At 63.0% G+C, this 115,343-nt stretch carries 90 protein-coding genes and 1 pseudogene (2 of these 91 cut by a window edge); 65 read left to right on the forward strand and 26 right to left on the reverse strand.

The annotated features are described in order from the left end of the window. Positions 1-646, reverse strand: partial view of an acyl-CoA dehydrogenase family protein gene (locus V6943_RS15790; RefSeq protein WP_340554417.1) — the 5' portion only. Its footprint begins 524 nt before the window's first position; the window shows 646 of its 1,170 coding nt (coding positions 1-646); the start codon lies at positions 644-646; the stop codon falls past the left edge of the window. A gap of 303 nt (positions 647-949) precedes the next feature. Then, entirely contained in the window at positions 950-1,735 is a 786-nt protein-coding gene (locus V6943_RS15795) for an enoyl-CoA hydratase (RefSeq protein WP_340554419.1), read from the reverse strand. 138 nt (positions 1,736-1,873) lie between these two features. Here V6943_RS15795 and V6943_RS15800 point away from each other — a divergent pair, with 138 nt between their 5' ends. From V6943_RS15800 to V6943_RS15875, 16 genes are all read left to right on the forward strand, one after another. Further along, a complete protein-coding gene (locus V6943_RS15800) occupies positions 1,874-2,659 on the forward strand; it encodes an SDR family oxidoreductase (RefSeq protein ID WP_340554420.1) in 786 nt (261 codons plus the stop codon). Between the two features lie 58 nt (positions 2,660-2,717). Next, the gene (locus V6943_RS15805; protein ID WP_340554422.1) at positions 2,718-3,701 is read left to right on the forward strand and encodes a bifunctional MaoC family dehydratase N-terminal/OB-fold nucleic acid binding domain-containing protein; all 984 of its coding nucleotides are present in this window, start codon (positions 2,718-2,720) and stop codon (positions 3,699-3,701) included. 9 nt (positions 3,702-3,710) lie between these two features. Next, positions 3,711-4,847 carry an acyl-CoA dehydrogenase family protein gene (locus V6943_RS15810; protein ID WP_340554424.1) on the forward strand — a complete coding sequence of 379 codons (1,137 nt, stop codon included), beginning with the start codon at positions 3,711-3,713 and terminating at the stop codon, positions 4,845-4,847. After that, complete coding sequence (locus V6943_RS15815) at positions 4,816-5,235, forward strand: MaoC/PaaZ C-terminal domain-containing protein (RefSeq protein WP_131650261.1); 420 nt, start codon at positions 4,816-4,818, stop codon at positions 5,233-5,235. The genes V6943_RS15810 and V6943_RS15815 overlap by 32 nt, the downstream gene beginning before the upstream one ends. A 19-nt stretch (positions 5,236-5,254) precedes the next feature. Then, on the forward strand, positions 5,255-6,433 hold the full coding sequence (locus V6943_RS15820; protein WP_131650262.1) for a lipid-transfer protein: 1,179 nt from the start codon (positions 5,255-5,257) through the stop codon (positions 6,431-6,433). Positions 6,434-6,444: 11 nt separating this feature from the next. After that, on the forward strand, positions 6,445-7,614 hold the full coding sequence (locus V6943_RS15825; RefSeq protein ID WP_340554428.1) for an acyl-CoA dehydrogenase family protein: 1,170 nt from the start codon (positions 6,445-6,447) through the stop codon (positions 7,612-7,614). A 107-nt stretch (positions 7,615-7,721) separates the two neighbouring features. Then, positions 7,722-9,191, forward strand: a complete 1,470-nt coding sequence (locus V6943_RS15830) for an FAD-dependent oxidoreductase (RefSeq protein ID WP_340554430.1) — start codon at positions 7,722-7,724, stop codon at positions 9,189-9,191. 103 nt (positions 9,192-9,294) lie between these two features. Then, complete coding sequence (locus tag V6943_RS15835) at positions 9,295-10,485, forward strand: acyl-CoA dehydrogenase family protein (RefSeq protein WP_340554432.1); 1,191 nt, start codon at positions 9,295-9,297, stop codon at positions 10,483-10,485. Positions 10,486-10,497: 12 nt separating this feature from the next. Then, the gene (locus tag V6943_RS15840) at positions 10,498-11,625 is read left to right on the forward strand and encodes an acyl-CoA dehydrogenase family protein (protein ID WP_340554434.1); all 1,128 of its coding nucleotides are present in this window, start codon (positions 10,498-10,500) and stop codon (positions 11,623-11,625) included. A gap of 119 nt (positions 11,626-11,744) precedes the next feature. Continuing rightward, on the forward strand, positions 11,745-13,415 hold the full coding sequence (locus V6943_RS15845) for a class I adenylate-forming enzyme family protein (protein WP_340554436.1): 1,671 nt from the start codon (positions 11,745-11,747) through the stop codon (positions 13,413-13,415). Positions 13,416-13,693: 278 nt separating this feature from the next. Beyond that, complete coding sequence (locus V6943_RS15850; protein WP_197446088.1) at positions 13,694-15,067, forward strand: DUF1329 domain-containing protein; 1,374 nt, start codon at positions 13,694-13,696, stop codon at positions 15,065-15,067. Between the two features lie 242 nt (positions 15,068-15,309). Then, positions 15,310-16,911: a DUF1302 domain-containing protein gene (locus V6943_RS15855; protein WP_340554439.1), complete on the forward strand. Its 1,602-nt coding sequence runs from the start codon at positions 15,310-15,312 to the stop codon at positions 16,909-16,911. 85 nt (positions 16,912-16,996) lie between these two features. Beyond that, positions 16,997-17,827 carry an SDR family NAD(P)-dependent oxidoreductase gene (locus V6943_RS15860; RefSeq protein ID WP_131650270.1) on the forward strand — a complete coding sequence of 277 codons (831 nt, stop codon included), beginning with the start codon at positions 16,997-16,999 and terminating at the stop codon, positions 17,825-17,827. 48 nt (positions 17,828-17,875) lie between these two features. Further along, positions 17,876-18,763: an NAD-dependent epimerase/dehydratase family protein gene (locus tag V6943_RS15865; RefSeq protein WP_340554442.1), complete on the forward strand. Its 888-nt coding sequence runs from the start codon at positions 17,876-17,878 to the stop codon at positions 18,761-18,763. 168 nt (positions 18,764-18,931) lie between these two features. Then, positions 18,932-19,348 carry a nuclear transport factor 2 family protein gene (locus V6943_RS15870; RefSeq protein ID WP_165914238.1) on the forward strand — a complete coding sequence of 139 codons (417 nt, stop codon included), beginning with the start codon at positions 18,932-18,934 and terminating at the stop codon, positions 19,346-19,348. 286 nt (positions 19,349-19,634) lie between these two features. Then, positions 19,635-21,020, forward strand: a complete 1,386-nt coding sequence (locus V6943_RS15875; protein ID WP_131650273.1) for a DUF1329 domain-containing protein — start codon at positions 19,635-19,637, stop codon at positions 21,018-21,020. Positions 21,021-21,526: 506 nt separating this feature from the next. Here V6943_RS15875 and V6943_RS15880 read toward each other — a convergent pair. Then, positions 21,527-25,396 (reverse strand): hypothetical protein, encoded by a 3,870-nt coding sequence (locus tag V6943_RS15880; RefSeq protein WP_340554445.1) that lies wholly within the window; start codon positions 25,394-25,396, stop codon positions 21,527-21,529. 234 nt (positions 25,397-25,630) lie between these two features. On the opposite strand from V6943_RS15880, the gene V6943_RS15885 reads away from it, so the two are divergent. Then, positions 25,631-26,479 carry a TIGR02391 family protein gene (locus V6943_RS15885; protein WP_340554447.1) on the forward strand — a complete coding sequence of 283 codons (849 nt, stop codon included), beginning with the start codon at positions 25,631-25,633 and terminating at the stop codon, positions 26,477-26,479. Between the two features lie 193 nt (positions 26,480-26,672). On the opposite strand, the gene V6943_RS15890 is transcribed toward V6943_RS15885, so the two are convergent. The 5 genes from V6943_RS15890 to V6943_RS15910 form a co-directional block, all read right to left on the reverse strand. Continuing rightward, positions 26,673-27,860 carry a hypothetical protein gene (locus V6943_RS15890; protein ID WP_340554449.1) on the reverse strand — a complete coding sequence of 396 codons (1,188 nt, stop codon included), beginning with the start codon at positions 27,858-27,860 and terminating at the stop codon, positions 26,673-26,675. A 547-nt stretch (positions 27,861-28,407) separates the two neighbouring features. After that, positions 28,408-28,734, reverse strand: a complete 327-nt coding sequence (locus V6943_RS15895) for a hypothetical protein (RefSeq protein WP_340554451.1) — start codon at positions 28,732-28,734, stop codon at positions 28,408-28,410. Positions 28,735-28,881: 147 nt separating this feature from the next. After that, on the reverse strand, positions 28,882-31,011 hold the full coding sequence (locus tag V6943_RS15900; RefSeq protein ID WP_340554453.1) for an oxidoreductase: 2,130 nt from the start codon (positions 31,009-31,011) through the stop codon (positions 28,882-28,884). A 28-nt stretch (positions 31,012-31,039) separates the two neighbouring features. After that, positions 31,040-31,876: an alpha/beta fold hydrolase gene (locus V6943_RS15905; protein ID WP_181101129.1), complete on the reverse strand. Its 837-nt coding sequence runs from the start codon at positions 31,874-31,876 to the stop codon at positions 31,040-31,042. Between the two features lie 15 nt (positions 31,877-31,891). Next, positions 31,892-33,217 (reverse strand): spinster family MFS transporter, encoded by a 1,326-nt coding sequence (locus tag V6943_RS15910; RefSeq protein WP_340554456.1) that lies wholly within the window; start codon positions 33,215-33,217, stop codon positions 31,892-31,894. A 234-nt stretch (positions 33,218-33,451) separates the two neighbouring features. Between V6943_RS15910 and V6943_RS15915 the strand changes: the two genes are divergently transcribed. From V6943_RS15915 to V6943_RS15945, 7 genes are all read left to right on the forward strand, one after another. Next, a complete protein-coding gene (locus V6943_RS15915) occupies positions 33,452-34,183 on the forward strand; it encodes an SDR family NAD(P)-dependent oxidoreductase (RefSeq protein ID WP_340554458.1) in 732 nt (243 codons plus the stop codon). A 10-nt stretch (positions 34,184-34,193) separates the two neighbouring features. After that, complete coding sequence (locus V6943_RS15920; RefSeq protein WP_181101135.1) at positions 34,194-34,967, forward strand: SDR family NAD(P)-dependent oxidoreductase; 774 nt, start codon at positions 34,194-34,196, stop codon at positions 34,965-34,967. Between the two features lie 44 nt (positions 34,968-35,011). Beyond that, on the forward strand, positions 35,012-35,641 hold the full coding sequence (locus tag V6943_RS15925; RefSeq protein WP_181101136.1) for a nuclear transport factor 2 family protein: 630 nt from the start codon (positions 35,012-35,014) through the stop codon (positions 35,639-35,641). Between the two features lie 11 nt (positions 35,642-35,652). Further along, positions 35,653-36,732: an alkene reductase gene (locus V6943_RS15930; protein ID WP_340554462.1), complete on the forward strand. Its 1,080-nt coding sequence runs from the start codon at positions 35,653-35,655 to the stop codon at positions 36,730-36,732. Between the two features lie 2 nt (positions 36,733-36,734). Continuing rightward, positions 36,735-38,603 (forward strand): long-chain-acyl-CoA synthetase, encoded by a 1,869-nt coding sequence (locus tag V6943_RS15935; protein ID WP_340554464.1) that lies wholly within the window; start codon positions 36,735-36,737, stop codon positions 38,601-38,603. Then, positions 38,600-39,673: an MBL fold metallo-hydrolase gene (locus V6943_RS15940; RefSeq protein WP_131650284.1), complete on the forward strand. Its 1,074-nt coding sequence runs from the start codon at positions 38,600-38,602 to the stop codon at positions 39,671-39,673. The genes V6943_RS15935 and V6943_RS15940 overlap by 4 nt, the downstream gene beginning before the upstream one ends. A 63-nt stretch (positions 39,674-39,736) precedes the next feature. Continuing rightward, positions 39,737-41,389, forward strand: coding sequence for a DUF1302 domain-containing protein (locus tag V6943_RS15945; RefSeq protein WP_340554466.1), 1,653 nt, complete (start codon positions 39,737-39,739; stop codon positions 41,387-41,389). Positions 41,390-41,492: 103 nt separating this feature from the next. Here V6943_RS15945 and V6943_RS15950 read toward each other — a convergent pair whose 3' ends face one another. Together V6943_RS15950 and V6943_RS15955 are read right to left on the reverse strand one after the other, a co-directional pair. Next, entirely contained in the window at positions 41,493-41,690 is a 198-nt protein-coding gene (locus V6943_RS15950) for a hypothetical protein (RefSeq protein ID WP_340554468.1), read from the reverse strand. Between the two features lie 36 nt (positions 41,691-41,726). Continuing rightward, entirely contained in the window at positions 41,727-43,781 is a 2,055-nt protein-coding gene (locus tag V6943_RS15955; RefSeq protein ID WP_340554470.1) for a PQQ-dependent dehydrogenase, methanol/ethanol family, read from the reverse strand. Between the two features lie 232 nt (positions 43,782-44,013). Here V6943_RS15955 and V6943_RS15960 point away from each other — a divergent pair, with 232 nt between their 5' ends. Both V6943_RS15960 and V6943_RS15965 read left to right on the forward strand, forming a co-directional pair. Beyond that, positions 44,014-45,225, forward strand: a complete 1,212-nt coding sequence (locus V6943_RS15960) for a thiolase C-terminal domain-containing protein (RefSeq protein WP_181101142.1) — start codon at positions 44,014-44,016, stop codon at positions 45,223-45,225. Positions 45,226-45,227: 2 nt separating this feature from the next. Continuing rightward, a complete protein-coding gene (locus tag V6943_RS15965; protein WP_181101144.1) occupies positions 45,228-46,166 on the forward strand; it encodes a bifunctional OB-fold nucleic acid binding domain-containing protein/MaoC family dehydratase in 939 nt (312 codons plus the stop codon). 474 nt (positions 46,167-46,640) lie between these two features. On the opposite strand, the gene V6943_RS15970 is transcribed toward V6943_RS15965, so the two are convergent. From V6943_RS15970 to V6943_RS15980, 3 genes are all read right to left on the reverse strand, one after another. Then, positions 46,641-48,119 (reverse strand): flavin-containing monooxygenase, encoded by a 1,479-nt coding sequence (locus V6943_RS15970; RefSeq protein WP_340554473.1) that lies wholly within the window; start codon positions 48,117-48,119, stop codon positions 46,641-46,643. A gap of 30 nt (positions 48,120-48,149) precedes the next feature. Then, positions 48,150-48,983 carry an SDR family NAD(P)-dependent oxidoreductase gene (locus tag V6943_RS15975; protein ID WP_340554475.1) on the reverse strand — a complete coding sequence of 278 codons (834 nt, stop codon included), beginning with the start codon at positions 48,981-48,983 and terminating at the stop codon, positions 48,150-48,152. A gap of 194 nt (positions 48,984-49,177) precedes the next feature. Further along, positions 49,178-50,314, reverse strand: a complete 1,137-nt coding sequence (locus V6943_RS15980) for a helix-turn-helix transcriptional regulator (protein WP_340554477.1) — start codon at positions 50,312-50,314, stop codon at positions 49,178-49,180. Between the two features lie 84 nt (positions 50,315-50,398). Between V6943_RS15980 and V6943_RS15985 the strand changes: the two genes are divergently transcribed. The 19 genes from V6943_RS15985 (at position 50,399) to V6943_RS16075 (ending at position 71,400) form a co-directional block, all read left to right on the forward strand. Continuing rightward, complete coding sequence (locus V6943_RS15985) at positions 50,399-51,334, forward strand: alpha/beta hydrolase (protein ID WP_340554478.1); 936 nt, start codon at positions 50,399-50,401, stop codon at positions 51,332-51,334. A gap of 126 nt (positions 51,335-51,460) precedes the next feature. Beyond that, the gene (locus V6943_RS15990) at positions 51,461-52,375 is read left to right on the forward strand and encodes a VOC family protein (RefSeq protein WP_340554480.1); all 915 of its coding nucleotides are present in this window, start codon (positions 51,461-51,463) and stop codon (positions 52,373-52,375) included. Then, complete coding sequence (locus V6943_RS15995; RefSeq protein ID WP_340554482.1) at positions 52,372-53,247, forward strand: CoA transferase subunit A; 876 nt, start codon at positions 52,372-52,374, stop codon at positions 53,245-53,247. The genes V6943_RS15990 and V6943_RS15995 overlap by 4 nt, the downstream gene beginning before the upstream one ends. Before the next feature lie 11 nt (positions 53,248-53,258). Further along, entirely contained in the window at positions 53,259-54,068 is an 810-nt protein-coding gene (locus tag V6943_RS16000; protein ID WP_340554484.1) for a CoA-transferase subunit beta, read from the forward strand. Next, entirely contained in the window at positions 54,065-54,976 is a 912-nt protein-coding gene (locus V6943_RS16005) for an enoyl-CoA hydratase (RefSeq protein WP_340554485.1), read from the forward strand. Before V6943_RS16000 ends, V6943_RS16005 begins: the two co-directional genes overlap by 4 nt. Further along, complete coding sequence (locus tag V6943_RS16010) at positions 54,973-56,082, forward strand: NAD(P)H-dependent flavin oxidoreductase (protein WP_340554487.1); 1,110 nt, start codon at positions 54,973-54,975, stop codon at positions 56,080-56,082. The genes V6943_RS16005 and V6943_RS16010 overlap by 4 nt, the downstream gene beginning before the upstream one ends. Beyond that, positions 56,079-56,831, forward strand: coding sequence for an enoyl-CoA hydratase family protein (locus V6943_RS16015; RefSeq protein ID WP_340554489.1), 753 nt, complete (start codon positions 56,079-56,081; stop codon positions 56,829-56,831). Before V6943_RS16010 ends, V6943_RS16015 begins: the two co-directional genes overlap by 4 nt. 10 nt (positions 56,832-56,841) lie before the next feature. After that, positions 56,842-58,008, forward strand: a complete 1,167-nt coding sequence (locus tag V6943_RS16020) for an acyl-CoA dehydrogenase family protein (RefSeq protein WP_340554491.1) — start codon at positions 56,842-56,844, stop codon at positions 58,006-58,008. 11 nt (positions 58,009-58,019) lie between these two features. Further along, the gene (locus V6943_RS16025; protein ID WP_340554493.1) at positions 58,020-59,078 is read left to right on the forward strand and encodes an acyl-CoA dehydrogenase family protein; all 1,059 of its coding nucleotides are present in this window, start codon (positions 58,020-58,022) and stop codon (positions 59,076-59,078) included. A 3-nt stretch (positions 59,079-59,081) separates the two neighbouring features. Next, complete coding sequence (locus V6943_RS16030) at positions 59,082-60,233, forward strand: acetyl-CoA C-acetyltransferase (RefSeq protein ID WP_340554495.1); 1,152 nt, start codon at positions 59,082-59,084, stop codon at positions 60,231-60,233. A gap of 179 nt (positions 60,234-60,412) precedes the next feature. Continuing rightward, positions 60,413-61,297, forward strand: coding sequence for an SDR family oxidoreductase (locus V6943_RS16035; protein WP_340554497.1), 885 nt, complete (start codon positions 60,413-60,415; stop codon positions 61,295-61,297). A 243-nt stretch (positions 61,298-61,540) separates the two neighbouring features. Then, the gene (locus V6943_RS16040; protein WP_340554499.1) at positions 61,541-62,326 is read left to right on the forward strand and encodes an SDR family oxidoreductase; all 786 of its coding nucleotides are present in this window, start codon (positions 61,541-61,543) and stop codon (positions 62,324-62,326) included. A 9-nt stretch (positions 62,327-62,335) separates the two neighbouring features. Next, positions 62,336-62,806, forward strand: coding sequence for a MaoC family dehydratase (locus V6943_RS16045; RefSeq protein ID WP_340554501.1), 471 nt, complete (start codon positions 62,336-62,338; stop codon positions 62,804-62,806). A 25-nt stretch (positions 62,807-62,831) separates the two neighbouring features. Beyond that, positions 62,832-64,034, forward strand: coding sequence for an acetyl-CoA C-acyltransferase (locus V6943_RS16050; protein ID WP_340554503.1), 1,203 nt, complete (start codon positions 62,832-62,834; stop codon positions 64,032-64,034). A gap of 195 nt (positions 64,035-64,229) precedes the next feature. Further along, positions 64,230-65,198 (forward strand): WD40/YVTN/BNR-like repeat-containing protein, encoded by a 969-nt coding sequence (locus V6943_RS16055; protein ID WP_340554505.1) that lies wholly within the window; start codon positions 64,230-64,232, stop codon positions 65,196-65,198. A 9-nt stretch (positions 65,199-65,207) separates the two neighbouring features. Then, the gene (locus V6943_RS16060) at positions 65,208-67,634 is read left to right on the forward strand and encodes an efflux RND transporter permease subunit (protein WP_340554507.1); all 2,427 of its coding nucleotides are present in this window, start codon (positions 65,208-65,210) and stop codon (positions 67,632-67,634) included. Positions 67,635-67,637: 3 nt separating this feature from the next. After that, on the forward strand, positions 67,638-68,807 hold the full coding sequence (locus V6943_RS16065) for a helix-turn-helix transcriptional regulator (protein ID WP_340554728.1): 1,170 nt from the start codon (positions 67,638-67,640) through the stop codon (positions 68,805-68,807). Positions 68,808-68,946: 139 nt separating this feature from the next. Next, a complete protein-coding gene (locus V6943_RS16070; protein WP_181101493.1) occupies positions 68,947-70,176 on the forward strand; it encodes a LuxR C-terminal-related transcriptional regulator in 1,230 nt (409 codons plus the stop codon). A gap of 183 nt (positions 70,177-70,359) precedes the next feature. Then, a complete protein-coding gene (locus V6943_RS16075; RefSeq protein WP_197445680.1) occupies positions 70,360-71,400 on the forward strand; it encodes a Rieske 2Fe-2S domain-containing protein in 1,041 nt (346 codons plus the stop codon). 97 nt (positions 71,401-71,497) lie between these two features. Here the strand turns inward: V6943_RS16075 and V6943_RS16080 are convergent, their stop codons facing one another. Further along, on the reverse strand, positions 71,498-71,749 hold the full coding sequence (locus V6943_RS16080) for a hypothetical protein (protein WP_340554511.1): 252 nt from the start codon (positions 71,747-71,749) through the stop codon (positions 71,498-71,500). 326 nt (positions 71,750-72,075) lie between these two features. Here V6943_RS16080 and V6943_RS16085 point away from each other — a divergent pair, with 326 nt between their 5' ends. Then, entirely contained in the window at positions 72,076-73,527 is a 1,452-nt protein-coding gene (locus V6943_RS16085) for a GMC family oxidoreductase (protein WP_340554513.1), read from the forward strand. Positions 73,528-73,535: 8 nt separating this feature from the next. After that, positions 73,536-73,955 carry a hypothetical protein gene (locus V6943_RS16090; protein WP_340554514.1) on the forward strand — a complete coding sequence of 140 codons (420 nt, stop codon included), beginning with the start codon at positions 73,536-73,538 and terminating at the stop codon, positions 73,953-73,955. A gap of 81 nt (positions 73,956-74,036) precedes the next feature. Here V6943_RS16090 and V6943_RS16095 read toward each other — a convergent pair whose 3' ends face one another. From V6943_RS16095 to V6943_RS16105, 3 genes are all read right to left on the reverse strand, one after another. Then, positions 74,037-74,210 carry a hypothetical protein gene (locus tag V6943_RS16095; RefSeq protein ID WP_165914240.1) on the reverse strand — a complete coding sequence of 58 codons (174 nt, stop codon included), beginning with the start codon at positions 74,208-74,210 and terminating at the stop codon, positions 74,037-74,039. A 463-nt stretch (positions 74,211-74,673) separates the two neighbouring features. Further along, positions 74,674-75,699, reverse strand: coding sequence for an AraC family transcriptional regulator ligand-binding domain-containing protein (locus V6943_RS16100; RefSeq protein WP_340554517.1), 1,026 nt, complete (start codon positions 75,697-75,699; stop codon positions 74,674-74,676). 9 nt (positions 75,700-75,708) lie between these two features. Beyond that, the gene (locus V6943_RS16105) at positions 75,709-76,623 is read right to left on the reverse strand and encodes a GGDEF domain-containing protein (protein ID WP_340554519.1); all 915 of its coding nucleotides are present in this window, start codon (positions 76,621-76,623) and stop codon (positions 75,709-75,711) included. Between the two features lie 647 nt (positions 76,624-77,270). Between V6943_RS16105 and V6943_RS16110 the strand changes: the two genes are divergently transcribed. The 7 genes from V6943_RS16110 (at position 77,271) to V6943_RS16140 (ending at position 87,112) form a co-directional block, all read left to right on the forward strand. Continuing rightward, complete coding sequence (locus V6943_RS16110; RefSeq protein WP_340554521.1) at positions 77,271-79,751, forward strand: TonB-dependent receptor; 2,481 nt, start codon at positions 77,271-77,273, stop codon at positions 79,749-79,751. A 74-nt stretch (positions 79,752-79,825) separates the two neighbouring features. Further along, the gene (locus tag V6943_RS16115; protein ID WP_340554523.1) at positions 79,826-81,757 is read left to right on the forward strand and encodes a phytase; all 1,932 of its coding nucleotides are present in this window, start codon (positions 79,826-79,828) and stop codon (positions 81,755-81,757) included. Between the two features lie 95 nt (positions 81,758-81,852). Beyond that, positions 81,853-82,566 (forward strand): protein TolQ, encoded by a 714-nt coding sequence (gene tolQ, locus V6943_RS16120; RefSeq protein WP_131650318.1) that lies wholly within the window; start codon positions 81,853-81,855, stop codon positions 82,564-82,566. Between the two features lie 13 nt (positions 82,567-82,579). Continuing rightward, positions 82,580-83,041, forward strand: a complete 462-nt coding sequence (gene tolR / locus V6943_RS16125) for a protein TolR (RefSeq protein ID WP_131650319.1) — start codon at positions 82,580-82,582, stop codon at positions 83,039-83,041. After that, entirely contained in the window at positions 83,038-83,883 is an 846-nt protein-coding gene (locus tag V6943_RS16130; protein WP_445324140.1) for a TonB family protein, read from the forward strand. The genes tolR and V6943_RS16130 overlap by 4 nt, the downstream gene beginning before the upstream one ends. A 34-nt stretch (positions 83,884-83,917) precedes the next feature. Further along, positions 83,918-85,879: a PhoX family protein gene (locus tag V6943_RS16135; protein ID WP_340554526.1), complete on the forward strand. Its 1,962-nt coding sequence runs from the start codon at positions 83,918-83,920 to the stop codon at positions 85,877-85,879. Positions 85,880-86,125: 246 nt separating this feature from the next. Next, the gene (locus tag V6943_RS16140) at positions 86,126-87,112 is read left to right on the forward strand and encodes a lipid A deacylase LpxR family protein (protein WP_340554528.1); all 987 of its coding nucleotides are present in this window, start codon (positions 86,126-86,128) and stop codon (positions 87,110-87,112) included. Positions 87,113-87,214: 102 nt separating this feature from the next. On the opposite strand, the gene V6943_RS16145 is transcribed toward V6943_RS16140, so the two are convergent. From V6943_RS16145 to V6943_RS16155, 3 genes are read right to left on the reverse strand one after another with little or no spacing between them, the layout of a single operon-like run. After that, entirely contained in the window at positions 87,215-87,559 is a 345-nt protein-coding gene (locus V6943_RS16145; RefSeq protein WP_131650323.1) for a YdbL family protein, read from the reverse strand. Between the two features lie 8 nt (positions 87,560-87,567). Continuing rightward, on the reverse strand, positions 87,568-87,759 hold the full coding sequence (locus tag V6943_RS16150; RefSeq protein WP_340554530.1) for a YnbE family lipoprotein: 192 nt from the start codon (positions 87,757-87,759) through the stop codon (positions 87,568-87,570). A gap of 38 nt (positions 87,760-87,797) precedes the next feature. Beyond that, entirely contained in the window at positions 87,798-90,362 is a 2,565-nt protein-coding gene (locus V6943_RS16155) for a YdbH domain-containing protein (RefSeq protein ID WP_340554532.1), read from the reverse strand. A 558-nt stretch (positions 90,363-90,920) separates the two neighbouring features. Between V6943_RS16155 and V6943_RS16160 the strand changes: the two genes are divergently transcribed. Both V6943_RS16160 and rmuC read left to right on the forward strand, forming a co-directional pair. Next, positions 90,921-91,274: a tetratricopeptide repeat protein gene (locus V6943_RS16160; protein ID WP_131650326.1), complete on the forward strand. Its 354-nt coding sequence runs from the start codon at positions 90,921-90,923 to the stop codon at positions 91,272-91,274. A 60-nt stretch (positions 91,275-91,334) separates the two neighbouring features. Continuing rightward, a complete protein-coding gene (rmuC, locus tag V6943_RS16165) occupies positions 91,335-92,810 on the forward strand; it encodes a DNA recombination protein RmuC (protein ID WP_340554534.1) in 1,476 nt (491 codons plus the stop codon). A gap of 266 nt (positions 92,811-93,076) precedes the next feature. Here the strand turns inward: rmuC and V6943_RS16170 are convergent, their stop codons facing one another. After that, positions 93,077-96,547: a hybrid sensor histidine kinase/response regulator gene (locus V6943_RS16170; protein ID WP_340554536.1), complete on the reverse strand. Its 3,471-nt coding sequence runs from the start codon at positions 96,545-96,547 to the stop codon at positions 93,077-93,079. A gap of 489 nt (positions 96,548-97,036) precedes the next feature. On the opposite strand from V6943_RS16170, the gene V6943_RS16175 reads away from it, so the two are divergent. The 4 genes from V6943_RS16175 to V6943_RS16190 all read left to right on the forward strand — a co-directional run bounded on the left by V6943_RS16175 (position 97,037) and on the right by V6943_RS16190 (position 100,396). Then, the gene (locus V6943_RS16175) at positions 97,037-97,606 is read left to right on the forward strand and encodes a GNAT family N-acetyltransferase (protein WP_340554538.1); all 570 of its coding nucleotides are present in this window, start codon (positions 97,037-97,039) and stop codon (positions 97,604-97,606) included. A gap of 357 nt (positions 97,607-97,963) precedes the next feature. After that, complete coding sequence (locus V6943_RS16180; RefSeq protein ID WP_340554540.1) at positions 97,964-98,707, forward strand: AzlC family ABC transporter permease; 744 nt, start codon at positions 97,964-97,966, stop codon at positions 98,705-98,707. Continuing rightward, positions 98,689-99,015 carry an AzlD domain-containing protein gene (locus V6943_RS16185; protein ID WP_131650331.1) on the forward strand — a complete coding sequence of 109 codons (327 nt, stop codon included), beginning with the start codon at positions 98,689-98,691 and terminating at the stop codon, positions 99,013-99,015. Before V6943_RS16180 ends, V6943_RS16185 begins: the two co-directional genes overlap by 19 nt. A gap of 49 nt (positions 99,016-99,064) precedes the next feature. Further along, positions 99,065-100,396 carry an MFS transporter gene (locus V6943_RS16190; protein WP_340554543.1) on the forward strand — a complete coding sequence of 444 codons (1,332 nt, stop codon included), beginning with the start codon at positions 99,065-99,067 and terminating at the stop codon, positions 100,394-100,396. A gap of 36 nt (positions 100,397-100,432) precedes the next feature. Here the strand turns inward: V6943_RS16190 and malE (V6943_RS16195) are convergent, their stop codons facing one another. The 3 genes from malE (V6943_RS16195) to V6943_RS16205 all read right to left on the reverse strand — a co-directional run bounded on the left by malE (V6943_RS16195) (position 100,433) and on the right by V6943_RS16205 (position 104,233). Then, positions 100,433-101,680, reverse strand: coding sequence for a maltose/maltodextrin ABC transporter substrate-binding protein MalE (malE, locus tag V6943_RS16195; protein WP_340554545.1), 1,248 nt, complete (start codon positions 101,678-101,680; stop codon positions 100,433-100,435). A gap of 167 nt (positions 101,681-101,847) precedes the next feature. After that, entirely contained in the window at positions 101,848-102,771 is a 924-nt protein-coding gene (locus V6943_RS16200) for a MalM family protein (protein WP_340554547.1), read from the reverse strand. Between the two features lie 172 nt (positions 102,772-102,943). After that, positions 102,944-104,233 carry a maltoporin gene (locus V6943_RS16205; protein ID WP_181101219.1) on the reverse strand — a complete coding sequence of 430 codons (1,290 nt, stop codon included), beginning with the start codon at positions 104,231-104,233 and terminating at the stop codon, positions 102,944-102,946. Positions 104,234-104,675: 442 nt separating this feature from the next. Here V6943_RS16205 and V6943_RS16210 point away from each other — a divergent pair, with 442 nt between their 5' ends. The 3 genes and pseudogenes from V6943_RS16210 to V6943_RS20510 all read left to right on the forward strand — a co-directional run bounded on the left by V6943_RS16210 (position 104,676) and on the right by V6943_RS20510 (position 108,998). Beyond that, complete coding sequence (locus tag V6943_RS16210; protein ID WP_340554732.1) at positions 104,676-106,304, forward strand: glucan 1,4-alpha-maltotetraohydrolase domain-containing protein; 1,629 nt, start codon at positions 104,676-104,678, stop codon at positions 106,302-106,304. 1,683 nt (positions 106,305-107,987) lie between these two features. Then, a pseudogene (locus V6943_RS20505) lies at positions 107,988-108,140 on the forward strand (HAMP domain-containing protein); the annotation flags it as partial. A gap of 6 nt (positions 108,141-108,146) precedes the next feature. After that, complete coding sequence (locus V6943_RS20510; protein ID WP_445324147.1) at positions 108,147-108,998, forward strand: methyl-accepting chemotaxis protein; 852 nt, start codon at positions 108,147-108,149, stop codon at positions 108,996-108,998. Positions 108,999-109,134: 136 nt separating this feature from the next. Here the strand turns inward: V6943_RS20510 and V6943_RS16220 are convergent, their stop codons facing one another. Together V6943_RS16220 and V6943_RS16225 are read right to left on the reverse strand one after the other, a co-directional pair. After that, a complete protein-coding gene (locus tag V6943_RS16220) occupies positions 109,135-110,241 on the reverse strand; it encodes a hypothetical protein (protein ID WP_340554551.1) in 1,107 nt (368 codons plus the stop codon). A 63-nt stretch (positions 110,242-110,304) separates the two neighbouring features. Then, positions 110,305-112,386 (reverse strand): alpha-amylase, encoded by a 2,082-nt coding sequence (locus tag V6943_RS16225; protein WP_340554553.1) that lies wholly within the window; start codon positions 112,384-112,386, stop codon positions 110,305-110,307. 251 nt (positions 112,387-112,637) lie between these two features. Here V6943_RS16225 and malE (V6943_RS16230) point away from each other — a divergent pair, with 251 nt between their 5' ends. After that, positions 112,638-113,825 carry a maltose/maltodextrin ABC transporter substrate-binding protein MalE gene (gene malE, locus V6943_RS16230; protein ID WP_131650340.1) on the forward strand — a complete coding sequence of 396 codons (1,188 nt, stop codon included), beginning with the start codon at positions 112,638-112,640 and terminating at the stop codon, positions 113,823-113,825. Between the two features lie 63 nt (positions 113,826-113,888). Next, on the forward strand, positions 113,889-115,343 hold the 5' portion of the coding sequence (gene malF / locus V6943_RS16235) for a maltose ABC transporter permease MalF (RefSeq protein WP_340554556.1). Its footprint extends 108 nt past the window's final position; 1,455 of the gene's 1,563 nt are visible here — the first part of the coding sequence; its start codon is at positions 113,889-113,891; the stop codon falls past the right edge of the window.

Genomic DNA, 115,343 nt, shown 5'->3' on the forward strand with positions numbered 1-115,343 from the left:
CCCAGACAGCCTCCAGCGATACGTGCCCGAGGCGCCGGGTCTGGTCCAGCGTGGGCAGCGCGCGGCGGTTCAGGCCCGGTTGATTGGCCGAAACGGCGAACAGCCCGATGGCGTCGTTCGGGCCGTCCGTGAGTTGCGCGGCGACGATCAGCAGATCCGCCTCCGCACCGTCGAGCACCGCCTCGCAAACACCGTCGAGCCGCCAGCCGTTGTCTTCGGCCGTGGCCTGCACCCCTTGCGACAGCACATGCCCGGCGCGCGTGGCGGGCGAGCAGGCGAGGGTGGCTGTGAGGCTGCCGGCCGCTAGTTCCGGTAGCCAGCGTGCCTTCAGCGCCTCGTTATCGCTCAATAGTAGCGCCGGGGTGGCGACGCAGGCGGTGGCAAAGAACGGCGAACTGAGCAGTCGCCGGCCCATCTGTTCAAGCAGGATGGCCTGCTCGACGAAACTGAGGCCGAGGCCGCCGTGGTCTTCCGGAATGATCAGCGCCGGCCAGCACAACTCGCCAGCGATCTTCCGCCACAGCTCGCCGTTGTAGCGGTCGCTCTCCATCGCGGCGCGCACTGCGGCTGAATCTGAGGCCTTGGCCAGAAAGCCGGCGGCGCTCTCCTGGATCATCAGTTGTTCATCGCTCAAGGCGAAATCCATGTTCGGGCTCCTTCGGGCATCAATGGCCGGCAGCCTATGACGCGCACTCGGTGGCGGAATCCTCGATACGGACTAGGGGCTGTTGACGTTTCGTTCGCCGCCGCGCCGGAGCCTGTTTTTGCGCGAGGCAAGACCGCGCCCGCTCCCGGCGGGCTTGCGGCATTCACTCCATCCATGGAGATCGCACGAGGAGTGAAGTTTGGTTGTTCCAAATGAGCGACGAGTAACGCCGCCTCGCGTAAAAACAGGCCCGGCCCGCAGGGTTGCGCAGCAACGCGGCTCGCGACGAAACGTCAACAGACCCTAATACCCCTCGAAGGTTGGCCGGCGCTTTTCCAGGAACGCTTGCATGCCTTCCTTCTGATCGCGCGAGGCGAACAGCAGGGCGTTGGCCTTCCGTTCCAGGGCCAGGCCGGCTTCGAGCGAGGCGTCCATCCCGGCGAGGATGACTTCCTTTATCTGCTCGGCGGCCAGCGGCGGCATGGCGGCGACCAGGCGGGCCTGCTCCAGCGCGTGGGCCTGCACCTGGTCATCGGCCACCACTTCACTGACCAGCCCGGCGATCCAGGCTTCATGGGCGGTGATCGGTCGGCCGGTGAGGGCCATCTGCATCGCCTTGGCTTTGCCCACCGCGCGCAGCAGACGCTGGGTGCCACCGATGCCGGGCATGATGCCGATGCGGATTTCCGGCTGGCTGAAGCGCGCGCCTTCGCCAGCGATGATGATGTCGGCGTGCATCGCCAGTTCGCAGCCGCCGCCATAGGCGTAGCCGCAAACGGCCGCAATCACGGGTTTGGGGCAGTGCTGGATCGGCGCCCAGACACGTTCGGTGTGACGCTGGAGAATCTCGATGGGGCCGACGCCGGCCATGCTGGAAATGTCGCCGCCGGCGGCGAACACCTGCTCGCCGCCAGTGAGCAGGATGCAGCGCACCGTGGGGTCCTGCGCCTGTTCACTGAAATGCCGCGCCAGCAGCGCCTGCAATTCCAGGCTCAGGGCGTTGTTGACGCTCGGACGGTTCAGGCGCAGGCGGACCACACCCTCGGCGGGCCGGTCCGAGAGCACCGTGGGTTCTTCTGCTGGGTTCATGAGCGCGGCGCTCCTCGGGGGCGGGAAGGGTGCGTCGATTGTTGGGGCGGGCAATGGGCGACTCATCGTCCGTTCAGACGACGAGCAGGCTGTTCGTGCTCAATACAGTGGGGCCATTGCTTAGACGAGGACGCAGCGATGGATGCCCCGAGCAGCCTGGATTTTTCCGACAAGACCGTACTGGTGACCGGCGGCACCAAGGGCATCGGCTCTATCATCGCCAGCCGCTTTCTGCAGGCTGGTGCGAACGTCGTGGTCTGCGGCCGCCAGGCACCGGAGCGACTGCCGGAGGGCGGTGGCCGGGTCGCCGAGTTTTTTCCCGTGGATGTGCGTGACGTCGATTCGCTGGTCGCTCTATTCGCGGCCATCGAAGACCGCCATGGGCGGCTGGACGTGCTGATCAATAACGCTGGCGGCAGCCCAGCCGCCGAAGCGGCGACCGCCTCGCCGCGTTTTCACGAAGGCATCATCCGTCTGAATCTGATCGCTCCGCTGAATGTCGCCCAGCAGGCCAATCGGCTCATGCAGCGCCACGCCGAAGGCGGGGTGATCCTGTTTATCGGCAGCGTCGCCGCGTTGCGCCCCTCGCCCGGCACCGCCGCCTACGGCGCGGCCAAGGCCGGTGTGCTGGCGCTGGTGAGTTCGCTGGCGGTGGAGTGGGCGCCCAGGGTGCGCGTGGCCGCCATCAGCCCCGGGCTGATCCGTACCGAGCAATCACATCTGCATTACGGCGACGAAGCCGGCATCGACGCGGTGGGCCGGACCATTCCGGCCGGGCGTATGGGCGAGCCGGACGACATCGCCAATGCCTGTCTTTATGCCGCCTCGCCGCTGGCGGCCTATTTCAGTGGAACCAACCTGCTGCTGCATGGCGGTGGCGAGAAGCCTGCGTTTCTCGCTGCCGCCAACGCCGACCAGCATTGATGCAACCCCGGTGACGCCGCCGGTGGTGGCGTCCAGACAGATCCATCAGGAGGCGAACTTGGCTGATCAAGAGCTGATAGAAAAACTGCGGGCCACGGTCGGACGCGAGTACGGCCGGGTGTACGCCTGGGACCAGGTGAATGCCCCGATGATTCGCCACTGGTGCGAACTCATGGGCATCGACAACCCGCTCTACACCGACCCGGCCTTTGCCCGTGATGCCGGCTACCCCGATGTGGTGGCGCCACCTGCGATGTTGCAGGTATGGGGCATGGCCGGACCGGACCTGGACAACTTCGCGCCGGGTTCCACCGACGCCAACGTGTTCGAGATCCTCAAGGATATCGAGGCCTGCGGCTACCCCGGCGTTGTGGCGGTGAACTCGGAACTGACCTTCGACCGCTACCTGCATGTCGGCGAGCGCATCTACTACAGCAGCCGCATCGACGCCATCAGCGAAGAGAAGACCACCGCGCTGGGCACGGGCTTCTTCGTCACGGCGATCATGACCTTTTTCATCGAGCAGCCCGATGGCCAGGACGACGAGCGGGTCGGCGAACTGCTGTTCCGGGTGTTCAAGTTCAAGCCGGCTGAGCGGCCACAGGCAGCCGAGCCGGCAAAGGCGAGCCAGGAGACACCCAAGCCGATGCGCCCGCTGCCGGGCATCAGCGATGACACCCGTTTCTTCTGGGACGGCTGTAAGGAAGGCAAGCTGCTGATCCAGCGCTGCACCGCCTGCCAGACCCTCCAGCACCCGCCGGCACCGGTATGCAGCACCTGTCATAGCTTCGAGCTGGACCACGTCCAGGCCAGCGGGCAGGGCGAGCTGTATTCCTTCGTGGTCATGCATTACCCCGAGGTGGCGCCGTTCGACCATCCCAACCCCATCGGCCTGATCGAACTGGACGAAGGCGTGCGCCTGATTGCCGGACTGGTCGGTGTCGAGCCGGGTGAACTGAAGATCGGCCAGCGTCTGCAAGTGGAGTTCGCCACGTTCGACGACCGGCTGACGCTTCCCCAGTTTCGGCCGGTGGCCGGGTAAGGAGGCCGCATGGATTTCTCATTCAGCGACGAGCAGCGCGCCATCGCCGAAATGGCGGACGGGCTGTTCCGCGATTACTGCACCGATGAGCGCCATCGCGCCTGGGAACTGACGGGTGAGCCCTTCATGGGCGAACTCTGGCGGACCTGCGTCGAGACCGGCCTGCATGCCCTGGCGATCACTGAAGACGCCGGCGGCAGTGGGCTGGGCATGACCGAACTGCTCTGCGTATTGCAGGCCCAGGGCGCGAGCCTCGCCTTGGTGCCGCTGTGGCAGCACCAGCTGGCAGCCGCAACCCTGGCACGCTGGGGTGGCGATGCTCATGCCGAGCAAGTGGCCCGGGCGGCCGAGGGCGGCGTGATGCTTTCGCTGTCGCTCGCCGGACTCGCCGCGGGGCGGGGTATTGGCCTGCAACTGGAGCCTGTCGAGGGCGGGTTTTCATTGTCCGGCGAGGTGGGAGCGGTGCCGCTGGCGGCGCAGGCCGACCGGCTGCTGCTGGTAGCCGAGGGCACGGACGGACCGCGTCTGGTGCTGTTGGACCCACGCGCCGAAGGCGTCGAACGCGTCGGGGGCATCGCCAACCACGGTCTGGCGGTAGCAGACCTGCACTGCCACAACGTGCTGCTGACCGCCGAACAGCTGTTGCCAGAGGCCGCGCTTGCCTGGCTGGAAACACGCGCCATCGCCGCCACCGCCGCGCTGCAGCTGGGCGTGAGCGACGAGCAGATACGCCGCACCGTGGACTATGTCAGCGAGCGGCGTCAGTTCGATCGCGCCATCGGCTCGTTCCAGGCGGTGCAGATGACCATGGCCGACGCGCGGATCGCCGCCGAGGCGCTGCGCTCGTCGCTCTACCAGCTCTGTTATCGGCTGGACCAGGGTCTTGGCTGCGAATCCGAAGCCCTGGCGACCCGCTACCTCGCCTGCGAGGCAGGGCACCTGATCGGCCACAAGACGCAACACGTGCACGGCGGTATCGGCGTCGACCTGACGTACCCGATCCATCGTTACCTGTACTGGAGCCGCGACCTGGGCCTCGCCCTAGGCGGACCTGCCGCCACACTCGATCGACTCGGACAGTGGCTTGCCAACAACGACACGCTGGGATGGAAATATGACCTCGAAGAAAACCAAGGCATTCGCTGACGTCACCCTCGGCGAAAAACTGCCGGAGCAGCAACTACCCGTCACCGTGATGTTGATCGCCGGGGGCGCCATCGCCACGCGCGATTACGTACCCGTGCACCACGACGTGGAAGCGGCGCGGGCTCAAGGCGCACCGAACGTGTTCATGAACATCCTGACCACCAGCGCCTTGGTGCAAGGGTTCATCGAGCAATGGAGCGGGCCGCTGGCGCGTTTCTCCGACCTCAAGATCAAGCTCGGCGCGCCCAACTATCCGGGCGACAGCATGACCTTCAGCGGTGAGGTGAGCGAGCGCGACGAGGCGAGCAAGCGCGTCGTCGTCACGCTCAAGGGCAGGAATTCCATGGGCAACCACGTGACCGGCACGGTCACCGTGGCCCTGCCGTGATCAACCGGAGGCAGTGTTCATGACCCAATCGAATCTTTCCGCCCAGGCGGCCATCGTCGGCCTTGGTGCCACCGAATTTTCCAAGAACTCCGGGCGCACCGAGCTGCGCATGGTGATGGAAGCGACCCTCGCGGCGCTCGAAGAGGCCGGCATCGATCCCAAGGAGGTCGATGGTTTCAGCAGCTACACGCTGGACAAGGTGCCCGAATTCGAGATCGCCCGGCTGCTCGGCAGCGAGCAGGTGCGTTTCTTCTCGCAGATCCCGCACGGTGGCGGCGCCGCGTGCGCACCGATCATGCACGCCGCTATGGCAGTGGCAACGGGCGTGGCGAAAACCGTGGTGGTCTACCGCGCGATGAACGAGCGTTCCTGGTACCGCTTCGGCAATGGCAGCTACGGTTTCGGCAACACGCCGATCTTCGAGAACGTCAACTACGGCTGGTACATGCCCCACGGCTTCCACACCCCGGCTGCCTGGATCGGCATGTTCGCCCAGCGCTACATGCACACCTACGGCGCGACCTCCGAGGACTTCGGGCGTGTGGCGGTCGCGGCGCGCGACTTCGCTTCGACGAACCCGAACGCCTTCTTCTATGGCAAGCCGATCACGTTGGAAGAGCATCAGGCCTCGCGCTGGATCTGCGAGCCGCTGCACCTGCTCGATTGCTGTCAGGAGTCCGACGGTGCGGTGGCGATGGTCATCACCTCGGTCGAGCGCGCCCGCGACCTCAAGCAAAAGCCGGTCATCATCAAAGGCGCCTCGCAGGGCATGGCACCCGGGCAGCAGTCGATGACCTCGTTCTACCGCGAAGACATCACCGGCCTGCCGGAGATGGACGTGGTGGCGCGTGAGCTTTACGCCCAGGCCGGCATCGGCCCGGATGCGATCCAGACCGCCGTGATCTACGACCACTTCACACCCTTCGTACTGCCACAGCTGGAGGCCTTCGGCTTTGCGCCACGCGGCGAGGCCAAGGAATTCGTCCGCGCCGGGCATCACGCCCGCGGCGGCAAGCTGCCGATCAACACCCACGGCGGGCAGATCGGCGAAGCCTACATTCACGGCATGAACGGCGTCGCCGAAGGTGTCCGTCAGGTGCGTGGCAACGCCGTCAACCAAGTGGAAAACGTCGAACACGTGCTGGTGACCGCCGGTACCGGTGTGCCAACCAGCGGCCTGATTCTCGGCGTGGCCTGAGGAGAGCGAAAATGTTCGTTGATCTCACCGATGAGCAGAGAGCCCTGCGCCTGAAGGTGCGGGACTATTTCAATCAGCTGATAAGCCCCGAGCTGCGCATGCAGATGCGCGGCCGGGAAGGCGGCGAGGAATTCCGCGCGCTGATCCGCCAGATGGGGCGGGACGGCTGGCTGGCGGTCGGCTGGCCAAAAGAGTACGGCGGACAAGGCTACGCCGCGACCGAGCAGTTGATCTTCTTCGAGGAAGCTAACATCGCGGGCGCACCGCTGCCGTTCGTGACCATCAGTACCGTCGGGCCGGCACTGATGGAGCATGGCACCCCGATGCAGAAGGAGCGCTTTCTTCCCGGTATCGCCGCTGGCGAGATTCACTTCTCCATCGGCTATTCCGAGCCAGATGCGGGTACCGATCTGGCTACCTTGAAGACGGCGGCGCGCCTTGAAGACGATCACTTCGTGGTCAATGGCAACAAACTGTGGACCTCCGGGGCCGGCAATGCCGACTTCATCTGGCTGGCGGCGCGTACCAACCCCGAGGAGCTGCGCCACAAGGGCATCTCGATCATGATCGTGGATGCCCAGAGCGAAGGCTTTTCGCATACCCCGATCCCCACTTGCAGCGTCGCTACGACCGCCACCTACTACGACAACGTAAAGGTGCCGAAGGAGATGCTCGTGGGCCAGCTGCACAAGGGCTGGAACCTGATCACGTCCCAGCTCAACCACGAACGGCTCGGCCTCGGAGCCTGGGGCGACAAGGTGGTGGGGCTGTTCCGCCGGGTCTATCTCTGGTCGCGCGCGCCGGATGAGAACGGTCGGCGCGCGACCGATCGGCCCTGGGTGCGCCAGTTGCTCGCCGAGTGTTATGCGCGCACCGAGGCGATGCGGCTGATCAACTTCCGCATCGCTGCGGAGCTGGAACAGGGCCGCATGGACGTCGCGCTGGCCTCCACCACCAAGGTCTATGGCTCGGAATCGGTCATCGAGATCCTGCGCAAGCTGACCGAGGTGGCCGGCGCAAACGGCCTGGTCCGTCCCGGCAGTTCCGCCGCCTTCCTGCTCGGCGAGCTGGAATACGAAGTGCGCGAAGCGGTGACCCAGACCTTCGGTGGCGGGGTGAACGAGCTGCAGCGCGAACTGATCGCCCAGTTCGGCCTGGGCATGCCGCGCGCGGTTCGCTGAAACCTTAGGCGCCGGGCCTGTCCCGGCGCTGCTGCGTCCCGAGCGACGCTCTTTCGCCGACGGGATTGCAGGCTTCTTCATAACAAGACAAAACTCCGGAGCCTGTCATGAGCATTTCCTACACCCCTGCGCGGCCTTGCCGTGTCGAAGATGTGCCTGCCTGGGATATCGAGACCGACGTGGCCATCGTCGGCTTTGGCGCCGCCGGCAGTTGTGCGGCGATCGAGGCCTGCGCCGCCGGCGCCCAAGTGCAAGTATTCGAAGTCGCCTCGGCTGCTGGCGGCAGCGCCGCGCTGTCCGGTGGAGAGGTGTACGTGGGTGGCGGCGGCGGGACGGATGTCCAGCGTGCGGCTGGCTTCAGCGACGACACCGAGGACTTCTACCGCTACCTGTTGATGTGCGGCGGGCCGGCAGCCGACGCTGAGCGCGTGCGCCTGTACGCCGAGCACGGCGTCGAGCATTTCGGCTGGCTGCGCGAGCAGGGCGTGCCGTTCAAGGGCACCTACCTGCCCGGCAAGTGGATTGAGCCGACCACCGACGACACGCTGTTGTGGTCCGGCAGTGAAAAGGCCTGGCCGTTCAGCGAGGCTGCCCAACCGGCGCCGCGCGGGCATACCGCGCAATTCGTGGGCTGGGGCGGGGGCAAGGTGCTGATGGAGGTGCTGTGCGAGCGCGCCGTTACCCTCGGCGCCCAGGTGCATTACGGCAGCCGCGCACTGACCCTGGTGACCGACCGGAGCGGTGCGGTGTGCGGGCTGGTGGTGCGCCTGGACGGCCAACCACGCTTCGTCCGTGCGCGCAGGGGTGTGATCCTTTGTGCTGGCGGCTTCATAGCTAACCCGGAAATGGTGCGGCGCTTCGTGCCGGCGGCCGAGGCCTGCCAGCAGCAGGTAACGGCCGGCAACGACGATGGCAGCGGCATTCGCATGGGCATTGGTGTCGGCGCGGCGGCCCTGAACATGCAGGAATTCTTCGCCACGCTGCCGTTCTTCCCGCCGGAATCGCTGGTCAAGGGCATCTTCGTCAATGCGCGTGGCGAACGCTTCATCAATGAAGACGCCTATCACGGGCGGGTCGCCCACTACGTGCTCCGCCAGCCCGAGGGTCGCGCCTGGTTGCTGGTGGACAACGAAATCTTCGGCAGGCCAATGCTGCAGCCGGACATCCCGGTCGCTGCGGTGGGGGAGAGCTGGGAGGAGGTCGAGGCGGAATTGGGCCTGCCCGCCGGTGCGCTGACGCATACGGTAGCGACCTTCAACCGTGAAGCTGCAGAGGGTCGCGATCCACTGCTGCACAAGGCCGCCGATTGGCTGCGTCCGCTCACCGAACCGCCGTTTGCCGCGCTGAGCTATTGCGCCGGGGACTTCAGCGGCCACGCCTTCACTCTTGGCGGGCTGGCCACCCGGCCGACCGGCGAAGTACTTGACGCCGACGGCCAGCCCATCGCCGGGCTCTTTGCGGCCGGGCGCACCGCCTGCGGTCTGCCGCGCTGGGGTGAGGGTTACAGCTCCGGTCTGTCGTTGGGCGACTCCACCTTCTTTGGCCGGCAGGCGGGGCTCAGGGCTGCGACGGTTTGAACGTGCCTGGGCGGGCTCGTCCATCCGGACGACGCGCCGCCTGCTAGCCGGCCCTTAGATTCGATCCACCCGTTCGACGACTCTCAGTTTTCAAGGACATGCGATGAGCACTATCGAGCAGTTCCGCGACGAGACAAGGGCCTGGCTGGAAGCCAACTGCCCGCCCTCCATGCGTACCCCGATGCCGGAAGACGAGCTGATCTGGGGCGGCCGCGACATTCAATTCAAAACCGATGATCAGCGCCTGTGGTTCGAGCGCATGCGCGACAAGGGCTGGTTCGCTCCCGATTGGCCGACCGAGTTTGGCGGCGGCGGGCTCGACCCCGAGCGCCAGGCGGTGCTGACCGGCGAGATGCGTCGTCTCGGTTGCCGTCCGCCCCAGATCAACCTCGGCATCTGGATGCTTGGCCCGGTGCTTCTGGAATTCGGCAGCGAAGCGCAGAAGCGCGAACTGCTGCCGCCGATGGTGCGTGGCGAGATTCGCTGGTGCCAAGGTTTCTCTGAGCCCAACGCCGGTTCCGACCTGGCCAGCCTGAAGACCAGCGCCCGCGAGGACGGTGATGACTTCGTCATCAACGGCACCAAGATCTGGACCTCCTACGGCAACAAGTCCGACTGGATGTACGCGCTGGTGCGCACCGGTCCCCAACAGCCCAAGCACGCCGGCATCAGCCTGATCGTACTGGACATGAAGTCGCCGGGCGTGACCGTCACACCGATCGACCTGATCAGCGGCAAGTCGTCGTTCTGCCAAGTGTTCTTCGACGAAGTGCGCGTGCCGAAGAAGAACCTGATCGGCCCGCTCAACGGCGGTTGGACGCTGGCCAAGGCGCTGTTGCAGCACGAACGCAAGGCCATGTCCAAGTTCAGCGAGTCGGCCCTACCGACCCATTTCGACCTGCTGCCGCACCTGCGCCAGTACCTGCCCGAGCCCGCTACGCCTGGCGAACATGCCCTGCGCCAGCGTGCCCTGGCCTGCTTGATGGACGAGCACGCCTTCCGCCTGACCACGCGGCGAATGATGGAAGGCATGCGCGCTCGCGAAGACGTGTCCGGAATCATGGCCATTTCCAAGCTGGTGCATTCCGAGCAGGAGCGCGACAAGTTCGAACTGATGCTGGACCTGATGGGGCACCGCGGGCTGGGGTTTTCCATCGAAGGCCACGGCGAACGCGAGGTGGCGATGACCCATGCATGGCTCGGCAGCTTCGCCCAGACCATTGCCGGAGGTTCTTCGGAAGTACAACTGAACGTCATCGCCAAGCGCGTGCTCGGCCTGCCGGATAGCAAGTAGAAGGAGTCTGCCGTGAGCCTGGTATACAACGAAGAACAACGACAGCTGCAGGACAGCGCCCGCGACTTCCTCGCCTCCCGCGCACCGGTCGCCCAGCAGCGCCGCTTGCGCGATGAAGGCGTGGCGCTCGGATTCGACGAGGCCGCCTGGCGCGGGATGCTCGAGCTGGGCTGGAGCGCGGTGGCGTTTCCCGAGGAACAAGGCGGTCTGGCCTTCGGCTTTGCCGGCTTCGCCCCGCTGTTCGAGGAACTCGGCCGCCACCTGAGCCCCTCGCCACTGCTGTCGAGCATCGTGCTCTGCGGCAGTTTGATCGAGGCGCTGGGGAGCGAGGCGCAGCGCCAAACGCTAATTCCGACATTGATCAGCGGTGAGCAGCGCCTGGCGCTGGCCCTGGAAGAAAGCCATCGGCATGCCCCTGAGCGGGTCGCGCTGCAAGCGGTTGCCGATGCGGACGACTACTTGCTGGCCGGCAGCAAAGCATGGGTACTGGATGCACGTGAGGCCGATGCGTTCCTGACCGTCGCTCGTCTCGAAGACGGCCGGACGGCGCTGTTCCTGGTGCCCGCTGATAGCGAAGGGCTGCACGTCTCGCCCCAGACGCTGGTGGATGCTCGTAACCACGGGACGCTGGCCTTCGATAGCGTGCGCGTGCCGTGTTCGGCACGCCTCGGCGAGAGTGATGCCGCGGCGGTCCTGGAGCGGGCGCTGGATCGCGGTCGTGCCTGCTTGGCGGCGGAGCTGCTCGGTATGTCCGAGCGGATCTTCGAGATGACGCTGGAATACCTGCGCACGCGGGTGCAGTTCGATGCGCCCATCGGTTCGTTCCAGGCATTGCAGCATCGGGCGGCGCGGTTGTATGTCGACCTGCAGCTGGCGCGCAGCGCGGTCATGGCGGCCTTCGAGGCGTTGGATGACACCAAGCTGGATGCCGGCGAGCGAGCCCGACTGGTCAGCCTGGGCAAGTGGAAAATCAACGAGGCCGCGCAGCGGATTTCCAACGAGGCGGTGCAGATGCACGGTGGTATTGGCGTAACCGATGAATACGACCTTGGCCTGTACCTCAAGCGCATTCGCGTGGCCCAGGCTTGCCTCGGCGATTCGGACTTCCATTGCGAACGTTATGGCGCGACTCTGAGCTGAGGCGTTGTTCGCAATGGCCCGCCGGCCCGCGTAGCACACGCCAAACAACAACAATAATGATGCGGGTCGCAGGCCGGGCAAGGATCGCCCGGCCACGGCCCGGCACAGGAGAACGGCAAATGAAGGAGCAGATCCAGCAGTGGCAGGGTGCGTGGCAGCAGCTCATCGCGCCGGGCTCGCCTTTCGAGGTGGTCGCATCGGAGGAGGGCGCCCGCTATTTTCGCAACGCTCCGGCCAATCTGGTCGAAGCCGTGCAGGCCGGCCGCGCGTTCGCCGAGCGGCCCTTTCTGGTATGGCAGGACCAGCGTCTGAGCTATGCCGAGTTCTACCAGGCAGCCGATCGGCTGACCGCGCATCTGGTGCGCACCCTCGACGTACAGCCGGGCCAGCGGGTAGCCATTGCCATGCGCAACCGGCCCGAGTGGCTGGTCGGCTTCATCGCCGTGGTGCAGGCCGGCGCGGTGCCGGTCCCGCTCAACAGCTGGGCGCGGCGCGACGAGTTGCTGAATGCGCTGGAGGACATCGACCCGGTGCTGCTGATCTGTGATCCGGCGCGCCTGGATCTGGTGGCTGATCGACTAGCGGTACTGGATGTACGCGCACTGGCTGTGGACGTCGAGGCGGCCGAAGGCGTACTGGCCTATGCCGATTTGCTCCGGGAGTCGGTAGAGGCGGTAGAGCCGCACAGTCCCGCCGCCGATGATCCAGCGCTGATTCTCTTCACCTCCGGCACCACCCACCGCGCCAAAGGTGCGGTGTCATCCCATCGCGCCCTTGCCCAGGCGCTGTACGCACTGGAATTCCAGGGCGCATTCGCCGGCATGACTTCCTACGAGCGCATCCGCCCATTGCTGGAATCCGGCTTGCAGCCCACGGTGCTGCTGGCGGTGCCGTTGTTCCACGTCAGTGGCCTGCACGCGATGTTCCTCAATGCGCTGCGCGGCGGCCGGCGGCTGGTGATGATGTACAAATGGGACGTCGATCAGGCGCTCGAGCTGGTCGCGCGCGAGCGCTGCACCCAATTCAGCGGCGCGCCGGTCATGATGCAGCAGATGCTGGCTCATCCACGCTTTGGCAGTGCCGAGACCGATTGTCTGATGGGCTTGGGCTTGGGCGGTGGCGCGGCCTCGACGGCCTTGCTAAACCAACTGATTGAGCTCCGGCCGAACGCCCTAGCCGGAGCCGGTTATGGCCTAACCGAAAGCAACGGTATCGGCGCGGCCTATGCGGGCAACCAGTTCGTTGCTCGCCCTGGCTGCGCTGGCTGGGCGCTGCCGATCGTCGACATCCGCATCGGCGAGGATCCAGGGCAGGCGCTGCCACCCGGCCAACAAGGACCGATCTGGCTCAGGACGCCGACCCTGATGCAGGGCTACCGCAACCGCCCGGACGAGACCTCCGAGACGCTGCGGGAGGGATGGCTGTTCACTGGGGATGTCGGCGTCCTCGATGAGGATGGCTTCCTGCGTATCACCGACCGCATCAAGGACATGATCATCCGTGGTGGCGAGAACATCTCGGCTCTGGAGATAGAACACTGCGCCTGTAGTCATCCTGACGTGAGCGAGGCGGCGGCATTTGCCGTGCCTGACGAGGCGATGGGCGAGTGCGTCGGATTGGTGGCCTGCCTGCGCCCTGGTGCGCGGCTGGATGAAGCGCAGCTGCAGCGCCACCTGGCCGAGCGACTGTCCGCCTACAAGCTGCCGTCGCGCCTCTGCTTGCGCGACGAACCGCTGCCGCGCAACGCCATGGGCAAGCTAGTGAAACAGGAGCTCAAAGCACTGCTGTAGCCTTCCTGCCGTGCCGGCCGAGCCTATGTGCTGACTTGGGCTCCGGCACGTCTTCCCGTCCCCGCGCAGCGGCGAGTTCTCGCTGTTGCGCGGTCGCTCGTCCTCGTTTTCATCACGCAATCGTCTCTGCATAACCGCTGCGTTCAAGCGCGCGAAAACAGCTGCGCGCCAATCGATCCAGTGAATACGGCGGGTAGTCTTTACAGACGATGTAAGGGCTTGGGTCTCTGGAAAGAATCGGTACCAGATCCGATAGGCAACCGATGGAGACAATAACAATGAAAAAATCTGTAGCTCTTCTCTCAATGGCGCTGGCGGTGAAACTGATGTCGCTGGACGCGTATGCCAAGGTGAGCGAGGAAGAGGCGGCCCGCCTCGGCAATGACCTCACCTGTACGGGTGCCGAGCGTGCCGGCAATGCCGACGGTTCGATCCCCGAGTTCACAGGCAAATACCTCGGCGAGGTGCCAGGTTGGGATCACGTACTTCACTCCGGTGGGAAGGCGGTCGATCCGTATGCCGATGAGAAACCGGTCGTGGTCATCACCGCGGCGAACTTCGAGGAGCATGGCGAGCGCCTGACGGAAGGCCAGAAGGCGATGTTCCGCAAGTACCCCGACACCTTTCGTATGAACGTTTACCCTGGCCACCGCGACTACCGCTACCCGGATTACATATGCGAGCGGGCCAAGTGGAATGCGCTGAACGCCGAGGTGGTCGATGAAGGCATGGGTGTGGAAGGTATCGGCCAGGTGATGTTCCCAATTCCCAAGAACGGGTACGAACTGCTGTGGAACCATCAGCTTCCGGCGCGGGCCTGGACCGAGGATTTCGTACGTGATCTGGCTTCGGTGATGCCCGACGGCAACATCGGTTGGGGCCGCACCCATATGAAGGGGCTGTCGCCAGCCAACCACCCGACCGAGACGCCTTATACCAAGGCTGGTGTACAGGCCTACTCCTACAACTACACCATCCTGCCGACCCGGGATCGCGGCACTGCCATTGCCGCCCACGAACCCTACAACTTCGCCACCAATCCCCGGACCGCCTGGTCCTACAACCCTGGCACCCGTCGTGTTCGTCAGTCGCCGGGCTATGGTTACGACCAGCCAATGGCTGGCAGCAACGGCACCATGATAGTCGACGAGGACCGCCTGTTTAACGGTGGGCCGGAGCGGTTTGACTGGAAGATGCTTGGCAAACGAGAAATCTACATCCCGGCCAACGCCTATAAGGTCAATAGCGGCGAAGTGACGTACGCAGACCTGCTCACCCCCAAACATCCGAACCCAGAGCATCTGCGTTACGAGCTGCGCCGCGTGTGGGTGCTGGAGGCGACGCTGAAGGAGGGTTACCGCCACGTGTACGGCAAGCGGGTGATGTTCCTTGACGAGGACACCTGGCACGGCGTGCTGGCCGACAACTACGACACACGCGGCCAGCTGTGGAAATACGCTTCCACGAACTACTACTACCACCCTGACATGAGCGCCTGGCAGTCGGGCGTGGCGTTCTACCACGACCTGAGCACCGGTCAGTACCTGGCCTACTCGTTGACCAACGAATCGAAAAAAGGGCCGATCCTGAACGCTGGAAACCTGTCCCCGAGCATGTACACGCCTGACGCCCTTCGCGCCGCAGGGCGCTGACGGGTTGCATGTAGAGAGCCGGTGCGATCGATGATGGCGCCGGCTTTCAACATCGTTGAAGTGCCATTCGAGCGCTTCGAGCCCTACCGCTAATTCTTCGAACCAGATGCAAGAACGACCTTCGCACACCGCTGGCGACCAGCCGAGCGCGCCCGGGGGCGGGCGATTGCTGCCTCGGTCCGCATGCGGCCGGGGGGTTGAATCGGAACGGTAGCGAGACGACAACAAGAACGGAGCAAGCCATGAGCAACAAGAAATCAGGTTTTGCATTGCACGTGCTGGGCGTGGCGATAGCGATGGGCAGCGGAGCGGCGCTGGCCGGGCCGACTTTCGAAATCGGTGAAAAGACCACCATCGATACGATGCTGACCGTGAACTACACCGCCTCGGTACGGACCGGCAAGCCCGCCAGGCAGTACCTCGAAAGCCTCAACAACGACGACGGTACGCGCAACTTCGATCGCGGCTCGCTGATCACCAACCGCGTCAGCCTTTTCGGCGAAGTGCTGGTGCGCCACGAGAATCTCGGTGCGGTCCTGCGCGCCAGCCACTTCTATGACGAGGCCTACCACGGTCGCAACGACAATGATTCGCCGGACACCGTGAACAAGGGCGGCCGCCACGACACCTTCACCAGCGACACGCGCCGCGACAGCGGTGGTCGGGCGCGCCTGCTCGATGCGTACGTGTACGGCAATTTTGACGTTCTCGAGGGCCAGTACCTGTCGCTCAAGGCTGGCCGTCATCTGGTGGCCTGGGGCGAGAGCATGTTCTGGCCGAACATCAGTCAGGGACAGGCACCAGTGGATTCGACCAAGTTCAACGTGCCGGGCACCGAGGCGAAAGATGCCTACCTGCCGGTGGGGCAGTTCTCCGCCTCCTGGTCGCTCAACGAAGACCTCGCGCTGCTGGGCTTCTACCAGTACGAGTGGGAAGAGACCCAGCTCAATCCGGTGGGCGATTACTTCAACAGCAGTGACATCTTCGGCCCAGGCGCCGAGTATTTCCGCTTCGCTGCCGGCAATCCGCAGTTCGCTGCGCTGTCCTACGGTGGCGAAGAAGAACCGCGAGACAGCGGGCAATGGGGCGTGGGCCTGCGCTACCGGCTGACCGACAGCACCGAGGTGGGCCTGTTTCACTACCGCTACCACGAGCGTGTCGGTGCGCTGTTCTTCAACTTCGGTGGCGACACCCGCTATTCCTCGATGTCTGGCAGCGTGGCGCCCGGAACCTTCAAGCTGGGTTATTTCGAGGACGTGAAGCTGACTGGCCTGAGCTTCAGCTCGAAGATCGGCGATGCGGTGCAGTTCGCTGGGGATCTCAGTTACCGCGACGGCTCGGCGGTATATCTGGACAACGGCACGCCGGCGCGCGGCGAGGTCTGGCAGGCCAACGTCAACGCCCAGTACCTGATCGGCCCGAATTGGCTCGCACACCAGACCTCGGTGTTCGGCGAGGTGATGCACCAGTACATCGAGTCCGTGGACCCGGTGGGCATCAGCGTCAATGGTGTCGACATCGGCAATTTCGACAGTTTCGTCTACGACGGCCAGACCCGCGGTTCGACCCTGCTCGGGCTTGGGACGCAGCTGGAGTACCCGAACGTCTTCAGTGGCTGGGACCTGGTGACCAAGGTCAATTGGCAGCAGAACCTCGACGGCAGCGCCCTGCAGGGCATCGGCCGCGCAGAGAAGCGCCTGACCCTCGGCGCGGATTTGAAGTATCTGGGCAACTTCCAGGTCGGGATGACCTATGTCGATTACCTCAGCTCGCCGAACATCGGTAAGGGACGGATGCTGGCCGACCGCGACTACCTGTCGTTCAACGCTAAATACAGCTTCTGACCATCGCTCCGGACGATGAATCGGCTATCCAGTCTGGCCGTCATTTTCAATGTGCATTCCTTTCAATAACAACAATGAGGTAGCCATGAATTTCAACGACAAAACAGTGTTGGTCACGGGTGGCGGCGCCGGTATCGGACGCGATGTGGCGGAGCGTTTTGCTAAAGCTGGCGCGCGAGTGATCGTGCTCGAAATAGACCCGGTGCGTGCGGACCAGGTGCGCCAGTCTCTGGGCGACGGAGGCCATCTGGTGCTGGAGGCCGATGTGACTTCGCAGGCAGCGCTGGATAGCGCGTTCGCCACGGTTGCAGAGCGCTACCCGGCGCTGGATGTATTGGTGAACAACGTGGGCGACGCCCTGCAGGTGTTCAAGCCACTCGAGCAATACAGCGACGAGGATTTCGAGCGGCTTTACGCGGTGAACCTGCGCCAGGTCTTTCAGGTCACGCGAGCAGCCATTCCGCTGCTCCGTCGCCGTACCGGGGCGCAGGCCAGCATCGTCAACGTGGCGAGCATCGAAGGCTACCGCGGAATCCCGTTTCTCTCTGTCTATGCAGCTTTCAAGTCAGCGCTGGGAGGTTTCACGCGCAGCCTGGCGCTGGAGCTGGCTGGCGACCGCATCCGCGTCAATCAGATCGCACCCGAAACCACCGAAACGCCGCAAATGCCGGTCAGCGCGGTGATCAAACCCGAATACCGCGAGCGGGTCTCGGACTGGATTCCGCTCGGGCGTTTCGGCGAACCAGAGGATATGAGCAACGCCGTGTTGTTCCTGGCCAGCGATCTGGCCGGTTGGATCACCGGCACCACGTTGCATGTCGACGGCGGCGCGCTGGCCGCCGCCGGCTGGTATCGCACCCCGCAGGGCGGTTGGACCAATACGCCGGTGGTCGAGAGCGGTGGCTTTATCTACTGAGCCCGCGCGATTGGTGCTGACACTTTGTACTGACTAATAGGACAAAAAATGAACGTATTGGTAGTGGGCGGTAGCGGTCTGCTGGGCGGTCACGCGGCGTTGTACCTGCAGCAGCAGGGTTGGAACGCCACCATCGCCTCGCGCAACGCACCGACAGCGCCGTCGCTGGCGGCATTGCCCTTCGTGGCGTTGGATTACGCCAGCAAGAAGCTCGACGCTTCGTTGCTTCAAGGCTTCGACGCGCTGCTGTTCTGTGCTGGCCACGACATTCGCCATGTCGATATGGCAGGCGATCTGGCAGCGCAATGGCATGCCAACAATTCGCTGGCGATTCCGAATTTCTTCGCTCAGGCGCGCAATGCCGGCATCCGCCGCGCCGTCATGCTCGGCAGCTTCTACCCGCAGATTGCGCCGGAGTTGATCGATAGCAACCCCTACGTGCGCTCGCGCCATGAGTCATGCATGGGCGTTCGCGCACTGAATACGCCGGAGTTCGAGGTGATGTCGGTCAACGCGCCGTTCATGGTCGGTCACGTACCTGGCCTGCCGAACGCGATGTTCGAGGCCTACACCCGGTATGCCATGGGGCAGTTGGAGGGGATCCCGCCGTTCGGTCCCAAGGGCGGTACCAACTTCATGTCGGTGCAGTCGCTGTCCGAGGCGTTGTTCAATGCGCTGGTGCGCGGTGAGCCGGGCAAAGCGTATCTGGTCGGGGACGAAAATCTGTCCTTCACAGAGTATTTCCAGCTGTTCTTCGATGCGGCAGGCAATCGGCAGCAACTGCCGGAGCTGGATCAGGAGCACCCATTGCTACCCGATTCGGCGATCTATACCGGTCGCGGTAACTATGCGCGTTATGAGCCGGACGACAGCCTTGGTTATCGTCGTGGCGACGTGCGCAACGCGGTCGAGGCATTGGTGAAGACTTACCTGTAGCTCCGCACGCGCACATGCAAGCCCGCTTCGCGACCCGTGAGGCGGGCTTGTTGTCGTTTATCGAGCGCACCCGAGCACCTTCGCTCTCGGCCCGCCAGATAGTCCGTTCCGAGGATGCCGGCAATCCGTTTCCAGCTGAGGCTGGCGCCACCAGCACAGGAGCCTCACATGAGCCAGCATCTGCACGATCAGCTTGAAATTCAGCAACTCCTCTATCGCTACGCCGATGCCGCCGACCGGCGCGACGCCGATGCTTTCTGCGCGTGCTTTCTCAACGGCCAGGTGCGAGTCAGCGGGCCGGGCTACGACCTCGACGACGGCCATTACCTCGTTGGCCTGCTGAGCGAGCGCTTCGAGTGGACGATGCACAATGTGCACAACCATCTGTATCGGATCGAAGGTGACCGCGCTGCGGGGTTCACCTACTGCGTGGCCAGCCATCTGATAGCAGCGCAGAACCAGCGTCTGGACATGTACATCCGCTACGAAGACGTCCTGCAGCGTAGCGATGATGGCTGGCGCTTCGTTTCCCGCCGCCTGCACGTCGGCTCCCAGCACGCCGTGGCTCTGGCTGCAGATGAGTAACTGATTGCATAGCGTGCGCGGCGATCCATCAGTTGCAGATCCTGCGGGGCAGAGCCTCTCTTTGGTCAGGCGCTCCGCCTGATATTCCGGTAGTCCGAGCGGACGATGCTGCGTTCAGCCGCCGCTATCGATACTCGTCTCATTGCCTCAGGGACAGGTATGAACCGGAGCGCGTCGCCTCACTTGTTCTCCAAACCCCGGCACTTCGCCGGTATCTGCCTTGAGCTTTGTCTCGTTGCAGCCCACAGGCTGCGCGAAAAGTCGTCGATTCAATAAGGAGAACAATATGCGACGTAAACAGTCCCTGTGCCTCGGGCTTACCGGTGTGCTCGCCTTACAGGTTTATTCCGGTCTGAGCCTGGCACAGCTGCCTGAAGATCAGATTGCCCGACTGGGCACCGAACTGACTTGCCTCGGCGCCATCAAGGCCGGGAATGCGGAAGGCACGATCCCTGAGTTCAGCGGCAAATGGTCCGGCGCGCCGGATGGCATCGACCCGAAAGCCAGCACCCATCCGCAAGACCCCTATGCCAACGAACAGCCGCTTTTCGTGATCACCGCCGAGACGATGGATCGCTACGCCGAGCATCTGTCGGCCGGCCAGAAAGCGTTGTTCAAGCAGTACCCCGACACCTTCCGCATGCCGGTCTACCCGACGCATCGCGACTTCTCCTACAACAAGGGCGTCTGCGACGCGACGCTGGAAAACGCGCGCATCGCCAAACTGGTGAATAACGGCGAAGGCATCGAGGGTCGCGCGGGCGGGGTGATGTTCCCCATCCCTCAGTCAGCCGAGGAAATCCGCATGAACGCCACCATGGGTGGCCGCTACGCCTGGACGGAGGACTACATTTCGGACAACGCCTACGTCCTCAAGGACGGCAACGTCAACTGGGGGCGCGTGCACTCGCGTAACTCGGCGCCAGGCAACCAACCCAACAAGGTCATCTACACCAAAGACCTGGCCGCCTCGTCTTATTACAGCAACCTGACGTTGCTGCCGCTGCGCGACAAAGGCGAGGTGAACAACGGCATTCACACCTGGGATTACGTCGCCAAACCTTCGCAGAGCTGGCGCTACGATCCTGGCACCCGACGCGTGCGCCAGTCGCCGGGCTATGGCTATGACATGTCGTTCCCCGGTACCGGCGGTTCGATCACCGTGGACGAGGTGCGCATTTTCAACGGCTCCGGCCAGCGCTACGACTGGAAGATCATTGGCAAGCAGGAGCTCTTCATCCCCGCGAATAATTACAAGATCCACGCCAAAACCCAGAAATACGCCGACATGCTGACGCCGAACCACATTAACCCCGACGTGATGCGCTATGAGCTGCGACGGGTCTGGGTGATACAGGCGACGCTCAAGGAAGGTTACCGACACCTCTACGCCAAGCGCGACCTGTACATCGACGAGGACAGCTGGATGCCGGTGATGGGCGACAACTACGACACCCGTGGCGGCCTGTGGCGGACCTCCATGCTCAACACCATTCATCTTCCAGAGCTGGAAGGGTGGCAGGCGGGTGTCGGCCTTTACCATGACCTGGAGGCCGGGACCTACCTAGCGTTCAACCTCATCAACGAACAGCGTCGTGGCTACTGGCTCAACCGCGGTGATGTATCGCCAGGCGATTTCGGCCCCGAAGCCGCCCGGCGCGCTGGTCAGTAACTTTCGCATGAGGCGATGCCTTCTAGGTCAACCGGGTTGGTATTGCTTCGGATGTGGCTGGAGTTTTCGGTGAGTTACCTGGGCTGGTTCGCTGGCATGGATGCCAAGGACTGCCGACCACTGTTTATTCGGTGGCTTCGCTCGTTTTGGCGCGTGCATTGGCGGGGCGTTATTGAGTCCGAACAATGACTGAGGCCGGCCTGCTAATCGCACAGGATTAGATATAGAAGCTGTCGATGGTTGTTGTCTGAGAAAATTTAGTGGTGGCAGCTAACGGCCGATTCTGTTGAAAAAGTCGACCCTGCTCGGCCTGCCTTGCATTGAGGCGTGAGAGCGCCTTTTTTGTTCGCTGCTACGTGAGATCTGAGCCCGGAAGTCTCTACCAAAAAATAAAGATTTCAATCTCAGTACGTACTTTTCAATCGTGGAAACCATGGCCGACTTTTTCAACAGAATCGGCCAAGAGCGGTCGTTGATAATTTACAGAATCAGGGTCTATTCAGTGGCTAAATGATGTTCATGTCTTTTGCAGACCATTGAGCAAACGAACGATGGATATGCTCATGAGCTTGGTAGATTCGTTGTCGATCGTTAGTTCTGATGACGTCGTAACCGTCCATTTTTTGCAGCCAGTCCCGTTCACCCCAGTTGCACCAGACGAGGACTTGGCGAGTTTCGATCAGATACCGTTGGAGAAGATCGGCGCGGATGTACAAGAGCCTATGCCGATCCCCTTTCCAAGCACTTCCAGCCTCTCTATAGAGCGTCCCGGGATTACCCATCGCGTCGTAGAAGTCGATTTCGCGATTCTTGCTCGCTAAGCCAAGCCGCTGAATCAAGCTAGGCGCAGGGAGATCGAAACCCGAGAAATCGTTGTGCGACGAGTGATAGGACTCCCAGCCAAAGTGGATGAATGGAAGCTCAATGCGAATGCCAGGGACATGGCGTAATTTCGGCATCGAACCTAACAAATCGGCGAAAGAAGTTTTGGCCCCCTCTCCATCGCGTGCTGTCAATCTGGTTCTGGCGGCAGCAGTCCGATCCATACTCGCCTGCCCCACTTGCACGTATTCATCGAATGCCTCAACAACTTGCCGACGATACCGACCGTTCTTCTGATACAGCTCTCGCGCATAGCTCTGACTGCGACCGGCCTCCCCGGCGTAGAGGTAGTGCTCGGTAACCACTTCCGGGATCCTGCGGTTCCCGGGATAGTCCACTGCAAGAAACTTTTCTCTAAGGCTCTGCACGTCCTTGCGAGCGACAAATACTCCACGCAGGAAGGCAAAAAGCTTTCGATCATGGCGCTTGTCGATACCACCGATATACCCCTGCAAAAGTACCCATTTACCTTGGTTTCCGTTTATTTCAGGAATCCCGAGCAACGAATGCCAGTTCGGCGTGAAGCCGCCCTGGACCCATGCTGCAGTGCTATGGCTAGGTGCGCCGAATAGGTCAGGAATAGGAGGTTTCCAATTGGATGGACGCTTCGGAAAGCTAGGATCAACGCCACAATCGGAGGTTCTCTCTCCGAGGCGCCATTCCGGCAGCTTTTTCGTGGCCTCACGCTCACCCCACATCTCGAAAAAGGCGATCCAAGAGTACTTTTTGCCGTATCGATCCACCTTAACTTCGTCACGAGCATTCCAGGACGTTCCCCCGATATCCCGATCAGCAGCTTTGAATCGATCAGATCGGTATCCTAGGTCGAAAATGCGACGCTCGATCTTCTCGCGAACCCGGACGTACTCGGGATTCTTATCGTCGTAATTAGCGCGATTAGGGATCAAGCGACCCATCGTGTAGTTGCCAAAATCCATTCGAATGGCATCTTCAACTGTCGCTTTTACAGCTGGATCAGGCTTGCTATTACTCGCAAATGTAGACGGTGTGTTCGGAAACGGTGCCGCAAGATTTTTACCTGCGGCTTTGGGTAAGGTTGCGCAGCTCGCTCGCTGAGCGAGATCAATAATCCCGACTGCGTAACCCCGCATCAGTGTGTGGTGCGTCGCATGGCGGGCGCGGGGCGCAAACATCATTTTGTACAAGGTCTTCGCAAGATCCCCGAGTAGTGGCCGAAACGTCACAGTCACTTCCGAGTCCACCAGTGACATTGTTGTCCCGTAAGCAGCAGCCAACATGCGTTCCGGTACATAGGGATCATTGAAGCCAAGACTCGTCACGACGTGGGTGAAAAGCACCTCCGGAAACCGCTCCCCGATCAGTACAAGAGCCTTCGTCGCCAAGTCCCGGTCACTTCGAACGACGGTTGTAAGAACAAGGGAGAGCAGCACAACCAGCTCACTCGCCGACTGTGGCGTCATGTTCGCAACGTTGAGCTTTTGCGCCCAAGTCAGTAACCGGTGAATGGTGGGCGATGCGTACCGGCGCCGTAGATATTCGGACCATTGAAGATCGCGGTCCGGTATGGGGAAGCGCGCAAGATAGTCGTAGAGCCGCCGGGCATGATAAGGGTGGTTTGGCTTGGTCGAGACGGCCGCTAATGCATCCACCATTTGCTCCCAAGCCTGTGAGCTGGCATTCAGATAATGATTGATGACAGCCCGAGTCCCCTCCGTAAAGGCTGCGGGATCGCGCCAAAAGATTCCTTCGATGAATGGATCAAAGTAGGCATTTAAGTTCTGGGCTCGTTTGGGCAAGGCGAAGAACAGCTCCCGCTCCTTGTCAGGTAGTCGCGACCGCACTCGCTCTGGAAACTCGGTTATCAGTGCCTGCGCCCAGCCTGGCTCGGCGTACTCTCGCTGAAAGCGACTGGGCATCCGGAAGATTCGCGCAAGAGGCGCTTTGCCCGTGAAGCTTTGTTTGATGGCTGCGGCCGAGGAGGCATCGAGGTGAGTTTTCAGTAAGTGTCTCGCAATGAGGTGGTCACTGAATCGTTGATAGGGAAGCCGCAAGACGACCCTGGTCTTATACCCGGAGTTTGCCGAGTACCAGACGGCGTCTTCTTCGATGAGTCCATTTGTTCGTAGCACGTCAAGGAGCTGGCGACGTTGTGCCGATTTCAATGCCGGATAGTTCGCAGCGACAATACGGTCAGCCTCTGAAGGACGAACATAGCCGCGCATGTTCGCTGCCATACACGGCGCGAAGCCCGCGAGCCGACTGTCAGGGATTTGATTGCCCCCCTTCAGCAGTAGCCAGCACCCTTTGGCTCTCAGACCAAATTCACGCTCAATTGGCTCGCCAACACGGTTGACGAACGACTCGAGGACAAAGGTCATGCCCTTCTGTCCCGAGGCAATACCTGCAAACCCTTCTGCCAGTTTCCTGCCTGTCAGGCTCTGAAGTGACTGACAGATTAGCTTCAGCGTTAGCGGTCTTGAGAACTCTCTGTCCAGCAGCGGTACCTCGGGTAACGGCAACTTGTAGTACTGGAAGAATGCTGCCTGCGCATCGAACTCCTGATCGTCGAACCCGTAGTGCACGACCTTATGAAATTTCTCTAGATCTTTTTGGTCGATGGTGATTGGCTCAAATGGCGTGCGACACGTGACGATCAATCCAATATTCGGGCGATCGGCTAGGAGCAGCTGCAGGGTCGTAATGGCATCTCGCCATTCTCGACGGCGACCTTCGTTTACACCTTCGAGGATGAAGACTGTGCGACCTGCAGACTCGTTGGCCAGCTCGCCAAGTCGATCGAATAGCTCAGCTGTAGTGAGCTCTGCTTGAATCCGCGAACAGATCTCTGCAATCACACTGCCTTCGAAGTTTTTGGCCAGAACAAGCACTGTGGCTTGGTTGCGACTAATGCGCTCTTGCGTGATATCGCACAGCAGATGCGTTTTACCCGTGCCCCACTCGCCGCTTACCAGAAGTTTTGGATCGAATAGGACTTTGAACGCCGGGCTTTGGATGAACTCCTTCTCATCGCTGACGATGGTCAAACACCGACCGATCGCGTTCATATGGCCTCGGATCGTGTCGCGTGCGGAGGAATAACCGGTATCCCTATCGGCCGGCGATAGCTTGTTCTCCTCCGTACGCCAGTGCGCCATATCGGCTGATAGCTCAGCTTCAATACCGATGACTCGATCCGACCACTCTTCTCCTGCTGTTGCGTCGCACTGGCGCAAGCGGTTCATCATCGGCAATAAGAAGGCACGGGCATCATCCAATCTTGCTTCAAGTGCATCGGGCCGCTGGCTTGAACGCTTAGCATTCGTCCAAGCTTCTGAGAATGCATCTAGCGTCGATTGGAATCTTGCAAGGGCGCCCGCTCCGCAGGCGACGTTCTCGATCGCGGAGAAGAGTGATTCGATCCTAAGATTCGGTGCTTCAGGATCAACCCCGGGCGTATACCTATGCCCCGCTTGCTGGATTTGATCTTTGCTGAGGGTTTTCAGTTCTGCCAAGAGCGATTCATGAGCGGAAGACATAGTTGACCTTGAGGAATACCAAGCCTGAGCAACTATTGCGGCTTGGCTCAATAAGTCAACTGGTCCCCCAGAACTGATGTCTGCTGTTGGCTGGTTGATGTCTGCGTGCATGCTGGGGTGCTAGCGCCAATCGGAGCCGATATGCCAGCATGATCAGCTACAGACTAGCTATTGCAGCAGGTGCTGTGCCTAGCGAAAGAAGGAAGCGACGTGTTGCTTGAACGCTTTTTGAAAGAACCAATCTCGATCCAGTATCTAGGTACCGCATTTACCCAGCCGTGCCTCGAAGCCATCCGTTCATTGATTCAGCATCGCATTCCTATCTCCACGATAAAGCTTCTAACTGCTCCAGAGGGCCAGTCATCAAGGCATGGCTTCCTGATGGGCACAGAGCAGGACGAGCTGATTGCTATCCGGCCGGGCTTTACTTCAGGCTACTGCGGAGAGGGCCCGCGGGGGCTCGCCTCGGCGCTCCAGATTCTAAGTGCATTTGAATTCCAAGTTGAAGAGCATGTGGTCACGCTGCGGCTCCTGAATAGGCTCGAAAGCGCCGCGTTGACCACGCAGGATTTGAAGTTCTTGGACACGTCTACGCAACTGACGCCAACGCGCTTGCATAACTACATTTACGAAGCGGGTATGCAAGGGCGTTCTTTGGGGACAGCGTTGCGTACATTCGAGCCCATTATCCCGTTTGGCATCATTGATGAACGCCTCGCAGACCTGGCGATCAGGTTTTTCGAGGATCCGAACGCCCGGCTAATCAATGGGTATGCCCGTCTCGAGGGGTTCATCAAGAACCGAACAGGGCTAAGTGGGGCTGCTAATAAGCTGTTCTCCGCGGCTTTTGAAGGACCCACTCCGAAACTGCGGTGGTTGGATCTGGATCCGAGTGAGCAAATCGGGCGGGCAGGGCTCTTCAAAAGTGCTTATCAAACCTACCGGAATCGAAGGGTACATAACGAAGTAGACCCAAATGATCGTCTCGATTTGGCTGAGCTGCTGTTGCTAAACAACCTCTTTGTACTCGAAAGCTGCGCGGTAACGATTGACGGCTGACGCGCGGCAATCGGTTCGTAATATGGCTAGGTTCATGATGGCTTCAATCTGGTTTAGGTATCCGCCGTCGGCCAATACCGGGACGGTTACTGGAGCGGTATTGCTGGATGAGGAGTACGGCTGGCTGCTCAGAGGTAAGCTTCGTGCAGTACTTCGCACAATGTCACGTAGGAAGTGCCACAAAGACGTCAAGCTAAAGCTTAGCGGCCTCACTTGGTGGTGCGACGGCGGGTTCATGAGGTGTTTCAGCCAGTCGCTCAACTACCTGTTGCAATGCTTTCATCTGTGCGTGCTGCTCTGCCGACTGCACCATCATTTGATTTCGGAGTTCTCGCATCTCCTCGATCTGCCGACGCATCAGGCTTTCGTTCGCGTCTGCCCTAATATCACTATCGATGCTGTCCAGCCGGGATAGCCAAGTTTGTCCAAGGCTGAGCATTACGGATACAACAAGCGCCAAAATTGTAAGCTTCAAGCCTGACGACGCGTGGCGAAGAGAGCGGTTGCTAGCATCCTGCTCGTCTCTCACTTGCGCCATCCATTGCGGTATAGCTGTGTGAACTATTGTGTGCGTTAATTCGTTCAGCTCACGCCCCATCGTTGCAAGTAACCCGGCTACATGCTCCAGTCGCTCAGCTGTTTGTTCGCCTGCAACCGCGGCTCGATTCTCCGGAGTGCTTGACCAGTCAATAACCGGCAGCTCAATGCGGTTCTTCGTGGGCTCGCTTATGCTGCTGAAAAACCCGTCGGTCGCTCTGCCCCCACCCAACGGATCAAGTATTGCTGCGACACTCGGCGGAAGCTTGCCCAACTGGACTTCGGCAGCGGCACTGGCCAACTTCGACCCGTTCAAACTATCAAAATTCGAGGTAACTGCAGCCCGTCCTAGCTCAAAAGAATTGCCAAGACGCAAACCTTCAAGAGCTGCGCTAGTAGAGGCCAGCCCCGTCATGTTTTGTTGAATAGCTGCCAGCGCAGTTTCCCCAACCCCAGACCATCGTGGCATCTCACTTACTTTTGCGCGCCACGTATGAAAGTACTGGCCAAGTCCTTCTAGCGGGTCTTCGCAGCTCGATTCAACCCCTGACGCCTTCAATATGGCAGCAGCTAGTTGTCCGCGCTCATCATCATCTAGTTTCGCAAAACACTTGGCCGATAGTTTTGAGCTGCTCGCTGTGGTTTCAAAGGTTAGTTCTTCAACGAGCTTCAATCCCAGCGCGCGAACTTCAACTTCTTCTATATCTGTCTCTCCCAGCTTGCTCATGCCCACATGGCCGACATAGAACCGCTGGCCACTAACGCAGATTTCCTTAGGCGCATTCATCTTTTTGATGAAATCTTTGAGGCTTGTCGCAGTACGGTGTTGTTTATCGTCGGCCATGAGGCGCTCCTTTTGCAGCTAAATGCCACTATATAACTTCGGATTTCATGCGGCTCGCCCCAGGTCCTGCTCCTATCCAGGCACCGGCCAATGGTCTCAAAGCGCTTTTTTCCAGGCGCACCGCATCCATGCGGCTGTTGTGTTGATCGCTATCAATTGGCGCTGCACCTGGTTGAGCTGCCAGCGGATCCCCCAACACGTCGCGCTTATCCTTGATCGGCAGGCGGGCCTCGTCCAGCGCTTGAGAAGCTGGTCACTCGAACGCGCTACCGTGCGTCCATTAGCTATCCGTGCGTGCGTTGAAGAGGCCTCGATTGTGAATGGCCGCTTTTGGCCGATTCTGTTGAAAAAGTCGGCCATGGTTTCCACGGTTGAAAAGTACGTACCGAGATTGAAATCTTTATTTTTGGTAGAGACTTCCGGGCTCAGAACTCACTAGCAGCGAACAAAAAAGGCGCTCTCACGCCTCAATGCAAGGCAGGCCGAGCAGGGTCGACTTTTTCAACAGAATCGGCTGGAAGCCGACGCTCTGTCGATGTCTAGACGTCTAGACGAAAGCTTGTCCAGATGCACCACGCGGTAGACGGCTTCGGCCTGGCAGTTGCGCCAGACGCTGCTGCCACTCGACTCGAGGTGACGGGCCGGGGTTGGCCTTTGCAGTCTTGGCCGTCGCCGCCGCGGCTTTTTCAGCTTTTGCAGCCGCTCTCAACTCAGCAAGGCTTGGCGTCTTGCGTACAGGTTCGCTGGCTGTCTTCTCGACAGAGCGAAGGCAGAGCTTGCAAGTGACCTGGGTGATTTCCCGTGTGTTATTCAAGCTCGTCGCAGTGCGTCCACATGCAACATTTTCCTCGGACGCAAAAAAGTGAATGACCAACGTATCGTCTCCTGCATTTTTCGGGCGCGGGATTCTACACGGTCAGTCGAGTAAAGACCGAAATACCTAGATACGAGCATGACCGGTAGGCCGAACAGACAATGTTGCGAATATCACGGCACGTTAGGTTCGGAGAAATCAACGCAACTACAACCGCAGCGCCACCGCCGTGGCGCTGTGGATGGCGCCGTCAATGTAGCCCAGATCGCCGCAGTCGCCGATCCGCTGCACCTTGAGGCCGACGTTCTCCAGGCTGGCGGCTAGGGTGTCGTCGGGTTCGGCGCCGATGGCCAGGACCACCGAGTCGGCCGGCAATTGCTGGCTTTCGCCGTTGGCGTCGCGGTAGTCGACGCCGTTATCGCGAATACGCTCGACGCTGATGCCGGTCAGAAGCGGCACCTCGTGGCTGCGCAGGTTGTCCAGCACCCGCCAGCGCCGCACGATGGCGAGTTCGCGGCCGAGGTGGCTGCCGGGTTCCAGCACGGCGACCTGGCGGCCGCGCTCGATGAGGAATTCGGCCAGTTCCAGGCCGACCAGACCGCCTCCGACGATGACGACGCGTTTGCCCAGCGGCATCCACAGGCGCGACAGCGTCTGGATGGCCTCGGTGCTGTTGGTGGCGCCGGTCAGGCTGCCGGCTTTCATCAGTGTGCGCTGGGTGAGCGACAGCTTCTGTTTGGCGATTTCCTCGGCGCGGTCGCCTGTCATCAGCCGGCGCAGCTCGTCGCCGCTCCAGACGTGTTTGAGGTCGGCGCCGGGAATCGCCGGCGCAGCGCGGCGGGCGCCGCTGGCCACCAGCACTTCGTCCACCTCTAGAGATCTCAACAGTTCAGGCGTCGCAGTGGTGCCGAGACGGATATCGATCGGCAGGGCACGGACCTGATGCACCAGGTTGTCCAGCAACCGACCGTTTTCGTGATAGGCGAGGGCGGCGAAGAACAGGGTGCCGCCGAGGCGTTCGCTGCGCTCGACCAGGGTGACCTTGTGTCCGCGCAGGCTGGCGATGCGGGCCGCTTCCAGACCTGCCGGGCCGCCGCCGATCACGGCGATGTGGCGCGGCCGCTCGGCCGGCATGATGACCGCCTCGTGCTCGTGTCCGGTGAAGGAGTTGACCGCGCACTTGACCCGCTGGTTGATGAAGATCTGGCTGACACAGGTGTAGCAATAGATGCACGGCCGGATGCTGTCCGGGTCGCCGGCGGCGAGCTTGTTGGGCAGCTCCGGGTCGGCCAGGAGCTTACGTGCCATGGCGATGAAATCGCATTTGCCCTCGGCAATGGCGCGGTCGGCGACGTCCGGCTCCAGGCGGCCCACGGCGATCACCGGAATCCCCACGGCTGCACGCACGTCGGCGGCCCAATCGAGATAGCCGGCCGGTTTGTGCAGCAACGGCGCGTCGGTGAAGGCGGTGCCGGTGGTGACCCGCGCATAGGCCGAAACGGACACCGCATCGGCGCCTGCAAGTTCGGCCATTTTGGCCACCTGGCAGGTTTCCTCCAGCGTGATGCCGCCGGGCGTGTGCAGCTCGTAGGCGTCCAGCCGCAACCAGACACCGAAGGTATCGCCGACGCGCCGGCGGGTCTCGGCCAGCACCTCGCGTAGCAGCCGCGAACGGTTCTCCAGACTGCCGCCGTATTCGTCGTCTCGGCGGTTGTGATAGGGCGAGAGGAAGCCGGCAATGATGTAGTTGTGCGCGGCGTGAATTTCCACACCGTCGAAGCCGGCCTGCTGGGCGCGTACGGCTGCGGCGGCGAACCATTCGACCATTTGCGCGATGTCGTCGCGATCCATCACGCGGATGCGCGGGCCGGAGCCGATGCCCCGCGATGAACTGACAAAATTGGCTATTTCCTCCGGGGTCAGGGCGTCCATGATGTCGCTCTTGACCGGTGTCGGCATGGACGGCACCCAGAGTTCGCGGCCTTCGGCCATGTCACGCACCGACACCTTGCCGGCGTGCTGCAACTGCATGGCGATTTTCGCACCGTGCTTGTGGGCCCGTTCGGCCAGTTGCGCGAGGCCGGGGATGAAGTCGTCACGCGAAACGCCGACCTGCCAGGGCTCGGCGGTGCCGGCCGGGTAGGCCACTGCACACACACCCATGATCAGAAGGCCGGCGCCACCAGCGGCACGGGCCTCGTAATAGGCCTGGATGCGCTCGCCGCAGTGGCCGGTTTGCTCGGCGAAGTTCGAGCCCATCGGCGCCATGACGATGCGGTTGCGCAACGCGAGGTTGCCCAGCCTGCCGGGGGAAAGCAGGTGCGAATAGCGGGTCATTGAGAATGTCCTTCTGCGTGGCGGCGGTTCAGTCTTCCTGAAGGAATTCGAGGCACTGGCGGTTGAATAGCTCCGGGTGCTCGACCTGAACCCAATGGCCGCAGCGGTTGAGCAGGGTGAAGCGGGCGTTACGTGCATGTTCGAGCAGCTTGAATACGCCGCTTGGCGGGTTGAATACATCGTCGCTGCCCCAGAAGCCGAAGATCGGGCAGTTCAGTTCGCCGAGGCGCTCGGTCATGTTCGGCACCAGCATGGTGGAGAACAGGTTGGCCGGTTGGCTGGGTGCTACCGCGGCGCGTTCGGCGAGGATGGCTTCGGTCAGGTTGGACGGATCGAATACCTGCAGCTGCATCACGTGGCGCATCTGCTCGATGCCCATGGGGCCGGCGGCAAAGGTTTCCACCATGCGCTGGATGCCTTTCATCTTGAAATAGGTCTCGCGTTCCTCGACGCCGCCTGGCGCCAGCAGGATCAGCTTCTCGACCCGCTCCGGGTGGGCCAGGGCGGTGCCCAGGGCAATGGCGCCGCCAAGGGAGTTGCCCAGCAGCGTGCAGCGGTCGATGCCGAGCGAATCGAGCAGCGCGTGCAGATGGGTGATGAAGAAGTCGAGATGGTATTGGGCATCCGCTGGTTTGTCGGAGCGGCCAAAGCCGGGCAGGTCGACGATGATGTTGCGGTAGCCGGCCTGTTCGAAGACCGGGTAGTTGCCCTTGAAGTTGCTATAGCCGCTGGCACCCGGCCCGCTGCCGTGCAGCCAGACCACGATCGGTCCTTCACCGATATCCAGATAGTGCAGGGTCAGGCCGGTTTTCAGGGTGACGTACTTGCCGGTGGGCAGCGGCAGGTCATGGCTTTGCTCGGTCATTGAGTAGTCCTCGTCTCAGGCGGTAACGGCTTCGGCTTTGGCCTTGGGGTCAGGGGAGGCGTCGAGGGTCTGGCGCCGATAGCGGGGCACGGCGAGGGACAGGCAGATCACCGGCACCAGCAATAAAGCGATGGTGCTGGCCATGGCGTAGCGCAGGGCTTCGTCGCCGATGGCGGCGTGGTAGAGGTCGCTCAGGACGCCGACCACCAGCGGGCCGAGCCCGACGCCGACGAGGGTGACACCCATCAGGAACAGCGCCGTGGCCTGGGCCACCTTGGCCGGTGGGAACAGGCCGCTCATGGCGCCGAAACAAGGCACCGTCCACCAGGTGGCGAAAAAGGCGAAGCCTATATAGAAGAAGAAAGCAGTCGGTACGCTGTTGCCCGCGATGGTCAGGGCGACGCCGTCTGGCCAGAAGAAAAACAACAGGCCGAAGGGCACGCTGATGAGCGTGCCAAGCGCCGCCACACCGACCTGCCAGCCGGCATCGCGCGCCGTCAAACGGTCGGTGACGATCCCGCAGGCAAGCGTACCGAGGGCTGCGGCTGAACCACCGACGATGCCGATCAAAAAGCCGGCTTCCTGAATGCCTAAACCGTGGGAGCGGATCAAGAAGCTTGGGTTCCAGGTGCCGACGGCATTGCCAGCGACGGCGGCCAGGCTACCCGCGATCAGAATCAGTCGATAAGACGACAGGCTGAGCATGCTCCGCACGGTTTTCAGAAATGACTCCTGGCGAATCTGCGTCGACACCGGTACGGGTCGCGGCGCCTTTACCGTGAAGGCCAGCAGCAGGCCGATCAGGATGCCCGGCGCGCCGATGATGATGAACGCCGCGCGCCAGCCGTAGTGCTCGGCTACCCAGCCGCCAGCACCGAGGCCCAGCGCCAGGCCGAGCGGCGGCCCCATCATAAAGATCGACAGCGCCCGCGAGCGCAGTCGCGCTGGGTAGAGATCGGCCACCATCGCCACCGACGGTGCCGAGCCGCCGGCCTCACCGACCGCCACCAGGATGCGGAACGCCAGCAGCATGGCGAAGCTGGTGGCCACGCCGCAGAGCATGGTCATCAGGCTCCAGGCAATACACGACAGCGCCACCACGGGCTTGCGCCCGATGCGGTCGGCGAGGCGCCCCATGGGCAGGCCGAACACGGTATAGAACAGCGCGAAGGCAACGCCGGTTAGCAGGCCGATGAGGGTGTCGGACACGCCGAACTCAAGCTTGATCGGCTCGATGAGGATCGACACGAGATAGCGGTCGATGTAGTTGCAGACGTAGATAAGGGCCAGCACGCATAGGGCGTAGTGGCTATGCCAGGTGACTCTCGGGGAGCTGCTCACGATAGGCGTTCCTGTCTTGTTCTTGTCATTGTTGCCGGGATCATCGGCGGGGTAGTTGGCGCGCCACATCGTCCATTCAGACCAGTGCCGAACTCGTCTCCCGGCCCTGCGAGTCGGCTGCCGACCTTTAGTCTCAACGGACGATGTTTCGCTTGCTGGTGGCATGAATCATCCGCTCCAACGCAACTGGCTCGTCAGGCCCGAAAGCCGACGACCCATACAGGAGGAGCAGGCATGAGACTCGAAGGCAGAATTGCATTTGTGACCGGCGCCGGGCAGGGAATGGGGCGGGCCATCGTCCGGCACTTTGCCGAGCAGGGCGCCACGGTGTACGCGGCGGACATCAACGTCGAGGCACTGGAAGAAACCGTTGCCGGGTTGGGCGAGCGAGGCCGTGTGCAGCGCTGCGACGTGACCGACGAAACTTCGGTGAAGGCAGCATTCGAGCGCGTCGTCAGCGAATCGGGTCGCCTGGACATCTTGGTCAACAACGCCGGCATCGGCTCCCACGATGCCTTTCTCGACACACCGCTGGAGCACTGGAACCGGGTGATCGGGGTGAACCTGACCGGTGCCTTCCTCTGCAGCCGCGAGGCGGCCCGGCTGATGAGTCAGGCCGGCGCTGGCGCCATCGTCAACCTGGCCAGTACCGCTGCCATGACGGGCGAGGGGCCCAGCCATTACTGCGCCAGCAAGGCCGCGATCATGGGGCTGACGCGCAGCACCGCCCGTGAGCTGGCCGCCAATGGCATCCGCATCAACACCCTGGTTCCCGGCCCGACCGACACGCCGATGATGGCCGGCATTCCCGCCGAATGGATGGAGGCGATGGTCAAGGCCATTCCTCTGGCTCGCCTCTGCCTGCCGGAGGAAATCGCTCGGGTCGCGGCCTTCCTCGCCAGCGACGACGCCAGCTTCATCACCGGACAGAACGTCGCCGTCAACGGCGGCATGGCCTTCCTCTGAGGACACGCACATGACATCTCGCATGACAGGAAAGATCGCATTCATCACCGGCGGCGGCTCCGGCATCGGTGCTGCCACGGCTCACCGCCTGGCCGAGGAGGGCGCCACGGTGATCGTCTGTGGCCGCCGCGAAGCGCCACTGGCTGAAGTGGTCGAAAGCATCCGCAAGAACGGCGGGCGCGCCGAATTCAAGGTGGCCGACGTCAGTGACGAGCAGGCCTTCGTCGGCGCCATCGAGGCGGTGGCGGCCGAGCATGGGCGCCTCGACGTGATGGTCAACAACGCCATGGCCTTTACCTGGGGCGCGGTGGACAGCATGTCTACCGAGGACTGGCGCGCCAACTTCGCGACTACCGTGGACGGCACGTTCTGGGGCACGCGCACCGCCATGCGCCTGATGAAGGACAGCGGCGGCGGTTCCATCGTCAACATCGCCTCCATTTGCGGCTTGTTCGGTACCGCCTGGATGTCCGGCTATTCGGCGGCCAAGGCTGCGGTGATCAACTTCAGTCGCGCGGTGGCCTCCGAAGGCGCAGCAGTCGGGGTGCGCTGCAACGTGGTGGTGCCCGGTGTGGTGGCGACGCCGTCGACGGCCGGAATGCTCTCCGACGACCAGACGCGCATCAACACCGAAAAGCTGATCCCCATGCGCCGCGTTGCCCGGCCCGAAGAGCTGGCCAACGCCGTGCTGTTCCTCGCTTCTGACGAGTCCTCCTACATCACCGGCGCCAGCCTGCCTGTCGATGGCGGGCGCAGTTCGGATCTCTACACGGTGCTGGAGTGATTCCCGGCCCCGCCGTGCAACCGACCCGACAGCAAGGTGAAACCATGGACCAGCAGGCACTTGTGCAACGCATCGACCGGCTCGAGTCGATCGAAGCCATCCGGCAACTGGCGGGCAGGTACTCCCTGTCCCTGGACATGCGCGACCTCGATGCGCACGTCAATCTGTTCGCCCCGGACATCCGCGTCGGGCGTGAGCGGGTCGGCCGGGCACACCTCAAGGCCTGGGTGGACGACACCCTGCGCCACCAGTTCAGCGGAACTTCGCACCACCTGGGCCAGCACATCATCGAGTTCGCCGATGCCGACCATGCAACCGGCGTGGTGTATTCCAAGAACGAACATGAGGCCGGCGCCGAGTGGGTGATCATGCAGATGCTCTATTGGGACGACTACGAGCGCATCGACGGGCAGTGGTACTTCCGCCGTCGGCTGCCCTGCTACTGGTACGCCACCGACCTGAACAAGCCACCGATTGGCGACATGAAGATGCGCTGGCCGGGACGCGAGCCCTACCACGGCACCTTTCACGACCTGTTTCCTTCCTGGAAAGCGTTCTGGGCAGAGATGCCCGGCAAGGAGGAGCTGCCAGAAGTGGCGGCACCTGCTCCGCTGGAAGGCTTCCTGCGGCAGATGCGCGGCGACACGCCGGCGCCGCGCATCCGGGTCCGCTGAGGAGGCATGCCATGAACACGCTTTTCGCACCCGTACGCTTCGGTGACCTGGAGTTGGCCAACCGCATCGTCATGGCGCCGATGACCCGCAGCCGAGCCGGCAGCGACCATGTACCCACCGCCGTCATGGTGGACTACTACGCCCAGCGGGCCAGCGCCGGGCTGATCGTCGCCGAGGGCACATCGCCTTCGGCCGACGGCATTGGTTACTGCCGCACACCGGGCATCTACAACGACGAACAGATCCAGGCCTGGCGCCAGGTGACCGAAGCAGTACATGCGCGCGGTGGGCGGATCGTCCTGCAACTGATGCACTGCGGCCGTGTCGCTGCTCGGGCCAACAAGCCGGCCGGTAGCCGCAGTGTTGCGCCCTCGTCAGTGGCGGCTAACGCCAAACTGTTTACCGACACCGAAGGCATGGCCGATACCGACCTGCCGCATGCGCTCACGCTGGACGAGATTGCCGAGGTGATTGGCGACTATCGCCAGGCGGCACTCAATGCCCGCGCCGCCGGCTTCGACGGGGTCGAGCTGCACGGCACCAGTGGCTACCTGCCGATGCAGTTCATCGCCACCAACAGCAACCAGCGCGAGGACCGTTACGGCGGGCCTCTGGAAAACCGCATCCGTTTCACGCTGGAAGTGCTGGAGGCCATGGCCGGTGCCATCGGAGCCGGGCGCGTCGGCCTGCGCCTGTGCCCGGGCAATCCCTACAACGATGTTGACGACCTCAATCCCCAGGCCACCCTCGAGGCGCTGCTGGCCGGTATCGACGGCCTGGGTTTGGCCTACCTGCACATCATGCGTTCACCGGTGCCAGGCCTGGATGCCTTCGCCATCGCCCGCCAGGGCTTTAGCGGCGCGCTGATCGTCAATGACGGCTTCGACGGTGACAGCGCCGCACGCCAGCTGGAGGCAGGCGCGGCGGATGCGGTGTCGTTCGCCCGGCATTACATCGCCAACCCGGATCTGGTGGAGCGTCTTCGCGAAGGGCAGGCATTGGCCCGCTTCGACCGCCACACCCTTTATTCACCCGGACCCGCTGGCTACAGCGACTACCCGAGCCGGGCCTTGGAATCTGTCCTGGAGTAAGCATGAGCACGACCGGCATGGCATACGCACAAGAACAACAAAACCTGCAATCGGACGTGGTCCCGCGCGAGCAGACCCAGCAGATGCTGGACCGGCGTTCGGCCGCCGCTGGGACGATCAAGCCGGCGGATCTTTACACCCTGGCCGACCGTCTGGAGGCGCAGGCTGCACGCTTCGCCACGCGCGATTTTCTGATCTATCAGGGCCGTCGATACAGCTACGCCGAGGTCGATGCGCGGGCCAACGCCTTCGCCCATGCGCTACGCCAGCAGGGCTTGTCGCGCGGTGACGTCTGCGCGCTGGCGATGGAGAACCGCCCCGAGTTTTTCTTCGCCTGGTTCGGCATGGCCAAGCTCGGTGTGGTGGCCGCGCTGATCAACCACAACGCGACTGGCGCGCCGCTGCTGCATGCGCTGCAGACTACCGCTGCCAAGGCCGTGGTGGTCGGCGAGGAATGCCTGCAGCCTTTCGCCGATACGCCGGACGCCGCGCGCTACCCCTTGCTGCTGGTGCGTGACGAGGAAAAGCCGGCCGCCGCCGAGCTGCTGCGCCTGGCCAATGCTGGCTTCGACGATGCCGTGGCGCAGGCCTCGGAGCAGCAGGTCGATCCGGCCTTGCGTGCCGGTATCCGCGCCGAAGAAACCATGCTGCTGATCTTCACTTCCGGCACCACCGGGCTGCCCAAGGCGGCCCGCTACAGCCACATGCGCTGGATGTCTTCGGGCGACGTGATGGAAGTCACCCTGGGTGTCGAGCCAGCAGACGTCTTCTACTGTTGCCTGCCGCTCTATCACGGCGCGGCGGCCACCTCGGTGACATCCACCGCGCTCAAATCTGGCGCCTCCATTGTGTTGCGGCGCAAGTTCAGCGCCAGTGGCTTCTGGCAAGACGTACGTGCGCACGGCGTCACCGTATTCCAGTACATCGGCGAGATCTGCCGCTATCTGCTCAACCGCCCGGTGCAAGCCGATGATCGTCAGCACAGCTTGCGTTGCATGCTCGGCGCCGGGCTGTCGCCCGAGACTTGGCAGCGCTGGGTGGAACGCTTCGGCGAGGTTCCCATTTTCGAGGGCTGGGGCTCCACCGAGGCCAACTGCGCCATCATCAACCTCGATAACCGCGCAGGTTCCTGCGGCCGGGTGCCGTTCTGGGACAAAACCAACGTGCGGCTGATCCGCTACGACAACGAGACCGGTACTCACCCGCGTGACGAGCGCGGATTCTGCATTCCTTGTCAGCCGGGGGAAGTGGGCGAGGCGGTGGCGTTCATCGTCAACCACCCGGAAATCGGCGGTGGGCGTTTCGAGGGCTACACCTGTGCAAAGGCCACCGAGAGCAAGATCCTGCGAGGGGTCTTCCAGGACGGCGACGCCTGGTGGAGTTCGGGCGACCTGTTGCGCTGCGACGAGGACGGCTACTGCTACTTCGTTGATCGCATCGGCGACACCTTCCGCTGGAAGAGCGAGAACGTTTCGACCCAGGAAATTGCCGATGCCATTGGCGACTTCCCGGGGCTGGAGCTGATCAACGTTTATGGCGTGCAGGTGCCTGGCCACGAAGGTCGCGCCGGGATGGCCTCGGTCCTCATGCAGCCGGGGCAGGCGTTCGACCCGAAGGCCTTTTTCGAGCTCACCGCCTCTCGTCTACCGCGCTATGCCGCGCCGGTGTTCGTGCGGGTCTGCGCCAGCGCCGACCTGACCAGTACCTTCAAGTTGCGCAAGATCGACTTGCAGCGCCAGGGCTATGACCCGCGCCAGTTCGATGACCCGCTGTACATACGCGACGAAGCCAGCGGCAGCTACCAGCCTTACAGCGTCGAGCTGCTGGCCGCCAACGATCTCGTGCCTTTCGCCAGCGAGCGCAGCTCATGAGCGCGCCATCGCTGGAACACGAGCTGCGCTTTCCCTGGGCGGAACCGCCGGCGCCTGGCGAGGTGCAGGAAGTCGCCGAGGGCGTGCTCTGGCTGCGCATGCCGCTGCCGTTCGGCCTGGATCACATCAACCTCTACCTGCTGCGCCACGGCGATGGCTGGGTTGTGGTGGACACCGGACTGGGCATCCCGCGCAGCCGGGAAGTCTGGGAGCGTGTATTCGTCGAGGTGATGGGCGGCTTGCCGGTGCTGTCGGTGATCTGCACGCATTGCCATTTCGATCACACCGGGCTGGCGGCCTGGTTGACAGAGCGGTTCCGCTGCCCGTTGTACATGACCCGTGGTGAATTCCAGGCGATGCACGTCTCGCCCGAGGGCAGCGAACCGGGTTGGGAATTTCACGACTTCTATCACCGCGCGGGCCTGAACGACGAAGAGATTGCCGGGTTGATGCCGACCATCGAGAGCTTGCGCTTCGATGCAGGGCATCCGCGCAGCTACCGCCGCCTGCGTGAAGGGACGCTGCTAAAAATTGGCACGCGCCACTGGCGAGTCGTGATCGGTGCCGGCCATTCGCCCGAGCATGCCTGCCTTTTGAGCGAGGACGACCAGCTGCTGATCTCCGGCGATCAGGTGCTGCCACGCATCACTTCCAGCGTGCTGGTCGGGGCGGGCGAACCCTGTGCCAATCCCCTGGGCGACTGGCTCGACTCGATCCACCGGCTGCGCGCGGTGCCCGATGAGGTGCTGGTGCTGCCGGCCCATGAGCGGCCGTTCTTCGGTCTGCACCGGCGCCTGTATCAGCTGCAGCAGCACCACGAGCGGCATCTGGCCGAACTGGTGGAGCGCATCGAAGGCGCCATGACGGCAGCCGAGCTACGGCCGCTGTTATTCCCCCGCATCAAGGGCGCATTCGATCTGCTGATGTCGCTGGGCGAGACCCTGGCGCACATCCATTACCTGGTCGAGAAGGGAACGCTGACGCGCGAGCAGGCGGACGGGACCTGGCGGTTTCGCCGGACCGACGCGAGCTCCCTGGGGTTAGACCTGCCGGAAGACATTCACATCTGAGCAGGGCGGACATTTGTAGGAAAGCACCTAACGGTCTGTGACCAAAAATCGGGAGATCCAACAATGAAAAACAATAAGAAGACCTGTCCTGACAATCAGCGGTGCGAATTCCGGCTCGCGGGATTGGCGGTGGCCGTCTGTCTGGCTTCGCAGGCGCCCGCGGCGCTGGCTGGCGACACGGTGTATTTCGACAATGGCGTGACGATGGACTGGAGCCTGACCACCAGCTACGGGATCGGCATGCGGACCGAGAGTGCCGATGACGATCTGCTGGGAGACATCAATGCCGACGATGGCAACCGCAACTTCGATCGCGGCAGTCTGGTGACCCATCGGGTCAGTGCGCTGGGCGAGATGATCTTGCGCAAAGACAATTACGGTGCCGTGGTGCGCGCCAACGCTTTCTACGACGACGCCTATCAAGGCACGAATGACCACGACGCGCCGGCCCGGGCAAATAAATTCGGCGACCATGACGAGTTCACCAGCGGCACCGAATACTACAGCGGTGCGCGCGCGCGTTTTCTCGATGCCTATGTATTCGGCGGCTGGCGCTTCGACAACGGCCAGAGCCTGGACGTGAACGCGGGCCGTCACGTGGTCGCCTGGGGCGAGAGTCTGTTTTACCCCGGCGTATCCGGCGCCCAGTCTCCGGCGGACGCGGTCAAGGGCTCGCTGCCGGGCGTGGAGGTCAAGGAGATCATCCTGCCGGTGGGGCAGGTCTCGGCGCTGTGGAACATCAACCCCAACTTCAGCTTGGGCGGTTACGTGCAGTACGAATGGAAGGGCACCGAATTGCCGCCGGTGGGTAGTTACCTGTCCACGTCCGACATCATCGGGCCAGGACGCGACTTCATGAATGTGGGAATCCCGCTGGGCGGCGGAAACGTGTTCAACCAGCGGGTGCTCTATGCTGGCGCCGATGAGCCTCGTGACAGCGGCCAGTGGGGTGTGCAGGTGCGCTACCGGCCGAACTTCGATTGGGAGCTTTCCGCCTTCCACATTCGTTACCACGACAAGAGTCCGGCTGGCTTGACCACCTATAACGGCATGGTGGAAGTTGCGCCGGGCCTGGTGTTACCGCTGCCGACCGAATACCGCATCAATTACTACGAAGACATCAAGCTCACCGGCCTAAGCTTCTCCACCCGCCTGGGCGACACTCAGGTCAGTGGTGAGTGGAGCTATCGCGACGGCGCGCCGGTTAACGTCCTCAGCCCGCAAGGCGCCCCTCAGCACACCCGAGGCAGCGGTCAGCAGATGCAGTTGTCGTTCATCCACATCCTGGGTGACCGTCCGTGGGCCAACCAGACGACCCTGACCGGGGAAGTCGTTCATGTGCGGGCCGATAGCGTGCGGGACCACCGGCAGAGCGGAAGCGACGACTTCACCTACCGCACCGCCACCGCCTGGCAAAGCAAGACCGCGTCGGCATACCAACTCGGCGTAGAGCTGAGCTACCCAGGTGTCGCCAATGGTTGGGACATGATCGTACCGGTTCGCTTCTCTCACGTGGTCGAGGGCGCAACACCGCTGCAAGGCGCCATCCAGGGCGCGAAGGGCGACATGCGGCTGACCTTTGGCACCACGTTCCGCCGCCTTGGCAATTTCGAGGTCGCCGTGAACTACAACACCTTCCTCGGTGATCCCGATCCCATCCGCCGCAAGCTGGCCGACCGTGATTACGTCACCCTGGCGGCGAAATATTCGTTCTGATCAAGTCTGTTGTTAGAGCAAGCCCCGGAAAACCGCCGGGGCTTGCTCGTTTCTGGGGAAGACGTTTGCCAATGACCGATGGATGCGTCGGTTCGCTTTGAACTCAAGGCTTGATGTCGAACGCGCTCAGCGTGATGCGTTGCAGGTAAAGATCACCGATTGCGAGAGCGATGCAGTCACTGCCAGCACAGGTTTGCGGTGGCTGGACGGCAGAGCCACGCGCGGTCTCCCAAGGCATGTCGGGTGATGCAAGCCAAATGACGATGCCGGCAATGGCGATGAAACGAAGGGAGTCGAGCATGGTTCGGCCTGCTATGGCTAAGTGGTCGGCGCTGGATCAGTTCTTTGTGTCCATCGCGCTTTGTATGACGTACGCCCGGATGGCCTCGATGCCAGCCTCATCGAGGCTGCTGGAGAACGACGGCATGCCACGCGTTTCGAGCAGCCCATCGAGCGGCGGTCGACGGAATGCGTCGGCGCTCTGCAGATAGGGCGAGCGACGCAAATCAGGCACGCCGGCGCCCGCCACTGCGGCGGCGCCGTGGCAGACCATGCAGTAACGCGTATACAGCTGTGCTCCGTGTTGCAGGGTGGAAGCATCTGCCGTCAGCTTCGGCAGCGGCGGCATTGGCGGGCGGGATTCAGGGGCGGGCATGGGCGCCTTGCCGCCGAGCATCCAGACGAAGATGCCACCGTGGGCCGGCATGCCTTGGCGCGGCAGGAGTGCGCTGGCCGACAGGTGCATCGAGCTGCCAAAACCGGCTGCGGCGGCGATGTACTGCACGCCGTCGAGGCTGTAGCTGATCGGGCCGCCCAGAATGTCCAGCCATGTATCGCTCTGCCAAAGACGCTTGCCGGTTTCGGCGTCATAGGCGTGCAAGCCGCCTCCACCTTGACCTTGAAACACCAATTGGCCGGCCGTGGCCAGCACGCCGCCGTTCCACAGACCGGGATGCTCACTGCGCCAGACCTCGCGCTGTCTGGCCGGGTCCCACGCCAGCAGATGCCCGCTCATGCCTTCGCGAGCCTGTGCCAGGCTCTTCGCATCGGCCGGCAGCGGGTGGTCCTGTATTCCGGTGTTCCAGCGCCCCGACTCAACGCGAAACGGCTGCGCTTTCATCATGAATGCCTGGCTTTGCTGCGCGGGGATATAGACCAGGCCGGTCAGCTGGCTCCAGGCCATCGGCTGCCAGTTGTGTCCGCCGATCTGCGAGGGCATCACCAGCGCTGGTTGCCCGGCGGGATAGCGGGCGCCAGGTATTTCCACCGGGCGTCCGGTGGCCATATCCACATGGCTAGCCCAACTGGTGGGGACGTAGTTGGTTGCGCTGAGCAGCTCACCCGTCTCGCGGTCGAGCACATAGAAGAAGCCATTCTTCGGCGCTTGCATCAGCACCTTGCGCATGCCCCCATCGAGCTTGAGCTCGGTGAGGATCAACTGTTGCGTGGCGGTGTAATCCCAGCTGTCGCCGGGCGTGGTCTGGTAGTGCCAGACGTACTCGCCTGTCTGCGCGCGCACCGCGACGATGGAAGAGAGGAACAGGTTATCGCCGCCGCCAGGGCTGCGCAGGTCGCGATCATGCGGGGAGCCGTTGCCGACCCCGAAGTAAAGCAGGTCCAGCTGCGGGTCATAGGCCATCGAGTCCCACACCGTTCCGCCGCCGCCCAGCGCCCACCATTCGCCGCTCCAGGTGGGTTCGGCCAAGGCCTTGAGCGGCTTGTCAGAAATCTGCCCGTCGGGTCCATCGGCGGGATTGCCGGGCACCGTATAGAAGCGCCAGCGCAACGCGCCGCTGGCCGCGTCGTAAGCCGACAGGTAGCCGCGCACGCCATACTCGGCGCCACCATTGCCGATCATGACCAGATCGCCAATCACCCGAGGTGCGCCGGTAATGGTGTAAGGGCGCTCCGGATTGGTGGTCTGTTCCGACCAGAGCAGGGCCCCGGTTTTGGCGTCGAGTGCCTGAAGGCGTCCGTCGATCGTGCCGACGAATACCCGACCGTCCTCCACGGCTACCCCGCGATTGACCACGTCGCAGCAGGCCACTGCGGCCTTGCTCGCTGGCACCTGAGGGTCATGCTGCCAGCGCAGCGCGCCGCTTCTGGCATCCATGGCGTACACCACGCCCCAAGGGCCACTGACGTAAAGCGTGCCGTCGACCATGAGCGGCGTCGCCTGCACGCCGCGCGGGCGGTCGAAGCGAAACTGCCAGGCCAGACCCAGCGTGCCGATGTTGGCGCGGTCGATCTGCGCCAACGGCGAGTAGCGGGTTTCGCCGGCATCGTGGCCGTGCTGCGGCCAGTCATGCTCGGGCAAAGCGGCGCCGAAACCTGCTGGTAGATAGAACGCCAAGGCGAGCGAGAGCAGATGGCGAAGGAGGCGGATGTGCATGGCCCTTCCTTGTTGTTGTTTTAAGGAGTTCTGATGATCGTTCCGCTCGGTGTCGGCGGCCTCGTCCATATGGCGTACGGCGTGCCGGCCCACGTCCGCGCCTTTCCCATAGGCCTTATGGACGATGCCGGTAGCCTTCCTACGCTGGCACTTTGGGCTCGAACAACAACAACCGAGCGGCCGGGGACCACCGGCCAAAGCTCACCGAGCGTTCGAGACGAGGTAGCGAAGCATGGGACTCAAAGGACAGGCGGCTATCGTCGGCGCCGCGCAGTACAAGCCCGAGAAATACGCCACGGCACCGCGCATGTTCCATCTGGAGCAGGTGGCGGATCTGGCCGCGCGCGCCCTGGCCGATGCCGGTCTGAAAGCCGAGGATCTCGACGGGCTAGTCATCAACGGCCCGCATTTTCATGAAGCCTCGGTATTCGTGCCGGCGATGGCAGCTGAATACTTGGGCTTGGCAGTGAATTTCGCCGAGGTGGTGGACCTGGGCGGCTGCACCGGTATGGGTATGGTCTGGCGTGCGGCGGCGGCGATCGAGCTGGGGCTGTGCCAGGCGGTGCTTTGCGTATTGCCGGCGCGGATGGCGCCGATGGGGCCGGATGAGGACCCCAGCGCGATGATGCGCGCCATGCGCTTCGGCGGTCACAGCACGAACTACGGCGCGCCCGAGGCGGAATTCGACCTGCCCTACGGGCACATGGGGCAGAACACCGGCTACGCGATGATTGCCCAGCGCTATGCGGCTCGCTACGGCTACGATCCGGTGGCCATGGCAAAAATCGCCGTGGATCAGCGCACCAATGCCCAGGCCAATCCAGAGGCAATCTTCTGTGGTCAGCCGCTGACCATCGAGGACGTGCTCAACAGCAAGATGGTGGCCGACCCGCTGCGAATTCTGGAAATCGTCATGCCGGTGGCCGGCGGCGCGGCGGTGATCGTCGCCTCGAAAGAAGTGATGGCGCGTGCGCGCAACCGTGGCGCGGTGGTGACCGGCGTCGGCGAGCGACTGGGTTACAAATCGCCGAGCTACTCGCCGGACATGACCGAGACGCCAGTCGGCCCGGCTGCCCGCAGCGCCTTTGCCATGGCCGGGCTGAAGCCTGCCGACATGCATGCCGCGCAGATCTACGACTGCTACACCATCACCGTGCTGCTCAGTCTGGAAGATGCCGGTTTCTGCGCCAAGGGCGAGGGCATGCGCTTCATCCGCGAGAACGACCTGACCTGGCGCGGCAGCTTTCCGATGAATACCCATGGCGGCCAGCTCAGCTTCGGCCAATCCGGCGCGGCGGGCGGCATGTCCCAGGTGATCGAGGCGTTTCATCAGATCGCCGGACGTGCCGGCGACCGCCAGCTGAAAACCTGCGACAACGTATTCGTGACTGGCACCGGCGGTGTCATGAGCGAGCAGGGCGCATTGATTCTCCAGGGAGCCTGACCATGACGAACAAACCCATGCCGGTGATGACCGACATTTCCGCCCCGTTCTGGAACGCGCTGAAGGAGGGTCGGATCCAGCTGCAGCAGTGCAACGCCTGTCAGGCCTGGACCTTCTACCCGCGCCGGCACTGCTCCAGCTGCCTGGCCCACGACCTGTCCTGGAAGGAGGTCAGCGGTCGCGGCACGCTCTACACCTTCACTGTCGCGCGCATTCCGACCTTGCCGGAGTTCGCCGGTCCCGATGCGCAGATTCTCGCGGTGGTGGAGCTTGAGCAGGGCGTGCGCATCAACACCACGCTGGTGGGCTTGCAACCGGAGGGGATCGAGATCGGCATGCCGGTCAAACCGGTGCGCGCCCGGGTGAAGGAAGACGGCACCGTGCTGCTGCGCTACACAGGCGCGCAGGTCGACCTGGATGACATCGACGAGGTGGTTCGCGCACCGGAACCGCCAAAAACCGAGAACCTGGCGCCTCGCCGAAAGATCGACGTAGCCGACGAAGCGGCGCTCAAGACACTGGTGTCCGATCAATTCACTGCGTGGAGCAATCAGGTGCTGGTGGACCAGACGCTGATCGATGCCTTTGCCGCACTGTCAGGCGATGATTACTGGATACACACCGACCCCGAGCGGGCGCGCAAGGAAGGCCCCTTCGGCGGCACCATCGCCCACGGCGCGCTGGTGCAAGTGATCATGTCGCGCATGCAGGTGCCGCTGGATTTCGAGATCACAGGGTTCACCAACATGGTCAATTACGGCTCCGACCGCCTGCGCTTTCCCTCACCGGTCCCGGCCGGCTCGCTGGTTCATTCGCGTTGCCGAGTCAAGGCGGCGGAACGCAACAAGCGCGGCACCCAGCTGACCCTGGAATTCAACGTGCACGTGGTGGGGCAGGAGCGCCCGGCGGTGATTAACGATTTGGTCATCCTCTATATGTAGTGTGTGGGGCTGTGCTCCTTTGGGCCGTCTCATGAATTGGCATGGGACGGTCTTTTTTTGGTCTTCGCATTTCCTTATAGAGCTGTCTGATAGCTTGGTTTCGCCCTGCTGGGCGAGTCACTTTTTCCAAACGCCGAAAAAGTAACCAAAAACGCTTGCCCCTGCATCCGGCCCTGCGCTTCGCTCCGGGTTCGTTACTCGCTTCGCTCGCCCTTCGGGCCAGCCTTCGGCTGTTACTACGCTGCGCTCCGTTTCACTCCATCGCCGCTCCGAGGGTCGCCGTACAAGGGCCATCCATGGCCCTTTACGGCTCTCGCCGCATCCCTGCGGCTCGCCCCTCTGCGCAACGATTCCGCTCACCCTCCTGAAGGGGCGTTTCATGTGGCCTGGCAGTCCGTGCAAAAAAAACAAGCCAAAGCCAGCCTAAACGAGCTGGCAGTACCACCCAAACTTGCCAGCCCTGCTGCGGGATTATCAGGCAACCGGCGCCGCTTCACATACCAGTTCGTAGTCCTCCAGATTCGGGCAGGCCATGGCTTGCTCGAAGGCTGCGTAGTCCCATGGCCAAGTGGAGGGCACGCCCTCGGCGTCCAGATACCAGCTGGTGCAGCCGGAGCCGAACACGGTGGTTTTGGCCTTTTCCAGTCGGCGCTGTTCGTAGGCGTGCATGGCTTCGCGGCGCACGCTGATCTCGCGGCAGCGGCCGCTTTTCAGCAGGTCGAGCAATTGGCTGATGTACGCCCATTCCATCTCGGCGATCTCGATCAGCGAGAAGTTGCCCACCGGTCCGGTTGGGCCGTTGAGCATGAACAGGTTGGGAAATTCCGGAATAGCGATGGACAGGTAGGCGCTCGGCCGTTTCGCCCAGACTTCGTCGAGACTCACCCCGCCACGGCCAATGACCTGCGTGGGGCGCATGAACAGATGGGCGTTGAAGCCGGTGGCCAGCGCCAGCACGTCGAGCTCGTGCAGCTTGCCATCACGGGTGCGCACGCCGGTCGGTTCGATGCGTTCGATGCCATCGTTGACCAGCTCGGCGTTGGGCTGCTGGACCGCCTGGTAGTAGTCGGGAGAAAAGATCAGGCGCTTGCAGGCGGCGCGGTAGGTGGGGCGCAGCTTCTCGCGCAGCACGGGGTCGACGATGCTTTGCTCCAGATGCGTGGCGCAGACCGCCTCGATCTGTGCCGCCTCGGGAGACGCGGCATCCGCCACGGCGGTGGTGAAGTGGCGCACCTTGGCCATGTAGGTCGGATCGTATTTGAGATCGTGCAGCAGCTGCGGGTCGCTGCGGAATGCAGTGCGCTGCGCCTCGGTGAAGAGATCGTTGGTCACCGGCATGACCCACTGGGCGGTGCGCTGGAAGTGCTTGACCTGCGCCCGCTTCACCAGCGCCGCGACCAGCTGGGTGCCGGTCGAACCGTTGCCGATGATGCCGATGCGCTTGCCGTCCAGCGGCACGCTGTGGTCCCAGCGAGCGCTGTGAAAGCAAGCGCCCTCGAAGGTTTCCAGCCCGGGAAGGCTGGGGTAGCTCGGGTGGTGCAGCACACCGGTTGCTGCGATCAGTACGTCGGCCTGGTCGTGCTGGCCGGTGCGGGTTTGCAGATGCCACTGGCCGTCCCGGTACTCGCAGTGGACGATTTCCTCGTTGAAGCGGATCAATTCGCGGATGCGGTAGTCGGCCACTACCTGGCGGAAATAGGCCTGGATTTCCGCGCCGGGTGGCAGTTGTCGGGTCCACTCCGGGTTTGGCGCGAAGCTGTAGGTGTAGTTGTGCGAGGGGGTGTCGCAGGTCAGGCCGGGGTAGGTGTTTTCCCGCCAGGTGCCGCCCACATCGTCTCCTTTCTCGTAGACGGTGAGGTCGAGGTAGCCCGCTTCGCGCAGCTTGATCGCCGCGAGGATGCCGGCCATGCCTGCGCCGATGACCACGACGCGCAGATTCCTATCGCTGTTCATTGTGCTGTTCTCCGAAAATGGCGTGCGACTTCAGGATTCGCCCAGCAGCGGGGCCGGCTCGCGCCGCGCAAGGATGGCGTCGGTGCGTAGACGCAGGGCGTCATCGATGGCTTCCGGCTGCGGCAGCAGCCAGTACTGGCCGTCGCGGATGCCAGCGAATACGCGTTCGGCGAAGGTCGCCGCGTCAAGGCCGTTGGCCGTCAGCAGTTCGCGCATGGCGTCGACGAATTGGTGTGTCGCCGGATGAATCTCGCTGCCTCCAAAGGGATCGTCGAAGATCGCGCTGCGCACCGGTCCCGGTGCCAGCAGCGACACCTCGACCGGCGCGCCGAGCAGCCTCAGTTCACCGTGTAGTGACTCGGTCAGCGCCACCACGGCGAACTTGGTCGCCGAGTAGGGCGCCATCAGCGGGCTTGGCAAAAAGCCGCCGACCGAGGCGGTATTGACGATCCGTGCCGGGCGGCCCGCCTCCAGCAGGCGCGGCACGAAGCTGCGGATGCCGTTGAGCACGCCGCCCAGATTGACGGCCAGGTCCCGCTGCCAGCGTTCAGGCGGGATCTCCCAGCTGAATCCGGTGCTCATCACGCCGGCGTTGTTGAACAGCAGGTCGACCTCGCCGAAGCGTTGCCAGGCCGCTTGCGCCAATGCCTCCACGGCAGCCGGATCGGTGACATCGGTCGGCACTGCCAAGACCTCTGCATCCAGACTCGCGGCAAGCGATTGCAACTGATCGGCATCGATATCCGCCGCGACGATACGCATGCCGAGCGTGGCGGCATGGCGAGCCAGCCCCAGACCGATACCGCTGGCCGCACCGGTGATGACCACGGTGCCGCCTTCGAGGCGTAGTGGGTTTTTATTCATTGTTCTTGTTCTCCTGGGCGCTGTGTCCGGATCGGACAGGACGATCATCCGCAGGGGCGCACGGCAGGGTCATCGTTGAAATCGACTAAACGTCGGGGCCGGTGGCGATCCGTTGCAAACGGGGCGAGTAGTCGATTTCAACGAGGCATGGGCGCGACAGGTGCGCCAATACTCGCCTGCAGGAGGGCGTGGATTCAGCCGAGGCTGGCCACGCTCTTGAGGACCAGGTGGACCAGCTGCGGCTGGCGCGTGACCCCGAGCTTGGAAAAGATCGAGCGCAGGTGCGCGCGGGTGGTGTGGACGCTGATGTGTAGCTCGGTGGAGGCCTCTTCGACGCTGGCGCCGTTTGCCAGCAGGACGGAGAGCTTGGCCTCGGCTGGCGTCAGCTGGAACAGCTCCATCAGCAGGCTGGCTGATGACTCGGCCTGTTGGCCGGGGTCGCTGACGAAGATGGCGAGCACCGGAACGCTGGCGCCTTGGGAATACTGCCCCGGCGGGACCGGGCGAATCACCAGACTGAGCGGCGCGCCACGTGTGCCGACCTCCACCAGCATTGCGCGGGCGAGGCTTGCAGTTCCGCTTGTTTGCGCCGTGGTGACCTGAGCGAGGAGCTGGCGCAGCCGGGCGCCCTGGCGCTCGTCGGGCAGCTTCAGGCGCCCGCCGCGCAGGTGCAGCCCGCTGCCGTCGCCGAGTAGCCGGTCCGCCAGCGGATTGGTGCGCACCACCTGCTGGTGTTCGTCCAACAGGAAGGTGGCGACGGCCAGCTGCGACATGGCGCCGGCATAGATCTCGCGCTCGGTGTCGCTCTCGCCGAGGCGCGCATGGATGCCCAGGGCGCGGCAGAAATGCGTGACGAGCAGTGCGCACAGCGCCTTCTCGTCATCGCCGAACGGCGGCTGGGTAGCGCTGCGGGTAAAGCGCAGGCTGGCAGCGGGGCCGCTTGGGTCATGCAAGTCGACACCGAGGATGTGGGCGATGTCGTACGGCTGCAGGACTAGACGGAAGAATTCGTCTTCCGGAGCGCTGGCGCCATCGAGCAGTTCGCTGAGCAGCATCGGCTGGTTCGGCGGCAGGTTGACGAAGGGGTCCAACGCATAGAGGCGCCGGGCGAAATAGGGCGCATCGGACCAGCCGGTCGGCGTGTTGTCCGCGCTGAGGGTGATGCCCAGACCCGTATCGGAAGGGCGACGCAGGATCAGAAAGGCGTCGGTAGCGCCCATGGCGTCGCGCATGCCGGCGAGCTGGTGCTGCCACGGGGGATCTTCGAGGGCGCCTTCGTAGATCGAACCGACCAGTGCATTGACGGTGTGAAGCGACGTGCTGATTTCCATGGTGCTTCGGTTTCCGGCCTTGGGACCGAACGAACATAGCGCAGCGAGACAAGAACAATCGAGCCGAGAAAAGGAAGAAAAACAATGAGCCTGGACCCACCGATCGCTGCGCTGATGCAGCAGCTTCATAGTCAGCCGATGCCACCCTGGTGCGAGATGACCCCCGAGGGGCTGCGCGCGGGCTACAAGATGGCACCGGCAGAAAACCCCGAGCCGGTGGCCGAGGTGCGGGAGCACAGCATCCCCGGTCCCGGCGGCGAACTGCCGCTGCGCATCTACCGACCGGAGCGCGAAGGGCCATTGCCGGTGCTGGTGTTCTTTCACGGCGGTGGTTTCGTCATTGGCGATCTGGACAGCCACGACAACCTGGCGCGGGCCTTCTGCAATGCGCTGCCCGCGGTGGTGGTGGCGGTGGACTACCGACTGGCGCCGGTGCACCGCTTTCCTGCCGCGGTGGAGGACGCCTGGGCCGCGACCTGCTGGGTGGCGCTGCATGCCGAAGCGCTCGGCGCGGACGCCAGCCGGCTCATCGTCGGTGGCGACAGCGCCGGCGGTAATCTGGCTGCGGTGATCGCCCAGCTCGCCCGCGACCGGCAAGGCCCGGCCATTGCACATCAGATGCTGCTCTACCCGGTGTGCGACACCAATCTTGAGCGCGACAGCTACCGCCGCTACGGCCAGGGATATTTCCTTGAAACCGAGATGATGCGCTGGATGCTCGGGCACTACCTGGGTGATCCGCAGACCCGCGATACACGCGTCTGTCCGTTGCATACGCCGGATCTGCGACAACTGCCGCCCGCTACGCTGATGACGGCCGAATACGATCCGCTGCGCGAGGAGGGCGAAGAATATGCCGAGCGTTTGTGGCAGGCCGGCGTGCCCGTCCACGGCCATTGTTATCCGGGGGCGATCCACGGCTTCATGAGTTTCCTCGGTATGGTCGGCCTGGCCGACCGCGCCTTCGCCGACACGGTGGTGGCGGTGCGCACGGCGTTGTCGGGGCCGTCCAGCAAGTAACCTTTCGGGCCGGCAGGCGGCACTCTGCCGGCTTCCCCGCTGTTAGTCTCAACGGACGATGAGTCCCCCGATCATCGGCATGACAATCCTCACAAGCCCAAAACAGGCGCATGAGGAGTTGCACCCATGACCGATATCCGCTCACTGAGCTATTTCGTCGCTCAGATCGAAAACCTGGATGCCTGGCGTCAGTACGCTGAAGATGTGCTGGGCATGATGACCAGCCCGGCGCCCGGCGGCGGCCTCTATCTGAAGATGGATGAACGCCCGTTCCGCATGCTGATAGTCGAGGGGCCGCAAGCCTGCTACCTCGCTTCAGGGTGGGAGCTGTCCGGAGAGCGCGCATTCGAGGCGTTGCTGGCTCGCCTGGCCAAGGCCGACGTACCTTACGAACTGGGCGATGCGGCGATCTGCGAACAGCGCGGTGTGCAGGCGCTGGCCATCGTTCGCGATCCGGCGGGCAACCGCCACGAGCTGACATGGGGTCATCGTTCCGACTGCCAGCCATTCGTCTCGCCCCAGGGTGTGCCGCGCTTTCTCACCGGCGACATGGGCCTGGGTCACACCGTATTGCCGGCGCCGCGTTTCGATGAATGCCGGGCGTTCTACCGCGACCTGCTCGGGTTCGAGGTGTCGGACGTCTTCAATTTCCGCGCTGCGCCTGACGCGCCGCCGGTGCGCATCCACTTCCTGCACTGCGCCAACCCCCGTCACCACAGCCTCGCCATTGCCGAATACGACGTGCCCAGCAAGTGCGTACACGTGATGGTGGAGGTGGAGAACATGACCGAAGTGGGTCGTGCCCTCGATCGCGTGACTGCCCATGGGGTGCCGCTGTCGGCGACCCTCGGCCAGCACCTCAATGACCGCATGACCTCCTTTTACGTGAAGACCCCGTCCGGCTTCGACCTGGAGTACGGCTGCGGTGGCCTGCAGGTGGACTGGGACGAGCACAGCGCCTTCGAATTCACCCGCGTGAGCCTGTGGGGTCATGACTTTTCGGTAGGCCGCCAGGCCGCTGCGCAAGGAGAGGTTCAATGAACAAGTTGATGACCCTGAGCGATGTGGTCGGCCAGCTGCACGATGGTATGACCGTCGGCTTCGGCGGTTGGGGCCCTCGGCGCAAGCCCATGGCGATTGTTCGCGAGATCCTGCGTAGCGACGTCAAGGATCTCACCGTGGTCGCCTACGGTGGGCCGGAAGTCGGCATGCTGCTCGCTGCCGGCAAGGTGAAGAAGCTGGTGTTCGGCTTCGCCACCCTCGATGCGATCCCGCTCGAACCCTATTTCCGCAAGGTTCGCGAGGCGGGCATGCTGAACGTGATGGAGCTGGACGAAGGGCTGTTCCAGTGGGGCTTGCGTGCTGCGGGAATGCGCGTGCCGTTTCTGCCCGCGCGCGCCGGCCTTGCCACGGACGTGCTGACCCATAACCCGAACCTGCGCACCGTCACCTCGCCCTATGACGACGGCGAAGTGCTGCTGGCGATGCCGGCATTGGAGCTGGACGTGGCGTTCGTCCACGTCAACCGCGCCGACCGCCTGGGCAACACCCTGGTGACCGGTGGCGATGCCTATTTCGATCACCTGTTCGCCCGTGCGGCGAAGCAGTGCTTCGTCTCCGCCGAACAGGTGGAAGAACGCCTGGCGCTGGACGCCGACAGTGCGCGCTTCAACACCTTCGAGCGCTCGCTGGTGACCGGTGTGGTGGAGGCCCCGCAGGGCGCTCACCCGACCACCTGCGCGCCGGACTACGGCTGGGACATGCAACACCTCAAGGATTACGTCGCCAGCGCAGGTGAGGAGGGTGGCTGGCAGCGCTACCTGGACAGCTACGTCAACGGCGATGAAGCCACCTATCGCGAGCGCAACGGTGGTACCGCGCGCATGGCCAGCCTGCCGCTGCCGATCTTCTGAAGGAGCCCCCCATGTCCGAGAACACTTTCAGCCTGGCCGAACTGATGATCGTGGCCGCTTCCGACGCCTGGCGTGACGACGGCGAACTGCTCGCCTCGGGGCTCGGCATCATCCCGCGCCTCGGCGCCAGCCTGGCCAAACTGAGCCACAGCCCCGAGCTGCTGATGACCGACAGCGAGGCCTTTCTGGTGGAGGAACCGGTGCCGGTCGGCCCGCGTGGCGACTACCAGCCGAAATACGCAGGCTACATGCCCTTCGAGCGTATTTTCGAATGCGTCTGGCACGGGCGTCGCCACGCCATGATCGGCCCGACGCAGGTCGATCGCTGGGCGCAGACCAACCTTTCGGTGGTCGGCGATTACACCCGGCCCAAGGTGGCGATGCTTGGCGCACGCGGCCTGCCGGGCAACAGTATCAATCACAAGAACTCCTTCTTCGTCCCCAACCACAGCACCCGGGCCTTCGTTGCAGGCGAGGTGGACATGGTCTCCGGTGTCGGTTTCAAAGAGGAGCGCTGGGGGCCGGGTATGCGTCGCGACCTGATGAGCATCGGCCGGGTCGTCACCGATCTCTGCGTGATGGACTTCAACGGCCCGGACCACGCGTGCCAAGTGCTTTCGCTGCATCCGGGGGTGGATTTCGACACTGTGCAGGCGCGCACCGGCTTCCCGCTGCTCAAGGCCGAAGGGATGGGCGAGACGCCGCATCCGACTGCCGAGCAGCTGGCGCTGATCCGCCAGCTCGACCCGCACGATCTGCGCAGCAAGCAGCTCAAGGGCAACCCGGCGGGCATGCGTACGTCCGAGGAGGTCGCTGGATGAGCCACGACAACGCCTTCGTCGATCGACCAGATACGGCCGTCTACGAGACTGACGAACCAGTGCAGTACCGCGTCGAGGATGGCGTGGCGATCCTCACCCTGAGCCGGCCGCAGTTCAATAATGTGCAGAACTCGCAAATGACTTATGCGCTGGATGCCGCCTTCCGCCGCGCGGTGGATGACGACCGCATCAAGGTCATCGTGCTGGCGGGCACCGGCAAGCACTTCTCCGCCGGTCACGACATCGGTACGCCAGGGCGCGACGTCAACAAGCCGTTCGAGCGCGCCCACTTGTGGTGGGACCACACCAACAAGCCAGGCGGTGAGTTCCTCTATGCCCGTGAGCAAGAGGTGTACCTGAACATGTGCCGGCGCTGGCGGGAGATTCCCAAACCGACCATCGCCATGGTGCAGGGCGCTTGTGTCGCTGGTGGGCTGATGCTGGCCTGGGTCTGCGATTTGATCGTCGCCAGCGACGATGCCTTCTTTCAGGACCCTGTTGTGCGCATGGGCATTCCGGGGGTGGAGTATTTCGCCCACGCCTTCGAGATGCACCCGCGCATCGCCAAGGAGTTCCTGTTCCTCGGCGAGCGCATGCCGGCGGCCCGTGCCTACGAGCTGGGCATGGTCAACCGGGTGGTGCCGCGCGAGGCGCTGGCCGCCGAGACGCTGGAGATTGCCCGGCGCATCGCCGCTCAACCGCGCATGGGCCTGGCGTTGACCAAGCAGGCGGTGAACCACATCGAGGATTTGCAGGGCAAGCGCAGCGGGATGGAAGCGGCCTTCGCCTGGCACCACTTCGCCCATGTCCACAACGAGATGGTGTCCGGCGACAAGCTGGGCGGCTACGACGGCAAGGCCATGGCCGAGGCGAACAAGAAGCAGGCGGGCCGGGGAGAGTCGTCATGACCCTGCTCCAGACCCGCCTGACCGAGGCGCTCGGCTGTCGCTATCCCATCGTGCAGACGGCCATGGGCTGGGTAGCCGACGCCAACCTGGTGATCGCCACTACCCGTGCCGGCGGCTTTGGCTTCCTCGCCGGAGCGACCATCCCGGCCGAGGCGCTGGAAGGCGAGATACAGAAAGTGGTCGCTGCTACCGGCGGCAGCCAATTCGGCTTGAATTTCCACATGTTCCAGGACAACGCCGCGCAATGCGTGGACTTGGCCATCCAGTACCGCCTGCGCGCGGTCAGCTACGGGCGCGGGCCGGACAAGGCGACCATCCGCCGCTTCAAGGACGCCGGGGTGCTCTGCATTCCTACGGTCGGCGCGCTCAAACATGCGCTCAAAGCCGTGGAGCTGGGCGCCGACATGATCACCATTCAAGGCGGTGAGGGCGGTGGCCACACCGGCGGCGTGCCAACCACCATCCTGTTGCCGCAGGTGCTCGACGCGGTGACGGTGCCGGTGATCGCCGCTGGGGGTTATTCCACCGGACGTGGCCTGGCGTCGGCGTTGGCCGCTGGCGCCGAGGGCATCGCGATGGGCACGCGCTTTCTGATGACATCCGACTCGCCGACCCCACGCGCCACCCTGGAGCGCTACCTGGCGGTGCGCGACACCCAGCAGATTCGCGTCACCCTGGCGGTCGACGGCATGCGCCACCGGATGATCGACAATCCCTTTATCCGCCGCCTGGAGCAAGCCAGCCCGATGGGCCGGCTGTGGATCGCCCTGAAAAGCGCGCGCAGCTGGCAGGCGCAGACCGGCATGAGCAGTGCGCACATGCTCAGGACCTTTTTCAAGGCCATCAAGGAAGATCCTTCAGCCCTGTCGCAGGTGGTCATGGCGGCCAACCAACCAGTGCTGCTGGAGCGCTCGATGGTCGACGGCATTCCCGACGAAGGCATCTTGCCCAGCGGCCAGGTGGCCGCCGCCATCGACAGCTTGCCGAGCTGCCAGGAACTCATCGAACAGATCGCCGGCGAAGCCGAACAGTGCCTGCAACGCCTGAACACGCGTTTGCAGCAGGCAGGCACGCCGGTTAACGAACAACAGAGGGCTCACGCATGAGCAGTGCATTCAAGGTCGAGATCAACCAGGGCGTCGCCGAACTGGTGCTGGCGAAGCCGCCTGTCAACGCGCTGGACAGCGAGGAATGGCTGGCACTGGCCGCTCGCATCGACGAGCTGGGCGCCAACGCCGAGGTACGCGTGCTGATCATCCGCGCCGAGGGGCGCGGCTTCTGTGCCGGCGTCGACATCAAGGAACTGGATGCGCATCCCGAGCGAATCGTCAAAGTCAACGCGGGCAACTACGCGACCTTCAAGGCCATCCATCGCTGCAAGGTGCCCGTGATCGTCGCGGTGCACGGCTTCGTACTGGGTGGCGGCATCGGCATGACCGGCGCGGCCGACATCGTGCTCGCCTCGCGCTGCGCCACCTTTGCGCTGCCGGAAGTGGACCGCGGCGCTATGGGCGGCGGTGCGCATCTGCAGCGCCTGTTTCCGGTGCAAAAGGTTCGCTACATGTTCTTCACCGGCGAGACGGTTACCGCGCCGGACGCGATGCAGTACGGCTTCATCGAGAAGCTGGTTGAGCGCGAGGAACTGCCGGCCGCTGCCCGCGAAATTGCCGTGAAGATCGCGGCGAAGAGCCCAGCGATGATCCGCATCGCCAAGGAGGCGCTCAACGGCATCGAAGATGGCAACCTCGAAGACAAATACCGCTGGGAGCAGGGCTTCACGCTGGAGGCCTACACCCTGCCGGATTCGGCCGAGACGCGCCGTGCCTTCGTGGAAAAAAGAGACACCCAGTTCTGAGGCCGCAACCATGCAATTGACCTACACCGACAAGCAAAAGGCCTTCCGCACCGAGGTGCGCGCCTGGTTGCAAGACAACGTGCCGAGTGAGCCCCTGGCCAGTTACGACACCCGGGAGGGCTTCGAACAGCACCGTGAATGGGAGGCCAAGCTGTATGCCAGTCGCCTGTCCATGGTGATGTGGCCGCAACACCTCGGCGGCATGGGCTGCGACCTGATCGAGTGGCTGATCTTCGAAGAAGAGTACTACGCCGCTGGCGCGCCCATGCGGGTCAACCAGAACGGCCAGCTGTTGCTCGGCCCGACGCTTATGGAGTTCGGCACCGAGGAGCAGAAGCGTCATTTCCTGCCGCGTATCGCGTCGAGCGAAGACATGTGGGCACAGGGCTGGTCGGAGCCCAATGCTGGGTCCGACATGGCGGCCATTCGCAGCAAGGCCACCCTGGACGGCGACCATTACGTGATCAACGGTCAGAAGACCTGGTCCACTCGCGCCAGTTTTGCCGATTGGATCTTCGGCCTGTTCCGCACCGACCCGACCAGCAGCCGGCATCACGGGCTGAGCTATCTCATGGTCGAGCTGAACACGCCCGGGGTGACCATTCGCCCGATCAAGGCGCTCAACGGCAAGGACGCCTTCGCCGAAGTGTTCTTCGATGACGTTCGGGTCCCGGTAAAGAACCTGATCGGCGGTGAAGGGCAGGGCTGGAACGTGGCGATGGCCACCGCCGGCTTCGAGCGAGGGCTGTTGCTTCGCTCGCCCGCACGCTTCCAGCAGACCGCGCGACGGCTGATCGATCTGTACAAACGCTACCCGCAGGCCGCCGAGCGCGATCCGGGCCTGCGTGATGCGGTGATCGAGAGCTGGATGGAGGCCCAGGCCTATGCCTATTCGGCCTATCACACGGTGGGCCTGATCGATAAAGGCGCCAAGATCGGGGCGGAAGCCAGCATCAACAAGATCGTCTGGTCGGAGCTGGATCTGAAGATGCACGAAACGGCTATGCGCATCCTCGGTGCCCGCGGGGAGCTGCTCGGCAGCGCGCCGGAGGTCGTCGACGAAGGCAGCTGGCTGGAAGGATTTCTCTTCGCGCAGGCCGGGCCCATCTACGCCGGCACGAACGAAATCCAGCGAAACATCGTCGCCGAGCGGCTGCTCGGTCTGCCTAAATCCTGAAGGGGGCGACCATGGACTTCACCTTTACCGAAGATCAGCTCGCCTTCCGCGAAGCGATCAGCCGCTTCCTGATGACCGAAGCGCCGCCCGAGATGCTGCGTGAGATCTGGGAAACCGACGATGGCCGATCTGCCGAGTTGCGCTCGAAGATGGCGGAGCAGGGGCTTACAGCGCTTTGCGTACCGGAAGCCCAAGGCGGGCTGGGCATGGACGATATTGCCTGGGCGCTGCTTACTCAGGAGCTGGGTTATTACGCCATCCCTGATTCGCTGGCCGATACGGCCTACGTTGCCGCCAGCCTGTTGAGAGACATGCAGGACGACAGTCCGCTGCGCAGCGTGCTGCTTGAAGGCATCGCTGCCGGCGGGTCGCGTATTGCAGTGGGCCATCCGGTCAATCACTTCGTTGCCGATGCCCATATGGCCGACGTGCTGCTTCTCGAACGCGGCGGTTCGATTTACGCCGTGGAGCGCTCTGCCATCGATCTCGAACACAATCGGAGCATCGACAGCTCACGCCGCCTGTGTCGGGTCAGCTGGAGCCCCGACGCTGCAACGTGCCTGGCAGACGCCGAACAGGCGCGCCGGCTTTGGGCGGCAACCCTCAACCGCGGTGCGCTGGCTGTTGCCGGGCAGAGCCTTGGCCTGGCCCAGCGCATGCTCGACCTCTCGGTCGACTACGTGGTGCAGCGCAAGCAGTTCGGTAAGCCGATCGGCAGCTTTCAAGCCATCAAGCATCACCTGGCGGATGTCGCCAGCAAGATCGAGTTCGCCAAACCGGTGCTCTATCGCGCCGCTCACGCCGTGGCGCACGGTGACGAGCGAGCCGCTGTGCATGTTTCCCACGCCAAGCTGGCCTGCTGCGAGGCGGCCGCGCTCGCTGCGCGGCACGGCATTCAGGTGCACGGTGCCATGGGCTACACGTGGGAAGTCGATCTGCAGATGTTCATGAAGCGCGCCTGGGCCCTGGATTCTTCATGGGGCGACCGCGCCTTTCACAATTCCCGGGTGGCGGCTGCCATCCTCGCCGACGGCGCGCCTGTCGGCCCTCAATACACCTTCGAGGACTAAGCCTTGCCTGAAGCCTACATTGTCGACGCCCTGCGCAGCCCTACCGGCAAGCGCAAGGGTGGCCTTGCCCATGTCCATGCCATCGACCTCGGCGCGCACGCGCTCAAGGCGCTGGTGGAGCGTAACGTGGTGCCCGCCGCTGAATATGACGACGTGATCTTCGGCTGCGTTGACACCATCGGTTCACAAGCCGGAGACATCGCCCGCACCGCTTGGTTGGCGGCGGGCCTTCCACTGAATGTGCCGGGCACTACGGTGGATCGCCAGTGCGGCTCGTCGCAGCAGGCGCTGCACTTCGCCGCGCAGGCGGTGATGAGCGGAACGCAGGACGTGGTCGCGGTCGGCGGCGTGCAGACCATGACCCAGATCCCGATTTCCTCGGCGATGCTTGCCGGGCAGCCGCTGGGCTTCACCGATCCGTTTTCCGGCAGCCGTGGATGGCAGGCGCGCTTCGGTAATCAACCGGTGAACCAGTTCTACGCCGCTCAGCGCATTGCCAGTCACTGGGACATCAGCCGTGCGCAGATGGAGTGCTTTGCGCTGGAAAGCCATCGCCGCGCCTTGGCGGCCATCGAGGGCGGGCGCTTCACGCGTGAAATCGTCCCGCTCGAAGGCGTCTGGGCCGACGAAACGCCGCGCCAGACGACGCTGGACAAAATGGCATCGCTGGAACCGGTCGACCCGACGTACCCGGATATCACCGCTGCGGTCTCCAGCCAGACGTGCGACGCCTCGGCGGCGCTGCTGGTGGTTTCCGAGGCCGCGCTCGCACGCTACGGGCTGACCCCGCGGGCTCGTATTCATCACCTGTCGGTACGCGGCGACGACCCCATCTGGCATCTCACAGCGCCGATCGAAGCGACTCGTCATGCGCTGAAAAAGGCCGGAATGACCATGGCGGACATCGATCTCGTGGAGATCAATGAGGCCTTCGCGTCGGTGGTCATGGCGTGGCAGAAGGAGCTGGATTACGACCCCGCCAAGACCAATGTCAACGGCGGCGCCATCGCCCTCGGCCACCCGCTGGGCGCCACGGGCGCCAGGCTGATGACCACGCTGCTGCATGAATTGGAGCGCAGCGGCGGACGCTTCGGCTTGCAGACGATGTGCGAGGGCGGCGGGCAGGCGAACGTCACCATCATCGAACGTCTTTAGATCGACAGGCCTAGGGCGTGACAGGCGCCGTTGCGCTTGGTCGAGCCGCGTTGAGCTCGGTATGGAAGGCACGTCGGCCCCGGCACTTCCACAGCCGATTCCGCCATGCCTGACCTGCGCTCGCGCTGCGTCTGCAGGCGCCTTCGAGCGACCATCACATATTGAAGAAGGAACGAAGCATGGGAATTCTCAACGATCGAGTCGTCATCATCACCGGCGCAGGGGGTGGGCTAGGCGCTGCGCATGCCCGCGTGTTCGCCGCCGAAGGCGCCTGCGTACTGGTCAATGACATCAACCAGGCTGCTGCACAGGCGGTGGTCGACCAGATAACGGCTGATGGTGGCCGTGCGGTGGTGAACACCTCCGACATCACCACCTACGCCGACAGCGAGAACGCGGTGCGTCAGGCCATCGAAACCTTTGGTGATCTGCATGTGGTGTTGAACAACGCCGGTATCAATCGCGACCGGATGTTCGCTTCCATGACCGAGGCTGACTGGGACGCCATCATGGCGGTGCATCTGAAGGGCCATTTCTGCATCAGTTCGCACGCCGTGCATTACTGGCGCGATCAGAGCAAGGCGGGGCGGAAAGTCGATGCACGGATCCTCAACACGACGTCCGGCGCGGGGCTGCAGGGCTCTATCGGTCAGTCCAACTACGCCGCCGCCAAGGCCGGGATTGCCGCACTGACGCTGAACCAGGCTGCGGAACTGCGCCGCTACGGTATCACCGCTAATGCCGTGGCCCCGGCTGCGCGCACGGGCATGACCACGGCGGTGGAATCCATGGCCGCCCGTATGGCAAAGCCCGAGGACGGTAGCTTCGACTACTGGGCGCCGGAGAACGTATCGAACGTTCTGGCCTGGCTGGCTTCGGCCGAATCGGCACAGGTCACCGGGCAGGTGTTCGAGGCCGAGGGCGGACGCATCTCGCTGGCCGACGGCTGGCGTACCGGAGTCACCCGTGAGAAAAACGAGCGCTGGCAACCCGGCGAGGCCGGCGAGGCCATCGCCCAGATCCTCGCGGAGGCCCCTGCGGCGCAGAAGGTTTGGGGCAGTTGAAAAACTCACGTCCCTGTAGGGTGGGCTTCAGCCCACCACTAGCTCTGGCACCGCCTTCATAACCGCCTGGCCTGGTCTGCGTGAACGGCGTCGAGCTCCGGTGGGCTGAAGCCCACCCTACGAGCTGAAGCAGCGCGCCGCGTTGCCCACCCACCACCATTGCACCCCGTCCGTTTTGACGATGCCGGCCCGCCGGCCGCCGCGCTTAGATGGCCTCAGGTTTTCCAATCCGAGGTTGCCATCGTGAAACACGCTCCCGCCTATGTGCCTGGTCACCAGTTGCTGGCCGGCAAGTCCGTCTTGATCACCGCAGCCGCAGGAGGCGGCATCGGCTATGCGGCCGCCCGGCGTAGCGCCGAGGAAGGCTGTCGCGCGCTGATGATTTCCGATATCCATCCCCGTCGTCTGGAAGAAGCGGTCGAGAAGCTCAAGGCCGAGACCGGCCTTGAGGCTGTCTACGGCCAGCTGTGCAATGTCACTGTCGAGGCGGATGTTCAGGCGCTGGTCGCTGCCGCTGAGCAGGCCCTGGGCGGCGTCGACGTGCTGATCAATAACGCCGGCCTGGGCGGCCAGAAACGCGTCGTCGACATGACCGACGAAGAGTGGCTGCGGGTGCTGGACATCACCCTGACCGGCACCTTTCGCATGACCCGCGCCATGCTGCCGCACATGCAACAGCGTGGTAGCGGCGCCATCGTCAACAACGCCTCCGTGCTCGGCTGGCGCGCGCAGAAAGAACAGGCCCACTACGCCGCGGCGAAAGCCGGGGTGATGGCGCTGACCCGTTGCAGCGCCCTTGAGGCCGCCGACTTTGGCGTGCGTATCAATGCCGTGTCGCCCTCTATCGCTCTGCATGACTTTCTGACGAAGGCCGCCAGCGAGGATCTGCTCAAGCAACTGACCAGCCGAGAGGCGTTCGGCCGTGCCGCCGAGGTCTGGGAAGTGGCCAACGTCATGATGTTTCTGGCCAGCGACTACGCCTCCTACATGGTTGGCGAAGTGCTTTCGGTCAGCTCGCAGCACGCCTGAGGAACGCTCATGACACGAATATTCAGCAGTGCCGAACAGCTGCACGCGGCGGTAGGTGAGTCGCTCGGCGCAACCGACTGGTTGCCCATCGAGCAGGAACGAGTGAACGGGTTCGCCGAGGCCACGGGCGATCACCAGTGGATTCACGTCGACCCCGAGCGCGCGCGAAAGGGGCCGTTCAAGGGCTGCATCGCCCACGGCTACCTGACCCTGTCGCTGGTCAATTTCTTCCTGCCGCAGCTGATGCGCGTGGACAACCTGTTGATGGGCGTGAACTACGGCTGCGACCGGGTGCGCTTCCCGGCGCCGGTAAAGGTCGGGGCACGCGTGCGCGGCACCGGCGAGATCAGCTCCGTGGAATCGCTGCCCAATGGCGCGCTGCAGGTCGTGGTCCGCGTCACCGTCGAAATCGAGGGCAGCGACCGCCCAGGCTGCGTGGTGGACACCATCAGCCGCTACACCTTCAACCCCGCACCATGAGGCCCGCACCATGAGGAATGTAGCCATGCAAGAAGCCGTGATCGTTTCCACCGCGCGTACCGCGCTGACCAAGTCTTTCCGGGGTTCGTTCAACGATACCGAGGCGCCGGTGCTCGGCGGCCATGTGGTGCGCGCAGTGGTCGAACGCGCCGGGGTTGCACCAGACGAGGTGGGCGACGTAATCATGGGTGCGGCCGTCCAGCAAGGCACTCAGGGATTCAACATCGGCCGACTCTGCGCCTATACGGGCGGGTTGCCCGAGAGCGTGCCAGGCATGGCGCTGGATCGCATGTGCGCGTCGGGGCTGATGTCCATCGGCGTGGCGGCCAAGGGCATCGCCTGTGGCGAGTTGGGTATCGCCGTGGCGGGCGGGGTGGAATCCCTTTCGCTAACCCAGAACAAGCACAAGAACGCATACCGGGCGCAGTCCGAAGCGGTGCTGCAGCTTATGCCGACCGCTTACATGCCCATGATCGAGACCGCCGAGATCGTCGCCAGTCGCTACGGCATCAGTCGCCTGGCACAAGACGAATACGCCCTGCAAAGCCAGCAACGCACCGCTGCCGCGCAGCAAGCCGGATTGTTTGCCGACGAAATCGTACCGCTATCGGCCAGCCGGCTGCTGTTCGACAAGGAAGGCAATCCGGCCGGCCACGAAACGGTGGTGGCTGATCGTGACGAGTGCAACCGCGCCAGTACCACCCTCGAAGCGCTGCAGTCACTGAATCCAGTGTGGAAAAACGGCAAGTGGGTTCAGCAGGGCGAGCACATCACGGCCGGCAATGCCTCGCAGCTGTCCGATGGCGCGGCCGCCTGCCTGCTGATGAGCCGTGCCGAGGCCGATCGCCGCGGGCTGGCGCCGTTGGGGATCTACCGCGGTATCGCGGTGGCGGGCTGCAGTCCGGAAGAGATGGGCATCGGCCCTGTCTACGCGGTGCCCAAGTTGCTGGAGCGCTTCAACCTGCGGGTGTCGGATATCGACCTCTGGGAAATCAACGAGGCCTTCGCCTGCCAGGTGCTGCACTGCCGCGACGCTTTGGGCATCGCCAACGATCGGCTGAACGTCAACGGAGGCGCCATTGCCATTGGGCATCCGTTTGGTATGAGCGGCGCCAGGATGGTGGGTCATGCGCTGCTCGAAGGCCGGCGGCGCGGCGCGCGGCATGTCGTGGTGTCCATGTGCATCGGTGGCGGCATGGGCGCAGCCGGGCTGTTCGAGCTGCCTTGAGCCGTCACGCCCGGGCGGACGCCTGCCGGTCGGGTGTAAGCCATTTGGACGATGTTCACTGTCGCCCGGGCGCAGAAGATCGGGCAAAGGCTGCGATCCGGGACATGCGGGATGTTCGTCGGCCGAACCCAAAACAAGAACAACGAGCACCGCTGCGCGTCTGCGCAGTGAGTGTCGACCGGAGGGTGGTGTGCCATGAGCAAACTGATCAGCTACGCGTTCTGTTTCGTCGTCGCGGTGTTGGTGGTCTACGCCTTCTCGCCCCGGAGTGAGGAGGCGGCACGCGCGGCCCAGCTGGACGTCACACGCGTGCATATCAACAACATGACGCGCCTTGACGATACGTTGATCGCCGTTGGCGAGCGCGGCACGATTCTGTTCAGTGACGACAAGGGCCAAACCTGGAGCGGTCGTCACGAGCAGGCCAAAAAGCCGGTAACCCTTACCGCCATTGCCGCTTACGGTGACGAAACCTTGCTGGTCGTGGGCCACGACAACCTGATTCTGCGAAGCACGGACCGGGGCCGCAACTGGACCACGACGATGTACGACGCTGCCCTCGGCGAGCCGTTACTTGGTCTCTGGAGCGAAGACGGGCAGCAGATATATGCCTTTGGCAGCTTCGGCAAATTCTATGTCTCCACCGACGCCGGTGAGCACTGGGCCGAGCAGAGCCTCCCGATCAATGGCGAACACCTCAACAGCATGGATGGCGCCGCTGACGGACGCCGAATCCTCGTCGGGGAGATGGGACTGGTCTTGCGTTCGCTCGATGCGGGCAAGAGCTGGGCGCAGGTCGAGCCGTTCTATGAAGGTTCATTGTTTGGAGTGTCGCGGCTGTCGGGCAGTCACTGGGTCGCCTATGGAATGCGCGGCAACGTGTTCGCCACGCATGACGACGGCGCCACCTGGGAAAAGGTGGAACTCGGCCACCGTTTGCCTTTGTACGGGCATGCCCGCACTGACGATGGCGGGGTGTTGATCGTGGGTAGCGGCGGGGCCTTTGCCCGGCTCGATGAAACCGGAGAGCTGACCCAGACGGGCTACGTCAAAGGGCAGGACACGCTCACCTCAGCGGTGATGCTACGTGACGGCAGCCTGATTGTGGCCGGTCAGCATGGCTTGAGACTTCAAGGCCCCAATCTCTTCGCGGCCCGTAAATAAGGAATGCTCATGACGAACCGTAATCGCTGGGTTGCCCGCTTTGTCACGGGCAGTGCCGATCGTTTGCTGGCGTGGCGCAAGCCACTGTTGGCGATATTCATCCTGATCACGCTCGGGCTCGGTTATAGCGCCACTCAGGTCCGGCTGGACCCGGGCTTCAACAAGCAGATTCCCGTCTCTCACCCCTTCATGCGGAACTATCTGCACTACAGCGAAATTTTTACCGGCGCCAACAGCCTGTTGGTCAGCGTCCGCTGGAAGGGCGAGGGAGACATCTATAACGAGCAATTCCTCGACACGCTGCGCAAGGTGACCGATGAAGTGTTCTTCATTCCCGGTGTGCGGCGCTCCAGCGTACGTTCGTTGTTCACCCCCGATGTGCGTTATATCGAGGTCACCGAGAACGGTTATGTCGGCGATGTCGTCGTCCCGCCACAGTTCAGCGGCACACCGGAAGACCTCGCACAGGTCCGCAACAATACCGCCCGCTCGGGTCAGATCGGCCGACTGGTGGCCAATGACCTGAGTGCGGCGATGGTCCGGGCCGATCTGCAGGAATTCAATCCGCAGACTGGCGAGCGGGTGTCCTACGTCGAGATCGCCAAGCAACTGGAGGAAATTCGCGAACGGTTCGACGGCGAAAACATCGAGTTGAACATCGTCGGCTTCTCCAAACTGGTGGGCGACGTCGTGGATGGCCTCGTCGCGGTGATGGGTTTCTTCGTCATCGCCTTCTTCATCACCGCGGCGTTGCTGTGGATGTACTGCCGGTCACTGAAACTGACCGTCGTGGCGCTGCTGGTGGCATTACTGCCCGTCGTATGGCTGCTCGGGCTGCTGCCACTGCTGGGTCTGGGCATCGATCCAATGTCGATCCTGGTGCCCTTCCTGATTTTCTCCATCGGCGTGTCGCACGCCGTGCAGATGACCAATGCCTGGAAGCAGGATGTGCTGGCCGGCAGCAATGCGGTGGACGCCGCGCACGCTGCGTTCTGCAAGATCTTCGTGCCGGGGGCGCTGGCATTGCTGATGAATGCGCTGGGCTTTGGCGTGATCATGCTGATCGACATTCCGATCGTGCGGGAGCTGGGTCTGACGGCGTGCATCGGCGTCATGCTGATGATCATCACCAACAAACTCATGCTGCCGATCATCATTTCCCATATGCATCTGGAGCGCGGTGCCCTCAAGACCAGCGGTGAGTCCCAAGGTGAGCGACACGCCCTGTGGTGGAAGCTGTCGGTGGTGGCGACGCCCGGTCCGGCGCTGGTGGTATTCGCGGTCAGTCTGGTGCTGTTGCTGGGCGGTGCCTGGAAAAGCCGTGACCTGGTCATCGGCGACGTCGGAACCGGTGCGCCGGAATTGCGTGACACCTCCCGGTACAACCGGGACAACGCCCAGATTATCGGCAGCTATGCCATCGGCCTGGATGTGCTGTCGATCTACGCCGACGTGCCGAACGTGACCGAGGCATGCCTGGACCCGCAGGTGATGCGCGCAGTCGAGCAGGTCGATTTCCAGACGCGTAGCGTCGCTGGCGTGCAGTCGGTGCAGAGCGTGGCCGGAATGGGCAAGGTGGCGATTGCCAGTAATAACGAGGGCAACCCGCGCTGGGCGGCCATTCCTGGTGCCGAGCGGGGTTTGCAGCCGGGCTCGATGGCCTACTCGCAATCTCATGGGCTGGTGCTCGACGGCTGCCAGACCATGCAGATCCTGGTGTTTCTGGAAAACCACAGCGGCGAAACCATCGCCCATGCGGTCGATGAAATCGAGCGCATCCTGGCGGGGGTGGACCAGAGCAAGGTGAATTTCAAGCTGGCCGGCGGCAACGCCGGTGTCATGGCCGCTTCCAATGAGGCGGTCAAACATGCCGAAGTGCAGATGCACGGCGCGTTGCTTGGCTCTGTGGCGTTGTTCTGCTGGCTGACGTTCAGGTCCTTCCGCGCGGTGCTGTGCATCATCACGCCGCTGGCCATCGTCGCCACGTTGTGCAACGCGCTGATGGCCGCCTTCGACATCGGCCTGAAAGTGTCCACTCTGCCGGTGCTAGCGCTCGGCGTGGGGGTCGGTGTCGATTACGGCATCTATCTGTATGAGCGGATGCAGCATGAACTGGCCCAGGGGCGGGATTTGCGCACGGCCTTCTACGAGGCCATGCGCCAGCGCGGTACCGCCGCGCTCTTCACCGCGTTCACTATGTCCATCGGGGTTGGCACCTGGGCCTTTGCGCCGCTGAAGTTCCAGGCCGACATGGGCATCCTCCTCGGTTTCATGTTCCTGGTTAATGTGTTTGGCGCGATCTTCCTGCTGCCGGGCCTGGCTGCCTGGTTCGACCGCTCGGCTCGTCTGGTCAAGTACCGGGGGACGCCGGAGGTGGTGGTGAAAGCCGCGTCCCGCCGCAAGTCCGCCGCGCTGGCGGCCAGCGTGGAGGGCTGAGTGATGCTGGCGGGCGCGATGGATGTCGACGGCTATGACCGGTTGTTGGACAAGCTATACGCCGCCGCCGTAGAGGAGCCCGGCTGGAACCCGGCACTGACGGCATTGCACGAGCTGTTTGCGGCGAACTACGTGACGCTGATCCTGCGGACTCCAAACAACTCGGACAAGGGGCTGATGATCGTCCTAGGCGACATCGAAGGGCAGGGGAGCGTGACCTACCTGACCTACCCCTATGACGAGACGCCCTTTGTCGATACACCGCCTAACGAGGTGTTCAGCGTTAGTGATCTGATGAGCACCAGCACATGGCGCGCATGCCCTTATTACCAGCGCTACTGCGCTGCTCACGATGTTTTTCACGTCCTGGGCGTGGATATCTCGCCACCCGGCAGCGGAACCTTCCGCTTCAGAATTACCCGCCCGGAAACCGCGCCAGACTTCTCGCCAGCAGAAAAGGCGCTGTGTTCACGCCTGGTACCGCACCTCAGTCGGGTGCTGCACTTGAATGTGATGCTCGGCCGCAACGAGTCGCTTCGGTCCATCTACTCCCAGGTCATCGGGCGGCTTTCCATCGCGACGCTGGTCGTGGATGCCAGCGGCCGGATCATCGAGCAGAACCGCATTGCCAGTGAGCTGCTGGCCAGCGGAGATGGCTTGAAAAGCGTCGGTGGGCGTCTGGAGGCCTACTACCCCGGCGATAACCAGCGACTTTATCAGCTGCTCCGAAGTGCGCTGCGCCGGTCCTTGCCGGGTGAGCCGGAGGAGGCCGAGGCGCTTTCCATTTCGCGCCCGTCCGGGCGGGTCAGTTTGGGGCTGGTGGTGGAACCGGTACCGAACGGGGAGTGGACGGATGACAGCGATCATCCGGCGCTTCTGGTTTATGTCCGGGACGCCGAGGGCCGCACCCTGCTGAACAATGCCATCGCTCGGCAGTTGTTCGGCTTTACGCCATCCGAGACTGCCCTCGTCATCGAACTGGCCAACGGCTTGTCGCTGGAGGAAGCCGCCCATTCGCTTGGGATCAGACGCAACACGGCGAGGGCGCATTTGCGCGCCATTTTTTCCAAGACCGGCGTCAGGCGTCAGACTGAACTGGTCCGCATCATTCTCAATAGTGTGGTCAGCCTTGGGAGAGAACACATCCAGAAAAGCCTTAAGCATTCTTCATGACGTAGCATGTGCTCATTCGTCGTCGAGCTCGGTTGACACCGATTCCCAGCGACGAATGAATCTCAAAATAACAATAAATGCTGCGGCGCGATGGCGCCGACGGTAAGTGAGGTCAGATATGCAAGCAATGCCGCTATCCATGATTTCCGTGAACGACACACCTGCGCCGTATAAAGAACCCCTGTCGCTCGCCGAGTACGATGCGCTCGTACAAATCATCCAGGAAGGTTCGCTGGACAGTGACACGCTCACCCGGGCGCTCGAGGCCTTGCGGATTTGTTTTCGCGCCAATTACGTCACGCTGATCCTCAAGGTGGTCGGCATGGACGAGATGGGGCTGATGCTGGTGGCCGGCAACTACAAAGAGCACGGCCGGCTCTGCTACCAGGCCTACCAGGAGGGTTCCACGCCCTTTGGCAACCAGCCCGTGGATACCGTCTTCACCGAGCTGGACGTGCTGTCGGAAGCGGACTGGAAAACCTCGAGTTATTACCTCGATCTGTGCCGCAATTACGATGTTTCCCATCTGATGGGCGCCGATATCACCACCCCGGATTCTGGGCTGGTTCGCTTGCGCGTCACCCGCGCTCACGCTGCGCCCGAGTTCGACGCGCGCGACCGTGAAATCTGCAGATTGTTGATGCCACACCTGCGTCGCAGCCTGCATATGCACAACCTGCTCAACCGCAGCGAAATGATCGGTGCGCTTTATTCACAGGCCATTACCCGTCTTTCGGTAGCCACCATCGTGCTCGACGGAAGCGGCGCGGTGCTGCAGCTCAATGAGGTTGCGCGTGAGCTGCTGGAGCGGGCCGATGGACTGAAGCTGATAGGCGGGCGCCTGGAGGCGACCTATCCGAGCGATAACCGCGAGCTGCACAAGCTGATCAACGAAGCTTTTGCCGCTCATCAGGGCCAACGGGCACTTACACGCGATGCGCTGTCCATCTCGCGGCCCTCGGGGGAAGTCAACCTGGGCGTTGTGGCCGAACCCATGCCTTCGGTTGACTGGGTCGAGGGCAAGGGGCAGCCCGCTGTGGTGCTGTATGTGCGCGATGCGGTCGGCAAGTCCCAAGTCAACAATGCGGTAGCCAAGCAGCTGTTCAACTTCACGCCGGCCGAGACCGCCCTGGCACTGGAACTGGCCAACGGCTTGTCGCTCGAGGAGGCGGCGGAGAACCTCAATATCATGCGCAACACCGCTCGCGCCCATCTGCGCGCGATCTTCTCCAAGACCGGCGTGCGCCGTCAGGCGGAGCTGGTGCGGGTCGTGCTCAACAGCGTGGTCGCCCTCGGTGGCAACCAGCTGACGCCGCTGAAAATACCTGTCACGACCTTGCCACGTCCATTTTTCCGGGACGTGCGCTGACGGCCACAGACGAGCACGTCTGCCTGTACGTCATCCGCCGCGGAACGGCTACGCCTCCGCGGCTGCCTCATCTAGTCCATCTGAGGGATGAGGGCATCGCCTGTCTTGTCGATTATCGCCATACGCCGTGTGGTTTTAGCCACGGTTCCAGCGAATAAGAACAATGCCTCTGAGGACCCTGATATGACGCAACTGCTCGATATCAAAGCTGCCGCTTCAACCGGCCAGTATCGCTATGCCCGTGGTTGGCACTGCCTGGGTGTCGCCAACGACTTCCGTGATGGCAAGCTGCACACCCTGAACATCTTCGGTACCCGCCTGGTCGCGTTCGCCAATGAAGCGGGCACTATCAGCATTCTGAACGCGCATTGCCCGCATATGGGGGCCGACCTGTCCCAGGGTGAGCTGGTCGATGGCCAGGTGGTCTGCCCCTTCCATCATTGGAAATTCGAGGCGAGCGGCCGCTGCGCCGAGATCCCGTATTGCAAGCGTATTCCGCCGAAAGCCAAGACCCGCAGCTGGCAGACCTGCGAGGTGAACCATCTGCTATTTGTCTGGAACAACCCGGAGGGCAATCCCCCGGTAGAGGACGTCGAGATTCCTTACTTGCCCGAGATCGACAGCGACGAGTGGGACAACGACTGGCACCTGGATACCATGTTGATCGAAACCAATCCACGAGAGCTGGTGGACAACCTGGCGGACGCCCAGCATTTCGGGCCGGTGCACGGTACACCCACCACCTACTTCGCCAACGTGTTCGAAGGGCATGTCGGGCACCAGATCTTCCACGGTGATTCGGGGCGGCTGGGCGGTGATCTCGTCGCAGAGTCGGCCTATTACGGGCCTGCTACCCACTTCACCCGCATGAAGGCCAACTTCGAAGGCTTGCTGGTAGAAAGCATTCTGCTGAACTGCCACGTGCCGGTCACCCCTGAGAGTTTCGAGTTGCGCTTTGGTGTGCTGGTAAAGAAGGTGCCGGGTTGGAGCGAAGAGCAGAACAAGGAGCTTGCGCTCCAGTACGTCGCGAACAACCGCACCTCGTTCTATCAGGACGTCGACATCTGGAAGAATAAAGCGCGTATCGACCATCCTGTTCTGGCTGAGGGCGACGGTCCTGTGTACCAGCTGCGCGAGTGGTATCAGCAGTTCTTCATGGATGAGGCCGACGTGCCGGCCAGCAGGGCCGAACGGCAGGAAATCGTGACGGTCGACCGTCGCTGATACATACCGCTCCGGCTGACGCCTCCCTCCAAACTAGGTGCGAGGCAGCGCTAAAGCCGTTCTGCGCCGCATGAAAGACAGGGCCACGACCAGACCGCTAGCGTTGCTCTGTCTTTTCCTCTTCAGGCTCTGCCTGCTCTTCGGCTCGCTCGTATGCGTTTTCCGCTTCTTGCTCGGTCATGCGCGGATCCGGGTCGACGCCAGTCGGATTTTCGTAGCCATGTGCCGACTCCTCGCCGCTCTGGCTCGGATTCGCATGCTGGCGGTCATCGGCGTTTTCCTGATTGGCTGCTGCGCTGGTTGCGATGAGCAAGGCGAGAACCGCGGTGGCGATGTTCGGGATGTTCATGAGGGGCCTCGATAGTTGAGTCGGGGGTTCTGCTTCGACCCGATACCGTGGCGATCGTTAGCTCCATCCATCCGCATGTGTCGCGCCGCGACGGGTGAGGCGAATCCATGGTTTGACCGAGTCGGATCCAGGTGAATGCTCTAGTTCGCTCCGGCCGGGGCGGAACTTAAGCCTCTACCGCCGGTCGAGTTAACCTGGCAACACTGCCGATCGGCGGAGCCGATAGGGATAGGAACGCTTGCGGCGCGCAGCAGGCTAAGTGGTTGCGCGAACTGTAGTGAAGCAGCTCGTCCGAGGATGACGCTGCGATATGGAAGGGTAGTTGGATGGATATCAACCGGGTAAGCGCAAGGGATGTCGACAAGGCACATTATGAATTGGTCGTTATTGGATCGGGTTTTGGCTCCAGCTTCTTTCTGAGCGAAGCGCTGAAGCACCTTACCGGGCGCGCGCTGATCATCGAATGGGGGGATTTCCATCCCTGGGACTGGCAGATCCAGACGCAGAGCAGTTCGGCGATCGCACCCGAGTCCACGTACGACAATCGCGGCGAGAAGCCCTGGAACACCACCATCGCGCTCGGCGGCGGCATGAATTGCTGGTTCTCGCAGACCCCTCGGTTGCACCCCAGCGATTTCGCCACGCGCAGCCGCTATGGCGTCGGCAATGACTGGCCGCTGAGCTACGAAGATCTCGAACCCTATTACTGTCAGGCCGAGCAGATCATGTCGATTGCTGGCGACGAGGACATGGCCAAGGTCCTGCCGCGCAGCCAGCCATTCCCGCAGCCGCCGCACAAAGGCTCGTCGATCGACATGATCATGAAGCAGGCGATGCCTGACCATCACTTCATCATGCCGACCGGCCGGGCTCGGGTGGCGACCGGTACCCGCGGCGTCTGCTGCGCGAACGCGACCTGCAACCGATGCCCGGTCAACGCCAAGTTCACCGCGCAGAACGGTCTGGCCGAGCTGTTCAACCACCCCAAAGTCGACGTCTGCCTGAAGACGGAAGTCCGCACGCTCGAATACGAAGGCAACACCGTCAAGGGCGCCACGATCCTTTCCGAGGGCCGCGAGTTCAAAGTCTTCGGCGATCTATTCGTGCTCGGCGCCAACGCCATTCAGAGCCCGGCGATCTTGCTGCGTTCGGACATCGTCCATGGCGAAACCGGCATGGGCCTGCATGAACAGGTGGGCGCAAACGTCGAAGTCTATCTCGACGGGCTGGGCAATTTTGATGGCAGTACCATCACCACTGGCCTGAACTATTCGCTTTACGACGGTGAATTCCGCAAAGACCATTCGGCCTGTCTGGTCTATTTCGAAAACCGATGGCCGTATGGCCTGCGTCCGGAGCGTGGCCGCTGGAACCAGACGCTGCCGTTGATGTTGGTCAGCGAAGACCTGCCCAACGTGGAAAACCGCGTCCTCATCGATCCAAAAAACGGGCAGGCGATCATCGATTACCGAGGCGAGTCGGACTACGGCATGAAGGGCGTCCAGTACGGGCTGGACAACCTTGAAAAGCTGCTCGCGCCGCTGCCGGTCGAGTCGATCAATTTCCGCGAATGGCGCCTGACCGAGTCTCACGTCCAAGGCACGCTGCGCATGGGGCAGGTCGACGATGGCTCGGTGGTCGATGGCCAGATGCTGCATCACCGCATGCGCAACCTTGTCGTCGTGGGCACCGCGACCTACCCGAGCTGCTCGCCGGCCAATCCCAGCCTGACTGCCGCCGCGCTGTCCATTCGTGCCGCCGATCTGCTGTATAGCTAAGGATGCCCATGAAGCGTCGTACGTTGTTGCTGTCCTCCGCCGCCACGCTCGGTCTCGCTGCCGTCGGCTCGGCCGCCTGGGTGTATGAGGACCGCCAGGTATTCATTCCCGAGTTGCTGCACAAGCTTGTCGGCGACTTTCAGATGTCGCCTGAGGATCAGCGAAAGTTCGTCGATGCGATGGCCGGGCACTATGGTTCGCAGAAGCTCACGGCGCTGATGGGGTTGTACAAGATCCGCCAGCAAACCGGTGTCGGCAGCGCCTATACCGATCTGCGGGTGGATAACTTCGAGCGCCGGTTGCTGACCGACTTCATGGTTTCGACCGATTACCTGCGCCGCCAGCAGGAAGCGAATCCCGTCGTGACCTTTCTCGGTTACAGACTGCCCTGCAGCAATCCCTACGCGAAATTCGACGGTCTGAGCTAATGACGCCTTGGCTTAATGCAGGCTCTGTTTTGCCGTAGCAGCGAACGATCGGCTGGCCGCTGGCTCGAGCGGCTTGTCCTTTTAGCGGTCAGCGAGAGCCAGCTCGCTGATCAGCATCCCGCACGAGACCCGGAAAAGCTGATCGCCCCGTCTGATCGTGAGCGGCGCTCGCTCCGCGATCACCGCGCCGTTGCCGAGCATGCGTTCGATGTGGGTGCGCAACTGGTGATATTGCCTGGTGTAGTCCCGGTTCATCTTGCCCCCGTAGCTCTGGTGTTGTTCGGGTCCATGGTCTAGGACCAACGACAGACCGATTCGTCGCACACAAGTAAAGATTTCCGTGCAATCACGCGTCTGGATATTGGCGAGCAACACAGCCGCACCGTTGGTATATGGATGGATAGCTTGTAGTATCAATTCGCTATCGCGGCCGCGAAGCTTTCAAACGGATGAGACAAAGCGCAATGAACGAGCATGCCGTACCGGTGTTGATCGCATTTCTGACTGTGGCTGGTATTGCGGCGTTTTTGCTGCGTCGAGCATTCAAGGCATTGGATCGTCAGCAGAACGACGCGGGGTCGGTACAGATTTCGCCCAGTCGCGACGGGCGAGATGACAGCCAGGTAGAACCCCGTTCTGCACGATAGTCGCCAAATCCTTGTCCCTTCGGTGGGCCGCTTAGGCCAAGCCCAAAGGCACGATACTGTCGGCCTTGGCTCTACCTATCGAGGAGTTGGCTCAGGCTGCTCGGTGCCAGGCCGGTCCAGCGTTTGAACGATCGGCGAAAGTTGGTGGTGTCGTTAAAGCACAGGTAACTTGCAACTTCCTCGTTGCTGTAACCCTTCATCTGATACAGATAGAGCGCTACGTGCTTGCGCACCAAATCGAGCTGTTCCTGAAAATGAGTACCCTGTTTTTGCAGCTTGCGCTTTAAAGAGGCAGGGCTCATCCCGAACGCCTGGGCGACCCGTTCGAGGTTCAGCGGTGCGCGGATATTGGCATGGAGGTAGTCATACAGCTGATCGATAAAGCTGCACTGCCAACCGAGGCTTGCCAGTTGTGCATGGCTGGCCTGCTGGGCAACCTGGCCCGCAGTGGTCGAGGCATTTGGCCAAGGTGTGTGCAGGTATTCGCGGGGTAGGCTCATCATCGTCCACTGGCTGTCAAACGTCAGGTTCTCGCTCATATGGACCCAGTACTGTTCGATGTGGCGTGGCTGCGAATAGCTGAAATGGAAGTGCCACGGCAGTCGCTCCCCCGATAGGCGCTGGGTCATGGCGACCACGGCAGTCAGGCTGGCCTCAACCAGAAAACGCTGCTGGTCTTCCGTGCCCCAGCTTTCCACCCAGTACAGATGAGCCTGCTTGTCGTCGAGCAGCAGCCGCGGTGTCAGCAAAGGGCTGAGCAACGCGCGGAATTGATGTAGATGTTCCAGGGCTTGAAGCAGCGTGCAGGCATGGTTGAGCGCGTGGCTGGTTTCACCGTAATGGCCTGGCAGCAGTCGTTGCCCAAGCAGAAAACTGCTGTCATCGGCGTCCAGCAAGCGTTGCGCATTGTTGATCAGCGCGAGCAATTGCGCTGGACTGATACGTGCTTGGCCGCTGGTGATGTCCTCATAGAACAGCCCGGTGCCGCGCAGCAACTGATGGCTACCGATCCCGCGCGACAACGCCAGATCGATCAGTACGGCCGGTTGGTGATGAGCCGCGATGAAGCGCGTGTCGCATTCGTAACCGAGGGGCATGGTCTGTTCTCAAGCGCAGCGCGGCATTTGCTGTTTGGTCTTGGCCAGGTTCAGGTTGAGGCGTTTGAGAAGTTGCTCGGGATCCTCATCGAAGGCCATCACCGTCGCGGTGCTGGCGCGCAGGTGCACCCGCTCTCCGTGCTGCGCGGTTTTGTGCGCCAGGCTGACTACGGCCTGGCGCAGTTCGTCGGCAATTGAACGGGCCTGGGCCTCGCCGGTGTTCGGCAACACGGCAACGAAGCGATCCCCCGCCAACCTGCAGAGCAGGTCCTGGCGGCGAAGATTGAGCAGCAGCAGGTGGGCCATCGCCTGCAGCACGGCGTCGCCCTCGGCCTGACCGTAACGCAGGTTGAGCGCGTTGAAATCGTCCAGATCCACGACCACCAGTGACAAGGGTTGCTGCTCCGCCTGGGCCTGCGCGAGTGCCAGTTGCACGTGCTGGCGCAGATATTCGGCGGCGCCTAGCGGAGTTAGTTTGTCGAACAGCCGGTGCTCACGGAATCCCTTTTCGCGCTTGCTCATCTGCTGGCTGATGGCGCGCTGTTCCTGATTCAGGTGATAGATGCCCAATGTCAGCAACACCAGGCCGACGGGCATCGGCGCGGTTTCCAACCAGTTATCCCAGGTCGCCAATTCCGGCAGTTGGATGAACTCATCCAACGCGTCCATCCACCAGGACAGGAATACGCAGGCAAGGCCGAGCGCTAGCAGCCGCGTTACTCGGCCGGCGGGACGACTGTGCAGCAGCATGATCAGCCAGACCAGCGCCAATACCGCCGAGCCGCCTTCGCCGGCCACGTCCATCCAGTCGATCTCAGCCCAAGGCTTGAGCTGGCCGGTGGCGAGGTAGATCTGCAGGCCGAAGTTGGCCGCGAATGCCAGGCCGAGCAGGGTCAGGGCATGCAGCTTTAGAAAGGATTTCATCGGGTCTCCGTGGCGAGGGCGCGCCAGTGCGTGAGGGGCACGGAAACAAATGAATGTGACGCTTGGATGAATGGGGAGGGGGTTGAATTGGCTCAGGCGTTATTTCGGGTTGGTTAGCCTTTTACGGCTCTCGCCGCATCCATGCGGCTCGCCCCTCTCCATGGCGGCTACGCTCACCCTCCTGAAAGGGGCGTCCCGAGTCGCCTGTTGATCTGCAGCAAATCGAAAGACTAAGCACTGTAGGGTGGGCTTCAGCCCACCGTGACGGAGTGGAGCCCTGCTATTGGTGGGCTAAAGCCCACCCTACGGGGCTGGAGGCGGCTTCGCGGCTTGGTTTGGCTTGGCTTCGGTGCACGCACTAACAGACGACACCAAACGCCCCTTCAGGAGCGAAGCGCAGGGCCGGATGCAGAGGCAAGCGTTTTTGACCGCGCTGATACGCGCAGCGGCAAGAACCGCAAACCCACAAATGCGTCCCCGTGATCCATCAGACAGGTCATATCGGCTCATTCCACACCGGAGACCACCCCAACAAGCCCAGTCTGCCGCCCCATCCCCAACCCCTGTCACAGAACCGCCATATCCCCCACATACCGTCCGCTGCAGTTCCGGGATGGACCCGGTAAACAGCGTTCGGGGGATTGTTCATGAGCACATACCGCAGCGGCATCCGCCATGCAGGATTCCGTATCAGCCTGTTGGCCCTGGCCGTCAGCGCCGGTTCGGCCTGGGCGGAGGAGCCGCTTGTCATGGAACACGTCGAGGTGATCGGCCAAGCCGTCAGCATCGACAAGGCGCTCAAGGAGCAGCGCAGCGCCGACAGCGTCAAGAGCGTGGTACACGCCGACGGCATCGGCCAGCTGCCGGACGACAACGCCGCCGAAGCGCTGCAACGTATCCCTGGTCTGTCGGTCGAGCGCGACCAAGGCGAAGGGCGCTTCGTCAGCGTGCGCGGCATTGCACCGGACCTTAACAGCGTGACCATCAACGGCACGCTGGTCCCCTCGCCGGAAAGCGGTCGCCGCGCGGTGGCGCTGGACGTGTTGCCGTCGGAGCTGGTGCAGTCGCTGTCGGTGGTCAAAACACTCACACCTGACATGGATGCCAACTCCTTGGGCGGCACCATCGAGGTGGAAAGCCTGTCCGCCTTCGATCACGACGGCCTGTTCTATAGCGTGAGCGGCGAGGGCAGCTACGACGATAACGTCAGCAAGACCAGCCCTAAGTTGTCCGGCGCCTTCAGCAACCGTTTCAGCCTGGGTGATGGCGTCGACAATTTCGGCGTCGCTGCGGCGCTGAGCTGGCAGGAGCGAGATTTCGGCTCGGACAACGTCGAAACCGGCGGCGCCTGGGATTTCGAGGATGGCGCGCGACTTGGCGAACTGGAGCAGCGCGATTATGAAATCACCCGCGAACGTGCCGGCGTTGGCCTCAACTTCGATTACAAGCCCGACGACCTCAGCAGTTATTACCTGCGCACTCTTTATAGCCGCTTCAAGGACACCGAGACGCGCAACGCCGCAGGTGTCGAGTTTGCCGACGCGCAACTGGCAGGGGAGCTGGGCGAAGCCGAAGGCTGGCGTGAGCTGAAATCGCGCGAAGATACCCAGACTATCCAGTCGTACGTGTTCGGCGGCGAGCGCATGATGGGGCTCTGGACGCTGAGCGGTCAGGCCGGCTACAGCGAGGCGCGCGAGCGCAATCCGGGCGGCATCGCCGGCGCCACCTTCGTAGGCGACTTCAGCGACGCGGGTTTCTCCAGCACGCGCAAGCCGAGCCTGGCGATCGACTCGTCGTTCTACGATCCAGCGAGTTTCGAGCTGGACGAGGTGGAGTGGGAAAAGAGCGATGCGCGTGACCGAGAAAAGAACATTCGCCTGGATCTTGCCCGTGATTACGACATTCGGGGCTACGCCTCCCAGTTCAAGGTCGGCGGTAAGCTCAGCCGGCGCGACAAGACCAACGACGTCGATATCTGGGCCTACGATGATTTCGCTGACCTGACCCTGGCTGACTTCCAGAGCGGCAACGTCGACTATGCCCTTGGCCGCTTTGGTCCGGGTATCGATGCTGGCGGGTTGGAAGGGCTGATCGGTGGCCTGGACGCCAGCGAGTTTTACGACGAAGAAGAGTCGCGCATCGGTGACTTCGACATGAGCGAGGACATCAACGCCGCCTATTTCATGAATACCCTGGACCTGGACCAATGGCGCATCATTGCCGGCCTGCGCTACGAAGGCACCGAGTTCAGCGCCAAGGGAACGGGGCTGCGCGACGGCGAGTTCGAGGCCGTCTCCAGTGATAACCGGTACGACCATTGGCTGCCGGGCCTGCATGCCCGCTATCAGCTGACCCCCGATACTCAATTGCGCGCCGCCTGGACCAATACCGTAGTGCGCCCGACCTTCGAACAACTGGCGCCGGGCTTCGTTATCGATGGTGAAGATGCCGCGTTCGGCAATCCCGACCTCAAGCCGCTGGAGTCGATGAATTACGACCTCGGCATCGAGCACTACATGGGCCGCGCGGGTGCCGTGTCGGCTTATCTGTTCTACAAGGACATCGACAACTTCATCTACAACACCGATCTGGCCGGTACGGGCCAGTGGGCCGGCTTCGACGAGGCGCTGAGCTTCGAGAACGGCAGCAGCGCCAAGCTCTACGGTATCGAGCTGTCTTATTCGCAGAAGCTCGACTGGCTGCCGGCGCCGTGGAACGGCGTGCTGCTGGGCGCCAACGCCACCTTCAGCAAGTCCGACGCCGATATCGAAGGGCAGGGCGGACAGCGCAGCATCGATCTGCCGAACCACTCCGATACGGTCGGCAACCTGATGGTCGGCTGGGAGAACGACGTCTTCAATATGCGTTTGGCGGCCAACTACAAATCCGAATACCTGGCCGAAGTCTCAGGCGTCGATGACGAGGCGCACGACCTCTACGCCGACGAGCAGCTGTTTTTCGACTTCAAGGCCGGCTACTTCATCACGCCGAACCTGCAATTGACAGTCGAGGCGCTGAACCTCACCGACGAGTCCTACTTCGTCTACACCGGGCGCCGCAATTACAACGCCCAGTACGAGGAATACGGCCCGACCTACAAGCTCGGCCTGACCCTTACCCACTTCTGATCCCTTTCGCCGCCCCGATACCGACCTGTTCCTGACAGGGCGGCGTCGGCCGGCGGCTGCTGAATGGAATGACCATGAACGTAACCTTGCATAAACCTTTGCTGTTGAGCCTCTGCATTGCGCTGGCAGCCTGCCAGACGGCCAAGCACGACGAGCAGCCTTCGGCGGTACCGAGCCTTGCGTTTGCCGATGGGGTAGTCGTTATGGAAGCGGAGAACGCCCAGCTCGTCCGCGATGATCGTTTCTGGCCGGGTGCCGACCAGCTGATGATCCGCCCCGACGCCCGCGGGCTGCAGTTGTTCGATGCCCAAGGCCAGTTGCTAAGCCAGTTGAAGGGCCGATTCGAAGGGCTCGATCACCGTGCAGGCGAGCACGGCTTGCTGGTCGCGACCATCGATCAGAAGCGCCAGCAGGCTGTATTGCTCGGATTGGACCGAGCGCATCGCTGGAGCCAGCCGTTGTATATCCCGAAGACCGATTTCGCTATCGAGGGGCTCTGTCTGTATCGAGACCCGGCACGCAACGAATTTGTCTTTCTGCTGGGTGAAGACGGTATCGGCGAACAATGGCTGATTGCCGCAGACGAGCGCCTGCTAAGCGCACCGCAACGGGTTCGCGGTCTGAGCCTGCCGCCGGAAAGCGGGTACTGCCAGGTCGACGATCAATCTGGTGAGCTGTTGGTGAACGAGGAGGGCGTTGGCGTCTGGAGCTACGCCGCTGATGCGGAGGCGCCCCTGCTCCGCCAGCCGGTAGATATCCGCCAGCCCTTCGGGAGCATCACGCAAGCCGCGGCCGGTATCGCTCTGGTGCCGGGCGGGTTGCTGGTGCTGGACCCGGAAACGGGCGCGTTGCATCTGTATCGGCGAGACGGCGGCATTTGGCTCAGCCATTCGGTGTTGCCGCTGGATGCGCTCGATGAACCGGAGCAGATAAGCGCTCGGCTGACGCAACGCGGCCTCGAGCTGTTGCTGATCGACGAGCGTGGTGCGCACAGGGCCCGTCTGGACTGGCAACCCGAAGCGTCTGCTGCGACGCCCGTCATCCCGGTATTGCCAGCGCAGGTCCAGACCGAACCGGTGCCGAGTCTGGGCGATGCGGCCGATGACCCGGCCATCTGGGTTAACCCGAACGACCCCTCCAACAGCCGAGTGCTCGGTACCGACAAGAAGGGCGGGCTGGGTGTCTACGACATGGCTGGCAAGCAGTTGCAGTACCTGTCGGTAGGCCGGTTGAACAATGTCGATGTGCGTTCGGGCTTTTCACTGGACGGCAAGCCGGTCGATCTGGCCGTCGCCAGCAACCGCGATCACAACAGTCTGCATTTATTTGCCATCGATCAACGCAGCGGGTGGCTGAGCGACATCGGGCAGATCGAGACGCTGCTTGGTGATATCTACGGCCTGTGCATGTTCAAGGACGAGCAGGGTGCCATCCACGCCATCGCCAACGACAAGGACGGCCGATTCCTGCAATACCGCTTGGATGGCGTCACGGGTGAGCCGCGCGGTGAATTGGTCCGTAGCTTCAAAGTCGAGACCCAGCCGGAAGGCTGCGTGGCCGACGACCGCAACCAGCGCTTGTACGTCGGTGAGGAAGACGTCGCGGTGTGGACGCTCGATGCCCGTGCTGACGCGCCGACCGTACTGGAGAAGGTCATCGGAGTGGGCGGCCCGGTGCACGACGACATCGAAGGTCTGGCGATCTACCAGGGCGAGAAGGCTGACTACCTGGTGATATCCAGCCAGGGCAACGACAGCTATGTGGTGCTCGATGCCCACGCGCCCTACGCCATGCGCGGCGCCTTCCGTGTGGGCTTGAACGCCCAGCTGGGTATCGATGGCGCTTCGGAAACCGACGGTCTGGAGGTCACCTCGGCCAATCTCGGAGGTGTCTGGAGCCGCGGAATGCTGGTGGTGCAGGACGGCCGCAAGCGCATGCCCGAGGGGCCACAGAACTACAAGTACCTCCCCTGGGCGGCCGTTGCCGAGGCATTGGGTCTGGACTGAGCCGTCGTTCTGCCTATCTAGCGTGACTGTCATCGCATGGTCATGCCCGTGCAATCAAATACGAGGCCGTCGCGTCGGACGGCCTGGAGGAAACTATGCAAAGCACACTCGAACACATGTCGGTCTGGGGGCTGGTCAGCGAGGCCAGCCTGGTGGTGCAGCTGGTGATGATCACGCTGGTGCTGGCTTCGGTCGCCAGCTGGTATCTGATTATCCAACGGGGGGCCGCGTTGCGCCGCAGCGAACGATTGCTGAACACCTTCCTGCAACGCTTTCGCGGCGGCGGAGAACTCGCCCAGCTGTACCGGGAGGGCAGCGAACAGGCGCTCCCCAACGAGGCGGCATTGCAACGCATCTTTCTGGCCGGTTATCAGGAATTCAACCAGCTGCACCGCCAGCCTGGTATTGCACCGGATGCGGTGATCGAAGGGGTCGAGCGCAGCCTCTATGTGGCCATCGCGGAACAGGAGGAGCGGCTCGAGAGTGGTCTTCAGTTTCTTGCCACCGTCGGTTCGGTCAGCCCCTACATCGGCCTGTTCGGCACCGTCTGGGGCATCATGAATTCATTTCTCGGCCTGTCCATGGTGCAGCAGGCGACACTTTCGACCGTCGCTCCGGGCATCGCCGAAGCCTTGATCGCCACGGCCATTGGCCTGTTTGCCGCGATCCCGGCGGTGATGGCCTACAACCGCTTCTCCGCGCGTGGCCAGACGCTGAGCAGTCGCTATTACAGCTTCGCCAACGAGCTGCAGGCACGCTTGCATCGTCGCCTGCATGCCGCATCGCCCAGCGTAGCGGCAGCCGCCTGAAAGGAGCCTAGCCATGCTGGTCAAGCCACAGCGTAAACACGGCCCCAAGGCCGAAATGAATGTGGTCCCTTACATCGACGTGATGCTGGTGCTGCTGGTGATCTTCATGGTCACCGCGCCGATGCTGGTGCAGGGCGTGAAGATCGAACTGCCCAAGGTGGCCGCCGAGGCGATGCCCACGGAGAACGAGCGGCAGATCCTCACGCTCTCGGTGAAGGCCGACGGCGGCTTCTACTGGAACCTGGGCAGCGAGCTGAACGCCGAGGACCAGACCGACAGCGCCATCGACCTTGAGGAAATGCGGGAGAAGGTCGCGGCAATCATCGCCGAGCGCGGCGATACCCAGGTCTATGTGCGCGCCGATGATGCGGCTGACTATGGCCGCGTGGTGGCCGGGATCGCCGAGTTGCAGCGCGGCGGCGTGGTGAATCTGGGCCTGATCACCGAGGCGCCGCCCGGACAGCCCGCGCCATGAGCAGTCTGATCATGACATTGCCCAACAGCTTTCCAGCTCCCCGGCCGCAGTGGCTCAGCCATGCCAGCGCAGCGGTGGTGACCGTCGCGCTGCACGCGGCGGTATTCGGCCTGCTGTTGCACGGTTGGACGCCGGAGCTGACGGCACCCAGCTCAACACAGGTGCTCAAGACCCAGCTGGTCAGTTTGCCGGCTCCGCAACCGGTGCTCGCGGCGCTTGTCGAACCCGAGCCGACGCCGTTGCCGGAGCCGGTCGAGACCATGGTTCGAGACGTCGTCGAGGAACCGCAGGTCGATCCACGAATCGAACAGCATCGGCTTGAACAGGCCGAGCTCGCCTACAAGCGCGCCGAACTGGAACGACAGGCCGAAGAGCAGCGCGTAAAAGAGCGGCAACGCAAGCAGCAGTTGGAGCGTGAGCGGCAAGAGCGGCTCGAGGTCGAGCGTCAGCAGCACGAAGCACAGCGCCGTGAACAGTTGGCCCGCGAGGCGCGACAGCGCGAACAGGCAGCGCAGGCCGAAGCGGCTGCCGCCGCTGAACGAGCACGCCAAGCCGAAGCCGCCGCGGCTGCCAGTCGGCAGTACTTGCCGATCGCCAAGGATGCGCCAGCCTACCCGCAACGTGCGTTGGACAAGGGTATCGAGGGCACCTGCACCGTGAGTTATTCGGTCAACCCGCAGGGGCGGATCGAGAATCCGAAGGCGCTGGATGACTGCCATCCGCTGTTCATCCGTCCGTCGCTCTCCGCCGCCAAGAGCTTTCGCTATCAGCCTCGTGTCATCGACGGGCGTGCAGTGTCAGTGCCCGAAGTGAAGAACACCTTCCACTACCGCATCCAATGATGCGCAGCAGATCCATTTGCCGAACGAGCCATTGATGAAACAGGATTTTCAGAGTTTTCACGCCAACCTTTCAGCCCTCGACGATCAGGCCATTAACCCGAGCTCGAATGCCTCGCTGGGGCAACTGGTCGATCGCAGCCGGCGGAGCATGCTCAAGGGCAGTGTTGGTCTGGCCGCGCTCGGCTTTCTCGGCGCGAGCCTGAGCGCCTGCCGCAGCGCCGGGCAGTCTGATTCGCTGATCGGCTTCAGCGGGATTCCCACTCAGCTTGACCCGAAATTCGACAGCGTGCTGGTGGCGCCCGGCTACAGCGCGCGGACGTTCTTTTCCTGGGGCGATGCGGTGCTGGCCGACGCACCAGAGTGGAACCCGGACGCCAGCGACGACTGGCAGGCCCAGCTCAAGCAGGCCGGCGACAACCATGACGGCATGCACTTCTTTCCCTTCCCGGAAAACCCCGACAGTCACGGCTTGCTGGTGATCAACCATGAGTACGTCAATCCGCCACTGCACCCCAACGGCATGACGCTCACCTACGGCAAGCGCCCGCTGGACGAAGTGCGCAAGGAACAGGCGGCCCACGGCGTTAGTGTCATCGAAGTGAAGAAGGATGCGCAGGGACAATGGCAGCGGGTCATGCCATCGCGCTACAACCGCCGTATCTCGGCGATGACGCCTATGGCGGTCAGCGGACCGCTGGCCGGTAACGACGCGCTGAAGACCGCCTCCGACCCGAGCGGGCGGGAAATCATCGGTACGCTGAACAACTGTTCCAGCGGCTTCACGCCGTGGGGCACCTATCTGGTGTGCGAGGAAAACTGGCACAACTACTTCGTCAACCACGACGCCGCGGACCTGGCCACGCGCGTCTCGCACAAGCGCTACGGTATTGCCGGCGAAGGGCTGAGCAAGCTCTACGGCTGGGAGACTGCCGATCCGCGCTTCAACGCCACGCCGGACCCGGCGCAACCCCACAATGGCCACGTGAATGAGCCGAATCGCTTCGGCTGGGTGGTGGAAGTCGACCCGTTCGATCCGCAGAGCACGCCGATCAAGCGCACCGCGTTTGGCCGATATTGCCGCGAATGCTCCGTTCTGTCGTTGGGCGAGGACGGTCGCATGGCGTTCTATTCCGGCGACGACACCAAGGGCGAATACGTCTACAAGTTCGTCCCCAGCGGCCGCTACGTGCCGGGTGCTGATCACGCCAACCGTCAGCTGTTGGACAGAGGCACGCTCTACGTGGCGCGCTTCAATGCCGACGGCAGCGGCGAGTGGCTGGCGTTGGTGCACGGGCGGAACGGCTTGAGCGCCGCGAACGGTTTCGCCGACCAGGCCGAGGTACTGCTCAACGCCCGCGCCGCTGCCGATCACGTCGGAGCGACACCTATGGATCGGCCGGAATGGGTGGCGGTGCATCCTCACAGTCGGGAGGTCTACGTGACGCTTACCAACAATGATGGCCGTGGCGTGAAGCAGCCAACCGACAAGGCCAACCCGCGATCGAACAACCTGCACGGGCAGATCCTGCGCTGGAACGAGCAGGGCGGAGATCCGACCGCGACGGTCTTCACCTGGGAAATCTTTCTGCTGGCAGGTGAGCGACCCGGCGCTAAAGACGCGGACGGCCAGCCGGTGCCGGCTCATCTCACCGGGACCATCAACGGGGATATTTTTTCTTCGCCAGATGGCGTGGCGTTCGATGGCGCCGGCCGGTTGTGGATCGAAACCGACTACGGCGACGAGGAGCCAGCGATGCAGGCCATGGGCACCAACCAGCTGCTATGCGCCGACCCACGGACCCGTGAGGTGCGGCGTTTTCTGGTCGGCCCGCGCGGGTGCGAGATCACCGGCATCACCTGGAGCCCGGACTACCGGGCCATGTGGATCAATGTGCAGCATCCCGAGCTGAGTTTTCCGGCCAGCGACGGCAAGACTCGCCCGCGTTCCTCAACGGTGCTCATCACCAAGAACGACGGAGGCGTTATCGGCACCTGACAGCGAAGCTTCGAACGATGGGCAGTTCTGTGGAGTTTCATCCGCAGGCTACATGCACGCCGCATGCACCGGGGCTCGGTGGTGCGGAGCGCACCTACGTCGAGGCTGTGCCGCTTCACGGCTAGGCTTAGAGCCGGCTCACCCGTTGCGGATGCGCGCTAAACGCGTCGGTGAACGTTTCGGTAAACGCCCGGCTCTAAAACATGCAGATACATTTCCTGTTGCATGTAACCAAGGAGCTGGGCCATGGCAAACCCGCATTTGCGTACTCGTATTTCCCTCGCCGTACTTGTCGCTTGTATTCCTCTCGCCAGCCAGGCGGATCTGTACTCGCTGAAGATCGAGAACGACATCATCGCCACCGGTAGTGACGGTCATTACACCAACGGCTTCGAGCTGATGCGCTCGTTCAAGCCCGAGGCCGATCACTGGACGCGCGGGTTCGCTGGGTCCATGCCGGGTTGGGCGGCGGAGGAGGTCGATAACGTGGCCTATCGCTTCGGGCATCAGATCTACACCCCGAACGAGATCGAACAGGCCGAGCTGATCGAGGACGATCGGCCTTATGCCGGCCTGTTGTTCGCCGGAATGTCGCTCTTTTCCGATATACAGCACGAGGGCTGGCGCGAAGCCAGCGGCCTGCACCTCGATGTGGGCGTGGTCGGGCCGGCTGCGGGCGGCAAGCGGATTCAGCGCTGGGTGCATGATGCGACCGACAGCGACGAGCCCAGGGGTTGGGACAACCAGTTGCGCAACGAGCCCTTCGTCAACCTCGGCTACCAGAAACGCTGGTGGTTGCAGCAGCGCTTCGCCGGGCTGGAAATGGAGTACGGGCCGAGCGCAGGCGTCGCGCTCGGCAATCTCTACACCTACGGTTCCGCAGGCCTGGGCGTTCGTATCGGCCAGGGCCTGGCGCGCAGCTTCAGCATCCCGGCAGTGGCGCCCGCACAGAGTGGCAGCATGTTCTTCGACCAGGGCGGCGGGTTCGCCTGGAGCCTTTTCGCCAACCTCGAAGGACGCTACATGGCCCACAACATGCTGCTGGAGGGCAATACCTTCAAAAGCAGCCATTCGGTCGACAGCCGCGAGTGGGTTGGCGATGCCAAGGCCGGCGTGGCGCTGACCTGGAACAGCTGGCAACTGGCGTTTGCCAGTGTCTGGCGGACCCGCGAATTCAATGGCCAGGACGAACACGATCAGTTCGGCTCATTGACGCTTTCCGCCTGGTTCTGATGCGAAGTGGTGCGCATTGCTGTAGGGCCGAATTCATTCGGCAATGCGCGGCCTGCTTGGCCAAGCCCGAACAAGTTCGGCCCTACGAACGGGGTAGACGGGTTATTTCTTCACCCAACTGCCGTTGAGCTGGATGATCTGCCCCGAGGGGGTCTTCTCGATGGCCTTCTTGCCGGCAATCGCCTCGACATCGCTGACGGCGATGCCGTTCTTCTGCGCCAGACGGTGATATTCGGCGCGCCGCGCCTGGTTGATCTGACTGGCGATATCTTCCGCCTGGCCACCGGACTGCACCACACCCAGATAGCCGTCGGGCTTCTCGCCGAGCTGGCCGCTGGCCTTGGCCTGACCGAGAGCGGCCATGGCTTCATTGAGGGTCATGGCGGCGGCGGGCAGGGCCAGGCACAGCGCCAGGAGCAGGGTGCCGAGTTTCAGATAGCTTTTCATAAGGCTCCTTAGAACAAGCCGCTGTCTTCGTTGATGATCGAGTCGAGCTGCTTGTCGACCTTGATGTAGATCTCGTGCTCGATTTTCACGTTGAGGTTGATGTTGATCGGTTCGTTGGGCACAGCCAATTCCACTCTCGGGGTGCAGGCGCTGGCGAGCAGGGCCAGCGTCAGAATGCTGATCGGATAGCGCAACCGCATAACGGTCTTCTCCTGTTCGGGGTGGCGGATACATTGCCTTATCTGAGGCGCTCCTGCACCCGCCTTTGAATGGTTTCGCTGACGCGATCGGACAGTTGCAGACTGGTCAGCAGGGCCGGAATGTTCTCTTCGAGGTTGATCGAAAGGTTGATCGGGCGACCGCCTTCCAACGCCGGATTGCGACCGTGCAGTTTGAGCCCCAGGTCGAGCGTACCGTCGGCGGAGTAGTGCACGTCGCTGGCGAGCAGATCGTAGTGAAAGTCATCCAGGGCCTCGGTCACCAGACGCATCGCTGGGTTGGACTGGCCGAGCGCCTGAATCTTCGCTGAGCGGAACCGCAGCACGCCGCCCGGCTCCCGCGCCTGCAGCGAGCCGCGTTCGATACTCACGCCAGCCTCGCTACGCTGCAGCTGCAATTCGCCATCGATCACGCCGGTGCCGGACAGGCCTTCGGCGGGGTAGGCCTTGAGCAATAACGGCAGTTGTAGACCGCGCAAATGCGCGCTCAGTTGTTGCGTGCCGGCATCCAGGTCCGCCTCGCCGGGGTCGAGCCAGAGCCGGCCGCCCAGCAATTGCACCTCAGCGGTGTTCCAGGCGAGACGGCCCCGATCGAGGTGGTCGATGTCGCCCGTATATTCGCCGCCGAACCGCAGCGGGCCGAAGGTGAAGCCGGGATTGGCTTCCCGCAGGACTAGTTCGGGAATCTCCAGGCGCAGCTGGTTTCGCCGCAGCGCAATCGAGAGATTCGCGTCCAACCCGCTCAGTTCGGTGCGGTCGTAAATGCCACCGAGCCCTTTGACGCTGAGCGTCGCGCTCGCCTCGGGAAGACCCTCGGCAGGCAGGTCGAGTTGACCTTGCCCGTGCAGCCTTCCAGTGCTCAGTTCCAGAACCTGCGGCCAGTCGGCGAGCGTCGCAGCCAACGGATTGCCCGCGCGCAGGAACAGTTCAGGAAGGCTCGCATTCAGCCGCGTCGCGCCGCTGGACCAGTTGTGGTTGAGCGTCAGAGGGAGCGTGAGCCCGGCGTCGTTTTGCAGCGGGCCTTCGAGCGAAAGCTGTTCGCTTCCGGCAACGAGTTTGCCGCTCCATTGCCAGCCCATGGGGCGCAGCGCCGGTTGCCGGAGTTCGGCGATCTTGAGTGTGGGCTTGCCTTCGATTGACAATTCGTCCCACTGCTGGGCATTGGAGTCAATAGCGATATCGAGCCCGGATGGGTCAAGTTGCACGCCGTTAGCCACCAGATCGGCGCCACTGCTTAGACGAGCCAGTGTGACCTGCGAGCCTTTCTCGAACTGGATATTGGCTGCTTCCATGGTTGCGCGGCCACGCATCCGCAGATCGGCTTCAAGGTCGGTCAAGGTCATTTCCGCCAACGAAAGCGCTCTGCTATCCAGCCTCAATCTGGTTTGCTCGAAGGACAGCGCATAGGGCGCGGCGGTTTCGAGCGAGATCAGGCTATCGAGTGTGAGCGGCATGGCCCCGCTCGCGTTCAGGCGCATCTGCATCGGTATCGTGGACGTTGTTTCAGTGGCCGGCGCTGGCGTGATCTGGAGACTGATCGCGTCGGGTCGCAGCGGTGCCGGAAGGGCTTCGACCAACGTGGCCGCCGGGCGCAGTTGCAGATCGGCGGTCAGTTCGGTAGGTAGCCAGATGCCACGGTTGGCTTCGGCGGTTGCATCCAATCGTCCCTGCAGTTGACCGATGCCGGGTACTGGCCAGGGTGCGGGCAGATGGCTCGACAGGCGTAGCTCGCCATCGAGCACACGCCATTCACCCGTAAGGTCGTCGGTATCGATCTGCAGCGACCAGCCCGCGCCAATGCGCATCTGCTCCGGCAATTCGGGTAAAGCTGGCGGTGCGTAGGCCAGCCATTCGCCCAACCACTCCAGCAGCCAAGGTGCTTCCGGCAGCTCGCTCATGGCCAGCGTGCCGCGCCATTGTGTCGAGTCGGCCTCTGGCGTCAGCCGGTTTTGCATGGACAGGCGCTGCTGGTCGTCCAGTTGCAATTGCAGATCGGCATGGGTGTCGGCGCCCCGTTCGTGGATGTCCAGCGTCAGTGCCAGCTGATGCGTGTCGTGATGTAGCTGCAGGTTCAGTGTGGCGGGTAGCACCTCTCTACCGGCGTGCTGCCAGCTCAGCTCGCCCTGTTCCTGACAGGTACCGCTGGCGCAGGGCAGGGTGGTGACGAGCGAAGCGATATGGCCGCTACGGGGCAACCAGGCCGTCCAGCGTTCCAGTTGCTGGCGGCTGGGCAGGGCGGTGGGTTCGCGCTCATCACTCGCGTTGGGCACCGGCTGCCACTGTACGTCGAGGTGATCGATGCGTAGCGACCGGAGCGGCAGCGGTCGCCACCAGTTCGCGATGCCGAGGCGCAAATTATCGACCGTTACCGCGAGCCGTTCGTCGGATGCGGTCTGCCTAACCAAGACAATTTGTCGCACGCGTAGCTGATCGGTCGACAGGCGCAACCCGTCGATGTCGAGCGTGACGATATCGAACTCACGCTTGAATTCTTGCCAGCGCAAGCCACCGTAGACGGCAATGCTAAGAACCAGCAGAACCACTCCCGCGACCGTCCAGCCCAGGACCCTGCGCCCCTTCGTCATGACTTATCCCGTTGTGACCGATGCCCAAGCATAAGCCGGTCATTGCGGGTATTGCGATGTGCCCTAACTGGCAGCACCCGACGACCGGTCAGGCAGTACAAAGTTCCCCGTTAGCCGCTCAAACCTGCGCAAAAGCCGCTTGGGACGGGCTCTCTGCGCTTGCTGCCACAAACTTGTGCACATTTCGCGAGCGGGCTTGTCAAGCGCTTATGACAAACTGTCGCAAATCGTACGGACGCATAGATCATTAATAACTTGCTGAAAAATAAGGAGATTTTCTACTGGCGAAAAAAACGCCAGTTTAACTGCAGCCCACTAACCATAAGCGCTAGCGGGATTTGTAACCCGTTTGCCCACAGAGTTATCCACAGCTTTTGTGGATGAAATTTTTATGTGATACGGATCGCCTTTCTGCAAATTTTGCAAGGCTTTAACTCTAAGAAAAAAGGAGTAGAGTGCGCGCCCTGTCCTCGAACCCCTTCGGTACTCATGAGAACGCGCTCTACCGCTTCGACTTCCGTCGATAGCCTATCAACGTCCCCGCGCTTGCCGTTGCGCATGGCGCTATGGCTGCTGGACAACCAGCATCTAGGACAAACCAAGAGTGTCAAACGAATCGCCGGTCGGATGCTCAAGCAGCCCGCGCGCGAGGGCGTGGTCGAAGCGCAGAGTCGGCTCGGGCGGCTGCTCTGCACCGACTGCGACAGCCAGCGTGATCGGCGCATCGGTTTCGAAATGCTGCGCCAGGCCGCCCGTGCCGGTGATTGCCAGGCGCAGCTGGAGCTGGGGCAGCTGTATTGTCAGCCGCAGTACCGCGAGTTGAGTAAGGCCCGGCATTGGCTGGAGCAAGCCGCTGCGCAAGGTTCGGCTGAGGCATCGAGCGCTCTACAGCGCTTCTCCGCGAAGCGCTGACACAGGCGACCGGCAAACGACGGCTGGCTATACTGCCCGGCAATTCAGCCGGAGCCGTTCATGCCTCTTGACCCCATCTATCTGTTCGCCGGGCTTGGTTCCCTTTGTGTGCTGTTGGCTGCCGTGGCCGTCGCGTTGCAGCTTCGTCTCTCTCGGCGTCAGGCCGAACTTGCCTTGTTCGACGAGCGGCTCGCCCAGGCCACCATGGCGCAGGAAGGTCTGAGTGCGCAGCTCGAAACCAGTCGTCTGGCACACGCCGACCTCAACGAGTCTCGCGCCGCGCTGCAGGCCGAACTCGCGGCGCTGCGCCGCGAAACCGAGTGGCTACAGGCTCAGCGCCTGGAATCCCGCGATGCGCTCAATGATCTGGAAGCCGAGCGCGATGCGCAGCAATCCGAGCTACGAGCCCTGAGCGCTGCTCATGCCGCCGTTACCGCCGAACTCAACGAACAGCAGAAGACCCACGAGCAGCGCCTGATTGATCTGCAGAGTGCTCGCGACGAGCTGCGGGCGCAGTTCGCCGAGTTGGCTGGGAAAATCTTCGAGGAACGCGAACAGCGCTTTGCCGAGGCCAGCCACGAGCGGCTCGGGCAATTGCTCGACCCTTTGAAGGAACGCATCCAGTCGTTCGAGAAACGAGTCGAGGAAAGCTACCAGAGCGAGGCGCGCGAACGCTTTTCCCTGGCCAAGGAGCTGGAGCGCTTGCAACAGCTCAATCAGCGTCTGGGCGACGAGGCGACCAACCTGACGCGTGCGTTGCAGGGGCAGAAGACTCAAGGAAACTGGGGCGAGCTGATTCTCGAGCGAGTGCTGGAACATGCAGGACTGGAGAAGGGCCGTGAATACCATACGCAGGTCAGCCTGAAGAGCGCCGATGGCGAACGCTTCCAGCCTGACGTGCTGATCCAGCTACCGGGCGACAAAAAGGTCGTGGTGGATGCCAAGGTCAGCCTCACCGCGTATCAGGCGCTGACCTGCGCCGAAGACGAAGGCAGCCGCGCGTTGGCGCTCAAGCAGCACGTACTGTCGCTGCGCAGTCACCTGAAAGGATTGTCGTTGAAGGATTACCAGCGGCTCGAAGGGCTACAGAGCCTGGATTTCGTATTGCTCTTCGTGCCGATCGAGGCGGCATTCGCCGCGGCGTTGCAGGGCGATCCCGAGCTGTTCCAAGAGGCTTACAGCAAGCACATCGTGATAGTCAGCCCGACTACTCTGCTTGCCACATTGCGGGTGATCGACAGCCTCTGGCGGCAGGAGCGGCAAAGCCAGAACGCCCGTGAGATCGCCGAGCGGGCCGGTGCGCTCTACGACAAGTTCGCCGCCTTCATTCAGGACCTGGACGAGATCGGCACGCGTTTGCAGCAACTGGACAAGGCCTTTATCGGCGCGCGCAACAAGCTCACCGATGGGCGTGGCAATTTGGTCGGCCGTGCCGAGCAGCTGAAGCTTCTGGGCGCGCGTGCGAGCAAGAAGCTGCCGGCCGACTGGCTTGAGCGTGCCGGGGCGGAGACGCCGTTGGAAGAGGCTGGGGAATAACCGACGTAGGCGGCGTGATGCGGCGTGTGCGGTTTTTTGCGGGAGGCCCGTCCTCGGGGCGAAGCTTTCCTCTTGTGTTGGCATAAGGTCCGCTTTCGCCGCGAGGGCGCGCCTCCTACGAAAGCGGGTCGGCACGGAGCAGCGGTTTTTGTGGGAGGCCCGCCCTCGGGGCGAAGCATTGGCTCTTGTGCTGTCATAAGGTCCGCATTTGCCGCGAGGGTGCGCTTCCTACGAAAGCGGGTCGGCACGGAGCAGCGGCATTTCGCTCAATGCAAAGGCACGTGCCGGCTCATCAGTGCCCGCAGTGCCGCCGGCTTGACCGGCTTGGCAAGGAAATCCAGCCCCGCCGCGTGCACCGCCGCGATCAGCTCTGGGCGCCCGTCGGCACTGATCACCACACCGGGCACTGGCTCGCCGAGGCGGGCGCGCAACCAAGCCATGACGTCCAGGCCGGTTTCTCCGTGGTCAAGGTGATAATCCACCAGCACCAGCTGTGGCCGGATATCGTCCTTCAGCAACGCCTCGGACTCGGTTCGGTTGCTGGCGGTCCACACCTGGCATCCCCAGCGTGAAAGCAGGCTTTGCATGCCAACCAGGATGCTGTCTTCGTTGTCGATGCACAGCACCTGGATGCCGGTCAGTGCGGTCTGCTGTACTTCGGACTTGCCGTTGACCTTGGCCTGGCGGACTACGTTGCTGGCGATCGGAACCGTCACGCTGAACACGCTGCCGGTGCCGGGCCAGGAGCGTACCGACAGCGGATGGTTCAGGACCTGGCAGAAACCGTCCGCAATCGCCAAGCCCAGCCCCAGGCCTTTTTCGGCGCGGGTCTGATGACTATCCAGGCGTTTGAATTCCTCGAAGATCACTTGCAGTTTGTCTTCGGAAATTCCCGGTCCGCGGTCCCAGACTTCCAGACGCAGGGACTCGCCCTGCCGCCGCACGCCCAGCACCACGCGACCTTTGGCGTAGCGGAACGCATTGGTGAGGAAGTTCTGCAGCACCCGGCGCAACAGGCGTATGTCGCTGTCGACCCGCAACCGGCTGCCATGCACCTTGAAATCGACCGCCTGCTCGGCGGCGAGCATGGTGAATTCGGTGTTCAACGTGTCGAACAGCGTGGCCAGCGGGAACGGGTGGCGATCGGGCGTGATGCGACCGTTTTCCAGGCGGGAAATATCCAGCAGATCCGAGATCAAGTCTTCGGCCGAGCGCAGCGAGCTATCCAGATGGCGCACCAGATCCTGCGCCTCGCGGGGCAGGGCGTCGTGCTGGTGCGAAAGGGCGGCGGAGAACAGTCGCGCCGCATTCAGTGGTTGCATCAGGTCATGGCTGACCGCGGCGAGAAAGCGCGTCTTCGACTGATTGGCCGCTTCGGCCGTGCTCTTGGCTGCGGTCAGCGCCTTGTTCAGCTCCGACAGTTCCTGGGTTCGCTCGATGACCCGCTGCTCGAGGCCTTCGTTGGCGTCCTTCAAGCCGCGTTCGGCTTCGCGGAAGGCGGTGATGTCACTGAAACTCATGACGAAGCCGCCGCCGGGCATCGGATTGCCGATCAGTTCGACCACTCGACCGTTGGGAAACAGCCGCTCGGAGGTATGTGCGCGACCCTGGCGCATCCAGTACAGCCGTTTGGCCACGTGGGTGTCCGCGTCGCCAGGACCGCAGAGGCCGCGCTCGGCGTTGTAGCGGATGATGTCGGCGATCGGTCGGCCAATGTAAACCAGCCCGTCCGGGTATTCGAAAATCTCGAGGTAGCGATGATTCCAGGCCACCAGTCGCAGCGACTGGTCGACCACGCTGATCCCTTGGGTGATGTTTTCGATCGCGCCCTGCAGCAGTGCGCGGTTGAACTGCAGCACCTCCGATGCCTCGCCGACGATGCGCACCACGTCATCGACCTGCATGTCACGGCCTTCCAACGCGGCCTTGACCACCGCGCGGGTCGAGGAGGCGCCGAGGACACCAGCGAGCAGCCGCTCGGTGTGAGCGATCCACTGGCCGTCGGCCTGTTGCCTGGGCGAAAAATCATGGCCATGACGGCGGGCGAAGCGTTGGAAGCTGAGCTCCGCGCGTTCGGCACCGACGAAGCGCGAGGCCAGCGAGAGCAGGTCTTCGACCTGCACGGCCAGCAGTCGGCGCGTGCTGGCGGTTGGGTGGATCTCCTGGCCGATGAAGCGGCTGGCCTGCCAGTGCTCGGCCACACGGGTTTGGGACAGGATCGAGACCCAGAAAAACAGCGTCGCGTTGCCCACCAAAGACAGCGTCACGCCGAGCGTCAGGGCGCTGGCGCCGAACGGCAGCTCGGCGGTGTACATCCATTGCAGGCCGGGAAACATCTCCAGCGGCCAGCCGAGCAGCGGCAGAATCAGCGTGTAGACCCAGATCATCGCGCCGGCAGTGAGGCCGGCAAACACGCCACGCCGGTTGGCCTGCTTCCAGTACAGCGCACCGACCATCGCCGGCGCCAATTGGGTCAGGGCGGCGAAGGCGATCTGGCCGATGGTCGCCAGACTGGCGCTGGAGCCGAGCAGGCGGTAGCTGACATAGGCCAGCAGCAGGATGGCGACGATGCTGATGCGGCGCACCGACAGCATCCAGTGGCGGAACACCTCGAAGGGCTGCTCGGCTTCTTTGCGGCGCAACAGCCACGGCAGCAGCATGTCGTTGGACACCATGGTCGACAACGCGACGCTGGCGACGATGACCATGCCGGTCGCGGCCGAGGCGCCACCGATGAAGGCCAGCATCGCCAGCGCCGGGTGAGCTTCGGCCAACGGCAGGCTGATCACGAAGGAGTCGGGGCTGATTCCGCTCGGCAGAAGCAGCTGTCCGGCCAGTGCGATTGGAATGACGAACAGCGCGGCCAGCACCAGATACAGCGGAAAGACCCAGCGCGCCAGGCGGAAGTCGCGCGGTTCGATGTTCTCAACCACCGTCACGTGGAATTGTCGCGGCAGGCAGACGATGGCCATCAGCGCCACGGTGGTTTGTACCAGCATGGCCGGCCAGTTGACCGTTTCTTCCCAGAAGCCGGTCAGTTCCGTGGAAACGTAAGCCTGATTGAACAGATCGCCGAAACCGTCATACAGACCGAAGGTGACGAAGGCGCCTACGGCCATGAACGCGAGCAACTTGACCAGGGACTCGAAGGCGATCGCCAGTACCATGCCGCGATGGTGCTCGGTGACATCCAGGTTGCGTGTGCCGAACAGTACCGTGAACAGCGCCAGCACCACGGATACGATCAATGCCGTGTCCTGCGTGCCGGAGCCGGCGACGGCCTCGCTGTGCTTGCCGATCAGCAGGTTCACACCGAGCACGATGCCTTTGAGCTGCAGGGCAATGTAGGGCAGCACTCCCACCAGACAAATCAGCGTCACCACCACCGCCAATGTCTGCGATTTGCCGTAACGCGCAGCGATGAAGTCGGCGATGGAGGTGATGTTCTCCTGCTTGCTGATCATGATCATCTTCTGGATCACCTGGGGCGCCAGCAGCATCAGCAGGATGGGCCCGAGATAGATCGGCAGGAATGACCAGAGCTGCTCGGCTGCCTGGCCAACGGCGCCGAAGAAGGTCCAACTGGTGCAATAGACGGCCAGCGACAGGCTATAGACCCAGGCGCGTACACGCGGTGACATATGCGCGCGGTTTCGATCGCCATAGAACGCGATGGCAAACAGCACGGCCATATAGGTAAAGGCGACCAGCGCGATCAACCCACCGGACAATGACATGCAAACTCCAGACAGCAAATAAGTAGCAGGCTCCAGCCCGGCCGGTCGTCATACCGAACCGGGCTGCGCTTAGACGATAGCCGGTATAGCAGTACGTTCGCACCGGCTGACCAGGGTCAGCCGGTGCGATGCGACTGTTTCAGGACCGGAATTACCGCTCGGCGACAGCTCATGCTCGGCAAGTCTTGGATAACCGAAGGCTGCCGCTTGGTGATAGATCAATGTGTAAAGTTTCGCAGTAAAAGCGATCGGCGTGTGGCGGCTGCGACCATCGTCGCATGAGGCTGGTCGTCGCGGGCGCAACGGGCGAAAGTACCGGACTAGACAAATACTGGCTTGCCTGCGGCTTACTGCTGTGGTGGCTGATTCGGTGTCTCGGCACGCGCGTCCGGGCTGGCTTGTACCCATTGTCAGCTGACGCGGATGGCCGCTGGGCACTTACCGCCTGCGCCGTGATCACAACAAGCGTGCCCACATAGGAGAATCTCGATGTTCATGCCGCGTCCGGTCACTTTGCAGCGAGGCGCTCTGCGCCTGGACCCGCTCGCAGAGGCCGACATCCCGGCCTTGGTCGAGCTCGCCGAGCGTAACCGCGACGAGCTGATTTACCTCAACGGGCCGCTACGCCCGGACTGGTATCGTTTCGCGCTCAGCGAACAGCGCGACGGTCGCGCGGTGGCGTTCACCCTGCGCATGGCCGAGCGCATCATCGGGACGACTCGCTTCGCCGATTTCAATCCGTCGCTGCCGGCTGGCGAACTCGGCTGGACCTGGCTGGACAAAGCCGGGCACGGCACTGGGCTGAACACCTCGATCAAATACCTGCTGCTCAAACACGCCTTCGATGAGTGGCAACTGGTACGCCTGCAACTGAAAACCGCCGCCAGCAACCTGCGCTCCCAGCGCGCCATCGAGAAGCTCGGTGCACAGCGCGAAGGCGTGCTGCGCAACCATCGCCGCCTCGCCGACGGCCGCCTGGACGACACGGTGCTCTACAGCATCACTGATCGAGAATGGCCGGCAGTCAGGGGTATGTTGGAGGCGCGGGCTATTGGTTGATCAGTCAGCATCGTGCTTGCTCGCCTGATGTGCTCCAGCCGCTTTACAGGTGGTGTTTGCCGGGCGATGAAATGCTGCGGACCAACCCAGTAGCTCAGGGCACCTCCTGGACCCGCTTTCAGCTCCCTCTCCCCACCGGGGAGAGGGTTGGGGGAGGGGAAAGCGGCCCCGGCCCTCGTCATTAACTCCACGAGAAGCACGCCCGTCGCCGTCAGGCGCCGACATAAGGTAATGTCTGCCGTTTCCACGGGCGGGTTGTCCTGTGGTCATCAGCCCGTCTTCAAAATTCCCTACGCTCCGACCGCGATGGCGGCGCGTAGCTCGTTATCGTTTGCGGTGCACACCTAAGGAGCCTCGATGTCCCGCTCGCAAGAGTTCTGGCACGGTTGCCGCGATATTCTTCCGTTGATCGTCGGTGCGATCCCGTTTGGCATCATCTTCGGCACGCTCTCCATCGGGGCCGGACTTTCGACCTGGCAGACCATCGGCATGTCGGCGCTGGTGTTCGCCGGCTCCGCGCAGTTTATTGCGATCACCTTGATCACTGGCGGCGTCGGCGCGGCCGTGGTGCTGCTGACGACGTTCGTAGTCAACCTGCGCCACGCGCTTTACAGCGCAGCGCTGCAGCCGTTCGTGCGACATTTGTCCAGCCGCTGGCGGGTGCCGCTGGCCTTCTGGCTGACCGATGAAGCCTTTGCGGTCATTCAGCACCGCTATGCCAGCGACGACGCGTCGCCGCACAAGCACTGGTTCTTCCTCGGCGCGGCGTTGACCATGTACCTGAGCTGGCAACTGGCGACGCTGGCCGGCATCGCCTTCGGTCAGGCGGTACCGAATGTCGCCAGTTGGGGCCTGGATTTCGCCATGATCGCGACCTTCATCGGCATCGCCGTACCGATGATGCGCACCCGCCCGCAAGTGGCGTCCGCGCTGGTGGCCGCCGCCGTGGCGCTGCTGACTTGGGAACTGCCCTACAAGCTGGGCCTGATCGCCGCGGCACTGGCCGGCATCGTCGTAGGTGTCTGGCTGGAACAGCGAGCCGAACGGCGAGCCGAACGTCATGCACGAAAGGAGGCGAACCCATGCAAATCTGGCTGCTGATTCTGGGCATGCTGGCGATCACCTTCGTGATTCGTTACAGCTTCTTCGCCTGGCCCGACCTGCGCTTCCCGCGTCTGGTGGAGCAGGGCTTACATTACGTGCCGGTGGCCGTGCTGACTGCCATCGTCGTGCCGGCGATGCTGATGCCGGAGGGCGAATGGGCGCTGGCGTGGGACAACGCCTATCTGCTGGCTGGCCTGCTGGCAATCTTCATCGCGGCGATCAGCCGCAACCTGCTGGCCACCATCGGCGGCGGGCTGCTGAGTTTCTTTCTTTTACGCTGGGCGTTCGGGCAGCTGCCGCTGTGAGCGTCGGGGCGGATCTCGTGCGGGGCGAGCGTAGCCGCGGGGGTTTCCGATGAGCCAGCATTCCCAGTTCCGTCTGCTCGGTACGCGGCGCTTCCTGCCGTTCTTCGTGACGCAGCTGCTCGGTGCGTTCAACGACAATGTGTTCAAGCAGGCGCTAGTGCTCGCCATTCTCTACAAGCTCGGCACCACGGCCGACGTCAGCTTGCTGGTGAATCTTTGCGCGCTGCTGTTCATCCTGCCGTTCTTCCTGTTCTCCGCGCTCGGCGGCCAGTTCGGTGAGAAGTACGAGAAGGCGTGGCTGATACGCCGAATCAAGTTCGCCGAAATCCTGATCATGCTGGTCGGCGCCGTGGGGATGTTGCTGGGCAATCTGCCGTTATTGCTCGTGGTGCTGTTCTGCATGGGCACGCAGTCGGCGCTGTTCGGGCCGGTGAAGTATTCGATCCTGCCGCAGCAACTGCATAGCGATGAGTTGGTCGGCGGCAACGCGCTGGTGGAAATGGGTACCTTCCTGGCGATTCTCGGCGGCACCATCACCGCTGGCGTGCTGATGTCCGGTGGCGATTACGCCATGCGGGTGTCGGTGGCCGTGGTGCTGCTGGCCGTGATCGGTTATCTGGCCAGTCGGAAGATTCCGTTTTCGCTGGCGGCGCTGCCAAGCCTGCGCCTGGACTGGAACTTACTGCGCCAGTCGCTGCGGATCATGCGCCTGGGGCTGGGCCAGCAGCGCGCCGTGTCGCGCGCGATGGTGGGAAATTCCTGGTTCTGGTTCTTAGGCGCGGTCTATCTGACACAGATTCCAGCGTTTTCCCGTGACCTGTTGCAGGGCGACGAGGGTGTGGTGACGTTGATCCTGTCAGTCTTCTCGATCGGCATCGCGCTGGGTTCGATGCTCTGCGAACGGCTGTCGCGGCATCGCGTGGAGATGGGCCTGGTGCCGCTGGGTTCGATCGGCCTGACGCTGTTCGGTGTGTTGCTCTGGTGGCACGCGACGAGCGTGCCACCAGCCAGTGAAATCCGGGACTGGACGGCGCTGTTGGCCGAGCCGCGGGCCTGGTGGGTGTTGATCGATATCCTTGGCCTCGGCGCCTTCGGCGGGCTTTATATCGTGCCGCTGTATGCCTTGATCCAGTCGCGCACTGCGCTGGAGGAGCGCTCGCGCGTGGTGGCGGCGAACAACATCCTCAATGCGCTGTTCATGGTGATTTCGGCGATCTTCTCGATCCTGATTCTGACCGTAGCCGGGCTGTCGATACCGCAGCTGTTTCTCGCCGTGGCGCTGCTCAACGTGCTAGTCGCCGGCTGGATTTTCAGCTCGGTACCGGAATTCGCGGTGCGCTTCCGGCTCTGGCTGCTGGGTGAGCGCAGTTCAGCGCCTTGAACAGGCGCTGGGAACTTAGCGGGCCGGCTGTTGCGCTCAGGGCGCTGAGTCGCTCGCTTCGGCGATGGGGTAGAAGCGGCGGCGCACGCTCTGCATCTGCGCATGCTGGCTCAGACGTCCGCTGATTTCTTCGAGCGTTGCCGGGATTGGCCGCTCGCCGAGCAGCATCGGCTTCAGGCGGCTTTCGAACAATGCCCAGAAACGCTTCATCTCCGGTACGTCGGGCATGATTTCCCCCTTGGTGGCCGAGCGATAGGTATGCGCGATCAAGGGTTCATGCTGCAGCGTTTCCAGCAGTTCCAGATTCGCTACCGCGCCCAGCGGCTTGTCGGCATCAATGCTGCGAAGTCCGTCTGCGGTGGTCAGGTAGTCGTCGAGAAATCGCTGTGCCTGCTTCTGGTTCGGGCTGTGCGCATTGACCGCGGCGGCGACGACGCCCACGAAGGGTTTGCCGGGATGGTTGGCATCGATGCCCGGCACGTCGGCAGCACCGAAGCGGAGCCCCGCCGCGCGCAACTCATTCCACACCCAGGGGCCATTGATCATCATCGCCAGCTCGCCTGCCTTGAACGCATCCATCATTCGGCCATAGCTGGCTTCCGGTGACAGCACGCCGAGTTCGAGCAACTGCTGAATCTGCCTGAAGCCCGCAATTGCCCCGGAATTGGCGATACCCGGATCGTCGAAGTCATACAAGCCGTTGCGCTTGCGCAAACTGTAGCCGCCACTGCCGGCGATGATCGGCCAGGAGAAGTAGAGGTTGGCGTAGTCCCATTCGATGGCGCGCTTGCCTTGGGCGCGCAATCGTTGGTCAAGTTCGATCACCTCGCCCCAGGTGCGCGGTGGCGTTGGCACCAGGTCACGGTTGTAGATCAGGCTGACCACCTCGGTGGACAGCGGGTAACCGTAGATGCGCTTGGCGACGCTGACGGCTTCCCAGGCGAAGGCCGGTGTGCGCTGCAGCGCGGCCGGGCTCGGGGACAACGCGGCCAGATGCCCGGCGTCGAGCCAGGAGCCGAAGCGGTCATGAGCGAAGATAACGATGTCCGGCCCTTTGGCCGTATTGGCCTGACGGTCGAAGCGAGCGGCCAGGTCGTCCGGCGTGGCGACTTCGACCGTGATGCCGGTGTCGGCCTGGAAACGCTTGCCGACCTCGGCGACGCCGTTGAAACCCTTGTCCTGATTGACCCAGACCAGCAGCTTGTCGCGTTCGAACGCAAGCGCGTTCCCAGACAGGCAGAGCAGAAGAAGCGAAAGCGTCGTGGCGTTGAACAAAGCGATCATGGATGCCTCCTTGCATGACGGCATGCGGGCGGCTGGCCGTGCGCAGTTGCGCATCGCCAATCCGCACCGGTCCATGCCGCACGGCAGGGCCGGTCCGCTACGTCCTTGTTATGAGGGATGGGCTCAGGCAGACGCGGCGCGATACCGACGACAGCCTGGCGACCGATTCACTTGATCTCGATGCGCTCGAGCAGATAGGCCTTGGCCTCTGAATCGCCGATTCGCGCGGCCTCGTCAGCAAGGCGTAGCGCGCGTTCCAGATCCTTCGCCACCAATGCCGCGTCGATGCCCTGGCGGTAATAGGCCTGTGTTTCGGGCAGTACCGCGGGCGCGGGCACTGATGGCAAATCGTTGCCCATCTCGCGCCCGATGCTGTAAGCCGGCACATAGGTGTTGGCCTGTTGGCCGGCGACCTTGTCTTCGATCAGCACCATCTTGATCACTCCGGTGGGCGCATGCTGCGCCACCGGATCGGGAAGGCTGGGCGGCTCGTTGCCCAGCGCCTTGGCGTAGGCCTTGGCCGGGTGTTCGAGAGTGGTTTGGCCTTGTGTCTGCTGCTCGCCGGTGAAGAGCACCAGGTAGTACTCGTTGCCGGGGTTGTCCAGGTAGGTGCGGTCGATGCGCAGGCGCGCGTCCAGGCTGTCGCCTTTCAGGCCGGACGCGGGGGCGTAGGTGAAATCGTCGGCATCGAGCAGACGCGTGGGGCGCAAGCGGCTGTCGAGCAGCATGGCGCTGGGGGCCAGCACGGTCTTGCCGGCCTGGCTGTAAAGGCGAACCTCGAAGGACTTGCTGTCCTTGGGTAGGACAAAGGCGCGGAAGAAACTCTTGCCGCTGTCGAAGCGGTAGGCCGGAGCCGTGGCGTCCAGCGTCACGTCACCAGAAAAATTCACGGGGATCGGTTGAAAGGGCAGGTTTTCGATCGCGTCGCAGCAGATCGGCGCGCTCGCCAATGCCTGGCGGGCGTCGGTCATGGATAGCTCCAGCGGGGCGGGCGTGTGCGCCAGGGCATCCACACGGCGTAGGGGATCGCTGCCGCAACCGGTGACCAGAACGACGGCAAGGCCAAGCAGGGGAAATCGCAGATTGCTCATGGGTAATACTCCAGTCGCCAATCGAAAAAGACCCCGACCAGCCATGGTCGGGGTAAACACACCGTCAAAAACGGTGGGAGCGGAAGTCAGAAGCGTGCCCAGTGCCGGCGGGCGCAGCGGGAGGAGAGAGACCGCCGCACGCCGCCGACCTCAGGCAATTACCACCGGGCGATTACCACCAGGCTTCGGCCTGGACGCCGAAGGTCAGGCCATCGTCGTCGCCCGCGTCGATGGATTCACTGGCAGCCTGGTAGCGACCGCCGTCCCACTGGGCGTAGGTGGCGAACACGCGAATCTGCGGACGTGCCCAGAAGCTGCGGCCCGCTGACCATTGCTGGGCGAGGGTGAGCTTCTTCAGGTCGCGGCTGCGCTCGCCATCGGCCTGCGGGTCGACGCGGTCGTAACCGAACTCCAGGGCGGTACTCATGGTGTCGTTCCACTTGTAGACCGGACGCACGCCGAAGGAGAGCCATTTCTGGCCGGAGTCGTTGTCGAAGTCGCGGTCTTCATAGATCTGCACGTACATCATTTCGATGTTGTCGGTGATGCCTACCACGCCCTGGTTGACCAGGCGGAGCATGTCGCCATCGCTGTTGCCGGTGCTGTTGCGACCGCTGCTGCCGATGATGCCATCGGTGCCGTACTGAACCGCCAGCTTGTTGTAGCCGCCGAACCAGTTGGCCTGGGTGTGTTCGAGCGTGACCAGATGACCTTTCTGGTCGGTGAAGCCTGGGTCGCTTTCCTGCTCGTCGGTGAGGTTGGCCTTGCCGTAGTCGTAGCCGATTTCGAGCTTGCCGTTGGGATTGACGTCGATCTCGGCCAGACGGATGTCCAGAGTGTCGTTGGCGATGTTGGTGCCGGTGCCCGATCCCTGATAGGTCCATTCGCCGTCGGTGTTGCGGATCCAGGCGATGCTGGCCTTGGCGAAGCCCAGGTCGATGTCTTCGATGCCGGCGCCGGGACCGGATACGTCCCAGTAGTAATAGTCGTTGATGTGTACGTCGTGGCGTTTGTAGTAGCGCTTGCCGGCCCAGATATCGGCGCCCGGCAGGCTCGCGATCAGGTTGTGGCCGACCACGTTGAATTGGCGTATGGCCACGTCACCGCCTTCATCGAAGGGGTTGTTGGCATTACCGTTGGTATCGGTGCGGGTCGCTTCCCAGTCGTTCGCCTGGCGCGAGTTGTAGGCGATCATGCTGTCGACGTAGAAGCTCTGCTCGCCTTCCTTCCAGACCTCCTTGCCCAGGCCGATTTCGGCATAGGTCTCGCACTCGTTCCCCAGGCGGTACTTGGCCGGCGCACCGGCGGCTTGGAAGCACGCCTGATCGCCACCGCCAGCGGTAGCGCCGACACCGGAGCGCAGGTAGCCATGAAAATCCACCGCATGGCTCGGCATGGCCGCCAATATGGCAGCGCAGAGCAGGGTGGGTTGCAGAAGACGTATGGATTGTTGCGGGTTCATCGCGAAAGTCCTTTGTTCTTGTTGTTGGGCAGTGCGGCCAGTTAGGTACTGCCAGCCGTGGCGCCAACATCGCCCCGGTCGTATCCGGATCGGGCTGGCGGTGACGAAAGCCTGCGGATCGACGACGTTCGCAACATCCTCCCGACCGTTTTTTTTCGAGGCGGAGCGGCGGGGCGTAGCGGGGGAGGAGGGGCAGTGGTGTGCGTCTCGGTGCGCATTACGCCTGGCCACTAAGCCGGAAAAAAAGCCAGGGGGGAGGTATGGCGAGGGCGCCTGGCGCGGCAGTCTGGCCAGGCGGGCGGTGTTCTGGCGCCGCTTGCGCCCTGTCATCCGGGGAGCTGGTTCCCGCAGTCGGGTGCTCACGACAATTACAAAAAGTGGAGCTACTTCGATGAAATATTGCTTGTCTCCTGCCCGCCTGGCCCTGGCGGTTTCCTCCCTGATGCTGACCCTGGGCACCGCTCAGGCAGCTGATCTGGCCGGTAAGAGCCCGGCCGGGGTTCGTTATCACGGCGGTGACGAAATCATCCTCCAGGGCTTTCACTGGAACGTCGTCCGCGAATCGCCCAACGAGTGGTACAACACGCTACACAGCATGGCGCCGACGATTGCTGCCGACGGATTCAGCGCGATCTGGATGCCGGTGCCCTGGCGCGACTTCTCCAGCTGGAGCGATGGCGCCAAGTCCGGCGGCGGTGAAGGCTACTTCTGGCACGACTTCAACAAGAACGGCCGTTACGGCACCGACGCCCAGCTAAAGCAGGCCGCCGCCGCGCTGAATAACGCCCAGGTGAAAGTGCTTTACGACGCGGTGCCCAACCACATGAATCGCGGCTACCCGAACAAGGAAATCAACCTGCCGGGCGGCCAGGGCTTCTGGCGCCACGACTGCACCGACCCTGGCAACTATGCCAACGATTGCGACGACGGCGACCGCTTCATGGGTGGCGATGCCGATCTGAATACGGGCAACCCGCAGGTCTACGGCATGTTCCGCGACGAGTTCGCCAACCTGCGCAGCAACTATGGCGCCGGCGGCTTTCGCTTCGACTTCGTCCGTGGCTACGCCGGCGAGCGGGTCGACAGCTGGATGAGCGAGGCCCACGACAACGCCTTTTGCGTCGGCGAACTCTGGAAGGCGCCGGCCGAATACCCGAGCTGGGATTGGCGCAACACCGCCAGCTGGCAGCAGGTGATCAAGGATTGGTCCGATCGCGCCAAGTGTCCGGTGTTCGATTTCGCCCTCAAGGAGCGCATGCAAAATGGCTCTATCGCCGACTGGAAAAACGGCCTCAACGGCAACCCGGACGCGCGCTGGCGCGAAGTCGCGGTGACCTTCGTCGACAACCACGACACCGGTTACTCGCCGGGGCAGAACGGCGGTCAGCACCATTGGGCGCTGCGTGATGATCTGGTGCGCCAGGCCTATACCTATATTCTCTCCAGCCCCGGCACGCCGGTGGTGTACTGGTCGCATATGTACGACTGGGGGCACGGCGAACTGATCCGCCAACTGATCCAGATCCGCCGCGCCGCAGGCGTGAAAGCCGACTCGGCGATCAGCTTCCACAACGGCTATTCGGGGCTGGTGGCGACCGTCAGCGGGACCGCGCAGACATTGGTGATAGCGCTCGGATCGAATTTGAGCAATCCCGGTCAGGTCAGCAGCGGGAGCTTCAACCAGGCGCTGAATCAGGACAACGGCCAGTTGCGGATCTGGACGACTGGCAGTACGGGCGGGGATGACGGCAACGGCGGTGGCGACGATGGCAGCGTGGTCAGCGTCAACTTCCGCTGCGACAACGGCGTGACCCAGATGGGCGACAGCGTTTATGCCATCGGCAACGTCAGCCAGCTCGGCAACTGGAGCCCGGCCAACGCGGTGCGCCTGACCGACACCAGCGCCTACCCAACCTGGAAAGGCACCATCGCCTTGCCGGCCGGGCAGGCGGTGGAATGGAAGTGCATCGTACGCAACGAGGCTGACGGCACGCTGGTACGTCAGTGGGAATCGGGCGGCAACAACAGCGTCCAGGTTGCCGCCGGGGCGAGCACTAGCGGCTCGTTCTGAGTCGGACATCGTGGTGGGTTGAAGCGGAGCGCCGCCCGGCCCACCCTACGGGATGGGACCGCACTGTAGGGTGGGCTTTAGCCCACCGATTAACGCTCGACCACACGGGTAGGGTGGGCCCACCCAGGTACGTCAGTGGGAATCGAGGCGGCAACAACAGCGTCCAGGTTGCCGCCGGAGCGAGCACTAGCGGCTCGTTCTGAGTCGGACATCATGGTGGGCTGAAGCGGAGCGCCGCCCGGCCCACCCTACGGGATGGGACCGCACTGTAGGGTGGGCTTTAGCCCACCGATTAACGCTCGACCACACGGGTAGGGTGGGCCCACCCAGGTACGTCAGTGGGAATCGGGCGGCAGCAACAGCGTCCAGGTTGCCGCCGGGGCGAGCACTAGCGGCTCGTTCTGAGTCGGACATCATGGTTGGCTGAAGCCCACCCTACGGGATGGGACCGCACTGTAGGGTGGGCTTCAGCCCACCGATTAACGCTCGATCGCACGGGTAGAGTGGGCCGGGCGGCGCTCCGCTTCAGCCCACCGAGGTAGCTACGCCTATTCACTCCTCCCTGTCGATAACGCTCGGGGAGGATGTCCTGTCGAGCAGCCCGGGCAATCCTGACGCAATAACAAAAAGCCATCGCGTTTCGCTGTCGCGTCAGGAGCTCACATGTCCGCCCATTCTCGCTTCTCCGTCTTTCGGCTCGGTTTTCTGCCGCGGCTGTATGTGCTGATCGCTGCGCTCGTGGCGTTGCTGGTGCTCGTGGCCGGGACCAGTCTGGTCGCCGTCACCCGCCTGCAGGGCAATGCCGAACAGATCTCGACCACCGCTTCTCGCTTGCTGGTCAGCGAGAGCTTCTTCAGTACGCTGCAGAGCTTGACCCAGAACCTCTCCGATGCCCTCGCCGAAGACCGGCCGGATCAGCTGGCCGCCTTCGTCACGCGCCACCAGGCGCTACATCAAAGGACAGTCGAACTGCTAAGCCAGCTCGAAGGCCTGACACCGGGGCATACCGACGCCAAACAGCGACTGAGCGACATGCTGCCGGAGCTCGACCGCCGCAGCCTGGCGCTAATCGACGCGCATCGTGGTCTACTCGAGCGTGTCGACCGTAATGCCGTGGCGCTGCGTGATCTGCAATTGCAGTTCTCTCGGCTCAAGCAGGATCTGTTGCAGGTTCAGTTCGTCACTGGCGACGACCTGGCGGCCTATTCGATCAAGCATTTCATCATCCCGCTCGAACAGGTCGAGGCCCTGCTGTTCGACGCTGTCGGCGCGGCCTCTACACAAAAGCTCGACGAAGCCCTGGTGAAGATCGCCGAACGCCTGCCCGACCTGCAGAAGAAGCTCGACAATGTGCTGATGGACCTCGCTCCGCATCAGGACAGCCGAACCGACTACGCGCACAGCTTCCGCCCGCCATTCGAGGACATTCAACGGCAGATGGATACAGCCGGCGCGGGCGCGGTGGGCCAGTATTACGCCTGGCTTAGCGACAAGCAGGCCAATCGGCAGCAGAAGGCCCAGCTCAACGCCTTGCAGCGACAGGCGCGAGACGACATCGGCACGCTCATCACCAGTGCGCAAGAGGCCAGCAACGAGCAGTTGGCTCTGGCCGCCGAGACCTACCAGCATGGCGTCACCCGCCTGCTACTGATGGCGGGGCTGTCGATCGGGCTCGCACTGTTCATGGGACTGTGGCTGAGCCGCACCATGCGCGCTGCGCTTGGTGCCGTCACCGGCACCCTGCAGCATCTGGCTGCCGGAGACCTGCGGGGCCAGTGCGACTACCGTCGGCCGGACGAATTCGGGCGTGTCAGCGAACACGTCAACCGGGTCGCCGGCAACATGCGCGACGCGCTGGCGCAGCTCGGACGCAACGCCGACGAGCAGGACGAGATTGCCCGGCGTAATGCCACAGCGTGCGGCCAGGCGCGTGCCGGGCTGGAGCAACAGCGCAGCAGTATCGGAGCACTGGTCGCCAGCCTGACCGAACTGGAAACCAGCTTCGGCGAGGTTGCCCAGCACGCCGGCGAGACGGCGGCACGGGTCGGCAGCGTTGAGGCTCTGACCCGACAGGGCAGCCAGCTGATGGCCGAAACCCGCGAGAACACCAGGGCGTTGGCGCAGCAACTCGAGGCGAGCGTCGCCAAGATCTCCAATGTCGAGGCCCTTAGCGAGCAGATCGGGCAAATTCTCGATGTCATCCGCGGGATCGCCGACCAGACCAACTTGCTGGCGCTCAATGCGGCCATCGAGGCGGCGCGTGCCGGTGAGCAGGGACGTGGTTTCGCGGTGGTAGCCGATGAGGTGCGCGGCCTGGCTCAGCGCACGGCGCAATCCACTGGTGAAATCCAGCAGCGCATCGAGCGCCTGACGCAAGGCATCGCATCGGCGGTGCAGTCGGTGGAGAAGAGCCGCACGCAGATGCAGGGCAATCTCGACCAGGTCGGCGAGGCCGATCATTTGATGCAGGACATCCGCCGGCAGGTCGAGCGCATCGCCGTGATGTCGCGCGAGATCGATTCAGCCACCGGCCAGCAGCGTCTTGCGGCGGAGGAGGTATCGCGCGGTATGCATGCGATCGACTCGGCGGCTGAGCAGAATATGGGAAGCGTCGTAGCGATCAGCGAAAGCAGCGACCGCCAGGCACGCATGTCGGCCGAACAGCAGGCGCTTTGCGCGCGTTATTGCACGTGATGGTCGTCGAACGACGAAGTCTTTGGGCGAACAAGTTCGCCTCTACAGGACAGCCTGCGTACGGAGGTTCGCCAAGCCATGCAGCACCTCGTAGGCGAAATTATTCGCCCAGGCTGACGCCATCATCGAATTGCACCTACAGACCGGCAGGCCTAGCGCGTGGCACCTGCCAGCCGACGGCTTGCGCTTCGGCGCGGTCAAGCTGATCCAGCAAATCGTCGCGTCCTTCGGCCCGCTCGATCGCCAACGCGCCGCAGGCGACGAGATCGGCGTAGCGAGTAGCGGCAATATCTTTGAGCCAGGCGAGCCGTTGCAGCGTGAGCGGCGTGCAGGTCTGGCCGTCGAGATCGTCGGCAAGATCGAGGCGGTGCGAACGCCAGGCTTCGCGCAAATAAAGTGCCTCGGCCGAGCCGCTGAGTGCCGTTTGCCAGGTGCGGATGACTTCGCTGAGCCGATCCAGTACGGCCGCACTCGCACCTTGCCTCGCCAGTTCGCTGTGCCAGCGCTGATAACGGTCTAACGCGATCGATTTCTCCAGGCGGAAGGCAGCCAGCGCGCGGTTCTCACCGGCCTGCTCCTGTCCCAGCAGCCATGCGAAAAACTGCCGCGTTTCGAAGCGCTCGACCGGATGAAAGCCCGGCGAGGCGAGGCCATCGCTGTTGAATTCGCGCAGCGGATCGAAGCGGTACAGGTAGCCGAAGTCGAACAGGCGGATCCGGCCATCATCCAGCACATTGCCTGGACATAAGTCCCATTCGAACAGGCCCTGCGAGGCGAGGGTGATGACGGTATCGAATAGGTCGATCAGCCGCGTCTCGCTCCAATCGGTGACCTGCTCGCCCTCTATCCAGGGCGACAGCAGCACCCCACGGCGGAAGTTTGCATAACAGGTGTCGACGATTCCGCTCAGGCGTTCGGCCAGCTCGGGGCGTACCTTCAGCGCCTGGAGGTCGGCCCGCCGCTGCACCTCGTTGAGAAAAGAGGTCTGGCCGTCGGCGTTCTGCACCAGGCAACGCTCGCGGGCGCGTTTGAGCGTCCAGCTCTGGCCTCGCGCCTCGACCCGATAGACGTGTGCGGTAAGGCCGCCGGCCAGCTCGCGGCTGACGTAGGCTTCGCGGCCATCGGTCATCGCCAGGATTGACGGTGGCAGCGGGCAATCTTCGGGCCGCCCGACTTCCAGCTCGGCACCGCTCGCGATGAAGGCCAGCTGGGCCTTCTGTCGCGTATTCAAGTTTGCATTCATCTGAACGTTCCGGCATGTGGCGCTTCGCGCGCGTTCTGTGGATAGACGAAGGATCGCGGCCAATTACTGGTCGGCCGAAGCCCCGGCCTGCACTACGATTACGCGGTCGTCACTCAGGGTTCGAGAAAACGCATAGGGCTGACCGGGCAACCGCTCGTGCCGCCCGGCGCCGATAGCCGGATGCCGCGCGCGAAACTGGCCGAGCACGCGCCAATGGCGAAGCAGCTCGCTGATTTCCGGTTGCGATTGTTCTGCCCAGTTCATCGACGAGCGCGTGCCTTGGAAGGGGTCCGAACCCGTCGGGCCGAACGGCCTGGCCGTCTCGTCGCCATAGAAGACCTGCACCGCGCCGGGTGCCAGCAGCAAGGCGTTGGCTAGACCGCGCTGCTTGGCCAGGCTTTCGCCGGTTTGCTGAAAGAACAGCGCGGTATCGTGCGACGAGGCGTAGCTCATGAAGTTGTGTTCGGGATGCTCGGCCAGCAACCGGGCGTAATCGGCATAGGTCGGCTCGGCCTTCGCCAGGCATTCGCTGGCCGCCGGTGCCGCCTCGGTCTGGAAGGCGAAGTTGATCAGCGCATCGAAGCCGTTTTCGCGGTACAGGCTGGTCTCCGGCCCGTGGCCGAATACCTCGCCAACCATCCAGAACGGCGTGCCGGCGAAGGGGGCGTCCGGGTTCGCGACCGACCAGTCGGCGCGGGCGCGGTCGGCCGCCTTGCGCAGCTCAGCCCAGGCATCAGGTTCGACATGCTTCACCGTATCGACGCGAAAGCCGTCGACGCCATATTCACGCACCCAGTCGGTGAGCCATTCGATCAAGTAGTCGCGCACCCGGTAGCCTTCGCGGGCCGTCGCGTCGGTCGGTTGCTTATGCTGCAGGAAAGCGGGCAGGCCGACGGGCTGATCGCTCTCGGTCTTGAAGTCGGGCAGAAAGCTCAGCGAGCCCTTGACCGGATCGACCACTGCGCTCGGCGGCTGGTCGTAGTCGCCGAGGCCCGCACGCACCCAATCCTTTCCCCACCACCGGACCCAGTCCGGGTGCTGGTAGTCGACCAGGTTGTGGTAAGCGTGCAGACTCTCGTAAGGCTCGGGCTGCCAGTCTGCCCAGCGTTCGGGCAGGTACTGCGCCATACCGTCACGCAGCCCGCCGAAGCCGAAGGTTTGCATGTCCGCCAAAGTCGAATAGCCGGGGTGGTTCATCACCACGTCGAACAGCACACGAATCCCGCGCGCGTGGGCCTCGGTCATCAGCTCGCGCAGGTCGGCTTCGCTGCCCATGTTGGCGTCCAGTTCGGTGAAGTCGAGCGCGTAATATCCGTGGTAACCGTAATGGCGAAAATCGCCGTTATCGCCGCCGCCGACCCAGCCGTGGATCTGTTCGTACGGCGCGGTGATCCAGACGGCACTGACACCCAGCTCGGCGAGGTAGTCCAGCTTGCCGGTCAAGCCTTTCAGGTCACCGCCGTGGAAGGTGCCGATTTCATTTTTACCGTCGGGCTGGCGGCCGTAGCTGTTGTCGTTGGTTGGGTCGCCATTGGCGAAGCGGTCGGTGACGACGAAATAGACGGTTGCGTTGCGCCAGTCGTGAGCAGCGGTCGCGGGGGCTTCGACGGCTTCCAGCAAGAGCAGGCCGTCGCTGCCGGCGGCGGGCGTCAGCGTAACGCGTCCACCTCGGACCTCGGTCGTCTGGCCGCCGTAGGCGTCGCGCACCCGTTCGCCCTCTGCGAAGACGTCACCGACGCTGATCGTTACTGGCCCGCCGCGCCAGACCGGGCAGGCAATGGAGGGTTCTGACGGTTCGGCCTCCTTGATCGGTAGCAGACGCAGGCTGGCGTCTTCGCCGATGTCGGCAATCAGGCGGTAATTGCCGGCCGCCGGAACGTTGAAGCGATACGCGCTGTCTTTGCCCAGCGGCTGCTTGCGGTAGAGCACCAATGGCTGCGTGTTGTCGGCGTCGGGCGCGCCCAGCTCGAGTTCGCCGGCGGGCAGCGCCAACTCGGTGCTGTAGCGCTCCGGTTGCATTTCGCTCCAGCGTAGGTGAAGCGGTTCGTCGCCGATGCGAGCGGTGAGGGTCGGTTCGGCCAGCACGAGCTGAGCGGGAAGAGCGAGGCCAAAGGCCAAGTGACAAACAGACGTCCGGCGGTGCATGGTGTCGATCCGTTTTGTTGTTTTCGCTGCATTTAACACCCTGCTGTCAGCGAAGTGCAGGCGTAATACCGGTTTTTGCAGGCGGAATTTTTCATGGCGCAGCCGGCTCATCTACGCCCCGTCTCTACGCCCTCGCTGACTACGCCGGGGAGGATGTGCGCCCGAGGAGGCTGGTCGAGTATTCAGGAACTGCAAATGCCCAAGGGCTGCAGATGTGGGATCAACAATAAGAAGCCACGAGGAAACAAAGCATGAACAAGACGCTGTGGGGTATGGCCGCGGTCGGCCTGGCTGCAACTTTCAGTCTCCCATTGCCGGCCATGGCGGCGATCGAGGAAGGCAAGCTGGTCATCTGGATCAATGGTGACAAAGGCTACAAGGGGCTGGAGAAGGTCGGCGAGAAGTTCACTGCCGAAACTGGCATCCCAGTCGAAGTGGCGCATCCGGACAGCGCCACTGACAAGTTCCAGCAGGCCGCCGCCACCGGCAACGGCCCCGACATCTTCATCTGGGCACACGACCGCATCGGCGAGTGGGCCAAGAGCGGCTTGATCACCAAGGTCTCGCCGAGCGAAGAGACCAAGGGCGAGATCGCGGATTTCGCCTGGAATGCGGTGAGCTACGACAACGCGCTGTGGGGCTACCCGATTTCGGTGGAAACCATCGGCCTGATCTACAACAAGGCGATGGTCGATACGCCCCCGAAGACCTTCGATGAAGTCTTCGCACTCAATGAAAAGCTCGCTGCCGATGGCAAGCGCGCCATCCTCTGGGACTACAACAACACCTACTTCACCTGGCCGCTGCTGGCTGCCAATGGCGGCTATGTGTTCGAGAAAACCGATGGCGGCGTCAACGTCGAGTCCACAGGCGTCAACAGCGCTGGCGCCAAGCAGGGTGCCAAGGTGCTCAGCGATCTGGTCGAGAAGGGCGTGATGCCCAAGGGCGCCGACTATAGCGTCGCCGAAGCGGCCTTCAACAAGGGCGACTCGGCGATGATGATCAGCGGTCCCTGGGCCTGGAGCAACATCGAGAAGAGCGGCATCGACTTCGGTGTGGCGCCCATTCCGGCGATCAATGGCGAGCCCGGTAAGCCCTTCGTCGGCGTCACTGCCGCGACGCTCAATGCGGCCAGCCCGAACAAAGATCTGGCGGTCGAGTTCCTGGAGAACTACCTGCTCGAGGTAGAAGGCCTGAAGGCCGTCAACGCCGACGTGCCGCTAGGCGCGGTAGCGAATCAGGCGTACATGGAAGAGCTGTCGTCCAACCCGCACATCAAGGCCACGTTCGAGAACGCACAAATGGGCGAGCCCATGCCGAACGTGCCGGAAATGGGCGTCTTCTGGTCGTCCATGGCGGCCGCGCTCACCAACATCACTTCGGGCCGGCAGACTGTCGACGCCGCTCTGGACGATGCCGCCAAGCGCATCACCCGATGAAACCGTCACCGGCCGCCATGGCGCGGCCGGTGATCTATTCTCAGGTTAGAAAGGTTCCCCGTTGTGAATGCCCTCGCTGAGTTGCCTAGCCCTGCCATGAACACCCGTACCAAGACGCTTCACCCCTCGCTGAAGGCCGGGTTGCGCTGGCTGGTCTGGCTCACCTTCAATGCCTTCGCGCTGTATCTTGTCGTGGCGCTCTATGCCCAGGGGCAAATGGCATTCGCGCTGCTCGGTCTGGTCGTTACCGGGCTGGCCAGCTACGTCTTCATCAACCGGCGTACCTATGCCCACCGCTACATCTACCCGGCGGTGGCGGGGATGCTGGTGTTCGTCATCTTTCCATTGCTGTACACGGTGGGCATCGGCTTCACCAACTACAGTGGCAGCAACTTGCTTAGCCAGAAACAGGTGCAGCAGTACCACCTGAACCAGACCTACCTCGCCGGCGAACGTTACCGGTTCAGCCTGCACACGAGCCCGGACGGTGAACGTTTGCGCGTCGACAAGGGTGAGCAGGGTGTGTTCGTCAGCGAGCCGCTGACGGGCGAGCCGAATGCCGAGGAGCCGCTGGCAATGCAGCGGGCCGAAGAGGTCAACGACCTTGGCGAGGCACTGCCGTTGCGCGACGTCATCCAGCGCCGTGATCAGTTGCAGCAGCGGGTGATGCGCGGCCCGGACGGGCATCTGCTACGGCTCTATGGCCTGCGTGAAGTGGCGGCGGTGGAGCCGCTCTACCGCGAAGGTGAAGATGGTGTGCTGATCAACAACCAGACCGACGAGCGCCTGACGCCAGACCTTGATATCGGGTTCTACGTCGACAGCGCCGGCAAGGCGCTGGCTCCGGGCTTCACCGTGTTTGCCGGCTTCGACAACTTCGCCAAGGTACTGACCGACCCGAGCATCCGTCAGCCATTCCTGCAGATATTCGTGTGGACGGTGTGCTTCGCTGCGCTGACGGTGGTCTTCACGCTGGCCGTGGGCCTGGTGCTGGCGAACCTGCTGCAATGGGACATGGTGCGTGGCAAGCCGTTCTACCGGGTCATGCTGATCCTGCCGTACGCGATACCGGCATTCATCTCGATTCTGGTGTTCCGCGGGCTGTTCAATCAGAACTTCGGTGAGATCAACCTGCTGCTCGACAGCCTGTTCGGCGTCCGCCCGGACTGGTTCAGCGACCCGGCCCTGGCGCGCAGCATGATTCTGATCGTCAACACCTGGCTGGGTTACCCCTACATGCTGCTGCTGTGCATGGGGCTGCTGCAGGCAATTCCGCGTGACCTCTACGAAGCCTCGGCGATGGATGGCGCAACGCCGCTGGATAACCTGCTGAAGATCACGCTGCCGCTACTGATCAAACCCTTGGCGCCGCTGCTGATTGCAAGTTTCGCCTTCAATTTCAATAACTTCGTGCTGATCACGCTGCTCACGCGTGGCGGACCGGACATCATCGGCGCGACCACGCCGGCCGGGACTACCGACCTGCTGGTTAGCTACACCTACCGCATCGCCTTCCAG

Origin of the sequence: Pseudomonas sp. CBC3, assembly GCF_037967085.1 — a bacterium.
Classification (GTDB): domain Bacteria; phylum Pseudomonadota; class Gammaproteobacteria; order Pseudomonadales; family Pseudomonadaceae; genus Stutzerimonas.

Coding starts and splice junctions, on each gene's coding strand:
- V6943_RS16140 (WP_340554528.1), top strand. CDS start 86,126: ATGGCAAACCCGCATTTGCGTACTCGTATTTCCCTCGCCGTACTTGTC.
- V6943_RS16075 (WP_197445680.1), top strand. CDS start 70,360: ATGACGCAACTGCTCGATATCAAAGCTGCCGCTTCAACCGGCCAGTAT.
- V6943_RS16095 (WP_165914240.1), bottom strand. CDS start 74,210: ATGAACCGGGACTACACCAGGCAATATCACCAGTTGCGCACCCACATC.
- V6943_RS16085 (WP_340554513.1), top strand. CDS start 72,076: ATGGATATCAACCGGGTAAGCGCAAGGGATGTCGACAAGGCACATTAT.
- V6943_RS16185 (WP_131650331.1), top strand. CDS start 98,689: ATGCAAATCTGGCTGCTGATTCTGGGCATGCTGGCGATCACCTTCGTG.
- V6943_RS16220 (WP_340554551.1), bottom strand. CDS start 110,241: ATGAATGCAAACTTGAATACGCGACAGAAGGCCCAGCTGGCCTTCATC.
- V6943_RS15950 (WP_340554468.1), bottom strand. CDS start 41,690: ATGCTCGACTCCCTTCGTTTCATCGCCATTGCCGGCATCGTCATTTGG.
- V6943_RS15900 (WP_340554453.1), bottom strand. CDS start 31,011: ATGACCCGCTATTCGCACCTGCTTTCCCCCGGCAGGCTGGGCAACCTC.
- V6943_RS16000 (WP_340554484.1), top strand. CDS start 53,259: ATGTCCGAGAACACTTTCAGCCTGGCCGAACTGATGATCGTGGCCGCT.
- V6943_RS15810 (WP_340554424.1), top strand. CDS start 3,711: ATGGATTTCTCATTCAGCGACGAGCAGCGCGCCATCGCCGAAATGGCG.
- V6943_RS16130 (WP_445324140.1), top strand. CDS start 83,038: ATGAGCAGTCTGATCATGACATTGCCCAACAGCTTTCCAGCTCCCCGG.
- V6943_RS15975 (WP_340554475.1), bottom strand. CDS start 48,983: ATGAATAAAAACCCACTACGCCTCGAAGGCGGCACCGTGGTCATCACC.
- V6943_RS16190 (WP_340554543.1), top strand. CDS start 99,065: ATGAGCCAGCATTCCCAGTTCCGTCTGCTCGGTACGCGGCGCTTCCTG.
- tolQ (WP_131650318.1), top strand. CDS start 81,853: ATGCAAAGCACACTCGAACACATGTCGGTCTGGGGGCTGGTCAGCGAG.
- V6943_RS15960 (WP_181101142.1), top strand. CDS start 44,014: ATGGGACTCAAAGGACAGGCGGCTATCGTCGGCGCCGCGCAGTACAAG.
- V6943_RS16010 (WP_340554487.1), top strand. CDS start 54,973: ATGACCCTGCTCCAGACCCGCCTGACCGAGGCGCTCGGCTGTCGCTAT.
- V6943_RS16055 (WP_340554505.1), top strand. CDS start 64,230: ATGAGCAAACTGATCAGCTACGCGTTCTGTTTCGTCGTCGCGGTGTTG.
- V6943_RS15985 (WP_340554478.1), top strand. CDS start 50,399: ATGAGCCTGGACCCACCGATCGCTGCGCTGATGCAGCAGCTTCATAGT.
- V6943_RS16160 (WP_131650326.1), top strand. CDS start 90,921: ATGGCGCTATGGCTGCTGGACAACCAGCATCTAGGACAAACCAAGAGT.
- V6943_RS16020 (WP_340554491.1), top strand. CDS start 56,842: ATGCAATTGACCTACACCGACAAGCAAAAGGCCTTCCGCACCGAGGTG.
- V6943_RS16145 (WP_131650323.1), bottom strand. CDS start 87,559: ATGAAAAGCTATCTGAAACTCGGCACCCTGCTCCTGGCGCTGTGCCTG.
- malE (WP_131650340.1), top strand. CDS start 112,638: ATGAACAAGACGCTGTGGGGTATGGCCGCGGTCGGCCTGGCTGCAACT.
- rmuC (WP_340554534.1), top strand. CDS start 91,335: ATGCCTCTTGACCCCATCTATCTGTTCGCCGGGCTTGGTTCCCTTTGT.
- V6943_RS16025 (WP_340554493.1), top strand. CDS start 58,020: ATGGACTTCACCTTTACCGAAGATCAGCTCGCCTTCCGCGAAGCGATC.
- V6943_RS15920 (WP_181101135.1), top strand. CDS start 34,194: ATGACATCTCGCATGACAGGAAAGATCGCATTCATCACCGGCGGCGGC.
- V6943_RS16015 (WP_340554489.1), top strand. CDS start 56,079: ATGAGCAGTGCATTCAAGGTCGAGATCAACCAGGGCGTCGCCGAACTG.
- V6943_RS16175 (WP_340554538.1), top strand. CDS start 97,037: ATGTTCATGCCGCGTCCGGTCACTTTGCAGCGAGGCGCTCTGCGCCTG.
- V6943_RS15965 (WP_181101144.1), top strand. CDS start 45,228: ATGACGAACAAACCCATGCCGGTGATGACCGACATTTCCGCCCCGTTC.
- V6943_RS16115 (WP_340554523.1), top strand. CDS start 79,826: ATGAACGTAACCTTGCATAAACCTTTGCTGTTGAGCCTCTGCATTGCG.
- V6943_RS16060 (WP_340554507.1), top strand. CDS start 65,208: ATGACGAACCGTAATCGCTGGGTTGCCCGCTTTGTCACGGGCAGTGCC.
- V6943_RS16090 (WP_340554514.1), top strand. CDS start 73,536: ATGAAGCGTCGTACGTTGTTGCTGTCCTCCGCCGCCACGCTCGGTCTC.
- V6943_RS15890 (WP_340554449.1), bottom strand. CDS start 27,860: ATGGCCGACGATAAACAACACCGTACTGCGACAAGCCTCAAAGATTTC.
- malE (WP_340554545.1), bottom strand. CDS start 101,680: ATGATCGCTTTGTTCAACGCCACGACGCTTTCGCTTCTTCTGCTCTGC.
- V6943_RS16050 (WP_340554503.1), top strand. CDS start 62,832: ATGCAAGAAGCCGTGATCGTTTCCACCGCGCGTACCGCGCTGACCAAG.
- V6943_RS15875 (WP_131650273.1), top strand. CDS start 19,635: ATGCGACGTAAACAGTCCCTGTGCCTCGGGCTTACCGGTGTGCTCGCC.
- V6943_RS16210 (WP_340554732.1), top strand. CDS start 104,676: ATGCTGACCCTGGGCACCGCTCAGGCAGCTGATCTGGCCGGTAAGAGC.
- V6943_RS16110 (WP_340554521.1), top strand. CDS start 77,271: ATGAGCACATACCGCAGCGGCATCCGCCATGCAGGATTCCGTATCAGC.
- V6943_RS15825 (WP_340554428.1), top strand. CDS start 6,445: ATGTTCGTTGATCTCACCGATGAGCAGAGAGCCCTGCGCCTGAAGGTG.
- V6943_RS16045 (WP_340554501.1), top strand. CDS start 62,336: ATGACACGAATATTCAGCAGTGCCGAACAGCTGCACGCGGCGGTAGGT.
- V6943_RS15855 (WP_340554439.1), top strand. CDS start 15,310: ATGAGCAACAAGAAATCAGGTTTTGCATTGCACGTGCTGGGCGTGGCG.
- V6943_RS16065 (WP_340554728.1), top strand. CDS start 67,638: ATGCTGGCGGGCGCGATGGATGTCGACGGCTATGACCGGTTGTTGGAC.
- V6943_RS16070 (WP_181101493.1), top strand. CDS start 68,947: ATGATTTCCGTGAACGACACACCTGCGCCGTATAAAGAACCCCTGTCG.
- V6943_RS15935 (WP_340554464.1), top strand. CDS start 36,735: ATGAGCACGACCGGCATGGCATACGCACAAGAACAACAAAACCTGCAA.
- V6943_RS15995 (WP_340554482.1), top strand. CDS start 52,372: ATGAACAAGTTGATGACCCTGAGCGATGTGGTCGGCCAGCTGCACGAT.
- V6943_RS16005 (WP_340554485.1), top strand. CDS start 54,065: ATGAGCCACGACAACGCCTTCGTCGATCGACCAGATACGGCCGTCTAC.
- V6943_RS15815 (WP_131650261.1), top strand. CDS start 4,816: ATGACCTCGAAGAAAACCAAGGCATTCGCTGACGTCACCCTCGGCGAA.
- V6943_RS16100 (WP_340554517.1), bottom strand. CDS start 75,699: ATGCCCCTCGGTTACGAATGCGACACGCGCTTCATCGCGGCTCATCAC.
- V6943_RS16200 (WP_340554547.1), bottom strand. CDS start 102,771: ATGAGCAATCTGCGATTTCCCCTGCTTGGCCTTGCCGTCGTTCTGGTC.
- V6943_RS15955 (WP_340554470.1), bottom strand. CDS start 43,781: ATGCACATCCGCCTCCTTCGCCATCTGCTCTCGCTCGCCTTGGCGTTC.
- V6943_RS15800 (WP_340554420.1), top strand. CDS start 1,874: ATGGATGCCCCGAGCAGCCTGGATTTTTCCGACAAGACCGTACTGGTG.
- V6943_RS15905 (WP_181101129.1), bottom strand. CDS start 31,876: ATGACCGAGCAAAGCCATGACCTGCCGCTGCCCACCGGCAAGTACGTC.
- V6943_RS15930 (WP_340554462.1), top strand. CDS start 35,653: ATGAACACGCTTTTCGCACCCGTACGCTTCGGTGACCTGGAGTTGGCC.
- V6943_RS15820 (WP_131650262.1), top strand. CDS start 5,255: ATGACCCAATCGAATCTTTCCGCCCAGGCGGCCATCGTCGGCCTTGGT.
- V6943_RS15835 (WP_340554432.1), top strand. CDS start 9,295: ATGAGCACTATCGAGCAGTTCCGCGACGAGACAAGGGCCTGGCTGGAA.
- V6943_RS15915 (WP_340554458.1), top strand. CDS start 33,452: ATGAGACTCGAAGGCAGAATTGCATTTGTGACCGGCGCCGGGCAGGGA.
- V6943_RS15795 (WP_340554419.1), bottom strand. CDS start 1,735: ATGAACCCAGCAGAAGAACCCACGGTGCTCTCGGACCGGCCCGCCGAG.
- V6943_RS16035 (WP_340554497.1), top strand. CDS start 60,413: ATGGGAATTCTCAACGATCGAGTCGTCATCATCACCGGCGCAGGGGGT.
- V6943_RS15945 (WP_340554466.1), top strand. CDS start 39,737: ATGAAAAACAATAAGAAGACCTGTCCTGACAATCAGCGGTGCGAATTC.
- V6943_RS16205 (WP_181101219.1), bottom strand. CDS start 104,233: ATGAACCCGCAACAATCCATACGTCTTCTGCAACCCACCCTGCTCTGC.
- V6943_RS15970 (WP_340554473.1), bottom strand. CDS start 48,119: ATGAACAGCGATAGGAATCTGCGCGTCGTGGTCATCGGCGCAGGCATG.
- V6943_RS16080 (WP_340554511.1), bottom strand. CDS start 71,749: ATGAACATCCCGAACATCGCCACCGCGGTTCTCGCCTTGCTCATCGCA.
- V6943_RS15870 (WP_165914238.1), top strand. CDS start 18,932: ATGAGCCAGCATCTGCACGATCAGCTTGAAATTCAGCAACTCCTCTAT.
- V6943_RS15860 (WP_131650270.1), top strand. CDS start 16,997: ATGAATTTCAACGACAAAACAGTGTTGGTCACGGGTGGCGGCGCCGGT.
- V6943_RS15830 (WP_340554430.1), top strand. CDS start 7,722: ATGAGCATTTCCTACACCCCTGCGCGGCCTTGCCGTGTCGAAGATGTG.
- V6943_RS20510 (WP_445324147.1), top strand. CDS start 108,147: ATGCGCGACGCGCTGGCGCAGCTCGGACGCAACGCCGACGAGCAGGAC.
- V6943_RS16135 (WP_340554526.1), top strand. CDS start 83,918: ATGAAACAGGATTTTCAGAGTTTTCACGCCAACCTTTCAGCCCTCGAC.
- V6943_RS16105 (WP_340554519.1), bottom strand. CDS start 76,623: ATGAAATCCTTTCTAAAGCTGCATGCCCTGACCCTGCTCGGCCTGGCA.
- V6943_RS15845 (WP_340554436.1), top strand. CDS start 11,745: ATGAAGGAGCAGATCCAGCAGTGGCAGGGTGCGTGGCAGCAGCTCATC.
- V6943_RS16180 (WP_340554540.1), top strand. CDS start 97,964: ATGTCCCGCTCGCAAGAGTTCTGGCACGGTTGCCGCGATATTCTTCCG.
- V6943_RS16150 (WP_340554530.1), bottom strand. CDS start 87,759: ATGCGGTTGCGCTATCCGATCAGCATTCTGACGCTGGCCCTGCTCGCC.
- V6943_RS15925 (WP_181101136.1), top strand. CDS start 35,012: ATGGACCAGCAGGCACTTGTGCAACGCATCGACCGGCTCGAGTCGATC.
- V6943_RS16225 (WP_340554553.1), bottom strand. CDS start 112,386: ATGCACCGCCGGACGTCTGTTTGTCACTTGGCCTTTGGCCTCGCTCTT.
- V6943_RS15850 (WP_197446088.1), top strand. CDS start 13,694: ATGAAAAAATCTGTAGCTCTTCTCTCAATGGCGCTGGCGGTGAAACTG.
- V6943_RS15865 (WP_340554442.1), top strand. CDS start 17,876: ATGAACGTATTGGTAGTGGGCGGTAGCGGTCTGCTGGGCGGTCACGCG.
- tolR (WP_131650319.1), top strand. CDS start 82,580: ATGCTGGTCAAGCCACAGCGTAAACACGGCCCCAAGGCCGAAATGAAT.
- V6943_RS16170 (WP_340554536.1), bottom strand. CDS start 96,547: ATGTCATTGTCCGGTGGGTTGATCGCGCTGGTCGCCTTTACCTATATG.
- V6943_RS15940 (WP_131650284.1), top strand. CDS start 38,600: ATGAGCGCGCCATCGCTGGAACACGAGCTGCGCTTTCCCTGGGCGGAA.
- V6943_RS15990 (WP_340554480.1), top strand. CDS start 51,461: ATGACCGATATCCGCTCACTGAGCTATTTCGTCGCTCAGATCGAAAAC.
- V6943_RS15980 (WP_340554477.1), bottom strand. CDS start 50,314: ATGGAAATCAGCACGTCGCTTCACACCGTCAATGCACTGGTCGGTTCG.
- V6943_RS16155 (WP_340554532.1), bottom strand. CDS start 90,362: ATGACGAAGGGGCGCAGGGTCCTGGGCTGGACGGTCGCGGGAGTGGTT.